Here is a 115,343-nt window from a genome sequence, read left to right on the forward strand (position 1 = left end):
GCGCCGACCAACTCCCAGCCGCCGTCGCCGACGAAGACGCCGTGGGGGAGGTGCACCAGCAGGGCGGCGCCGATCATCTCGAGGAAGACCACGACCGCGACGATCGGGGTGAAGACGCCGAGGACGAGCAGGATGCCACCGGCGAGTTCGATGACGGCAGCGACGACGGCGGAGATCCCGGGCATCGGCACGCCCATCCCGGCGAAGGCCTGCCCGGTGCCGGCCAGACCCCAGAGGGCGAACTTCTGGTAGCCGTGGGCGATCAGGACGATGCCCAGGATGATCCGGCTCACGAGCGGAACGATGTCGCGGGTGACGAGGTTGGGGGACAGGACGCTGCGCATGGTGCTCCTAGGTGGGGTGCAGGGGTGCCGGCGGAGGCGGAGGGTTCATGTCGTCATTGACCATTCAAATCTAAAGCATCAACCTTAAACTTTCAAAGTTGAATCAATGATCCGATGATGTTTGGCCTCCGTCGTCGCCCGCTCGGGCACCCCGACGACGCAGCACCGGCCGCCATCGAAAGGTGATGGCGGCCGGTGCTGACAGGCGCTTGGTTCCGCGGGGAACCGATCAGATGTCGAAGTACAGGTCGAATTCGTACGGGTGCGGGCGCTGACGCAGGGCGGCGATCTCGCCCTCCTTCAGCTCGATCCAGGTCTCGATCAGGTCAGCGGTGAAGACGTCGCCGGCGAGCAGGTACTCGTGGTCCGCGCGCAGAGCGTCAAGGGCGCCCTCCAGCGAGGCCGGGACGGTGGCGATGTCGGCGTGCTCCTCGGGCGGCAGCTCGTAGAGGTCCTTGTCGATCGGCTCCGGGGGCTCGATCCGGTTCTGGATGCCGTCGAGACCGGCCAGCAGCATCGCCGAGAAGGCGAGGTACGGGTTGGACGACGGGTCGGGGCAGCGGAACTCGACGCGCTTGGCCTTCGGGTTCGGGCCGGTGATCGGGATGCGGATGCAGGCCGAGCGGTTGCGCTGCGAGTAGACCAGGTTGACCGGAGCCTCGAAGCCGGGCACCAGGCGGTGGTACGAGTTCGCGCTCGGGTTGGTGAAGGCGAGCAGCGACGGGGCGTGGGCCAGCAGGCCGCCGATGTACCAGCGGGCGATGTCGGACAGACCGCCGTAGCCGTTCTCGTCGAAGAACAGCGGCTGGCCGTCCTTCCACAGCGAGGAGTGCACGTGCATGCCCGAGCCGTTGTCGTTGAAGACCGGCTTCGGCATGAAGGTGGCGGTCTTGCCGGCCTCCCACGCGGTGTTCTTGATGATGTACTTGAACTTCATCACGTCGTCGCCAGCGGCCTGCAGCGTGTTGAAGCGGTAGTTGATCTCCTGCTGACCGGCGTTGCCGACCTCGTGGTGCGCCCGCTCCAGGGTCAGGCCGGCGTTCTCGAGGTTGGCGACCATGTCCTGGCGCATGTCGGCGAAGTGGTCGACCGGCGCGACCGGGAAGTAGCCGCCCTTGGTCTTCACGTGGTAGCCACGGTTGCCACCCTCGTTGGCGGTGCCGGTGTTCCAGGCAGCCTCCTCGGAGTCGATGTGGTAGTAGCTCTCGTGCGCGTTGGTGTCGTAGCGCACGTCGTCGAAGATGTAGAACTCGGCCTCGGGGGCGAAGAACGCGGTGTCGGCGACGCCGGTCGACTTCAGGTAGGCCTCAGCCTTGCGCGCGATGTTGCGCGGGTCGCGGCTGTAGGGCTCCTTGGTGATCGGGTCGTGCACGTAGAAGTCGAGGACCAGGGTCTTGGCCTTGCGGAACGGGTCGAGGTAGGCCGTGGTCGGGTCCGGGAGCAGGGCCATGTCCGACTCGTGGATCTTCTGGAAGCCCGTGATCGAGGAACCGTCGAACGCCAGGCCTTCCTCGTACATGTCCTTGTCGAAGGACTTGGCGGGGACCGTGAAGTGCTGCATCACACCGGGGACATCGCAGAACCGGACATCGATGACCTCGACGTCCTGCTCCTTGATGTAGGCCAACAGGTCGTCAGCTCCCTGGAACATTGCGCCTCCGAAAGGGTAGGTAGTGGTGAACTGCGTGGTCAGCCTAGGAATGCCGGATTTCTCGGCCGTTGCACGACTATTGCGGACATGTTACGGCTTGTGCTGCCTGCGGTTCCGCGCGGGTGGCGCCCCGAGCCCGGCCGGGTAACCTGACCGAATGACGTACAGCGCGGAGCAGACCCGTGACCAGGACCAGCCCGGCGCCTCGCTCGGGTTGCCCGCCGAAGGCCGCGGTTCCCTGGCCACGTGGGGTCAGCGGCTCACTGCTCTGGTCCTGGACTGGGCGGTGTCCATGCTGGTGGCCGTGCTGGTCACCTGGGGAGCGGTGCTCACCGGGATGGGCCCGGAGAAGTGGGCCACCCTGATCGTCTTCTTCCTCGAGAAGGCCCTGCTGACCGGGCTGATGGGGTCGAGCCTCGGCCAGATGGTGGTCGGCATCGGAGTGACCCGGACCGACGGTCGCGCTATCGGCTTCGGCATCGCGATCGTCCGTACGTTCATGATCTGCATCCTGATCCCCGCCGTGGTCATCGGCCCGGATCGGCGCAGCCTCAACGACATGATGCTGCGTACGGTCGTCGTTCGGCGTCGTTGAGAGACCCGGGACGCGCACGATCTGCGGACGTCCCGGGTCAGGGTGGGGTCTGTCGGTGCGGTGCTGGGGTCGCGCTCAGGACTGGACGTAGGCGACGAGGTGGTCGCGTTCGCTGCGGAGGTCGTCCAGGTGGGCCTTCACCACGTCACCGATACTGACGAGTCCGCGGAGTCGTCCGCCCTCGACCACGGGGACATGGCGGACGCGCTGGTCGGTCATCCGGCCGGCCAGTTGCTCCACGTCGGTGTGCAGGTCGCAGGTGAGCGGATCCTGCTGCATGATGCTCGAGACGGGGGTGTCCAACGGCTGCTGGCCAACGCTGCGGACGATGTCACGTTCGGCGATGATCCCCAGGGCGGGGGAGTCGGGCCCGGTGACGACGACACAGCCGATCCCGCGATCACGCATCAGCGCAACCGCGTCGGCAATGGTGGAATCCAGGGGGAGGGTGACGACAGCGGAGCCCTTGCGCTGGAGGATGTCGGAGATTCGCATGAGCCACGGTAGCGCGTGACGTAGGTCACACGCCAGAGATTCCGGGGGTCTCTTTTGTCATCCCAGTCCTCGCGGGGGTGCCCCCGTACCGTCACTCGAACAGGACCGACAACTCCAGCCAGCGCTCCTCCAGTCCCTCGGCCTCGTCCTCCAGAGTGGTGATCTTGGCCATCTCCGCACCCAGCAGCTGGTAGTCGGACTGATCGAGGTCGGCGAGCTTCACCCGGGCGTCCGCGGCCTGCCGCTGGAGGCGCTCGATCCGGCGTTCGAGCGAGGCGAGCTCCTTCTCGGCGTCGCGGAGCTCCTTGCCGGACGGGCGGTCGGACGCCGGTGGGGCAGCCACCTCGGAGGTCAGGGGGGCCGCCGCAGCGGCACGCTCCTGGGCCATCCGCAGCCGTAGGTACTCGTCCACGCCGCCAGGCAGGTGCCGCAGGCACCCGTCGAGGATGGCGTACTGCTGGTCGGTGACCCGCTCCAGGAAATACCGGTCGTGGCTGACGACGACGAGGGTGCCCGGCCACGAGTCGAGTAAGTCCTCCAGGGCCGCGAGCATGTCGGTGTCGAGGTCGTTCGTCGGCTCGTCGAGGATGAGGACGTTCGGCTGGTCCAGCAGGATCAGCAGCAGTTGCAGCCGCCGTTGCTGGCCGCCCGACAGGTCCTTCACCGGCGTCGACAGCTGTGCGCTGGAGAATCCGAGCCGCTCGAGCAACTGGGCGGGGGTGAGTTCCTGGGCCTTGGACCCCGAGCCGAGCGTGTAGGTCGACCGCAGCCGGGCGATGACGACCCGGACGGGGTCGTCGAGGAACTCCTCGAGCTCGTCCAGGCGTTGGCTCAGGGTGGCGACCTTCACCGTCGTGCCGCGTTTGACCCGCCCACCCGTGGGCGCCACTGATCCGTCGATGAGCCCTAGCAGCGTGGACTTGCCGGCTCCGTTGACGCCGAGGATGCCTGTCCGCTCGCCGGGGGCGAGCCGCCATTCCACGCCCCGGAGCACCTGGTGGTCGCCGTACGACACGGAGGCATCGAGCAGGTCGACGACGTCCTTGCCCAGCCGGGTGACCGCCAGCGACTGGAGCGCGACGGTGTCGCGGATCGGCGGGACGTCGGCGATCAGGGTGTTCGCCGCCTCGATCCGGAACTTCGGCTTCGAGGTGCGGGCCGGTGCCCCGCGGCGCAGCCAGGCCAGCTCCTTGCGGGCGAGGTTCTGCCTGCGGGCCTCCGTGGCGGCCGCCTGTCGGTCGCGTTCCACCCGCTGGAGGATGTAGGCCGCGTATCCGCCCTCGAAGGGTTCGACGATCCGGTCGTGCACCTCCCAGGTCGCCGTGCAGACCTCGTCGAGGAACCAGCGGTCGTGGGTGACGACGAGCAGCCCGCCGGCGCTTGCCGTCCACCGGGTCTTGAGGTGCTCGGCCAGCCAGGTGATCGCCTCGAGGTCGAGGTGGTTGGTCGGCTCGTCCAGTGCCAGGACGTCCCAGCTGCCGGTCAGCAGACGGGCCAGGGCGACCCGGCGGCGTTGACCGCCGGACAGGGTGGCCAGCCCGGCCTCCCAGTCCAGGTCGCCGAGCAGCCCGGCGATGATGTCACGGATGCGCGGGTCGCCCGCCCACTCGTACTCCGGAGTGTCCCCGACGACGGCGTGGCCGACGGTCTCGTTGTCGGGGAGGGTGTCGGCCTGGTCCAGGACGCCGATCCGTACGCCGTTGCGGACGGTCACTCGTCCGGAGTCGGGCGTACGCCGACCGGCGAGCATCGCGAGCAGACTCGACTTGCCGTCGCCGTTGCGGCCGACGATGCCGATCCGGTCGCCCTCGTTCACCCCCAGGGTGATCGAGTCGAAGACCAGCTTGGTCGGGAATTCCAGGTGAAGGGCTTCGGCCCCGAGCAGATGCGCCATAGCCTCTCCAGAGTAGACAAGGGTGCGAACCGGTGCGCGACCGTACCGGCTCAGCCCTGATCGGCGACCGGCTCGCTCGGCCCCGCCGGGCGGCGGATGAAGAACGAGGTGATGATCGCCACCGTGCTGAGGATGGCGCCCACCAGGAACGCCGCCCGGATCCCGGCCGACTCGGCGACCACCGCGTTCACGCCGGCGGCGGCGCGGCCCGCAGCCGTCGCGGCCATCGTGGAGACGAACAGCGCGGTGCCGGCGGCTCCCGAGACCTGCTGGATCGTCGAGACCGTCGCCGACCCGTGGGAGTAGAGGTGCTGGGGCAGGGCGCCCAGGCTCGACGTGAAGAGCGGGGTGAAGATCAGGGCGAGCCCGATGCTGAGCACCACGTGGGCGACCAGCAGGACGACCCACGGGGTCAGCGAGGTGCTGATGACGGCCAGGACCCAGAGCACCCCCGCCACGAGCGTGGTGCCGGGGACGAGGAGGGGCAGGGGACCGAAACGGTCGAACAATCTGCCCACCGCCGGGGCGAGGAGCCCCATCACCAGGCCGCCGGGAAGCAGGAGCAGGCCGCTGTGCAGCACCGTCATGCCCAGCACGTTCTGCAGGAAGAGCGGCAGCAGGATCAGCGTGCCGAAAAGGGCCATCATGCAGACCACGAACATCGTCACCGAGACGGCGAAGACCGGGCTGCGAAAGGTGCGCAGGTCCAGCAACGCACGATCGGCCCGCTGGAGCGCAAGCTGTCGCCAGACGAACAGGGCCAGCGCGGCGACGCCAACTGCCAGGGTGCCGATCAGCAGGGTCGGCGCGCCCTTCCCCGCGGAGGTGCCGAGGCTGCTGAGTCCGAACACGAGACCACCGAAGCCGAGGGCGGAGAGGACCACCGAGGGCGCGTCGATCGGAGCGTGGACCGGCTCGGTGACGTTCGGCATCTTCAGCGCCCCCAGTGCCAACGAGGTCACGGCGATCGGCAGGACGAGGACGAACATGAACCGCCAGCTGAGCAGGCTGAGGACGAGCCCGGAGATGGTCGGGCCGATGGCCGGTGCCACCGAGATCACGACGGAGATGTTGCCCATCCGCTGACCCCGGACCTGCGGCGGCACCAGCGTCATCACAGTGGTCATCAGCAGTGGCATCACGATCGCGGTGCCACTGGCCTGGATGATCCGGCCGACGAGGAGCACCCCGTACCCCGGGGCCAGGGCGGCGACCGCGGTGCCCAGGGAGAACAGCGACATCGCGGTGATGAACAGGCCCCGGGTCGGGAAGCGCTGGATGAGCATCCCGGTGATCGGGATGACGGTGGCCATCGTCAGCATGAACGCGGTGGTGAGCCATTGCGCCGCCACCGCCGTGACCCGCAGGTCGGTCATCAGGCGGGGGATCGCCACGCCCATCACCGTCTCGTTGAGGATGACGACGAAGGCGGAGACGAGCAACAGGTTGATCACCAGGTTGTCGCGCGCGGTGGTCCTCGGGAGGCCGGCGGGAGCCTGGGCCGTGGGGCTGGTGACGGAGCGGGACATTGCTCTCCCCTTCCAGGGACGACGGGACGGGCCGGGACACCGTCCGGGGACGGACGTCAGGCGCGCCTGTTCCTGACCGTTCTGCCGGTCAGGAACAGGCGCCCCAGGAGGAGGATGGTCCGGCCAGGAGAGCCGGACGGGGCCTCAGCGGCCGCGGAGCGCGCGCTTGCTGCCCTTCACCTGGCGGGCGTTGGTCGGCATCGGGCCCTTCGGCATCGGCACCCGGGGCCGTACGGCGTCGAGGGCCTTGACCCGGGACTTGACCTCGGTGATCTGGTACTTGTCCAGCGTCCGCGGGAGCTTCTTGATGTGCTTGGCAAGGTCGTCCAGGGAGACCTGGCCCTCCTTGTCGCCCATCTGGACGACCCAGACCGGCAGGTCGGCGATGAGTTGGGCGTGCTTGCGCTCCTCGGAAGCCAGGATGGTGCGCAGTCGACCGGGTTCGCCCTCACCGATCAGGACGACGCCCGACGGGCCGATGACCCGGTGCACGAGATCCTGCTGGCGGGTGCCGGTGATGCCCAGCTCGTGCGCCCACACCTTGTCGTTGAGCATGCCGAGCGCAGCGGCCGCCGAGCCGACCTGGCCGCGGGCCTGCTCCAGCGTGGCCCGCTTCATCCTCTGCGTGAGGACGAAGACGGCCAGGGCCAGGCCGCCCATCGCGCCGGTGATGATCCACAGCACGTAGCCACCACCGAGCAGGGCGGCGACGAGGACGCAGATGAGGATCGGCAGCACGAACGCGCCGATCATCCACGGGGTGAGCTGCTTGTCGACCTTGGCGGTCGCCTTGTACGCGTAGGTGATCTGCTTCCACCAGCCCCAGTCGCGGGGGTCCTCGCTGTTGCGCCGGCGTTCCTTCTCGGCGCGGCGCGCGGCCTTCTGCTTCTGGGCCAGGTCCTTCGCGGCCTCACTCTTGGCCATCAGTCATCACCTTGCTGTTGTGCTGTCGGTTCGGTGGTCGACGTGCGGTGGGTCCGGATCGGCATCCGGGGCCGTACGTCGGGTGGTGGCCCGCCCGGGCGGGCCTGTCGGTCAGACCTGCTGACCGCTGGTCGGGTTGACGCCGTGGATCTTCATCACAGCTCCGCCGTTGCCCCGGGCATCCTTGGCCTGGCGGTAGAGCCGCCCGGCCCGGTAGGAGGAACGGACCAGCGGACCGCTCATCACCCCGGAGTAGCCGATCTCGCGCGCCTCGTCGGCGAAGTCGTCGAACTCCTCGGGGGTCACCCACCGCTCGATCGGATGGTGGCGCTCGGAGGGGCGCAGGTACTGCGTGATGGTGATGATCTCGGCGCCGGCCTCGTGAAGTTCACGGAGGGCCTGCGAGACCTCCTCGTTCGTCTCGCCCATGCCGAGGATCAGGTTGGACTTCGTCACCAGGCCCGCGGCGCGGGACTGGGTGAGGACGTCCAGGGAACGCTCGTAGCGGAAGCCGGGGCGGATGCGCTTGAACAGGCGCGGCACGGTCTCCACGTTGTGGGCGAAGACCTCCGGGGCGGCGTCGAAGACCTGGCCCAGCAGTTCCGGCACGGCGCCGAAGTCGGGTGCCAGCATCTCAACGCCGACGCCCGGGTTGAGCCGGTGGATCTGGCGGATGGTCTCGGCGTACAGCCAGGCGCCCTGGTCCTCCAGGTCGTCGCGGCACACGCCGGTGACGGTCGCGTAGCGCAGCCCCATCTTCTGGACGGACTCACCGACCCGCAGCGGCTCACCGCGGTCGAGGAGGGACGGCTTGCCGGTGTCGATCTGGCAGAAGTCGCACCGTCGGGTGCACTGGTCCCCACCGATCAGGAAGGTGGCCTCGCGGTCCTCCCAGCACTCGAACTGGTTCGGACAGGCGGCTTCCTGACACACCGTGTGGAGTTGCTCGGCCGCGACCAGGTCCTTGAGCTCCCGATAGTTCGGGCCGAACTTGGCGCGGGTACGGATCCACTTCGGCTTCTCCTCGATGGGGGTCTGCGCGTTGCGGACCTCGAGGCGGAGCATCTTGCGTCCCTCTGGTGCGATGGTCACCCACGGGAGTCTACCTGTAGATATCGGCCCTGATCGCGCCCGACCGTCGCCTGCCCGCGGCCGTCAGACCGTCAGGCCGTACGTCACCTGGGGGCCAGTGGGGGTCGCCTGGACCGCCGGGCGACGAAGGTGCGCCGTCTGGGGGTTGTGGGCGTGCTCCTCACCCACGTCGGGGGAGGCCTCGTACGGCTCGTACCGCAGCATCGCGTCGAGATGGGGCCGGACGAGATCGGCCAGCTCGGCGAGGCTGGGGCAGCTCCCCAGCTCCTGCGCGATGCTGGTGACACCGGCGTCCCGGATGCCGCAGGGGACGATCCGGTCGTACCAGCTCATGTCCATGTCCGCGTTGAGGGCGAAACCGTGCATCGTCGTCTTGCGCGAGACGCGGATGCCGATGGCCGCGATTTTGCGTTCCGGTTTCGGGGCGATCCCCCGTGCCGGATCTCCCTCCGTGGCGCCCAACCAGACGCCGGTCCGGTGCGGGACCCGGCCCGCCGTGATGCCGAGGTCGGCCAGCGTACGGATCAGCGCCTCCTCCAAACGCCGGACGAAGTCGACGACCCCGATGCCGTTGGCGGGGAGCCGGACGATGGGGTAGCCGACGAGCTGCCCCGGCCCGTGGTAGGTGATGTCACCGCCCCGGTCCACGTCGATCACCGGCGTGCCGTCGACAGGACGGTCCGCCGGATCGGTGCGCTTGCCCGCGGTGTAGACCGGGTCGTGCTCCAGCAGGAGGACGGTGCCCCGGTCCAGACCCTCCACGACCCGCGCGTGGATCTCCCGCTGCAGGTCCCAGGCCGCGGAGTAGTCCGTCGTCTCCGTGCGGTCCGGCCACAGGCCGAGAGTCCGGTAGGTGATGCCGAGCGGGGACACGACGGAGACATCGGCGCCGGGAACATTGATCGGGGTGGCGGGCATGCGGCCGAGTGTACGCGGGCGTTTCCCGGTGAGGCGCTCCTCGGAACGCTGCGGCACCTCCAGGGGGTGCCGTAGCCTGCGGCATGTGCTGATGATCGGACTGACCGGTGGGATCGGGTCGGGCAAGTCGACCGTGGCGAAGCTCTTCGCCGAACGGGGTGCGCTGGTGATCGATGCCGACGCGCTGGCCCGCGAGGTGGTCGAGCGGGGGAGCCAGGGCCTTGCCGCCGTACGGGAGCGGTTCGGCGCCGACGTCGTGCGTGAGGACGGATCACTGGACCGGGCGGCGCTCGGTGCTGTCGTCTTCGCGGACCCCGCCGCTCGCCGGGACCTCGAGGCGATCACCCATCCGCTGATCCGCGCCCGCACCCAGGAGATCATCGCCGCTGCTCCCGTCGGGACCATCGTCGTGCACGACATCCCACTGCTGGTCGAGATCGGCGCGGGGCCCCAGTACCACCTCGTGGTGGCCGTCGACGTCGACGTCGAGGAACGGGTCCGACGCCTCGCCGCGTTCCGCGGTCTGGCCGCGGAGGACGCCCGCGCCCGGATCGCCCACCAGGCCACGCGGGAGGCCCGGCTGGCGGTCGCGGATGCCGTGGTGGACAACAACGGTGACCCGGGCGCGCTGGCGGCCCAGGTCGAGGCACTCTGGCAACGCTTCGTCGCCTTCGAGGCCAACGTGCGCGCCGGCATACCTGCCGACCTGCCGACCCCTGTGCACCTCCTGGCTGGGCGCGTGACCGGTTCCGGAGCGGAGGCCCGACGGCTGCTCGCGCGGATCGCGTACCGACTCGGGCCGCTGCTGGGCGTCGAGGCCACGTACGACCACGTCGGTCCCACGGCGGTACCGGGCCTGACCGCACCGGCGCTCATCCACCTACTGATCGGGGTGCCCGACACGGCTCCGGCGCAGGTGGACGACCTGCGCGCGGCGCTGGGGCGACTGGGTCATCCGGAGGGCGCGGACGGTGTGTTCCTGTCCTGCGACCCGGGCCGGCCAGTGCGCATCCGGCTGTGCCAGGAAGGTTCGGCGGAATGGCGGGACCAGCTGTTCTGCCGGGACTGGCTGGTGGCCGAGCCGTCCGCCCGTGAAGCCGCCGCGACGGCGCACCGGGCGGCAGCCGAGACGAGTAGTTCCTGGGAGGCGTACGAGTCCAAGGTCGCCGGATGGTGGCAACGGGTCCGCCCGACCGCGGAGGCCTGGGCCTCCCAGCGGGGGTGGCGGCCCCAGGGGACGTCGGCCGCGGACGTTCTGGCGGGCGCATAGCTCCGCGCGGATGGTTCGGCGGCCGCAGGGGCATCGGGCGCGGACGTTCTGTCGGGCCCATGCCTCCGCGTGGACGGTTCGGCGGCCGCAGGGGCATCGGGCGCGGACGTTCTGGCCGGCCCATGCCTCCGCGCGGACGTTCCAGTCTTCTCGCTGCCGTCCTGCGGTCCGCGAGCTCCTTGATCGTCCGCGAGGGTCGGTGGCGCTGCAAGAGGATCCGCGAACAGCACCCCGTCGTTGACCAACCGACGCCCGGACCCCCGAACAGCCACGGGGGCCCCGGGATCTCGTCCCAGGGCCCCCGTAGGAGTGCGTCGCCGACGGGCGGGGTCAGTCCTCCACGCCGAACTCCGCGCCGAAGTCCCCGTCCTCGAGCCGGTCCTTGATGGCCACCAGGAAGCGGCCGGCGTCGGCCCCGTCGATGATGCGGTGGTCGTAGGACAGGTTGAGGTACATCATGTCGCGGATCGCGATGGTCTCCCCGAGATGCTTGTCGACCAGCACCACCGGGCGCTTGACGATCGCGCCGGTCCCCATGATGGCGGACTCGGGCTGGTTGATGATCGGCGTGTCCCAGAGGCTGCCGACCGACCCGTAGTTCGTGATGGTGAACGTGCCGCCGGACAGCTCGTCCGGTCCCACCTTGCCATTGCGGGTGCGGCTCCCGAGGTCCGCGATCGCCTTGGCGAAGTCGGTGACGCTCATCTCGCCGGCGTTCTTCAGCACCGGGACCATCAGGCCCTTGGGCGTGTCGACCGCAAGGCCGAGGTTCTCGCCGGCCGGGTAGGTGATCGTCTTCTCGTCCATGTTCACGGTCGCGTTGACGATCGGGTACTGCTGTAGCGCTTCGACGGTGGCCTTGGCGATGAACGCCAGGTAGGTGAGGCCGACGCCGTTCTTGGCCTTGAAGTCGGTCTTGATCTGGTTGCGCAGGCGCGAGATCAGGGTGAGGTCGACCTCGACGGTGGCCGTCAGCTGGGCGGCGACGTCCTTCGAGTCGCGCATCCGGCGGGCGATCGTCTGGCGGATACGCGACATCTTCTCAGTGGTGCCGCGCAGCGGGGAGGCCTCGCGAGCGGCAGCGGCCGAGGCGGGAGCCGCAGGTGCGGCAGCGGTCGGTGCGGCGGCGGCCTTGGCCGCATCGAGCACGTCCTGCTTGCGGATGCGGCCGCCGACGCCCGTGCCGGTCAGGCTGGCCAGATCGACGTTGTGCTCGGCCGCCAGCTTTCGGACCAGCGGGGTGACGTACGCGGCCTCAGCGGCGTCACCACCGGCTGCGCGCGGGGCCACAGTGACTGCCTGAGCTTGAGCGGCCGGAGCGGCCGGAGCGGCCGGAGCGGGCGCGGCGGGGGCTGCCTGAGCTGGGGCCGCCGGAGCAGCAGGTGCCTGGGGAGCGGCCGGAGCAGCAGGTGCAGCCGGGGCTGCGGGTGCCGCCGGGGCCTGGGGGGCTGCCGGGGCTGGGGCTGCGTGGGCGTCGCCGATGACTGCGAGGACTGCGCCGACCTCGACGGTCTCGTCCTCCTGCACGCGGATCTCGAGGATCGTGCCGGCCACCGGTGAAGGAACCTCGGTGTCGACCTTGTCGGTGGAGATCTCGACGATGGGCTCGTCGACGGCGATGGTGTCGCCGACCTTCTTGAGCCAGGTGGAGACGGTGCCTTCGGTGACGGATTCACCGAGGGCGGGGAGGGTGACCTCGGTGCCCTGGGCGGCGCCGCCGGCCGGGGCCGCCGGAGCCGCGGGGCCGCCGGGGCGGCGGGAGCCTCAGGAGCAGCGGGCGCTGCCGGGGCCTGGGGAGCAGCCGGTGCCTGGGGTGCCGCCGGGGCCTGGGGGGCTGCCGGGGCTGGTGCTGGGGCTGCGTTGGCGTCGCCGATGACTGCGAGGACTGCGCCGACCTCGACGGTCTCGTCCTCCTGCACGCGGATCTCGAGGATCGTGCCGGCCACCGGTGAAGGAACCTCGGTGTCGACCTTGTCGGTGGAGATCTCGACGATGGGCTCGTCGACGGCGATGGTGTCGCCGACCTTCTTGAGCCAGGTGGAGACGGTGCCTTCGGTGACGGATTCGCCGAGGGCGGGGAGGGTGACCTCGGTGCCCTGGGCGGCGCCGCCGGCGGGGGCCGCGGGGGCCGCCGGGGCGGCGGGAGCCTCCGGAGCAGCGGGTGCTGCCGGGGCGGGAGCCTCGGCGGCCGGGGCGGGAGCTGCCGGGGCGGACTCCGCAGCGGCCTCGCCGGGCTCACCGATGATGGCCAGGACTGCGCCGACCTCGACGGTCTCGTCCTCCTGCACGCGGATCTCGAGGACCGTGCCGGCCACCGGTGAAGGAACCTCCGTGTCGACCTTGTCGGTGGAGATCTCGACCAGCGGCTCGTCGACGGCGATGGTGTCACCGACCTTCTTGAGCCAGGTGGAGACGGTGCCCTCGGTAACGCTTTCCCCCAGGGCCGGGAGAGTTACAGAAGTCGACATAATCGCTTTGGACTCCTTCGGAAACAGTGACGACGCAGTCAGGTACGTCGTCACCCTACCTGTCCGCGCCGCCACCGGGAACGAAGTTCAGCGGACTGCGGCGCGGCGTCCTGCGGCCCGGCACGCCGAGGTCCGGGCCGCCTCCGTGCGTCATTCCATCGTCAGGGCGAGGTCCACCAGCGTGCGTACGCCGGCGCCGGTGCCCCCGATCGCGAGGTAGCCCTCGGCGGTGCCCTCGCGCCAGGCCGGTCCCGCGATATCCAGGTGCGCCCAGTGGCGTTCTCCGGCGAAGTGCTCCAGGAAGGCCGCCGCGACCTGCATGCCCAGGTATCCGTCGGTGTTGGCCGAGGCCATGTCCGCGTACGGAGACGTCAGCTTGTCACGAGCCTCGTCGGTCAGCGGCATCTGCCACATGGCCTCACCGCTCCGCTCCGCCGCGTGGAGGAGGCGCCCGGCGACCTGGTCGCTGCTGGCAACCAGCCCGATGGTGTTCAGCCCCAGAGCCCGCATGCAGGCGCCGGTCAGCGTGGCGATGTCGACGACCAGATCCGCGTCGTCGGCCTGCGAGACGGACAGACAGTCCGCCAGCACCAGGCGCCCTTCCGCATCGGTGTTGGTGACCTCGACGGTGGTGCCGTCGTGCATGGTGAGAACGTCGGAGGGGCGGTACGCGCTACCGGACGGCAGGTTCTCCGCCATTCCGGCGTAGGCGACCACCTCCACCTGCAGTCCGAGGTCGGCGATCGCTCGGGTCGCGGCCATCACGGCAGCGGCCCCTCCCATGTCGCACTTCATGGTGAGCATGTGGCCGGCCGGCTTGATGTCGAGGCCACCGGCGTCGAAGGTCATCCCCTTGCCGACGAGCACCAGCTTCTGGGACGCCCCGGCAGGGGAGTACGCGGCACGGACCACCCGCGGCGGATGGACCGACCCGCCCCCCACCGCGAGCACCCCCCCGAAGCCCTCGGCGGCCAGTTGGTCCTCGTCGCGCACGGTCAGCTCGACCGGCGCTCCGGCGAACCAGTCGGTCACCGCGGCGGCGAAGGACTCCGGGAAGAGGACGTTGGCGGGGGTGTTCACCCAGTCGCGCGCGCGAGCCACGGCCCTGGTGACGGCGGCCGCGAGCCGCAATGCGGAGTCGTGAGCCTCGGGGTCGCTGTCCAGTACGACCACCCTGGCCACCTTGGCGGCGGGGATGTCACCCACCGCGTGCACCGGCTCGTACGTGCCCAGCAGGGCACCTTCCGCGATCGCCCGGACGGTGTCGAAGACCGAGATCGGCAGGCTGAGGGCGTCCTCGTGGAGGGACACCGCCACAGCGACCTCGTCCCCGGCAGCCACCGTCGCGCAGATCGCCCGCACGGCCGCTCCGGCGGCTCGGCGCAGTACCTCGGCGGTCGGAAGGTCCTTGCCGAGGCCGACGGCGACCACTCGGGTCCCGCCGGCGAGCCTGCCGAGCGGGGTGACACTGCCGACCGACGTACGGCTCTTCGCCCCGACTCCCAGCAGGTCCAGGTCCAGAGCGGTGGTCTCCACCCCGTCGGGCAGGCCGTGGGGAAGGCCCCGGTCGTCGACGAGCCGGGTCCCGACCACCAAGTAGTCGATGTCGTCGGGCAGGTCCTCAGCGAGCCGCAACTGCGGCAGCGTCGTGATGTTCACCGTTCGTCCTCTCGCACGTCAGCCGTCGCCCGTGACTGCCGAGCCGCAGGAGGCCCGGACGGACGACGGTGCGGACGGATCCGTCCGCACCGCTTCGACACGCTAGTCGCCCCCAGGGAGGCTCTTGGGCCGGGTCAGGCGCTGAGCGGCATCGGGCCGTACACCACGGCCTGGCCGTCGAGCAGGGAGACCGCGATGACTCCGGCCTCGTCCAGGTCGGTCCAGTGCTCGGCGAACCACGCCTCCGCCTCCGCCTGGGTGCCGAAGGTGGTGCTCACGCCGAGCGAGGTGGCCGTGGCCGGGTCGAGGGCGGGATCCGTCGTCCAGCTGAACGCCATCGTCGCCTCAGATCTTGTCGCCGCGGTTGACCCGCGGGCGGGGATCCGCCAGCGACGGATCTGGAGGCTGCGGTTCATCCCGTACATGAAGAGGCCGCGCTTGGGATAGCCGGGGTGACGCTCCTCCAGGAGCTTGGTGAAGCGTCGCCACATGAACCAGATGTCGATCAGCACTGCCAACACGATGACGTAGAAGGCGATCATCACGTAGTTCGCCAGCTGGGGGTTCTTGCCGACGATCAGGCTGGTGGCCAGGGTCACGAGGAGGAGGGGCATCACGACCTCACCCAGGCGGAACCGGGAGTCGACCACGTCACGCATCAAGGTGCGGCCGGGATCGGAGTCGCGCTTGCGAATCTCTTCCTGCCGTCCCCGACGCTCGGCCTCGGAGTCTCGCTCGCGACGTTCCTTCTTCGTCAGGGTGGGATTGACGCGAGCTCGCCGGGCAGCCTCAGCCTCCTTGCGGGTGGGCGTGGGCCCTTCCTTCTTCCGGTGCGCCGCGGGCGCGGCCGGTACCACCGGAGCCGCCGCAGCGGTGCCCTTCTTGGCGGAGTCGTCCTTCTTGCTGAACAGTCCCACGTCGGCCCTTCTCGTCCGTCCTGCATCAACCGGGCGCACGTAGTCGTGTACGTCCCGCACCGGGCCGGATCGCCGTCGGCGGTGCCGGGCCCGGCGTCCAGACTAGCCGTCCCTCCTTCTGACCGTCGTCCCGGGACCGGGGGCTGGCTGGGTGCCGGACGATCGCGGCCTCCGGGACCTCACCCGCTCGGCCCCGAACGGGGCCTCGGGGTCTCGTCTCAGGACACCCGACGCCCTAGGCTGGACGGCGTACGCACGACCCGAGCGCCCCACGGAAGGACCAGGGACCGTCTATGAGTGGCATCTTCCAGAGAATTTCGACGATCTTCAACACCAAGGCGAATCGCGCCTTGGACCGGATGGAAGACCCTCGCGAGACCCTCGATTACTCGTACGAGCGCCAGCTCGAGCTGCTCCGCAAGGTGCGCCGGGGTGTCGCCGATGTGGCGACCAGCCGCAAGCGCCTCGAACTGCAGGCAAATCAGCTGAGTCAGCAGGCCGACAAGCTCGACCTGCAGGCCCGCCGTGCACTGGAGATCGGCCGTGAGGATCTCGCTCGCGAGGCGCTGACCCGGAAATCGGGTCTCACCTCCCAGCTCGCGGATCTGCAGACCCAGCACGCGCAGTTGCAGGAAGAGGAAGAGAAGCTCGTTCGGGCTTCGCAGCGCCTGCAGGCCAAGGTCGATGCCTTCCGGACGAAGAAGGAGACCATCAAGGCCACCTACTCGGCAGCCGAGGCCCAGACCCGCATCAGCGAGGCGTTCTCCGGTATCGGTGAGGAGATGGGCGATGTCGGCCTGGCCATCCAGCGGGCTGAGGACAAGACCCTCCAGCTGCAGGCCAGGGCCGGTGCGGTGGACGAATTGCTCGCCTCCGGGGCGCTGGACGACTTCACCGGGTCGACGCAGGATGACCTGACTCGCGAGCTCGACCAGTTGGCCTCCACCTCCCAGGTGGAGAACGAGCTCGCCGCCCTGAAGCAGCAGGTCGCGCTCGGGGGCGCGCCGGCCCCGACGCAGCAGGCGATCGGCCAAGGCGTGCCCACCGCACCGCAGCAGCAGCTGTCGCCTGGCCGGGCCCAGCAGGTCCCGCCGCAGGCCCAGCAGGTCCCGCCACAGGCCCAGCAGGCGCCGGCTCCCGACCAGCAATGGACGGTCCCGGCCGAGCAGGTCCCTGGCCAGACCGCCGAGGGCCAGCCTTTCGGCCAGCCCACTCCCGCCGCCCCGAACCCGTCCCGGCCAGAGGAGCAGAAGTGATCGTCCGCATCCTGAACGAGGGCCAGTTCCGACTGTCCGAGGAGGCGCTGGCCTCGCTCAACACCTTCGACGACGACGTCGAGCAGGCCGTCAACGCCGATGACCAGGCTGCCCTCACCGCGGTGCTCCATGCCCTCCTCTCCGATGTCCGGAGCAGGGGGGAGCGGGTGCCCGACGACGAGCTGGCCGACTCCGACCTGATCCTTCCCGACGAGGCGGCCACCGTGGCCGACGTCCGTGCATGGCTCAGCGACAGTGAAGAAGGGCTGATCCCTGACTGATCCCACACCGGTGCCCGGCCCCGATGACGTCGCGCCGGCGACGGTGTCGGGGCCGCGCGCCGCACGCACGCTACGCGTGGCCTTCGTCACGGATCGGATCGGTGGACTCTCGTCGGCAGACGCCGGCGCTGCCCTTGCCACCGGGTGGAATGCGCGGCGCCCTTCCGACGACCTCGCCGTCGTGCCGATCGGCGCGGCCGGCGCCGGACTGTTGGAGGCGTACGCCGACCTGGTGGGTGCCCCGATCAGCGTCGCGACCTCGCCCCGGGACTCCTCCCTGCTGCTCCAGGTCGCCACGGCGCAGACCGTGCTCGTCGGTGTCGAGGTCTCGCCATCGCGACCCGCTGCAGACGCAGACCCCAGCCGCGAGGCCAGTTCAGCGCCTTGGGGTGAGGCGATCGCCCGGGCCGTGGCCGAAGCAAGGGACATCCGCACGCTGGTGGTGGACCTCGGCGGATGCCGGGCGCGTGACGGGGGCGCCGGCCTCCTGGCTGCCCTCGGGGCGAGCGCCGATGTCCCGCTCGACCGCGGCATCGCCGGACTCGCTGGCCTCAGCACCATCGACATCACCGGTGTGAGGCGGGCGCTCGCCGGTGTGGAGCGACTTGTCGCGGTGGTGCCGGCCGATCAAGCCGATCGCGTGCTGCTCGGCATGCGCGGCGTGGCGTCCCTGCACGGAGTGACGCTGCGCGAGGACGGGCTGGCGTGGGACCCGGCGGACCTGCTCGCCGCCGAAGGTTCCCTGGAACGTCTCGCGCACCTGCTGGCACCGGAATCACCCGACGCCCCGGGTTTCGGTGCATGTGGGGGGACCGGCTTCGCGCTCGCCGCCCTCGGTGCGACGGTCACCACGGCGTCCGCCTGGTTGGACGAGGCCATCGGCCTTTCCGCCACCATCGGCGAGGCCGACGTGGTCGTCACCGGCGCCGGGGCGTACGACTTCGCGCACCGAGGCGGCGAAACGGTCGCGGCCGTCGTCGCGATGGCGGGGGCGGCGATGCGTCCCGTGGTCGCGGTGGCCGGCTTCGTGACCATCTCCGCCCGGGAGATGCGCTCGCACGGGCTCGATGCGGCCTACGCCGTTCGACCGGGGGTGCCGGGCGAGACGGTCGTCGTCGAGCGTGCGGAACTGGAGGAGATGGGGCGTCGTGTCGCCCGCACCTGGGCCGGGTGAACGGCGGCCGGGCCAGCCTTTCCGTCGAGGGCTTGGATCGCCCGGTATGTCGGCTTAGACTGATCGCGGTTGCCCTGTCAACCAGATCCGACATCAGAACCGGAAGCCACAGACCCGGACGACAGCCGGACCCTGGACCGCCACCTCGCTGGTGCGTCCGCGGACCGGCCGGAGGAGAAGCGATATGACCGTGCAGAACGAGACCCTGGCGCAGCAGGGCGTCATCCTGACCACCGGCGCCGCCGCCAAGGTGAAGTCCCTTCTGGAGAGCGAGGGCCGCGATGACCTGGCCCTGCGCATCGCCGTGCAGCCGGGCGGGTGCTCGGGCCTGCGCTACCAGCTCTTCTTCGATGAGCGTGAGCTGGAGGGTGACATCGTCAGCAGCTACGACGGCGTCAACGTGGTGACCGACCGGATGAGCGCTCCGTACCTGTCCGGAGCGACCATCGACTTCATGGACACCATCGAGCAGCAGGGCTTCACCATCGACAACCCGAACGCGCAGAGCTCCTGTGCGTGTGGTGACAGCTTCCACTGATCCAGGCATTCCGGCACGTGCCGGAATCCGGCACGTGCCGCATGCAGGGCCTCGTCCTCCGGGACGGGGCCCTGCGTCGTCCAAGCCGCACATCGGCGTTATTGCCCAGCATTCACAGTGATTCACGTCACTTCGCAGGGGTGCCGTGGTCGGACGCGATCACGACTCCGCATCGTCGCCAGCCGCTGATGGTGAACTCGGTTACTGTGGGACAGACCGAAAGTGGCAGCAGGGTTGCGCCCTGCCGCCTGGGTGTGATCGGAAGGGTGTGACGTGGGTCTGAAGGGATGGCGGCGGCCACGGAAGTGGGCTGTCCTCGGTGCCGCAGGGCTGGCAGTGCTGCTGGCTGGTTGCGGCGACGTGCAGCAAGGAGCTGGTCAGGGCCGATACTTGGGTCTGCCCGAGGCTGCGAGCGATCGTGCTCCGGCAATGGGTCAGATGTACGTGGGCTCCTGGATCGCCGCCTTCATGGTGGGCGCTCTGGTGCTCTCGATCCTGATCTACAGCCTGATCCGCTTCCGGCGGCGCGATCCGCAGGAAGTGCCGCGCCAGGTGCGGTACAACCTTCCGCTGGAGTTCGTCTACACCCTCGTGCCGATCGTCATCGTCTGCACGCTCTTCTTCTACACGGTGAAGACGCAGAACCTGGTGCAGGCGAAGGCGGACTCGACCAAGGTCCACCAGATCGACGTGGTGGGGTTCAAGTGGTCGTGGGCCTTCAACTACATGGAACAGAAGAACCCGGCGGTGGGGGCCAACGTCAACGCGGTCGGCACCATCGAGTCGCCGCCCACGCTGGTGCTCCCGGTGAATGAGCCGGTTCGATTCAACCTCTACTCGCCGGACGTGATCCACTCGTTCTGGGTCCCCGCTTTCTACTACAAGCTCGACGTCATCCCCGGTCGGTCGAACTCGTTCGACGTGACGCCCACGAAGGTGGGGACGTACGCCGGCAAGTGCGCTGAGCTCTGCGGTACGTATCACTCGGCGATGTTGTTCAACGTCAACATCGTGCCCGTCGAGCAGTACAACGCGTATCTCAAGGGGCTGCAGGCACAGGGTCGGACCGGTACTTTCTACGGCCCGCTGCAGGCCAACCCCCAGCTCCAGAAGAAGGAGGGCAACTGACGATGACGACTGTCGCACGCGTCGCTTCGACGTCCGAGACCCGGGAAAGGCCAGCAGTATCCACTGGCGCGCGGATCATTGACTGGCTCACCACGACCGACCACAAGCTGCTCGGTCACATGTACCTGATGACAGCGCTGTTCTTCTTCGCCGTGGGCGGTGTCCTGGCCCTGTTCATGCGCGCCGAACTGGCCAACCCAGGTCTGCAGTACCTCAATTACGAGACCTACAACCAGTTCTTCACCATGCACGGCACGATCATGCTCTTGATGTTCGCGACTCCGGCCTTCGCCGGCTTCGCCAACGCGCTGATGCCGCTGCAGATCGGTGCCCCGGACGTCGCCTTCCCGCGACTGAACTCCTTCTCCTACTGGCTGTATCTCTTCGGCTCGATCATCGCCTGCTCGGGCTTCTTCACCCCCGAGGGTGCTGCGAGCTTCGGCTGGACCGCGTACGCCCCGCTGTCGAACTCGATCAACACGCCGGGCACCGGTGGTGACATGTGGACGGCCGGGCTCTACCTGCTCGGTCTGTCCTCGATTCTCGGGTCGGTGAACTTCATCACCACGATCATCACCTTGCGTGCTCCGGGGATGACCATGTTCCGGATGCCCATCTTCAGTTGGACCATCTTGGTGACCGCCATCCTCGTGCTGGTCACCTTCCCGGTGCTGGCCGCCGGCCTGATGGTGCTCTTCGCGGACCGTACGCTCGGTACCCAGATTCTCGACGCCGCCAACGGTGGCCCCTTGCTCTGGCAACACCTCTTCTGGTTCTTCGGACACCCCGAGGTCTACGTCCTTGCCCTGCCGTTCTTCGGCATCGCGTCCGAGGTCGTGCCGGTCTTCAGCCGCAAGCCGATCTTCGGCTACGTGGGCCTGGTGATCGCCACGATCGCGATCGGTGGTCTGTCCTTCACCGTGTGGGCGCATCACATGTTCACCACCGGCGCGGTCAGCCTGCCGTTCTTCTCCTTCATGACCTACCTGATCGGCGTGCCGACAGGCGTGAAGTTCTTCAACTGGCTGGGCACCATGTGGGGCGGCTCGATCTCGCTCGACACGCCCATGCTGTGGATCCTCGGCTTCATCACGACCTTCCTCTTCGGTGGCCTGACCGGCATCATGCTGGCCTCTCCGCCCCTGGACTTCCAGATGCAGGACTCCTACTTCGTGGTGGCGCACTTCCACTACACACTGTTCGGGACCGTGGTCTTCACCTTCTTCGGCGGTCTGTACTTCTGGTGGCCGAAGTTCTTCGGTCGGATGCTGAACGAGACCTGGGGCAAGATCCACTTCTGGCTCACGTTCATCGGTTTCCACACCACGTTCCTCGTCCAGCACTGGCTGGGTATCGAGGGCATGCCGCGTCGATACGCTGACTACCTTGTCACCGACCACTTCACCGCGCTCAACCAGATCTCGACGGTCGGCGCGTTCATCACCGGCATCTCGGTCCTGACGTTCCTCTGGAACCTGTGGATCTCCCGCAACAATCCGAAGGTCGAGGTCGACGACCCGTGGGGTTGGGCCCGGTCGCTGGAGTGGGCCACCTCGTGCCCGCCGCCGGCCTTCAACTTCACGTCGCTGCCGAAGATCCGGTCCGAGGCCCCGGCCTTCGACCTGCACTACCCGGAGATCGCCCACGCCATTCACGGGCACGTCCTGGATGACGCGTCCGCCGTCTCGACCAAGGAGGTCACCAAGTGAAGGCTGAACAGTGGCTCTTCTGGGCACTGGCCATCTACCTCGGCCTGATGAGCCCGGTGTACGCCTTCAGCACTTGGAAGACGCAGGGAGAGGTCGAGATCATCGGCACGGTGGTGCTGATCCTGACCTTCCTGTTCCTCGTCATGATCGGGGCGTTCATCGCCCTGACCGGGCGCCGGATGGACGCCCGTCCGGAGGACCGCCTGGATGCCACCGTCGCTGATGGGGCCGGACCGGTCGGCTTCTTCGCTCCTGCGAGCATCTGGCCGTTCTGGTGCGCCCTCGTCGTCGCGATGATGTTCCTCGGTTGGATCTTCGGCTACTGGATGACGATCATCGGCGTCGGTATCGGCGTGTGGGCGGTCGCCGGTTGGTCGCTGCAGTTCTACCGCGGGGACTACGCCCACTGACACAGTGTGTCGGGCCCGCCCGAGGGTCTGGCCAAACGCCCGAAGGGGCCCGGACGGTTCGACCGTCCGGGCCCCTTCGGCGTCCCCTCCGCCCGCCGGACGGTGGGTGCTGGTCCCATCGCCGGGGCGACCCACCGTCGCACGGTCTGTCAGATCACCAACTCTGCAGGAGCGGGCGGCCCTCCTCGTACCCGGACGTGGACTGGACGCCCACGACCGCGCGCTCGTGGAACTGGGCCATGTCCCGCGCTCCGGCGTACGTGCAGCTGGACCGGACGCCTGAGGTGATGAAGTCGAGCAGGTCCTCGACGCCGGGGCGGCGCGGGTCGAGGTACATCCGCGAGCTGGAGATGCCCTCCTCGAAGAGGCTGGCACGTGCCCGCTCGAAGGCCCCGAGCCGTACGTACGGCTGCGGACGGCCCGCGAGGAGGCCATCCCGAAGCTCTCCTTGTAGAGCCTGCCCTGGTGGTCGATCTGCATCTCGCCCGTCGACTCGTACGTCCCCGCGAACCAGGAGCCGATCATCACCGAGCCGGCTCCCGCGGCCAGCGCGAGGGCGACATCGCGCGGGTGGCGTACGCCACCGTCGGCCCACACGGCCTTCCCTTCCGCGCGGGCGGCCTCGGCGCATTCCAGCACGGCACTGAACTGGGGCCGGCCGACTCCGGTCTGCATCCGGGTGGTGCACATCGCTCCGGGTCCGACGCCGACCTTGAGCACGTCCGCGCCGGCAGCGATGAGGTCGAGCACACCGGAGGTCGTGACGACGTTGCCGGCCACGATGGGCACGCGGACACCCGTACGAGCGGCCACCTCGTCGCGGACCGTACGGACGGACTCCAGGGCCTGCAGCATCCGATCCTGGTGACCATGGGCGGTGTCGACGACGAGCACGTCGGCACAGGAGTCGAGGAGGGCGCTGGTCCGCGCCTCGACGTCGCCGCTGATCCCGATCGCGGCGCCGATCATCAGCCGTCCGTCCCGGTCCGTGGCGGGCTGGTAGATGGTCGCCCGGACCACGCCCTTGCGCGTCATGATCCCCACCAGGCGGTCACCGTCGGCGATCACCGCCACGTCGAGGTGATGGTTGTCCAAGGCCTCGAACACCGCGATCGGGTCCGTGTCGGGTGGGAGCGTGAGGAAATCCGTACGCATCACTTCGCGCGCCTGGACGAAGCGGTCCACGTCGGAGGTGTTCTGTGGCTCGAGGAGTCCGATCGCCCGCCCGTCCTCGACGACCACCGCGACCCCATGGGCGCGTTTGTGGATGACCGTCATGGCCTGGCCGATGGTGGTGTCCGGCGCGACGTGGATGGGCGTGTCGAAGACGGTGTGCGCCTCCTTGACCCGCCGGATGGACCGGTCGATCTGGTCGGTCGGGATGTCCTGGGGCAGGATCGCGATGCCGCCCCGGCGGGCGACGGTCTCTGCCATCCGCCGACCGGCGATGGCCGTCATATTCGCTACGACGATCGGCAGGGGAGTGCCGATGCCGTCGGTGCTGGTGAGGTCGACGTCGAAGCGTGACGTGACGTTGGACCGGCTCGGCGCCATGAACACGTCGTTGTACGTGAGGTCGAACGTAGGGGGCTGGTGAGGAATCGCACGGCCTCATTGTCACCCATCTGTCGCACCTTGGGTCGGCGGTATGCCGGTGCTGCCAGGCCGAGGGGCCGGGGGAGGGGCAGGGCCGGAAAGGAAGCAGGAGGGCCCCGCCTTTCGGCGGGGGCCCTCCTGGTGACTTCGGTGGATCCGATCAGTGCTTCTCGGAGCCTTCGAGTTCGCGCGCAGACTCGGGCACGGGCTCGTGCTCGACCTGGTGCTCGACCTCGTGCCCGCCGTCGTGATGCGAATGGGCCTCCTCGAGCTCCTCGCGGGTGGGGTGCGGGGGACGCTACCGGACCACCACTGCGTCGCGCGGGCGCGGGTCTTGGAGATCTGCTGCCCGTCACGCTTCACGCCACGGGCGTCGCTGTCGGCGTCGGCCTCGAGCGGGGCCGCGTGGTCCACCGCGGTGAGGGTGAAGGCCTCGTCGTGGCTGATCGGGACGTGCGCCTCGACGTAGCCACCCTCGGGGTGCGCTGCATGTCGCCCGTGGGCGAGCCATGGAGCAGGCGCTCGTGGTCGCCCCGCTTCATGCCCAGGCAGATGCGCTTGGTGACCCAGAAGGCGATCACCGGGACGATGAAGATGGCGAACCGCAGGGTCCAGGAGATCGCGTTCAGCGACAGCTTGAAGTGGGTGGCGATCAGGTCGTTGGCGCCACCGAACTGCAGCAGCAGCATCAGCGTGATGATGGCGACGCCGAACGCGGTCCGGGTCGGGTTCTCGTGCGGACGCTCCAGCAGGTTGTGGGAGCGGGTGTCGCCGGTGAACCATGCCTCGATCCAGGGCCACAGCGCCATCAGGGTGAAGAAGGCGCCGAGGAGGACCACGCCGGGGATGAAGATGTTCCACGACCAGGTGGTGTGGCCCCAGTGCGACTCCCAGCCCGGCATGATCCGGACGGCACCCTCGACCCAGCCCATGTACCAGTCAGGCTGCGAGCCGGCGGTGACCTGCGCCGGGTTGTACGGCCCGTACGTCCACACCGGGTTGATGGTGACCAGGGCGCCGAACAGCGTGAGGACGCCGAACGTCAGGAAGAACAGACCGCCGGCCTTGGCGATGTACGCAGGGAAGGCCGGCTCGCCAACGACGTTGTTCTCGGTCCGGCCGGGGCCGGCGAACTGGGTGTGGTGGTAGTAGGAGACGAGCCCGACGTGGACCGCCACCAGGGCGAGGATCAGAGCCGGGATCAGCAGGATGTGCACCATGTAGAGGCGCGACACGATCAGGTCGCCGGGGAACTCGCCGTTGAAGACGAAGAACTCGACCCAGGTGCCGACCAGCGGGATGGAGCGCATCAGGCCGTCGGCGAACCGCAGGCCCGTGCCGGACAGCAGGTCGTCGGGAAGCGAATAGCCGGAGAACCCGGCCATGGTGCCCAGGAAGAGCAGGCCGACGCCGAGGATCCACTGGATCTCGCGCGGCTTGCGGAAGGCGCCGGTGAAGAACACCCGGGCGGCATGGGCGAAGGCCGAGGCCACGAAGAGCAGTGCCGCCCAGTGGTGAATCTGGCGCAGGAGCAGCCCGCCGCGGACGTCCATCGAGATGTGGATCGTCGACTCGAAGGCCTGGGACATCATCATGCCCCGCATCAGCTGGTACGAGCCGTTGTACTCGACCTCAGCCATGGAGGGCTTGAACCAGATGGTGAGGAAGACGCCGGTGATGAGCAGGACGACGAAGCTCCACAGCGCGATCTCGCCGATGAGGAAGGACCAGTGGTTGGGGAAGACGTACCGCAGGCCGGCCTTCGCCATGCCTGCGATCCCGACCCGATCGTCCAGCCAACCGGCGACCTTGCCCTGCTTGACCAACACCGGGGGCAGATCGATGTCCTTCGCGGAGGCATTGCGCATCGTGGTGGTGGCGCTGCCCGGATCGCGGGGTTCAGAGACGGAGGTGGGCTTGGCCATCACGCGTCACCTTCCTTGTAATCGTTGCGCGAGTCACGCTCGAAGAAGCTCGGGCCCACCGGAACGGTGAAGTCCTGGGTCGCGATCAGGTAACCCTGAGAGTCGACGCCGATCTTGAGCTGGGGCAGCGAGCGCGCCGCCGGGCCGAAGACCACGTGACCCGCATTGCCCAGATCGAAGGTGGACTGGTGGCAGGGGCACAGCAGGTGGTGCGTCTGCTGCTCCCACAGAGTGATCGGGCACCCGACGTGGGTACAGATCTTCGAGTAACAGAGGATGCCCGACACCTGCCAGTCCTTGCGGGAGGCCGGGATGTTGATCGACGCCGGATCCATCCGGACGATGATGATCGACGACTTGGCCTTCTCCTGCTGGTACTCCACGCCCTCGTAGTTCTTGAGGTTCTCCGGCTGGGCGTTGATCAGCTGGCCGATCTCGACGTCCGCCGCCTTGATCGGCTTCCAGCTGATGTCGTTGACGAGGCGGATCGGCTTCTGCGGGGTCGCCTCGGCGAAGATGGTCCGCTCGATCGTATTGGCCCGCTTGCGGGCGGTCGGCCACGGGCCCATGTCCGCGAGGGTCACGACGAGCGGCAGGGCGAACAGGCCCAAGGCGCCACCGAGGCTGGCCATCATGAACTTGCGGCGCCCGACGCCGGAGGCGCGGATCCCCTCACTCACGGTGACGAGAGCTTCGGTACGGGCCTCGTCGGACGAAGTGGGGATGTGGCGCTGCTGGACGGAGTCGGTGTCGTCCATCAGGTTCAGGCCCCAGGTGACGGCGCCGACGCCGATCAGGAAGATCGCCAGGCCCATCGTGGTCCCGAAGACCACGTTGTGCAGATCGGAGCGGAACGCACCGATCTCGATCTGGATGCCGTGCGGGATCGCGAAGTACGTCACCACGGACGCCAGCGCGCACAGCGAGGAGACGGCGAAGGCGACGACGACGCGGCCCTGCGCGTGTTTGTCGGCGTGCGGGTTGGTGGAAACCCAGCTGGGGATATGCGGCTCGAGACCAGGATCGTCCACCGGTCGCTCGAGCTGGTTGGTCATGTTGTCGTTCACTTGGAGCGAGCCCCCTTCGAAGTGACCCAGGCGGCGAGCACGATGAGGCCGCCGACGCCCACGACCCAGGCCCACAGGCCCTCGGTCACGGGGCCCATGCTGCCGAGGGAGAGGCCGCCGCCGTTGCTGGCGCTGCCGTTCACACTCTTGAGATAGCCGATGATCTCCTGGGCGTCCTGGTCGGTGATGACGTTCTTGGAGAAGACCGGCATCTGCTGGGGACCGATGCGCATGGCTTCGTAGATGTGCACCGTGTCCACCTTGGTGAGCGAGGGCGCGTACTTGCCGTTCGGCAGTGCGCCGCCCTTGCCGGTGATGTTGTGGCAGGCCGAGCAGTTCGTCCGGAACAGCTCCCCGCCGCGGGCGATCTCCTCATCGGTGAGGTTCGTCGGGTCGACGACCGTCGCGTTCGGGATCGCCGGGCCGGCGCCGAGGGTGGCGACGTACGCCGAGATGGCCGAGATCTCGTCCTGCGAGAACTGGGACTTCTTGCGGGGGGCCTGCTGGCCCGGGCGCGCCATCGGCATGCGGCCGGTGCCCATCTGGAAGTCCACGGACGCGGCGCCGACACCGACCAGGGACGGACCCTGGGTCGTGCCTTCGCCGTTCAGGCCGTGGCAGGAGGAGCAGGACACCTGGAACAGCGCCTTGCCCTGCTCGACCTGTTGCGACAGGCCGGGGGCGGCGGAAACCCGGGTGCTCGGCATGACGAGCGCGTACACGGCTCCGACCAGGAACAGGGCGAGCACCAGGATGAGTGGCTTGGCAGCCGGGTGTCGCCTCCGCGTGGACAGATACTTCACAGCAATGTGCCTCTCTGTGGTTGGGGGTCCGTGACGCTCGTCAGTGGAGGAAGTAGATCACCGAGAAGAGGATGATCCACACCACGTCGACGAAGTGCCAGTAGTACGACAGGGCGATCGCGCTGACCGCCTGCTCGTGCGTGAAGGTCCGCGCGAGGTACGTGCGGGCAAGGATGAAGAGGAAGCCGACAAGGCCGCCGAGCACGTGGAGGCCGTGGAAGCCCGTGCCGAAGAAGTAGACCGAGCCGTAGGCGAAGGACTGCGGGGTGAGGCCCTCGGTGAAGAGCTTCGAGTACTCCATGATCTGGCCGGAGAGGAAGAAGGCGCCCATCACGAAGGTGAGCGTGTACCACTCGCGCATTCCCCAGCCCCCGACGTTCAGGAGCGACCCGGTGCGCTTCACCCGCCCATGCTCGGCCGCGTGCACCCCCAACTGGCAGGTGACCGACGACAACACCAGTACGACGGTCACGGCGACCGCCTTGGGGATGTCGAGCCACTCGGCGGGGGTCCAGCCACCGGTGCCTGCCGCGGCGTGGATGTTGCGCATGTTGAAGTACGCGGCGAAGATCGCGGCGAAGAACATGAGCTCGGATGCCAGCCAGACCCACATGCCGACGGCGAGTGGATCGGGACGGCCCGGCAGGCCGCGGAGTCGGGTGTTCGGGACGGAATGGAGGGCTCCGGTGGGAATAGCCCGCCCAGCGCCCATCAAGTCAGATGAAGAAGCCACGTCTGCATTATGGCCGTAATCACTGCCCCGCGCTCGGCGTCGCGGGCTCCGACGCCGTTTGGTTGGGCGATCGTTACCTGGGCTGTCTTGACGCAGTGGGATCGGCGTGATGGCGGGGGGCCAGATGTGGCCGTGGTCACTTCCCGGTGCCTGCTGGCTATTCCGTCAGATGGCACGGGCGGGCCTCGGTCTCGGTGCGGGTGCCGGTCCCCGGCGGACCCTCCGAGGGCTGACGCTACGATGCACCTGTTCGCTGGAATCCGAGTCCCGAGGAGGGCTGATGAGCGCAGACGCGTCCGACAAGACGGTGACGGTCCTGCTGTATTCCGATGACCGTCAGGTGCGCGAAAGCGTGAAGTTGGCTCTGGGTCGTCGCGTCGCCGCCGATCTGCCGCCTGTCACCATTGTGGAGACGGCTACCCATGCCGCCGTCGAGCACGCGATGCTTGAGGGAGGCATCGACCTGGTCATCCTCGACGCCGAGGCCGCCCCCGCCGGGGGATGGGGATCTCCAAGCAGTTCAAGGAGGAGATCGCCGACTGCCCGCCGATCCTGCTGCTCGTGATCCGCAAGGACGATGCGTGGCTCTCGGCCTGGTCACTGGCCGACGCCATCGAGCGCTACCCGATCGACCACGTCGCCTTCCCCGGTGCCGTCGCCGCCCTGCTGCGCAATCACCTCCAGGTGACCGGCGCCTGATCGTCATGACGCGGACCCGACCCAGCCGGTCGGGTCCGCGCCGCATTGCCCGCAGAACCCGTCCGGGTCCGGAAGAACGAGGAGGAGTGACATGACCACGAGGAACTACAGCTGGCCGGATGTGCTGACCGGCCTGCTCAAGGGCGAGAACATGGCGCCGGAGGCCACTTCGTGGGCGATGCGCGAGATCCTCGGCGGAAACGCCACCCCCGTGCAGATCGCCGGCTTCGCCGTGGCCCTCCGGGCCAAGGGGGAGACCGTGGACGAGGTCGCCGCACTCTCGGAGGTGATGCTGCAGTTCGCCCGCCCCGTGCACGTCGAGACGCGGGCGGTGGACGTGGTCGGCTCCGGCGGGGACCGGGCCAACACGGTCAACATCTCCACGATGTCCGCGATCGTCGCGGCAGCCGCCGGCGCGAAGGTGGTCAAGCACGGCAACCGTGCGGCCTCATCCCTGTGCGGTACGGCCGACTGTCTCGAGGCCCTCGGCCTCGTCCTCGACCTCGCGCCGGAGAAGCAGCAGGAGGTCATGGACGAGGAGGGGATCGTCTTCCTCTTCGCGCCGCTCTATCACGGCTCGCTGAAGTACGCCGCGACATCCCGGCGTGAGCTCGGCATCGCCACCATCTTCAACTACCTGGGCCCGCTGTCGAACCCTGCCCGCCCTCAGGCGCAGGCCATCGGCATCGCCAACGAGGCGATGGCCGGCCTACTGGCGGGCGTGCTGGCCCAGCGTGGCAACCAGGGGATGGTGTTCTTCGGTGGCGACGGGCTCGACGAGTTGACCACGACGACCGCCTCGAAGGTGTGGCTGATCAAGGACGGCCGGGTGGTGGCCACCCGGCTCGACCCGCTCGACCTGGGCATCGCCCGCGCCGAGAGATCCGACCTCGTCGGGGGCAAGCCTGAGGTGAATGCCGCGATCGTCCGCACGACCTTCGCGGGAGCACCCGGCGCAGTGCGCGACATCGTCATCCTGAACGCTGCTGCCACGATCCTCGCCTACGACGGCCCGGACCTCGATGCCGACATCACCGCCCAGTTTGTCACGTACGTCGAGCGGGCGCGCGAAGCGATCGACTCGGGACGGGCACTCGCGCGGCTCGACAGCTGGATCGCCACCACGCAGCGACTCGCGCAGGCCTGACCAGGCGGTCGGCCCTCCGCGTCAACCGAACGGCCCCGCTGCGCCCAGAACGAGGGAGGCGGCGGGGCCGAGCCACATCCAGGGGCCGTACGCGTACGGTCCCCGACGACCTCGCACTGCGCGGGCCACTCCCCAGAGGGCTCCCAGGAGACTGCCGGCCAGCAGCGCGACCCACCAGCCGGTCCAGGACACCGACGCTCCCAGCGCGCCGATCACGGGACTGATCCGGACGTCGCCGAACCCCAGCCCCTGACCGACCCGCCACAGCGTCAGGTAGAACAGCCCCGCGCTCAGGGCCCCCAGCAGCACCCGGGTCACCTCCGTTGGCGACACCGTGGCGCCGCTCCACGGCAGGAGGGTCGTGACGACGGCGAAGGATCCCAGCGCCCAGATGGCCCGGGTGAGTCGGAGCGGCAGCCAGGTGGTCCGCGCGTCGATGGCCACCAGCAGGGCCAGGCCCGATGCCCAGACCAGCCACAGTGGCAGCCAGGCGACCGGCGCCAAGCTGAGAGCCGTCAGGCTCGCCGCCGCCGCGAGGCCGCCACAGGCCAGCGAGAAGCCGCGTCCGGCCAGAGCCACGTAGTCCGGCGGTTCGTCCTCGAGGTCGCAACCTGCGACCGCCTGCCGGGGAAGGTGGCGCAGGATCGGGCCGGTCGCCCCCGCCACCAGGACGCCGATCGTGACGGCGGCCGCCACGATCGCGACTGCCGTCACCGGGTTGCTCGTCATCCGCGCCCCTCCTCGTCCCCGTGGTCCTTGTCCGGGTGTTCGTCATGGACCCTTTCAGGCACGGCTGCGCCCCGACGGGTCATCGCGACGGCCAGGTGCGCGTGACCGTCCGGGCAGACGAGGGGCGGAAGGCTTCGAGCCTTCCGCCCCTCACCACTCGCCTGATCAGCGGTCAGCGGGTCGCCTTGGTGAATCCGGCCGCCGCGGCGGCCTCCTCCGTGGCGAACCACACATCGGTCACGGTGCGGTTGTAGGAGTCGCTGCCTGGCAGGTGGTACTTCATCGACCGGGGATTGCCCTTGATCGGGAAGCCCTCCGGGGGCTCGATGCCGACGTACGAATCCGGCCCGTAGGAGGTCGCCGTGTCGGTCGACACCGCCCGGTCGAACTCGCTGATGCCGCCGCCTTCGCCGATCATCTCGGCCTCGGCCTCGGCCATCTCGTCGTCCATCTCGTCCAGGGGGATGTCGGCGGCGACGGGTGCCTCAGCGGTCGGTTCCTCGGCAGGGGCCGGCGTGGAGGGCCGGGGCTCCGCCGGCTGCGTCGGCTGGTAGTTCTGCCAGGCATCCTCCTTCGGGGACCCGAGCTTCTTGGCCACGACGAGGGCGATCCCCGCGAGGGCCGTGAGGATCAACAGGACCTTCCAGGTCGTGCCGCCCCGACGGCGCCCCTCGAGCTTCGCCTGCGCCTTGGCCAGCCGGGCGTCCGCCTTGGCCAGCTGCTTGGCCGCCTTGCGGGACAGCTTCTTTCCCTTCGGGGCTACGGCGGCCGCCTCCGCGGCCACGGCGTCAGCGGCCTTGTCGAGGAGCTTCTCCGCGCGGGGAACGACGTCCTCCTTGATCCGGGCCGCGGCTTCCTCCGCCAGCGGACCCACGGCCAGCAGAGCCTGCTCGATCCGCGGGGCGACGGTCTGGAGGGTGCCGCGGGCGCCGGCGACGCCCCGCACCTTGGCTTCGTGGGCGACCGGTGCGAGCCGGACCTGGGCCTCGTGGGCGACGGGACCCAGCCGGGACTGCGCCTCGTGCGCGTAATCGGTGAGGATCTCCTGAGCCTGCACGCCGCGCTCCCGCGCCTGCTCCGCGAGGGGGCAAGGCGGGCCTGCGCCGTGGCGGCGAGCGGGGCGAGCTTCGTCTGGGCCTCCGCGATCCGGGCCGCGCCTGCTTCCCGGGCCTGGTCGAGGTAAGGGGTGGCCGCCTTGATGGCAGCGTCGACGGCATCGACACCGACCTCGGTGAGGCTCTTCGGAATCTCGGCCTCGATGACGACCTTCTGGGATTTGCTCTTCACTCTTGCCTCCGAATTTCGTCGAACCAGCATTCGTCGTGTCAGCGCCTGCGACGCCCGGGCTCGCCTGCCGGGCGCGCCTGAGCGGCCGTGGCGTACGTCCAGCGTAGCGACCGCCATTCCAGATCAGACAGGTTTGCGCAGTGTTCTTCGTCGGAACGCCACAAAAGCCGCGGCCCGCTGTGGCGCTGGCGCGGTTGCCCGGTCACCGGAGCGTGACAAGATGGAGCGGACATGACCGTGTCGTCGGGTCGCGACCCGCCGACCCCGACGAAAGGCAGCTCGTGGGCAACTCCACTGCAATCCTGCACACCAATCATGGGGACATCACCATCACCCTGTTCGACGACATGGCGCCCAAGACGGTGGCCAACTTCGTGGGCCTGGCCGACGGGACCAAGGAGTACGCCGATCCGAAGTCGGGCGCGCGGACGACCGGACGCTTCTACGACGGGCTGACCTTCCACCGTGTCATCCCGGGCTTCATGATCCAGGGCGGCTGCCCGCTCGGCACCGGCACCGGCGACCCCGGCTACAAGTTCGCCGACGAGATCCACCCCGAGCTCGCCTTCAACAAGCCGTACCTGCTGGCGATGGCCAACGCGGGCCCCAACACGAACGGCTCGCAGTTCTTCATCACGGTGGACAAGACGCCGTGGCTCAACCGGAAGCACACCATCTTCGGTGAGGTGGCCGACGAGGCGTCCCGCAAGGTCGTCGACGAGATCGCGGCTGTGCCGACCGGTCGGGCTGATCGCCCCACGAACCCTGTGGTGATGGAGTCCGTCGAGATCGTCGCGGGCTGATGCTGCCGTGACACCACCGATGGGGAGCCCGGGCCCGGACGGCCCGGGCTTCCGCCCGTGTTACCGGCACCCGGACCGGCTGACCGGCATCACCTGCCAGCGGTGCGGGCGGCCGATCTGCGGTGAGTGCATGATCCCGGCATCCGTCGGCTTCCAGTGCCCCGACTGTGTCGCCGGGGCCAGGTCCCGTGAGCGCCGGACCCGAGTGACCTCCCGCCGAGTACGGCAGGGCGGCGCGGGACGGTTCGCGACGTTGCGCTCGGAGAGTGCGACGGTGCTGTTGATCGGCCTGATCGTCATCATCCAGGCCGCCGACGCGGTCTCGCTCGGCCGCATCCAGGGGCTGTTCGCCTACTGGGGGCTGGCGATCCTCGATGGCCAGGTGTGGCGGCTCGTCAGCCACGTCCTGATTTCTGGCGGCATCCTCTCCCTCGTCATCAACGGCTTCGTGCTGTGGATGTTCGGGCGGTCCATGGAGATGATGTGGGGGCGCTGGCGCTTCCTCGCGACGTACTTCCTGTCCGGCCTGGGAGCCGGGGTGCTGATGCTGGCGGCAGGCCCGACGACGGCCGTGATGGGCGGCGCCTCCACGTCGATCATCGGACTGCTGGCCGCGAACGCCGGCGCGAAGTTCCATGACCGGGAGGACGCCAAGGCCGACGTCATCCTGCTGGCCATCCTGGTCGGTTTCACCGCTTTTCAGGCTCCGGCCATGGTGCTGGCGGACGTCGGCGCCATCGTCGCGGGCGGCCTCTGCGGGTGGCTGTGGTCCACTCAGCCCCGCACTGGTGGACGTCGGCGCGGGTCCCTGACCCGGTCCGACCAGCTCCACCTGATGGGCGCTGCGGGGATCCTGGTCGTGTGTGCGGTTGTGGCCACGGCGGCCATCCTCGTCCGCTGAGCAGCTTGGGGTCCGGTCGCCCGGACCCCGCCCGGCGGCGGACATCGGACAACGCGGGGCGTGCCCGAGGATCAGTTGCCGAGGCTGAAGGCCGCCTCGAGATCGTGCTTCGAGTAGGCCCGGAAAGCGATGTGGGTCTCGGTCTCGATGATCCCGCCCACCTTGTTCAGCCGGTCGGAGATGACCGCCGACACATCGTCCAGCTCGCGGACCCGGACCATGACGACCAGGTCGATGGATCCGGTGACGGAGTAGACCTCGGTCACACCGTCGAGATCGGCGATCTCCTGGGCGACCTCGGGGATCCGGTCGGTTTCGGCGTGGACGAAGACGATTGCGGTGACCATGGCCGTCATCCTAGTGTCCAGCCCCGGGCGGCGCGGCGGGGACGGGCGTCGCGCGGCCGAGGCGGGCGATGGGCCGCAGGCCGGTCAGCACCCGGGGCAGGTCCTCGGCGGCGATGGTCGTCCGCAGCGGCCAGACCCAATCGCCCTGGACGTCGATGAGCCGTACGCCGGGTTCTTCGAGCCAACTCGCCACCAGGGCCGTCTCCTCCGGGAAGGCCGCCGAGCCATGGGGTGACGCAGCCACGGACTCCGCCAGCAGGACCGCCTCCTCGGCCACCCTCACCGCCGACTCTCCCGGCCGGGTGCGCGCCGCGCCGGCCAACCGCCCGTAGCGGATCACATGGATCTCCCAGCCCGGGCGCCCGGCCGCACCGGCGGGGGCGAAGCTGTCTGCGGTCCGGCGGGCGGCGACGAGTTGGGCGCACCGTCCCAGCGAGGCGATGCGCTGGTGGCGGCGGCTGGTCTCGAGGTATCCCTGCAGCCGCCGGCGCACCTCGGCCGCCTCTTCGTACCGCTCCTGATCACTCAGTGGTCCGATCCTGGCGGCGTGGGCGCTCACCACGGTGGATACGTCGCCCGACAGGGCCCTGGCCACCTCCCCGACCAGCTCGATGTACTCGTCGCGCCCGATCCGGTGGTCGCATGGCGCGGGGCAGCGGCCCATCTCCGCGAGGGCGCAGGCCGGGGAGGGGCGCCGGACGCTCAGTCGGGTCGAGCACTGCCGGACCGGGAACGCCTCGTGCAGGGCCTCGACCACCAGTTGGGCGTCGTCTCGACCGGGGAATGGGCCGAAGCGCACCTTGGTCCCCGGATCCCGCACGATCGACAGCCGTGGGTACGGCTCATCGGTGAGGGCGATCCAGACCGGATGGGCCGCCCGCTTGGAGCGGCGGTTGTAGCGGGGTTGGTGCGTGGTGATCAGCCGGAGTTCGCGGACCTTCGCCTCCAGCGGCGTACGGCACTCGACGCAGGACACGCCGTCGGCCTGCCGGATCATGTCCTCCATCCGCGCCCGCCGTTCCGAGGCCGTGAAGTACCCCTGCACCCGGCGGTGGATGTCGACGCTGGTGCCCACGTAAAGGATCTCCCGCCCGTCGTTCCCGGGACTCCCGGGCACGGGCAGAAGGCTCTCCTCGGTGTCGTTCCCCCCGGACTCCTCGGCCGGTACCGCGCTCAGGCGCGGCGGATCGTTGCGGAAGAACCAGTAGACCCCGGGAGCGTGTGGCAGGTCCTTCGCCCACGGTGCCCGCTGCCGGCGGGTCGGGGAGACCGGCCGCATCATGGCGATGAGGTCGTCCAGGGTGGTGACGCCACGGTTGCCGACCCGCGCGATCAGGTAGTGCAGCAGATCGACGGTGGCCCGGACATCCTCGAGGGCCCGGTGGGTCGGCGTCGTGTCGGCGCGGACGTGCGCGGCCAGGGTGCCGAGAGCGTAGTTGCGGACCTCGGTACGGGGAATGATCTGGCGGGCCAGAGCCAGCGTGTCCAGCACCTGCCGAGGCTGCCAGGGGTAGCCGAGACGCTCGCAGCCGCGCCGCAGGAAACCCATGTCGAACCGGGCGTTGTGGGCGACCATCACGCACCCGTGGCTGAACTCCAGGAAGGCCGGCAGCACCGAGGGCAGGTTCGGCGCCCCCCGCAGCAGCGACGGGGTGATGCCGGTCAGCACACTGATCTCGGCGGGCACCGGACGCTCTGGGTCGACAAGGGTCTGGAACTCGGCGAGCACCTCTCCGGCCCGTACATGCGAGGCGCCGATCTCGGTGATGGCTGCGTCCTTACCGGTGCCCGTCGTCTCCAGGTCGACCACGCAGAAGTCGACCGACGACAGTGGTTCCCCGAGGTCGGCGAACGACGGCTGCAGGTCGTCGCCGACCTGTGCCAGACCATCGAAGGGCAGCTGGGTGATCACGGGAACAGGCTAAGGAAGCCCTCTGACAGCGGCCGGGTCGACACGACGGAGCTGGCCTATCCTGGGCCCGACGGGCAGGGATCGTACGGTCGGGAGGTCTGGTGAGTGACGCGATGGGCGTGACGTCTCGGCCCTGCGGCACGACCGGTGCGGGGATCGCTCCGCGGTGGCTGCTGCGGTGAGGGAAGCGTTCGCGGCAGCCGTGGCGACGGGGCTGCTGGTGACGGGACTGCTCACCACGACGGTGGCCGCGCCCACGCTCGAGGCCGGGACCGGTCGGGCGCCCGCGCCGGCGGATCGCCTCCGGCTGACCCGCACCCTGTCCCTCCCGCAGGGTGACCGAGTCGCCTGCGCCGTCCCGGCCGACTGCCGGCTGTGGGCTTCCGCCCTGCAGGATGCCGCGGCCGCCCTCGATCCTGTCCTCCCTGCCGGGCCCCTCGGTGCAGTGACCCTCGTGGCGCCCACCGCGGCGGGGCAGGCGGCCGTGCTCGGGACCGGGCCGGGCACTCGACCGGCCGCCACGACGCTGCGGGTCGATGCGCGCATGGTCGCCCGTGGTGCGGCTCCGGCGTCGCAGCGCGGACGGACCTGGATCGTCGTCAACCCGGAGGTGGCCCGCACCGGCGGTGATCTGCCCCGGCAGGTGCTGGTCCACGAACTGGTCCACGTCCGCACCCTGGCGCCCGACCTCCCCGGGCCGCTGTGGGTCGAGGAGGGCTACGCCGTCGCCCTCACCCACCGGGTGCTCGGCCCGACCGTGGGCCCGGTGGTGCCGGCCTCCTCGGTGGGCGCCGCCGAGGCCGCTGTCGACGCCGCGCTCGGCAGGTCGGCACCCGTGGCCGGCGGGCCGAGCGGCTGGCCCTCGGACGACTGGGTGCCCCTGACCATCGATGACTACGGTGTCGCCGGGAGGATCGTCGAGGGTCTCGCCGCCCGGCTGGGATGGGATCGTGTGGCACGCTGGTACGCGGCATCGGAGGCGGGCGCCGGATCGCTCGCGGCGGCGCGCGCGCAGCTCAGCGGTCGTACGGTGATCGCTGAGCTCAGATGAGGAGAAGGACATGTCCACACCCGACCGCAGACCGGCCATCGGGATCGACATCGGTGGGTCGAAGGTCGCGGCGGCGGTCGTCGACGGCGACGGGCGACTGATCGGGCGGCGGACGGTGCCGACTCCGACCGAACGCGCGGACGCGGTCGAGGAGGCGATCGTGCGCCTGGTGGACGCCCTGGCCCACGAGCACCCGGCCGCCTGCGCGGTCGGCATCGGCGCCGCCGGATGGGTGGACGAGACCCGGCGGATCGTACGGTTCTCCCCCCACCTCGCCTGGCGCAACGAACCCCTGGTGGAGCGACTCGAGCGACGGCTCGTCCTGCCTGTCGTGGTGGACAACGACGCCAACGCCGCAGCCTGGGGGAGTATCGCTTCGGTGCGGGGGTGGGCAGCAGCACTTTCGCGATGATCACCCTCGGCACCGGCATCGGCGGGGGACTCGTGCTCGACGGTGAGGTCCACCGTGGCCGCTGGGGGTGGCCGGCGAATGGGGCCACCTCTGCGTCGTGCCCGATGGCCAGATCTGTCCCTGCGGCAATCGGGGCTGCTGGGAGCAGTACTGCTCGGGAGAGGCCCTGCGCCGGGAGGCTGTCGCGCTGGCCGGCACCGGCTCGCCGCGGGCCCTGCCACTGCTGGAGCGGGTGGGCAAGGATGCGGGCGCCATCCGCGGTTTCCATGTCACCGAGGCGGCCCTGGCGGGCGACCCGGCCTGCGAGGAGATCCTCACCGGGGTCGGGGAGTGGCTCGGACGGGGACTCGCCGGACTGGCGGCCATCCTCGACCCCGAGCGTTTCGTGATCGGCGGTGGTGTGAGCGAAGCGGGCGAGAAGTTGCTGGGGCCGGCCCGGACCGCCTTCGCCCGGCACCTGACCGGGCGTGGCTTCCGGCCGGTGGCCGAGATCCTCCCGGCCCGTCTCGGCAATGACGCCGGGTTGGTGGGCGCCGCCGATCTGGCCCGTCGGGGGTGACGGGACTCAGCGCCGGGTCGTGAACCGGTCGAAGAACTCGGCGCTGCCGGCCTCGATGATCGGCGCGTCGTTGTCCAGGGTGGCGACGTGGTAGGAGTTCTCGAGCATCCTGACAGTGAGCTCGCAGGGCGCCCGCCGCAGCAGGCCGAGGGAGGTGTCGTCGACGACGTGGTCGACGGTGGACCGGAAGACGAGCGTCGGTGCCGTCAGGCGATCCAGGTGTCCGACCACGTCGCGCCACAGCCCGCGCATCGAACTCGCCGCTCGCAGTGGCGTGCGGTCGTAGGCGTATTCGCGCAGTCCGGGATGCTTGATGTCGCCCGATATCCCTGGGGTCGAGGCGATCAGCCGGGACAGCACCGGGAGTAGCAGGTAACGGCGGTCGGCCGTGCCGATCGAGGGGTTGACCACGGCGATCGCGGGGATCTCCGGGTGCTGCTCGGCCAGCCGGATCGCCAGGGCGGCGCCCATCGACATCCCCCCGACGAAGACGACGTCGTACCGCGCGGCCAGACGGACGTACTCCTGCTCCTCACGGTCGTACCAGTCGGTCCACTCCGTGCGGTTCATCTCGCGCCAGTTGGTGCCGTGCCCCGGCAACCGGGGGACCGAGACGTCGTATCCGCACGCGGCCAGGTGCTCCGCCCAAGGACGTAGCGAGGAGGGGGTACTGCTGAATCCGTGGCAGAGCAGGACGGCACGCGACCCCGGAGCGGGCGTGTCACCGGTGCCGGACGTCGCATCACCGGAGGTACGGGCGCCAGGTGCCGCCGTCAGGCGGTAGCCCCGGGACTCGGGGTTCACGGTGACGACCGGCCGGACGGGGCGGTTGACCATGGTCTGACTCTAGCGCCGACGGCGTACCGCCGGCCGAGCGTCGATCGACCTCCGTCGCCGTGAGGCGATTGGATAGGCTGAGCTGTCTGCAGATCCGCGCGGCGGCGTCCGGGTCTGGTCCCCGATCGCCGGAGGTACTCGTGTCCGAGATGGCCTACTCACTGTTCAAGCGGCTGCTCTTTCGCCCCGCGATCGTGGGTTTGTGGCGACCCTGGGTGGAGGGTGGCGAGAACGTCCCGGAGAGCGGGCCGGCGCTGATGGCGAGCAATCACATCTCGGCTGGGGACACGCTGATGCTGCCGGCGATGATCCGCCGCCGGATGGTCTTCCCGGCGAAGGCCGAGGCCTTCCACGGCAAGGACCCCAAGTCCCGGGTGGTGGCCTGGTTCCTGAAGGCCGTCGGCATGCACCCGATGGACCGCTCGGGCGGGCGCGCCAGCGCCGAGAGCCTGGTCGAGGTGTCGGACGTGCTCGGCCACGGCGACCTGCTCGGTATCTACCCCGAGGGCACCCGCTCGCCGGACGGCCGGCTCTACAAGGGCAAGACGGGTGTCGCCCGGCTGGCGCTGCACTCGGGTGCACCGGTCATCCCGGTCGCGATGATCAACTCCCAACTGGTCAAGGGACCCTTGGGCATCCCGCTGATGCGCAAGCCCGGGATCCGGATCGGTCGGCCCCTCGACTTCTCGGAGTATCGCGGCCGCGACAACGAGCGTGACGTGCTGCGCTGGATCACTGACCGCATCATGGCCGCCATCGCGGAGCTCTCCGGTCAGGAGTACGTCGATGTCTACGGCACCAGCGTGAAGGCGGGCAACTTCACCCCTGAACAGCTCGCCACCAAGGTGCTGGCGCGTCCCGGGTTGAACACGCCCAAGCCGCCGGCGGCCGTCTCCCCGGCGCCGAACGAGGACTGACCCGAACCGTCGGTTCGGGCGCCGGCCCCCACCGGCCGAGCGCGGATCGACGATTCCGCGGGACGGGGAAGGGCGGGTGGCGTTTCCGCCTAGACTCGTGCGCGTGTCTGAAGCATCACGAATCCCCTCCCTCGAGCAGCTGCACGCCATGAATCCGGCCCAGCAGCCGAGCTATGAGGATCAGGCCGAGCTGGCCGACGTCATCGCCCAGCTGCGTACGCGCCCGCCGCTCGTCTTCGCCGGCGAGTGCGACGACCTGCGCGACAAGCTCGCCGCCGTCGCCCGCGGCGAGGGGTTCGTCCTCCAGGGCGGGGACTGCGCGGAGACCTTCGCCGGTGTCACCGCGGCGAACATCCAGAACAAGCTGCGGACGCTGCTGTCGATGGCTGTCGTGATGACGTACGCCGCCCAGGTGCCGATCGTGAAGATCGGCCGGATCGCCGGTCAGTACGCCAAGCCCCGTTCCAAGGACACTGAGACCCGGGCCGGGGTGACCCTGCCGGCCTACCGCGGTGATGCGGTGAACGGTTACGACTTCACCCCTGAGTCCCGGCGCCACGACCCGCGGCGACTCCTCGAGACGTACAACTCGTCGTCGGCGACGATGAACCTGGCGCGAGCCCTGCTCACCGGCGGTTTCGCCGACCTCCGCACCGCCCACTCCTGGAACGCTGATTTCGTCCGGTCGGCGCCGGTCAACGAGCGCTACACCGCGTTGGTCCAGGAGATCGAGCGGGCCCTCGCCTTCATGGTCTCCTGCGGGATGGACGACGAGGCCATGCACACGGTCGAGTTCTTCTCCTCCCATGAGGCCCTGTTGCTCGACTACGAGCACGCGATGACCCGGATCGACTCGCGGACACGGACCCCCTACGACGTGTCCGGGCACTTCATCTGGATCGGCGAGCGCACCCGTCAGCTCGACGGTGCCCACGTCGAGTTCCTCCGCCACCTGCGCAACCCGATCGGGATCAAGCTCGGCCCGAGCACCACGGCCCAGGACGCGTTGGCGCTCGCCGACAAGATCGACCCCGACCGCGAGCCGGGTCGGCTTACGCTGATCACCCGGATGGGTGCCGGCAAGATCCGTACGGTCCTCCCATCGGTCATCGACGAGGTGATGGCGTCGGGCCGGCTGCCCGTGTGGATGTGTGACCCCATGCACGGCAACACGTTCACCACCGACAACGGTGTGAAGACCCGGGCGTTCTCGGACGTGGCGGACGAGGTCGACGGTTTCTTCGAGGTGCACGAGCAGTGCGGCACCTGGCCCGGGGGCATCCACATCGAGCTCACCGGCGACGACGTCACCGAGTGCGTCGGCGGTGTCGGCGAACTGGGTGAGGAGGACCTCGGGGAGCGGTACGAGACCCTCTGCGACCCGCGGCTCAACCGCAACCAGTCCCTTGAGCTCGCCTTCACCGTGGCGCACCGGCTGAACGAGGGCCGGATCAAGCGCGCGAATCCCGTGCAGGAGTACACGCCGAAGACGTTCTGAGCGTCTCGGCCGGCCAGGAGGACGTCGATGTCCGAACCGTTCCGGATCCTCACCGTCTGCACCGGCAACATCTGCCGTTCACCGGCGGCCGAGTTCCTGCTGCGCCGGGGGCTCGGCGCCGGGGTGGTGGTGGAGAGCGCCGGCGTCGCGGCGCTGGTCGACCGCCCGGTGGATCCCCAGATGGCCGAGCGCCTGCGTGCCGGCGGGGTCGACACCGATGGGTTCCGGGCCCGCTACCTCACCCCGGAGCTGATCGAGCGGGCCGATCTGGTCCTCGCGATGACGCGCGACCACCGCGCTGAGGTGGTCACGGCCGTGCCGCGGGCCCTGGGGCGTACGTTCACCCTCACGGAATACGCGGCCGCGCTCGAGCAGTGGACGGAAGGCGGGCAGACGCAGCCCTTCTACACCCTGCGGGTGCCGGATCGGCTCGCGGAGTTCACCGCCATCGCCGCCCAGCGGCGCGGGACGATACGCTTCACCGACCCCGACCAGTACGACGTCCCGGACCCGTTCCGGGCGGCGCCGGGGGTCTACGACGAGGCGCTCCGACGCATCGGGGCAGCGGTCGACTCCATCGTGGGTCGGTTGCGGGGACTCGAACCGGTCGCCGGGCCGGACTCCGCCGACCGCGGCATGTCCGAGGTCTGGGGCGGGGCGAGTGCGGCTGGTCCGGGACCGGGGCAGGACCGGTCGGGACCCGTAGCCGAACGGCCGTGGGGCCAGGGCGCCGCGGGGGAGGGGTCAGACGAGGGGGGCCTGCGGCGCCTGTTCAGGCGCCGTCGTCCGTGACCGGGTCTGGGCGGCCACATCGGCGGCCGCCGTGCGGACGCCGGTCGGATCCGTCACGTAGCTGTTCATGTGGATGTCGAAGCCACGCAGCATGTTCGAGGGCGACGAGCTGGAGACGGTGAAGTCGCAGACCGAATCGCCGGCGTTGCAGATGGTGTGCCAGCGATCCGGGTGGGCCCAGAAGGTGTCGACGTTCGCGGTGGTCGGGCGGTAGCGATTGCCCGCGATGAACGGCGCCGCGTAGGAGATGCCGTAGTGGTCGGCACCGGTGGCGGTGCTGCCGTACAGATGGCCGGAGTCGTCCGGGAGCCGGTCGGGGTCGGCGATGGCCAGCACGCCGTCGATGCGATCCATCAGGCCCGTGCCGTACGCGGACCGGTGCGCGGCCATGTCCGCCATCGCGCGGTGGGTGATGATCGAGCCCTGGGACTTTCCGGAGATGACGTAGTGCTCGTTCGGGCAGTTGACGGAGCGCTCCGCCATGACCGCCTCGAGCTTCATCACGCCGGTGTCGATGCTGCGGAAGAACTCGTCGGAGGAGTACGGCGAGGCGAGCGTGGTGACGGAGGTCGAGGGGTAGTCGATCGACATCGCGGCTGCGGAGTGCCCGGGGATCTCCATCCGGTACTGCTGCCACGCCAGGGCCGACTCCGGGCCCATCCCGTAGAGGCTCGCGTCGGGGGTCTCACCGGAACCGCGGACCCCGATGAACATCACGTCCTGGCAGGGGATGACAGTCGTCATCGCCGGTGCGGGAGCGGGTCGCGTGGCGGCATCCGCCGGCATCGCCACGACCGCGCTGTAGAGCGCGAGGCTTGCGCCCACCCCAGCCGCGACACGGCGGCGACGTCGCCGGGCCACACTCGCCCGCAGCTCGGGGGCGATGGACCGGTCAGCGCGGAACATGCTGGCGAGGAAGGGAAGGCCGGTCAGGCGGGGGAAGCGCACGCAGTTTTCCTGAGGTCGAGCGTCGGGCGGTTTCCCAGGGGCGGGGCTCCGGTGCCCTGGTGAACGTCTGTTCCCAGGGTAAGGGTCAGCAGCCCGAAATAACGAATCGATATCACCTCGCGGCACAGGGACCGCTCAGGGTGCCGCCCGCGCTCAGACAAGGTAAAGGGTGATTGTCGACCCCTTGGCCAGCATTGAGCCGGGGTCGGAGGACGCGCGGGCCACGTAGCCCAGGCCGAGGTAGTTGACCTCCACCGGCTGGGTCGAGGTCTTGAACCCTGCCTTCGTCATCGTGTCCTGGGCGTCCTTCACCGCCATTCCCTTCACATCCGGGACCGACACCTGCGCCGGCCCCTTGGAGATCGTCAGGGTCACGGTGTCGCCGCGATGCAGCGTCCCGTCAGCCGGTGTCTGGCCCGCCACCTTGCCGGCGGCGACCTGGTCGGAGAAGGCCTCCGACGTGACCACCCGCAGGCCCTTGCCGGCCAGGGTGGCCACCGCGTCCTTGGCGTCGCGGTTGTACCAGGTGGTGATGGCGATCGGTTCCTTGCCCTTCGAGACCGTCAGGTCGACGGCGGTGCCGGGCCTGACCGTGGTGCCGGGTTGCACCGAGGCCGCCAGGACGACGCCCTCGGCGACGTCCTCGCTCCACGCCTGGCTGAGGGTGCCGACCGCGAGGTGGGCGGACTTCAGTGCCTCCTGCGCGGCGGCGCCGTCCTTGCCGATCACCGGCGGGACGGGATAGCGCTCCGGACCCTTGGACAGCACAGCGGTGAGCGTCGCGCCGCGGGCGATGTCCTCACCCGGGCCGGGCACGGTCGCGACGACGCGACCCGACGGCACCGTCTCGGAGAATTCCTCGGTGGTGGCGAAGTTCAGACCCGCCGCCTTGACGGCCGCGGCCGCGTCCGGCTGCGTCATGTTCGTCACCGTCGGGGCCGGCAGGTAGCGGCCGGCGGTCAGCCACCACACTCCCAGGGCAAGGGCGAGCACGGCCACGAGGGTGGTGATGACCGAGGCGACGCGTCGGACGCGGCGGCGCCGCGACTCGCGGTCGATGTCAATGGCGCCGGAGTCGGCCCAGTCGATCTCCTCGGCCTCGATGGCCGGCGCTTCGGTCCGGCAGGAGGTCACAGGCTCCGGCCTGGACGGCACGGCGTCGGGGACCGTGGGAGCGGCGGTGACAGGGACCCGCGGACGTTCCACGGCGCAATGTGCACCGGCACGGTTCTCAGCGACGCGGTTCCCAGTGACAGGGGCCTCGGCGACAGGACCCTGGAGGACGGGGCCCTCGACGTGGGCGGTCTCGACGGTCGGGGTGGCCGGCGCCGTGGCCACCGAGATCGCCGTCATCCCCTCACCGGGGGCAGTCGGACGTGAGGTCTCCCGGGCCGCTGTCGCCGCCGCTCGCGAGGCTGCGAGGGCAGCCATGGCCCGACGTGTGGGGGTGTACTCGATGTCGACCGGTTCGGTGTCGTCGAGCGAGTTGGGGTCGGCCAGCAATGCCGTCAGGTGCGGGTCGTGCATGATGCCCGACGAGAGCGCCTTGCGGGCCCGGCGCACCCCGTCGAGGAAGGCCCGTGCATCGCGCGGACGCTGTTCGGGGTCGCGGGCGGTCGCCGCGCCCACCAGGGCGTCGAGATACGGGGGGATGCCGTCCAGCGATCGACGCCAGTCGGTGTCCACCCAGTCGGACGGCTTCGGGACGTCGCGGTGCACATGTGCGTACGCCACCTGGATCGGCGTGTCGCCCGTGTGGGGCTTCTTGCCGGTCAACATCTCGAACAGCATGATGCCGGCGGAGTACACGTCCGACCGGGTGTCCGCGTGCCCGAGCTCGACGAGCTCCGGCGGGAGGTACGAGACGGTGCCGACCAACAGTCCTTGGGTCGCGGCGGCCGACTGGGCCGTCACGGCCCGGGCGAGGCCGAAGTCGGCGACCTTGAGCTGGCCCCTGCGCGAGATCAGGACGTTCTCCGGCTTCACGTCGCGATGGATCAACCCGGAGTCATGCGCGGCCGCGAGGGCCGAGAGGATCGGATCGATGAGATCCAGGGAGCGGCTCGGGCTGAGCGGCGCGTCGCGGCTGACGAGGCGTCGCAGGGTTGACCCCTCCACCAGTTCCATGACGATGTAGGGACGTCCGAAATCGTTGCCCTGATCGAAAACGGAGACTATGCTGGGGTGTGACAAGCGGGCGGCCGCCCTGGCCTCGCGATCGAAGTTCCTGGCGAAGTCCTGGTCGTCGCCGAGACCCTCATGCATGACCTTGACCGCGACCGTACGGTCGAGCCGGCGGTCCTCCGTCCGGTAGACCGTGGCCATGCCGCCGCGGGCCAGACGCGAGATGATCTGGTAGCGCCCATCGAGGGCGCGGCCGATCAACGGGTCGACAGTGCTGGAATTGCTCACGTCTGCTCCTAACACGGTCAAAGGGGAAGGGGCCGTGTCAGCCTCGAGGCAAGAGTCTAGAGGGGCGCTCGAGGGTTTCGGAGGGAGCGACACGGGCGGGTGTCACAGGTATGTGCTCTCCCGACCGTCGTCCTCAGATTCTTCTGAGAGGCACCCCTGGACAGCGTGTCGGAGCGGTCTCCACGGCGGATTCCGTGGCAGGGTAGGAACCTTTCCCGCCGTACCAACGGGCCCGGGTAAAAGGAGCCGGAGGGCTCAGTGGCTGCGGCGGACCGCCGCGCGCGCCAGGACGGAGAGCGCCTGGTGGCCCTCGTCGGTGATCCCTGCCCCGTCGAGGGCGGCCAGGGCGCGGTCGAGGTGCGACTCGATGTCCGCCTCCACTTTGTCCCGGGCCCCGCTGGCGATGATCAGGTCGCGGGCCTCCGCGAGGCCCTCGTCGCTGAGGTCGGCCGAGCCGACGAGGCTGAGCAGCCGGTTCCGGCCGGCGTCGTTGGAGTCAGCCAGTGCGTAGGCGAGCAGCAGGGTGTGCTTGCCCTCGCGCAGGTCGCCACCGGCGGGCTTGCCGATGACCTCCTCGTCGCCGAAGACACCGAGCAGGTCGTCGCGGTACTGGAAGGCGCGGCCCAGCGGCGAACCGTACGCCGCCAGGGCCTGCTGCACCTCGTCGCGGGCCCCGCCGAGAGCCGCCCCGAACTGGACGGGGCGACGTACCGAGTAGCGGGCCGACTTGAACTCGACGACGCGGCGCACCTGGTCGATGTTGTCCTGCAACCGATCGGGACGCAGCGGCTGGGCCTGCGCCACCACGTCGAGGAACTGCCCGCAGGTCACCTCGGTCCGCATCGCGGCCAGGTAGGGCTGGGCCCGGTGCAGCACGTCGAGCGGCACGCCGGCCGTGTGCACCATCTCGTCGGACCACATCACCAGCAGGTCGCCGAGCAGGATCGCCCCGGCACGGCCGAACTGTTCGCCGGAGCCGACCCAGTCGTGTTCGTCGTGCAGGCCCGCGAACTGGAGGTGGGCCGCGAGCACTCCACGCCGGGTGTCGGAGTTGTCCATCACGTCGTCGTGCATGAGCGCGGACACGTGCAGCAGCTCGAGGCTCGAGGCGGCGCGGACCAGCGCTTCGTACGTCTCGTGGTCGGGCCGGCCGGCGGCGGCCACGTACCCCCACAGGGCGAAGGCGGGCCGCAGCCGCTTGCCTCCGCCGGTGAAGACCTCGGCCAGCTCGGTCATCGGGTCGAGCTCCGCGCCGATGTCCGCCAGCACCTGCCGCTGCCCGGTGAGGAAACCGGTCAGGGCGTCCTGGACGTCCTGACGGAACTCGGCGGCGAGCGGCTGGGCGGGATCGAGACGGTTGACCACGGACTGAGCCTAGGGGGTGCGCCTCGAATCGGCCACATTATCGTGAGCGCCATGGAGCCCCGGACCATCGACGAACTGCTGCGCGCAGGCGAGCGTGCGCTGCATTCCTTCGAGTTCTTCCCGCCGAAGACGCTCGAGGGTGACGCGATGCTGTGGCAGTCCCTGCGCGAACTCGACGACCTCGAGCCTGACTTCGTCTCCGTGACGTACGGTGCCAGCGGCTCCCGGCGCGACATGACGGTGACGATCACGGCCCGGCTCGCCCAGCTGATGAAGGAGCGGCTGGCCCGGGACCCACAGGCTCATGTCATGCAGGTGATGGGCCACCTGACCTGCGTCAGTCAGCCGGTCGACGAGCTCGCCGAGGTGGTCGACAAGTACGCCGAGGCCGGCATCAACCACATCCTGGCCATCCGCGGCGACATGCCGGGTGGCCCGCTGGAGCCGTGGGTCCGTCATCCCCAGGGCCTGGACAACGCGACCGAACTCGTCCGCCTCGTCCGGCGTCGCAACCCCGCCGCGGTGATCGGCGTGGCGGCCTTCCCGGACCTGCACCCCGACCGGCGCGACGCCGCCCTGGACGCCCACATCCTGGTCGAGAAGCAGGAGGCCGGGGCGTCGTTCGCTATCACCCAGCTGTTCTTCGAACCGGACCGCTACTTCGAGCTGGTGGAGCGGGTCCGGGCCCTCGGGTCCGACCTGCCGATCATCCCGGGGATCCAGCCGGTCACCAACGTGAGCCAGATCGAGCGCTTCGCCGACCTGTCCGGCGCCCCCCTGCCGGATCGCGTCGTCGCCCGGTTGCACGCCGTCGCCGATGACCCGGACGAGGTCCGGCGGGTCGGCGTGGACATCGGGGTGGAGCTGTGCGAGCGGCTGCTCGCCGGTGGCGCGCCGGGGTTGCACTACTTCACGCTCAACCGTTCCCGTGCGACCCGGGAGATCTTCTCGCGGCTGAAGCAGACGATCCCCGGGGCCTGAGCGGCGCGGGGTGTCAGACTGGGGACACCCGTCGGTCCTCCGTACGTCGCCAGGAGTCCCTATGCCCCCGTCCCCGCACCAGCCCGTCCTCTGTCTCGGTGAGGCGCTGATCGACGTCGTCGACCGTGGGGGCGTCACCACCGAGCACGTCGGGGGCAGTCCCCTCAATGTGGCCTGCGGGTGCGCCCGCCTCGGGCATCCCACCACGCTGGCCTCGTGGTGGGCCGACGACCAGTACGGCCATCGGATCGACGCCTTCGCCATGGACCACGACGTGGCCGTCACCCCCGGTACGTACGGGGCGCTGCGGACCTCGGTGGCCTACGCCCGGCTGGACGAGGAGGGCCGGGCGACGTACGAGTTCGAGGTCACCTGGCAGGTGGCCGACCTGCCATCGCTGACCGAGCGGTCACACCTGCACACCGGGTCGATCGCGGCGATCCTCGAGCCCGGTGGCTCGCAACTGGTGGAGACCGTCCGCGCCACGGCCGGGGTGGGGACGGTGTCGTACGACCCGAACGTGCGTCCCACCCTGTTCGGGTCACCGAGCCGCACCCGCGGACGGGTCGAGGAACTGGTCGCACTCTCCGACGTGGTCAAGGCGTCCGACGAGGACGTCGCGTGGCTCTATCCCGGCGAGCCCGTCGAGGACGTCCTGAGACGCTGGGCCGCGCTGGGTCCGGGCCTCGTGGTGGTCACCCGGGGTGCCCAGGGCGCCAACGCCGTGCTGTCCGGGCGCCCGGACACCGTGCTGGTGGAGCCGCTCGGTGTCGACCTGGCCGACACCGTCGGGGCGGGGGACTCCTTCACGGCCGGATTGATCTCCGGTCTGCTCGACGCGTCACTGCTCGGCGGTCCCGAGGCGGGGGCGCGGTTGCGCGAGGCCACCTGGGAGTCGGTGATGCCCGCGCTGCACCGGGCCGCTGTGACGTCCGGCCTGACCGTCTCCCACCACGGCGCCTACTCGCCCAGCCGCGACGAGGTGGAACGGGTGCTGGCCGCCGACCCCGGCCTCCGCGGCTGAGGCCGGCGGCCGTCCGAGGCCGGTCCGGTCAGTCGAGATCCACCCGCCAGGCGCCGGGGGTCAGTGCCGCACCGTTCGGCACCAGGTCGAGGGTCACCAGCCGCTGGGTCGGCCGGGTGAGGGCGACGTAGAGGATCCGGCTGCCGCCGATGTGCTGGGCGATGATCTCGTCCGGCGCGATCACGATGACGGCGTCGTACTCCAGGCCCTTCGCCTGGAGCGTGTTGACGCACACCACCCGATCGCGCACGGCGTCGTCGACAGCGAGCCCGTCGAGCAGCTCCTCGATGTCGTACTGGCGTGCCGGGGGCGTGATCACCCCGATCGTGCCGCCCACCTGGGTCGACAGGTCGTCGACGAGCTCCTGGAGCGTGTCGGCGAGGTCGCCGCGGTGGACCGTCCGCAGGTCGGGCGCGATCCCGGTCGACCGGACGGCCGTGGGTAGATCGGCGTCGGGGAAGTCTCGCGAGACGACCTTGGCGGCCAGGTCGAACACCTCGGCGGGCGAGCGGTAGTTCGTGCTCATCCGGAACGTACGCTGCTGGCCGAGCCCGACCAGGGCGCGGATCTCGGCGTCGAGCTCGTGCCGGTCGGGCCAGGAGCTCTGCGCGGGGTCGCCGACGATCGTCCAGGAGGCCTGCGCCCCCCGGCGGCGCAGCATCCGCCACTGCATCGGTGTGATGTCCTGCGCCTCGTCCACCAGGACGTGGGCGAAGGTCTCGAAGCGGTCGGCGTACGGGTCGTCGGTCCGCTCGTGGGTGAGTCGGTCGGAGAGGGTGATGATCTCGCTGACCTGGGCGTCGGCGGTCAGGAACAGCGGCTCGTCGGCGGCCTCGTCCAGGGGAGTGCCGAGCAGCGAGACGAGCTCGTCGAGCAGGGCGACGTCGGCGACCGACCAGTCCTCGTGGCCCTCCGCCCCCAGTTCGGCGAAGGAGGCGAGCAGCTCCAGCTGCTCCTGGGCGTCGAGGAGGCCGTCGGCCACCCGGGCGACGACCTCGGGGTAGGAGAGACGGCGCAGCTCCACCGTGGCGTGCTGGGTCGGCCACCAGGTGTTGAGTGCTTCGACGACCGCGGGGTGGTCCGACACCAGGTCGGTGAAGGCGTCGCGCTCCAGGCCGTGGTCGGGCGGCATCAGGTCCCACAGGGCGGAGATGATGGCGTCGCGGCCGGCGCGGCGGGCGTGGTTGGCCTTCGTCTGGCGTACGGTCTGGCGGCGCAACCCCATCAGGGACTTGCCGGTGAGCCGCAGCGCATTGCCCTTGACCGTCACCAGGAAGTCCCGGTCCAGCTTGGGCTGGTGGCCGGTGCGCCCGACCACGGACACCGTCGCAGGGACCTGCACGAGCCGTGCGAGAACGTCGACCATGCGCACCGAGCCCTTGATCACCGCTGCCCGGGAGTCGTCGGTCCGGTGGGCGTCCACCGGCAGGACGTCGGAGGGGACCGATCCGACCGAGCGCAGCGTCACCGACTCCTCGCCGAGGGACGGCAGCACCCGTTCGATGTAGGTCATGAACACGTCAGAGGGACCCACGACGAGCACGCCGCCCTGTTCGAAGCGTCGCCGGTGGGTGTAGAGGAGGTAGGCGGCGCGGTGCAGCGCGACGACGGTCTTGCCGGTGCCCGGACCGCCGGAGATGATCGTGACGCCTTGGTAGGGCGCCCGGATCGCCTCGTCCTGCTCCCCCTGGATGGTGGCCACGATGTCGCGCATCTGGTGCCCGCGGGCGCGGCTCAGCGCGGCCATCAGCGCACCCTCGCCGATGACGGGCAGGTCCACCGGGGCGGAGGCGCCGTCGAGCAGGTCGTCCTCGATGCCGATCACCCGGTCGTCGCGGCACCGCAGCACCCGCCGCCGGATGACGTCCATCGGGTCCGCCGCGGTGGCACGGTAGAACGGCTCGGCGGCCCGGGCCCGCCAGTCGATCACCAGCGGCTCGTAGTCGTCGTCGTGGACGCCGATCCGGCCGATGTAGTCGGTGTCACCATTGGTGAGATCGAGTCGGCCGAAGACCAATCCCTCGTGCTCGGCCTCCAGGACCGCCAGTCGCTTGGCCGCCTGGTAGGCGAAGACGTCCCGCTCGTAGACGCTCGTCGCGTCCTCCTCCCGGAGGTAGTCGCCACGATCGCTGGTGTAGCGCGAGGCGCCTGCCTGCGCTGCCCGCTGGGCGTCCTTGGTGGCGATGGCCAGGCGTTCGTAGACCTTGTCCACGTGGGCCTGTTCGACGGCGAGCTCGCGAGCCAGGTCCGACGAGATGTCATGAGAAGTCAAGAGCGTTTCGTCCTTACCGGGAGTGACTCTGCAGTCTATCCCGATGCTCCGGGGTCGCCTCGCAGCGGTCCGTCATCGAAGCGGGGGTGGTGGCTCACTGGTCCTTGTTGGAGGGGTGGGTGTCGAGGCCGGTGAGGTCGAAATGGGCGTCGTACGTCGCCAGCGCTCCTGACATCAGCACCGCGGCAAGGTCGTCGCCGCCCCGCCCCAGGGGCCGGCCGAGTAGAGGCGCTCGCCCAGCCGGACAGGCAGTCGCCGCAACCACGTCTGCGGGCCGTCCCAGGCCGGGCCGTGCTCGGGGTCGGGGGTGGCGGCGCCCCAGTCGTGGATGACCGTACGGTCCTGGCTGGCCCAGGTGACCCGTCGCGCCGCGTGGTCGACGATCTCGGTGATCCCGGGACCGGGCAGTTCGGGCTCCGCCGGGCCGCATGAGCGCCGGGGGCGCAGCACCGGCGTGAGGGTTGCGACCCTTCGGGCGGCCCGGGTACGCAATCCGTACGATCCGACGAGGTCGTGCAGGCCCTCGGCGAGCACCACCGCATCGGGCCGGGTCCCGGCCGGGAGCACCGCACCGACCACCTCGTCCGCCAGGGTGCGGCCGTCCGGCCGGCGGGGCGAGCTGTCGAAGCGGATCGGGCGCTCATAGTCGACCACGTCGACGCCCCGGCCGGCGAGCCGCGCCTCGAGCAGGTCGAGCAGCCGCTCGCTGCCGGCGGGCCGGCCCTCGGCGTCGACGACCGTCCAGCGTCCGAAGGTCCGTTCCACGTTGAGCAGGGCGGCGACGAAGGCGGGCGTACGGGCAGGGTCGTGACCCCGTCGCCAGGCGGCGGCCTCGACCAGCGCACGCAGGTGCGGATGGGGCTGGGCCGCGGCCAGGTCGGCGACGCTGAGACCCCACCGCAGCGCCCGGCGATGGGGCCGCACCTGACGCCCGGACACCAGGGAGGTCTCCAGCCCCAGGGTCCGGACGAGGTGCCAGAGCGGTTCGAGGGAGTCCACCAGGTCCCGCCACGACTCGGCGACGGCCGTGCCGTGAGTGGCGGCCAGTTGGTGGAACTGCTGGCCGCGGTCGCCGCCCAGCAGGAGTTCCTCTCCGTCCGTGAAGATGTGGCGGGCCGGTGCCGCGGGCACCAGGTCGAGGCCGGCCCGGGCCAGTTCCGCCGGCAGGATGCGGCCCGACTTCTTGAACAGGTCGCGCCACGGTGCCGGCAGGGTGAGCACCTCCGGGAGCAGGCCGGGGCGAGTCGGCCCGTCGGGCCGCCATTCGGCCGCGAGTCGCGGCGTCCGGCGTACCAGCGTCACCCGGTGACCGCGCTTGGCCAGCCGGGCCGCCGCGGCCATCCCGGCCAGGCTGCCGCCGACGATGACGACGGTGCCGCCGTCCTGGTCGGACGGGCGGGAGGCGTGCCGGGTGCTCACGTCAGCGCCGTGGTCAGGGTCGCCACCCACAGGTGGACCCCCTGGTCCGTCGGGCGGGCCCCGATCACCAACTGGGTGAGCGGCACCTTGCTGTCGGTGAACGCCCGGAGGACGTCGACGGTGGGCAGCCCGAGCCGGTCGGCGGAGCGGGCGAGGTTCTTCATCCGGGTGTCCTGGAGCCCCGTGGTGGCCGTCTCCGGGTTCTGCAGGATGACGAGGCCCAAGGGGGTCTGCTTGGCGGTGACGGCCTGCCACAGGGCAGTGGTGTCCGCGTCGATGGTTGCCGGGTCGTCCTGGTGGCCGAGGTTGAGGATCACCACGTCGGTGGGCTGCGGGTAGAGCTTGCCGAGGTCGGCGGCCACCTTCGGTGTGGTGGCGCTCGCGTAGGAGGCGTTCCAGACGTCGATCCGGGGGCCGTCGGTCGACAGGGTGCGCGGGCCGAGGTAACCGCCGATCGACCGGCTGTACTCGTGGTATACGACGGTGTGGCCGGTGCCCAGGGTGTCCCGGGCCCAGACGAACACCCAGCCGGTGTCCCCGACGGAGGAGTCGTCACCGAGGACGGTGATCGACAGCGGCTGCTGGTCGTTCAGGCGGGCCTTGATGAGGCCGATCCCCTGGCGCTGGGCTGCGGGGGAGGAGGGAGTGGCGCTGGCCGAGACGCTGGTGGACGGGGTGGTGGCCGGCCGGGTGGTGGCGGACGCCGGGTCGGAGGGATGGGCGCTGGCGGCGGACCCCGGGGCGACGGACCCCGGGGCGACGGACCCCGGGGCGACGGACCCCGGGGCGGTGGGCCCGGTGGAGGCGGCCCCCCGATCGTTCCCCCGTGGCGAGCGCGGTGGCGGCCACGAGGACGGCGAGGACGACGGCGACGGTCCCGGCCAGAGCGGGGATGTGGACGCTGTCACCGGGTTGCATGGCTCCGATGGTAGTCAGTGCCGCGGGCCGCCTCCGTCGCGCGGTGCCGATGGGCGCCGTCGGGACGCTTCTGCGCGGGTGTCACAGGGGGCCCGTACGCTCCTCTTCTGTCTCGAACGTTTGTTCGATAAAATGGAGATCCGGGTCGGCGCTGGTGGCCGGTCCGGAGCGAGGGGAGGCCCGACGATGAGGAAGTACGACGAGCCGATCGAAGCATGTTTCGGTGCCGGCAGTTACTCGACGCTGGAGGACGAGCTCCCCGGTCTGCCGGCGGAGTTCCGGTGGCGGAGCCACACCTGGCGGATCCGGGAGGTCGAGGGGCACTGGGTGCTCGCCGACCCCTGGTGGGAGGGCGACCGGGTGGAGGTCGTGGTGGAGCAACGCGAGATCTGGCAGGTCCGGGCCCGTGATCCCTGGCGGGGGCGCGAGGGTGTCTTCCAGATCTACCGCCACCAGGACAGTGGGCGCTGGTCCTTGCTCGCGGTGCTGGACTGAGGGGCCGGCGATGGAGATCCAGGAGCCGATGGAGGTCCTCGAAGGGGACGACCCCTTCATCCACCTGCGGGTGGCCTCGGGCTACTCGCTGCGGTTCGGCGCCTCCCATCCTGGGGCGCTGGTGCGGGCGGCTGCCGAGCACGGCATGGACACCCTGGCACTGACCGACCGGGACGGGCTGTACGGGGCCGTGCGGTTCGCCAAGGACTGCCTTCGTGCCGGGATCGCCCCCGTGCTCGGGGTCGATCTCGGGCTCGATCCCCGCGACCTGGGAGACGGCCCGGGCGTCGGATCCTTCGCCCGGGCCATGGTGGCCGAGGACCCGGGGCTGGGCGGGGCACACCGGACGAGGGTCGGCACGGTGAGGGGCGTGGCCGGTGCGCCGGGAGGTCGACCGGCGCGCCGGGGGCCCGCGCTCGGCGGACCGCTCCGGGAGATCGAGGTCCCCCGGGTGGTCGTCCTGGCCACCTCCGCGGCGGGCTGGGCCGCCCTGTGCCGGCTCACCTCGGCGGTCCACCGGGCGGTCGAGGAGCGTACGCCGGACTCCGGCCTGCCCCCGAACAGGTGCTGCTCGATGCCGCCACTGCCCGCGCCCATCTCCCGGGGGCCGACGTGGTGGTGCTGCTCGGGGCCGATTCCGATGTCGGCCTGGCGCTCGCCGCCGGGGACCTGTCCGGGGCCGGTGAGGCCCTGGACGCGTGGGCCGCCGCGCTCGGCGCAGGCCGTCTCGCCGTCGCCGCCACCGACCTGCTGCTGCCCGGGCTCGGGGTCGGGTCGGGGGAGCAGGCGGCCCGGCTGGTCACCCTGGCCCACGAGCGCCGGCTCGAGGCCGTGGTCACCAACATGGTGCGGATGGCGGATCCCTCCCTCGGGCCGACCGTCGACGTCCTCGATGCGGCCCGCCGTGGCGTGCCGCTCGATCGTGGCGCCGTACGACGCAACGAGGAGGACCACCTCAAGTCGGGCAAGGAGATGCTCGAGGTGCTGCAGGACATCGCCCGGCGGGCGGGGCTGGGCCGGGCAGGGGCGGAGCGGCTGCTCGCCGCCACCCGCGGGCTCGGCCGGCGGTGCCGGCTCGACCCGGCCACCGACCTGGGACTGGGGCAGATCCACCTGCCGGAGTTCGACGTCCTGCAGGGGGAGGGGGACGGGGCGGGCGCCGCCGACGACGAACTGCGCCGCCGCTGCGGGGCCGGCATCGCCGTCCGGTACGGGGCCGCCTTCCCGGTCGTCACGGAACGGCTGGAGGCGGAGCTCGCCACCATCGCCGAGCTGGGGTTCGCCGCGTACTTCCTCACCGTCGCCGACATCGTCGACATGATCCACGAGCGGGGCATCCGCTGCGCCGCCCGGGGGTCGGGGGCCGGCTCCCTGGTCAACTACCTGCTGGGGATCTCGGGGGTCGACCCCCTGGCCTCGGGGCTGGTGATGGAGCGGTTCCTCTCCCCGCTGCGCCGCGCCCTGCCGGACATCGACCTGGACGTCGAGTCGGCCCGGCGCACCGAGGTCTACCGGATGATCGTGGAGCGCTTCGGGACCGAGCGGGTCGCCTGTGTGGCGATGGTCGAGACCTACCGGATCCGCCATGCCATCCGCGACGTCGGGGCGGCGTTGAGTCTGCCACCGGGAGAGATCGACGTCATCGCCAAGGCGTTCCCGCACATCCGCGCCCGCGACGCCCGTTCGGCGCTGCGGGAGTTGCCCGAGCTGCGGGCCAGTGGCCTGGACGCCGAGCGACTCACCGGGTTGTTCGCCCTGGTCGAGTCCCTCGACGGCCTGCCCCGCCACATCGCCCTGCACCCGTGCGGGGTGGTGCTCTCCGACCGCGGCCTGCTGGACCGTACGCCGGTGGAGACCAGTGCCGAGGGGTTCCCGATGAGCGAGTTCGACAAGGATGACGTGGAGGACATGGGCTTCCTCAAGCTCGACGTGCTCGGCATCCGGATGCAGTCGGCGATGGCGCACTGTCTCGACGAGGTCGAGCGCACCACCGGCCGGCGGATCGACATCGACTCCTTCGGAGCCAGTGGCTTCTCCGATCCCGACACGTACGCGATGATCGGGGCCGGCCGCACCCTCGGCTGCTTCCAGATCGAGTCGCCCGGGCAGCGGGAGCTGGTCACCACCTTCGGGCCCCGGGACTTCAACGACATCGTCATCGACATCTCCCTGTTCCGCCCCGGCCCGGTGAAGTCCGACATGGTGCGTCCCTTCCTGGAGGTCCGGCAGGGTTGGGCCGCGCCGCACTACCCGCACCCGTCGCTGGAGCCGGTGCTGGCCGAGACCGGCGGGGTGGTCGTCTTCCATGAGCAGGTGATCGGGCTGATCGCCACGATGACCGGCTGCACCCTGGCCCAGGGGGACGAGATGCGCCGGGAGCTGGGCAGTCCCGAGGGCCAGCGGGAGGTGGAACGGTGGTTCCGCCGGCGGGCGGCGGAGGCAGGCTACGCCGAGGACGTGATCGACGAGGTGTGGAAGGTCCTGGCGGCGTTCGCCTCCTTCGGCTTCTGCAAGGCCCACGCCGCGGCCTTCGCCCTGCCGACCTACCAGTCGGCGTGGCTCAAGGCCCACTGGCCGGCGCACTTCCTGGCCGGGATCCTCACCCACGACCCCGGCATGTATCCCAAGCGGCTGCTGCTGGCCGAGGCCCGCCACTGCGGGGTCGCCGTCCTCGGGCTGGACGTCAATGCCAGCGCCGGGACCCATCGGGTCGAGCGGATGCCCGCCGGCGCTGAGGAGGAGTGGGGCCTGCGGATCGGTCTCGATGACGTCCACGGGATCAGCGCGGAGGAGGTGGAGCGGATCATCGCCGGGCGCCCCTGGACCTCGCTGACCGATTTCTGGCAGCGGGCCCAGGTCACCCGTCCGGTGGCTGAACGGCTCGTCACCGCGGGGGCGTTCGACGCCCTCTACGACCTGTCCGAGGTCCGCACCCCCGAGCAGGCGGAGCGGTGTCCCACCCGCCGTGACCTGCTGCTGTCCATCGCCGACCTGTCCCGCGCGGACCGCGGACATCGCGGCACCCGAGGCGTCCGCACCGACCAGCTCGCTCTCGGCATCGACGTGGTCGTCCCCGCAGCCGACGTCTCCCGGCGCGGGTCGGCCGGACCCGCCGGCCGCGGGTCGGGAGCGGCCGCGCCGAGGATACCCACGGACCTGGCCTGTTCCGGGTTGCCCGACATGTCCATGGCGGAGCGGGTCCGGGCGGAGCTCGACGTGCTGGGCCTGGACGTCAGCCGGCACGTCGTGGATTTCTATCGGCCGTTGATGGCGGAGCTCGGCACCGTCGACGCCGTCGACCTGCTCGGTGTCCGCAATCGCAGCGAGGTGCTCGTCGCCGGGGTCAAGATCGCGACCCAGACCCCGCCGATCCGGAGCGGCAGGCGGGTCGTCTTCCTCAGTCTGGACGACGGCACCGGGCCGGTCGACACGACCTTCTTCGAAGATGCCCAGGGCCCGTTCACCTCGACGGTGTTCAACGGCTGGCTGCTCCTGGTGCGCGGAGTGATCCGGCGCACCGGTCTGCGCGGCGTGTCCGTACGGGCGACCGGCTGCTGGGACCTCGCCGCCCTCAACGCGGTGTTCCGTGAGGACGGTGCCGACGCGGTCCGCCGCACCATGGACACCCTGCCCGAGGGGTGGGTGCCAGGGGCGTACGCGGGAGTCGGCGAGGTGGTCGACCAGCCGTCCGCGACGGGGAGCGGTGATCCGGCCGATGCCTACCAGCACGGCCGTTCCGGCGGGATGGGCCAGCGCCGGACCCTGGTCCATTCCAGCGGCTTCCGGAAGTCCCCGTACGCCGACGTCCGGCCCGCCGGCCCGGGTGTCGGCACTCCACGGAAGCTGTGGCACTCCAGCCCGGGGAGCCCGGGACGATGAGGAGGCGACTGGGTAGGCTCGGAGCAGCCGCACCATCGCCGTGGTGCATCTCCCGACGAAGGACGTCCCATGATCCGACCCGACCGGCCGACCGCGGTTCCCCCCACCCCGCGGCCGACAAGAAGCGTCGGTCCCTCGGCGGCACCTTCACCCTGCAGGTGGTCCTCGACCGGGCCAGGGTCTGGCAGGGGGGCCGGGCCGTGGAGGACATCCGGGTCGTCGACCTCGGTGGTGGCGCCGGCGGCATGGGGGTGCCACTCGCCCGGGAGGGGTACGACGTGACGGTCGTCGATCCGAGTCCGAACGCCCTGGCCTCCCTGCAGCGCCGGGCGGCGGAGGCGGGACTGTCCGGCCGGCTCCGGGGGATCCAAGGGGATTCGGCGGATCTCGTCGGCCTCATCGGGCCGGGGACCACCGATCTGGTCACCTGTCACGAGGTCCTCGACGTGGTCGAGGACAAGCCGGCAGCCATCCGGGCGATGGCCACGGTGCTGCGACCGGGTGGGGCGGTCAGCCTGCTGGTCCGGCAGCGCTACTCCCGGGTGATGCACAAGGCGCTGGCAGGCGACTTCGCGGCTGCCCGGGCAGCACTCGCCGACCCCGCGCGCCTCGATCAGGACCGGGTCCGGACGCTGCTGGAGGATGCGGGGTTCTCGGTGGTCGAGATCCGGGGGATCGGTGCCGTGCTGGGGGCGGTGAACGAGGAGTTCCTCGACGTCCCCGGTGCGCGCGACGAACTGCTGGCACTGGAGGACGAGATCAGTCGTACGCCGGACATGTGGTCCCTGGCGACGCAACTCCACGTCCTCGCCGTGCTGGACTGACCCCGGTCGCTCCCCGCCCTCGGGGCTCAGGGTCTCGGGAGTCAGGCTCTCGGGGGACACGATGAGCGGGCGGGTGATCGCCCATCTCGACCTGGACGCCTTCTACGTCTCGGTCGAGTTGAGGCGCCGTCCCGAGCTGCGGGGCCGGCCCGTGTTCGTGGGTGGTCAGCACCGCGGCGTCGTCCTGTCGGCCAGTTACGAGGCCCGGGCCCGCGGCGTCCGTTCCGCCATGCCCTCGGTGACGGCCCGGCGACTCTGCCCCGAGGCGATCGTGGTCCAGCCCGACATGGAGGCGTACGTCGAGGCGTCCCGGGCGGTGTTCGCGATCATGGACACCGTCACGGACGTGGTCGAGGGTGCTTCCGTCGACGAGGCCTACCTCGACCTGACCGCCACCCGCAGCCGACTCGGGCGACCCGAGCAGGTCGTCGCCGACCTGCGGGCACGGATCCTCTCCGAACAGGGGCTGCCCTGTTCGGTCGGGCTGGCGCCCAACCCCTTCGTGGCGAAGATGGCCTCCGTCGCGGCCAAACCCGACGGGATGCTCGTCGTCCCCCAGGGCAGGGTCACCGATTTCCTGTGGCCGTTGCCGGTCGAGCAGATGTGGGGAGTGGGGGAGTCCACCGCCGCCACCCTCAACTGGCTGGGGCTGCGCACCATCGGGGACCTGGCCCGGACAGCGCCGGCGACCCTGCAACGGGCATTGGGCCCGCGGCAGGGGGAGAAGCTCGTCGACCTGGCCAACGGCCGTGACCCCCGCCGCCTCACCGACCGTCGCCCCGAGGAGCACGAGCGCAGCATCGGAGCCCAGGAGACCTTCCCGGCCGACGTGTACGACCCGGAGGTCGTCCACCGGGAGCTGCTGCGGTTGGCGGAACGTACGTCGGCCCGGTTGCGTCGGGCTCGGCTGGTGGGACGTACGGTCACCCTCAGCCTCCGGTTCGCCAACTTCAGCGCGTTGACCCGGTCGATGACGCTGACGGAGCCGACCGACCTGACCGACGAGATCCATCGTCGGGCGGTCTCGCTCTATGACCGGCTCGGCCTCCAACGGGCCCGGGTGCGCCAGGTCGGGATCAGGATGGAGGGGCTGCGGGACTCGGCGACGGTGAGCACGCAGGCGGACCTGTTCACCCCCGACCAGGGGTGGCGGGAGGCGACGGCCGCGATCGACCGCGCCAATCTGCGGTTCGGCCCGCACGCCGTCCAACGGGCCTCGCTGACCCGTACCTGGTGACGGGACACGTCCGGACTCCACGCTCCGTGACCCTGGAAGACTCCGTCAATGCTCGGGATGCGCCGTATCATTCCAGTACGCCGTGGTGGGCACTAAACTGTAACCAGTAGGCGCCGAGGAACTGGGTAACAGTTCTTCGCAAGCACCCAACAGGACGGTCGGAGGTAGTGGTGGCCCTGTCAGAACACGAGCAGCGGCTGCTCGAACAGATGGAAGCTGCCTTTGCCGCCGAGGATCCCAAACTTGCGGACACCCTCAGCGGCAACAGTGGAAGACGCCTCGAGACCCGTCTTGCCATCGGTGCGGGACTCGCCTTCATAGTCGGCGTCGTCCTGTTGCTGGTCGGCATCCAGACCCACTGGTTGATCAGTGTGTTCGGTTTCCTGGTCATGCTCGCCGCCACGATCGTGGGGTTGAGCGCATGGCAGAAGCAGGATGCCCTCTCACAACGCAAGGGGCGCACCAAGGTGCGTGTCAGCGCCGAGGACCGGCGCATCATGCACAAGTTCGAGGAGCGGTGGAACCGTCGCCAGGAGGGCAACGATCAGCAGTGATCGTGCACCGGCGAGCGGCCGGTCGACGATCCACCCGAAGACGGGCACCCTCAGGGCAGCCTGTCCCAAGACCGCCGAGCGGGGCGAGAACCCGCCGGCGGCCCGGTCCTCCGGCACCACCGCAGGGCTGTGTGACTGACAAAGACACCAGGATGTGGGAATCAGGAGTAGGACGTCGCGACTTCGATCCCGCCGACAGACCGTGTCGCACCGGTGAATCTCTGACCGCGGTGACACCAGATCATCGATGATGATTCGCGGGCCGCGGCACGGTGAGGCGCAGACATCAGTGGAACGCAAACATCAGTGGAGCGTGGGGCCGGTCCTTTCGGGCCGGCCCCACGTCCGTCCGTTCAGGGCCGGTCGGCCACGGCTCCCGGGACGACGATCAGCGGTCGCGACGGCGAGCGATCGCGGCCGTGGCCCGGGCCCGCAGGGCGTGCCAGGTCAGGGCCTCCCCAAGGGTCCGCCACCAGGACTTCGGCCACCACTCCCCGAGGAGCCGGACATCCCAGGCCTTGTCGTTCCGTACGCCGTCGCGGATGCTCCCCACGAGGGCGGCAAGATCGCCCGAGTGCACCGCCGACTCGGCATAACGGGAGCGCTCGACCTGGCGGGACAGGGTGACGAGCGACCGGCCCGACTCCTCCGGCAGCACTCCCGCCGACTGTCGCCCGACGGCCCGGGGTGACCCGGCCGGCCACGGATAGCCGTAGTCCACGAACGTGTCGCGCACCTCGGCCCAGGCGGCATCGACCGCCCGGTGCGAGGAATCCAGGCGCTCCCCTTCCGTGGGGGCGAGGCGCCGGGTCCGGAGTCGGCGACGGAACAGGCCCGGCAGCGCGAGGAGACCGGTGACCAGCGCCAGCAGCACGATGGCCAGTCCCACCCGGGCGAGGATCGCCAGGACGTTGATGACCGGCGGTGCCGGTGCCACCGGAGCCGTCGACGCGGAGGGGGTGGGCGTGGCCTCGGAGGTGGTCGACGGCGTGGCCGAGGGCGACGGGGTCGGAGTGGGAGAGGCGGTGGGCTGTTCGGGGGCGGTCATCGTCCAGGCCGGCGGCACGGCCACGCCGGGGGTCGGTTCGAACCGCACCCAGCCGACGCCCTCGAAGTACAACTCGGGCCAGGCGTGCATGTTGTGCAGGGTGACGGAGTACCCGTCGCCCTTCTTGGTGCCGGGCAGCCATCCGACGGCGACCCTCGACGGGATCCCGACGACCCGCGCCATGGCCGCCATCGACCCGGCGAACTGCTCGCAGTAGCCCTTGTGGTCCTGCAGCAGGAACCGCTTCATCGCGTCGTAGCCGGTGCCGGGCTGGGGCTCGAGGCTGTAGGTGAACGTGTCGCTGCGCAGGTACTTCTGGATCGCCGCGGCCTTCAGCGCCGGGGTGGGCTCGGCCTGGGTGATCTTCAGGGCCAGGTCGACGATCTCCTGCGGCATGTCCTGCGGGACGCTGGTGGTGAGGTTCGCATCGCTCGGCTGTCCCGCCATCGCCGTCGAGAGCTTCGGCCCGTCCGGTGACGTGTCGATGCTGGTCACCGAGTAGGACAGGTTGCGGGTGGCCGCCGTACGATCCTTGCCGGTCGCGACCACGACGAGCGAATCCGTCCCGTAGGCCCACTGTCCGGGAGCGTCGAACCGCTTGGGCGCGTACGGCAGCGGCAGGTACTCCGAGCGGAAGTCGGTGACCTTCACCTGCGTGCGGACGTCCTTGCCGAGGGTGTCCTGGCCCGGGGGTGGCGGCAGCGTGTTGCCCTGGGTGAGGTGGAACGACGCGTTCTGCCAGCCCTTGCTGTCGAACACCGACAAGGAGGCCATCCGGAGGTACTCACCCTGCGGGGCGTCGGTCGTGTAGGTCAGGACCTCCGCGTCGGCCGGCTGGGACAGGTTGCGCCGCATGTCGAGCATCGGGTCGGCGAGCTGGATCGGGCCGGAGTCCTGGTTGAGCTGGCCGCCGTTGAGCTGGTGCGCGGGGGGCAGCGGGACGAGGAGGCCGACGGCCAGGGTGGTGGCCACCGCCGCCGCGGCGACGATCCCACCCATCCGCACCGCCAGCGGCGTGATCCGCCCGGTCAGCCGTACGGTCCGCTCGAGGTGTCGGGGCCAGGTCTCGGCGGCGTTGATACCATCCGCCAGCAGGATCCACAGGTATCCCACCGCGAGGACGACGACCGTCCACCACGGGATGTCGTGCAGCAGGCCGATCGCACCGATGAGGTACAGCGTCAGGGACGGCAGGATCGCCCAGGCCGGCCGGTCGACCCCCTCGGCCAGCAGGTCGGTGAGCACCGTCGTGACGCCGACGGTGGCCACCAGCAGCAGCGTCAGGCCGGGGTTGGCGATCATCGGCGTGGTGTGCGTCGACATGTGCCGGACGCCCTCGCTGAAGAGTCCCACCAGTCCCTGCCCCGGCATTCCCAGGGACAGCGAGATGGAGAACAGATACACCACCAGCAGCACGAGCTGGGCGAGGAAGACGATGCCGTCGTTGACCCGCAACCGGCGCAGCACCAGGCCGATGCCGCCGAGCAGCACCGCCAGAGGGATCGCGCTGATCAGGTACGAGGGGTCCTGGGTGAACGGTAGGAGGAGCAGCGTGGCCAGGACCGAGGCCCCGACGATCGCCCCCCCGGTCCGGTCGATCGGCCGGATCACAGTTGCTCCCCCATCCTCGACATCCTCGCCCACGCGTCGTCGACAGTCATCCCGGAGGTCACCCTGACGACCCGCCAGCCCGCGTCACGCAGCACGTTCTCGGCGAGCTCGTGGTCCTCGGGGGTCGGCCGGCCGGCCCGTTCCGGGTGACCGTTGCCCGACGCCCAGCCTTCGACGTCGAGCACCCAGGCCATCGCGTACGCCTGGTTGCGGTTCATCTCCACCAGGTGCGCCGCATCGGCGGAGGAGAGCTGACCCAGGACCGCGATGGTCATCTGCGAGCCCACCCCGCGCAGGGTCGCCTCGGCGGCACGCCGCAGGTCGGTGCTGTCGGACAGGGTGACGTCGGTGAGCTGGGTGATCGCCTCGCGCCGGCTCGTCGCCTTGCCGAGATCGCCCAGATGCGGGTCGGTCAGCGGGCCGTCCGCCCCGAACAGGGTGATCGCGTACCCCTCCTTGAGGAAGTGGACCGCAAGGGACGCCGTCAGCGAGACGGCCCACTCGAACGAACTCTCCGGTCCCGAGCCTCGGTGCGCGACGCCGCGCGAGTCGAGCACCACGGTGGCGCTCGGGTCCCAGGCCTGTTCCTCCTGCCGGACCATCAGTTCGCCGTGGCGGGCGGTCGAGCGCCAGTGGATGCGGCGGACGTCGTCACCGCGGACGTAGCTGCGGACGAGGATGTCGTCCTGGCCCGATAGGCCAAGACGCTGCGGCCTGGCTTCGCCGGTGCTCCCGGTGCCCCCGGCGTTGCCCATCGAATCGAGCGGGACGATCCGGGGGGTCACCATCACCTCGCTGGTGGCGTTGAACTGCCGATCCAGGGCGGCCATGCCGAACGGATCGGACACCCGGACCAGTAGAGGGCCGGTCTGGAACCGGCCGCGCTGGCTACCGGTGAGGGTGTAGCTCACCTCCCGGTGCCATTCCGCGGCGAGGTTCTGCAAGGTGAAGCGGGGGCGCGGCCCCAGCGCGGCGGGGATGCGGTCCTCGAAGCGCAGCACGCCCACCGGCAGTTTGCCGTGCCGGTCGAGGGCCAGCGTGCCGGTCATCTCCTCGCCGATGGCCGCCCGTCCCGGTGACACCTTGCGCTCGCAGGACAGCTTGAGTCGCGTACGGTCCACGAAGACCGCCGCACCCAGCGGCACCAGAAGCAGGAGCAGTCCGACGAGGAGGGCGTCACGTTGACCCAGGAGTACCGACAGTGCGGCGAGCACGGCGCCGATGACGAAGGTCACCTTGCCGCGCAGCGTCATCAGGGCCCACGGATTGCGCAGCGGTATGCGCATCTATCAGCTCCGGTCGGGGATCGGCACCGACCGGACGCAACTGCCGATGATGTCCTCGACGGAGCGCTGGGCGAGCTGGGACTCTGTCGAGGCGAGCACGCGGTGCGCCAGCACAGGAACAGCCAGTGCGGCAACGTCGTCCGGGGTGATGTAGTCACGCCCGGAGATCGCGGCGAGCGCCCGGCAGGCACGGAGGAGCTGCAGGCTGGAGCGCGGCGAGGCGCCCAGCCGCAGGTCTCGGGTCGTCCGCGTCGCGCCGACCACCCGGACGATGTAGCGCTCGAGCGCCGGGGCGACGTAGACCGTGGTGACGGCCCGGACCAGTCCACTGATCGTCTGGCCGTCGGTGACCGGCTTCAGGTCGGCCAGTGGTGAGCGGCCACCATGGCTGCGCAGCATCTCGATCTCGGCCTCCTCGGCCGGGTAGCCCATCTCGATCCGTGCCATGAAGCGGTCACGCTGGGCCTCGGGGAGGGGGTAGGTGCCCTCCATCTCGATCGGGTTCTGGGTGGCGATCACCATGAACGGGCTGGGGAGCTTGTAGGTGGTGCCATCGGCCGACACCTGCCGCTCCTCCATCGCCTCGAGCATCGCTGACTGCGTCTTCGGTGAGGCCCGGTTGATCTCGTCACCGAGGACGATGTTGGCGAAGATGCCGCCCTGCTTGAACTCGAACGCGCGGGTCGCCTGGTTGTAGATGGACACGCCGGTGATGTCGGTCGGCAGCAGGTCAGGGGTGAACTGCACCCGGTTGACCTTGCAGTCGATGGCCTTACCGAGGGCCTTGGCGAGCATCGTCTTGCCGACGCCGGGCACGTCCTCCAGCAGGAGATGACCCTCGGCCAGCATCACGACCAAGGCGGTGTCGATGGCGCCACGCTTGCCCTCGATCACCGTCTCGACGGCGTCGCGGACCCGCCCCATCACCGTGGCCACGTCGGCCAGGGAGTGGGTGCCGGTGCCTGTGGGGGCCGCCGATCGGGGACTGGTCGGGTAGCCGGCGCTGGGCTGGGAGGTGGCGCTGGTGCGCGTCGCGGGCTGACGGCTCGCGGAGGCGGGTCGAGTCGCCGGGCGCGTCGCTGAGACCGGTTGGGCGGCGCTGGGCTGGTAGCCGGGGTTGGTCGGCTGGGTGGCGCTGGGCTGGTAGCCGGGGTTGGTCGGCTGGGCGGCGCTGGACTGGTAGCCCGCGCTGGGTTGGTAGGCCGGCGTTCCCGCGGCGGAACCGTACGCGGCTGACTGGGGGTTGGTCAGGCGCCCGGCCGGCGGGGTGGAACGCGTGGTCGCCGACGCCGACGTCGGGCTGCTCAGGCGGTTCGACGCCGGGGAGGCGGAGCCGGCGGAGGCGGGGTTGGGGGTCCAGGCCGGCGCGGGTGTCGCGGAGCGCTGGGGCGCGGGCGTCGCGGAGCGCTGCGGGGCGGGCGTCGCGGAGCGCTGCGGGGCGGGCGTCGCAGAGCGCTGCGGGGCGGGAGTGGCGGAGCGCTGCGGTGCCGGGGCGGCCGATCGCTGGGGTGCCGGGTTTGCTGACCAAGGGGAGGCGGGGGTGGCGGAGCGCTGTGGTGCCGGGGCGGCCGAGCGCTGCGGCACCGGGCTGGCCGAGTGCTGGGGTGCGGGGGTTGCCGAGCGCTGGGGAGCAGGGGTTGCGGAGCGCTGCGGGGTGGGCCCTCGGTCGCCGTACGGGGTAGAGCTCACTGTGCCTCCAGGGTCGTCACTTCTGTCGGCCACCAACCCTACATGCCTGTGCTGAGGCGAGCCCTGTTCCGCATCCGCTCTACGGGCCGCCCCCTGCCCGCGCACTCGCCGTGGAGGTGCCCATCCCGGTGGGCCATCGGGGAGGGCGGGGGAGGCGGCGGTCGCAACGGGGGTGACGGAAGGGGCCCAGGGGAGGGGATCGGGCAGCGACACGCCGAGCGTCAGCGCCACGGTGACGTCTCACTGCGGCTCGCGGCGTGGGAACGGTGGGACAAAGGGGAGAAGGGTGGGGCGTAAGGGTGGCTTGGTGGAGGAAAAGGGAATAGGGTGGGGGAAAGTGGAGGACGGTGGTCCAGCTGATCGGGTCAGGGGGTGGCCGACATGTTCCTCGGCACATTCACCCCGAAGCTCGATGAGAAGGGCCGCTTCGTCCTACCGGCGAAGTTCCGCGAGGAGCTCCAGGAGGGCATCGTCGTGGCCCGGTCGCAGGACCGGTGTCTCACGATCGAGACCATCCAGGCGTTCACCGCACGGACGAAGGAGTTGGCTGACGCACCGATGACGGTCAAACAGGTCCGCGAGTACCAGCGCATGCTGGCGGCGACGGCCTTCGACCAAGTCCCTGACAAGCAGGGACGTGTGACGATCCCCCCGCACCTGCGGGCCTACGCGGGTCTGGACAAGGAGATCGTCGTCACCGGGGTGATCAACCGGCTCGAGATCTGGGACGCCGTCGCGTGGGAGCAGTACTCCACTGAGCACGAATCGGCATTCGCCGAGATGAACGAAGAAGTTTTCCCGGGGGCCTAGGCCGCCGGGGGATCGGGACAGGCCGTACGGTCCGGCCCCGACCCGAGGGGTGAGCACCCTGACACAACTTCCCCTGTGTCAGGTAGCACTTCCCGCACTCCTCGGGGCGGAACCAGGTCGTACGGCCCTCCGCGTTCACGGCGCGGGACGACACGAGCGAGGGCAACCGAAGGGCAGGACCGACAGATGGTTTCGACGAGGCGACCCGGCGAGTCCTCCGAGGATGACGCTGCGGCTGCCATCCCCTCGCCCACCGGACCGACGGACGGGCGTGCCCGTCCTGAGGCGATCCACCTTCCGGTGATGCGGGACCGGATCGTCGAACTCCTCGCCCCCGCGCTCCGCGAGCCCGGTGCCGTCTTCGTCGACTGCACGCTCGGTCTGGGCGGCCACACCGCGGCCCTGCTCGACGCCTGCCCCGGTGCGCGTGCCGTCGGGCTGGACCGGGACCCCGACGCCCTGGCGACCGCCGGTGAACGCCTCGCGGTGTACGGCGACCGCGTGACCGCCGTCCGGGCCGTGTACGACGAGATCGGCGAGGTGATCGGCGAGCTGGGGATCCCACGGGTCGACGCGGTCCTCGCCGACCTGGGCCTGTCGTCGCTGCAGATCGATGCGCGCGATCGAGGATTCGCGTACGCGGTCGACGCCCCACTCGACATGCGGATGGGGCAGGAGGGGCCGACCGCGGCCGATGTGGTCAATACCTACGGCGCGCCACAGCTGTCCCGGATCCTGTCCCGCTACGGCGAGGAGCGCTTCGCCGACCGGATCGCCCGCGCCATCGTCTCCGCCCGCGAGCAGGCCCCGTTCGTCACCTCGGCGCGGCTCGTGGAGGTGATCGCGTCCGCCATCCCGGCGGCTGCCCGCCACACCGGCGGTCATCCGGCGAAGAGGACGTTCCAGGCGCTGCGGATCGAGGTGAACCGCGAGCTCGAGGCCCTCGAGGGGATGTTGCCGGCGGCGCTCGACAGCCTGGCGGTCGGGGGCAGGATCGCCGTACTGGCCTACCACTCGCTGGAGGACCGGCTGGTCAAACATGCCTTCCGGGATGCCTCCACCAGTCGCGCACCGCGAGACCTGCCGATCGTTCCCGAGGAACTGCAGCCGGCCTTCACCCTCCTCACCAAGGGGGCCGAGCGCCCCACCGACGACGAGACCGCCAGCAACCCCCGAGCCGCGTCCGCGCGGCTCCGTGCCGCCCAGCGCATCAAGGAGTCCTGATGAGTGCTCTGCTGTCACCCACCTTGGGCTCCCGCGCGGGGTTCCTCGCCGCCGCCCAGCGACGACAGGCCCAGTTGCGGGTCGTGCCCCGGATCGCGGCCCAGGTCTCCCAGCGCTCGTTCTGGACGTTCCTCCTGGCTCTTGTTGTCGTCGGCACGACGTTGCTGCTGATGCTCAACGTGACGCTGCAGAACCAGGCGTTCCGGTTGCGTACGCTCGCTGCCCAGGCACAGGTGCTGAAGAACGAACAGGCCGACCTCCAGCAGCAACTGAGCCGGCGGTCCTCGTCGGGCCAGTTGGCGCAGCGTGCCCTCGACATGGGGATGGTGCCGGACACGACGCCGGGCTTCGTGATGGTGCCCGACGGCACCGTGGTGGGGGACGCGAAGCCGGCGACCGCCGGTGGACCGTACGCCGGGCTTCGTAACTCGGCCACCGCGGCGCAGCCGCAGCCCTCGACGCAGCCCCCCGCCGACGCCACGCAGGCCCAGAGCGCCCCGCAGGCCCAGACGACGTCGCAGCCCCAGGCCTCACCCTCCTCCGGTTCGCCGTCACCGGCGTCGAGCCCCGGGACGAACCAACCGACCCTCACGCCGTCCCAGGGGCGATGACCATGCCGCAGAATCGCCGCCTGACGGACCAGCGCGAGCAGACCCCGCATCGTCGCCCCGAGTCCGCTCGTGGTGAGGAGCGCAGGGACGTGCGAGGCGGCCGACGGCCGGCCGGCGACCGGGGCCCAGTGCCCGAGACCGGCCACCGTCGTGCCGAGACCGGGACCCGATCCTCCGCCCGACCGGAGACGTCCGGCGCTCGTACGCGCTCCGGCGCCGCCGACCAGCGCCGACCCGCGACTCGCCAGACCGGACAGACCAGGCACGCCTCCCGGTCCGAGCCGCTCGGCCCCGGCGGGCAGGGGCGGGCCGGTGGTGGGAGCGCGCCCCGGCCCGGCGATCGGCATCGACCGGGTCCGACGGCCGATCGGCACCGTAACGATCGGGGCCGGACCGATCGGCACCGTGATGATCGGCACCGTGATGATCGGCACCGTGATCATCGGCGCCGGCGGATCTCCGCCCGGCCCCGGCGATTCGCGCTGGGCCCCTTGCTGAGCACACCCCTCGGCCGGGGCGGCTCGCCGGCCCGGATCAAGATCCTGGTCATCGTGCTGGTCTGCGCCACGGTTCTGTCGGGGGCCCGCCTGATCCAGATCCAGGGCCTCGACCCGCAGGCATATGCCGCGCAGGCCGCCACCCTGGTCAAGCGCAGCCAGGCCCTGCCGGCCGTGCGTGGCGCCATCACCGACCGCAACGGTCAGGTGCTCGCCGAATCCAGCCCCGCTGTCGACGTGACGGCGGATCCGGTGGCCACCGGACCGCATGCCGACACCATCGCCGCGATCCTGGCGAAGTACCTCGGCGGTGTGCCCGCGGACTACCTGGAACCGCTGACCCGGCCGAACACCCGGTACGCGATGATCAAGCGCCAGGTCCCGGCCCACACCTACGACCTGATCCGGGGCGACCTCGCCAAGGCCGGTGACGCCAAGCAGTACGCCGGTGGGCTGTGGACGTCGACGAACTCGATCCGGACCTACCCCGGCGCCACGGTCGCCTCCAACGTCATCGGAGTCCTCAAGCAGGACGACGACGGGGTCTACCGGCAGGGCGCGTACGGGTTCGAGTACTCCGAGGACAAGCAGCTCGCCGGCAAGGACGGCGTCGAGGTCTACCAGAGCTCGCCGGCCGGCACGAAGATCCCGCTCGGCGCGAACGAGATCACCCCCGCCCAGAACGGCACCAGCTACCAGCTCACCCTGGACGCGGAGCTGCAGTGGACGGCTGAGCAGTCGCTGAAGAAGGTGGTCGACTCGAGCAGGGCGCACTTCGGCTACGCCATCGTGATGAACATCAAGACCGGCGAGATCCTGGCGATGGCCAACTATCCGTCCTTCGACGCCTCGGACCTCAAGAACGCCAAGGCCGACGCCATGAGCAACCGGGCGATCAGCGACTCGCTGGAGCCCGGTTCGGTGGAGAAGGTGCTCACCTTCGCCGCGCTCGCCGACGGCGGCTACATCACCCCCGACACGCAGGTGAACGTCCCGTCGTCGCTGAAGTCCGCCGACCTGACCATCACCGATTCCGAGTCACACGGCGACATCCGGCTCACCGCCACCGGGGTGCTGGCCCAGTCGTCCAACATCGGCACCGTCGAGATGGCCCGTACGATGCCGAAGGCCGATCTGGTCAGCCATCTGCAGAACTTCGGCCTCGGCCAGCGGACCGGTATCGAGTTGCCCGGTGAGGCGTCCGGCTGGGCGCCGAAGACCACCCTGCCGGACTACTCGCGCGACCAGGTGGCCTTCGGCCAGGGCCTCTCGGTGACCGGACTCCAGCTCGCCTCGGCGGTGGCCGGCATCCTCAACGACGGCGTGTACAACACCCCCACGATCGTGAAGTCGGCGACGGACGCCGACGGCAAGCCGGTCAGCGTCGACCGTGCCCAGCCGCGCCGCGTGGTCAGCGAACAGGCCTCCGCGATGGTGACGCAGATGATGGAGGCCGTCACCGGCCCGGGCGGCACCGGGGCCGGGATGACCCTGTCGGGCTACCGTTCCGTGGGCAAGACGGCCACCGCCCAGCGCTACGACGAGAAGTCCGGCAAGTACGTCGGCTACACCGCCGGCTACATCGGCGCCGCCCCCGCCGAGGACCCGCAGATCCTGACCTACGTCGTGGTGGACAACCCGGTCAACGGGCACTTCGGGTCCACCGTCGCCGGGCCGGCCTTCAAGGAGATCATGCAGTACGCCCTGCCGCGCTACGGCGTCCTTCCGTCCGCCACCAAGGCGCCCGTCGCCAAACTCGAATGGTGATCCGGGGCCGACGCCTGACCGTCGCCGCCCAGTGGTCGGATGGCCTCGGTCGCCCCGGGATGGGTACGGTCTGACTGTGCCGTTCACGACCGGACCACTGCGTCCCCGCTCCACCCGCCCCGCCACGCTCGGCGCGCTCTGCGACCTGGCGCGGGAACTGGGACATCCGGCCGACCTCCAGGGCGCCGACCCGGAGGTCGTCATCGCCGGTCTCACCCTTGACTCGCGGCTCGTGCTGCCGGGGGACGCGTACGTGGCCCTGGCCGGCACCCGGACCCACGGGATCCGCTTCGCCGCCTCGGCGCTCGGTCTGGGGGCCGCTGTGGTTCTCACCGACCGCGCCGGAGCGGACGATCCGGCGGCGGAAGGGCTCCCCGTCATCGCAGTGGATCGGCCCCGGACCCTGATGGCCCACTGGGCGGCAGAGGTCTACGGGCGCCCCGCCGAGAACCTGACCATGTACGGCATCACCGGGACGAACGGCAAGACGACGACTGCCGTCCTGCTGGCTGCCGGCCTGACCGCGGCCGGTCGGAAGGCCGGCACCATCGGCACCCTCGGCTTCCGGGTCGGCGACCTGTCCCTGGATGCCTCCCGGACGACGATCACGACTCCCGAGTCGGTCGACCTGCACGCACTCCTCGCCGTGATGCGCGAAGCCGGGGCCGAGTCCGTCGCCATGGAGGTCTCCTCGCACGCGATGGTCTTCGAACGGGTCGAGGCCGTGCCCTTCGCCGTCGCCGGCTTCACCAACCTCGGCCGGGACCACCTCGACTTCCATCCCACCCTGGAGGACTACTTCCAGGCCAAGGCGGGCCTGTTCCACCCCGAGCACACCCGGACCGCCGTGATCAGCATCGACGACCAGTGGGGCGTCCGCCTCGCCGAGGAGAGCCGGGGCCGGCTCGAGAAGGTCTGGACGACCAGCTTCGCCGACCCCTCGGCCGACTGGTACGCCCACGACGTCGTGCCGCTGCCGTCCGGGGGCTCCCGGGTGGCCGTCACGACGCCGACCGGTCCGCTGGAGATCGAGGTCGGCCTGCCCGGGCTGTTCAACGCCCGCAACGCCGTCACCTGCGCGGCGATGCTGGCGATGACGGGTGTCGACGTCCGCGCGGCCCTGCCAGGCCTGGCCACGGCCCAGGTCCCCGGCCGGATGCAGATCGTCGACCTCGGTGCCGGCGCACCCCTCGCCGTGGTCGACTTCGCCCACACCCCCCAGGCCGTCGCCTCGGCCCTGGAGGCCTTCGCCGCACGCCCCACGGGCAAGCTCATCGCGGTGCTCGGCTGCGGCGGTGACCGTGACCAGGAGAAGCGGGGCCCGATGGGTGCCGCGGCGGCCACCTGGGCCGACGTCGTCGTCGTCACTGACGACAACCCCAGGTCAGAGGACCCCCGCCTGATCCGCGACGCCGTCCTGGCCGGCGCCACCGAGGCGGTCCGCACCGGAGCAGTCGAGTCCGTACGTCCGGGTCATGCCGGCGCCGTCGAGGTGCTCGACGGCGGCGAGCGGGCCGATGCCATCACCACCGCACTGCGGCTCGCCGGGCCCGACGACGTCGTCGCCGTGCTGGGCAAGGGCCACGAACAGGGCCAGATCGTCGGGGAGCGCGTCATCCCGTTCGACGATGTCGAAGCCATCCGTACCGCCTGGCGCACCTTGGAGGACTGACTGTGCAACCCCGCTCCCTGACCGAGATCGCTGCGGCGATCGGTGCCCGCATCGCGCCGCCGGACGGGGTGGAGCTGTCCGCCCTGGAGGGCCTCGCCGTCGGTCCCGACGTCGTCATCGATTCTCGCCGGGCCACCCCCGGGTCGCTCTTCGTGGCGTTCCCCGGCGAGCGGGTCGACGGGCACGACTTCGTCGCCACCGCCGCAGCCGCCGGCGCTGCCGCCGCCGTCACCCAACGACCGGTGGAGGCGGGGGTGCCGTGCCTCGTCGTCGACGACCCGCAGCGCGCGCTCGCGGCGCTGGCCCGTCACGTGGTGGACACCAGCCCCGCACTCTCCGTGGTGGGCATCACCGGGTCGTCGGGCAAGACCTCGACCAAGGACCTGATCGCCCAGGTGTTGCGCACGGCCGGACCCACTGTCGCCCCGATCGGCTCCTTCAACAACGAGATCGGCGCGCCACTCACCGCGACCGGCTGTGACGCCACCACCCGCTTCCTGGTCACCGAGATGGGGGCCCGTGGCATCGGGCACGTCGCCTACCTCTGTTCCATCACGCCGCCCACCGTCGCCGTCGTACTGAACGTCGGGCACGCCCACCTCGGTGAGTTCGGCTCGCAGGACATGATCGCCAAGGCCAAGGGTGAGCTGGTCGAGGCTGTCGACGAGGCAGGCTGGGCCGTCCTCAACGGTGACGATCCCCGGGTCACCGCCATGGCCTCCCGGACCCGGGGCCACGTCGCCCGGTTCGCCGTGGGGGAGCGCCCCGCCGACGGCGGTGAGGTCCAGGTGTGGGCCACCGACGTCGAGGCCGACGAGCTCGACCGGCACGGCTACACCCTGCACATCGAGGACCGCACGGCGTGGTCGCCGGCCGGGGAGGGCGAGGTCGTCACGGCGGTCTTCCCGGTCCGTCTGCGCCAGCTCGGCGCCCACCAGGTGCCCAACTCGCTGGCGGCGGCCGCCGCGGCGTACGTCCTCGGCCTCGACGCCGAGCAGATCGCCGCCGCCCTCTCGGACGCCGAAGCACTCTCGCACTGGCGGATGGAGCTGCACGAGCGCCCGGACGGCGCCGTCATCCTCAACGACAGCTACAACGCCAACCCCGACTCGATGGCCAGCGGTCTGCGGACACTGGCCAGGCTCGGTGCCGCCCGTCGGTCCCGTGACCCCCGCTCCCGGACCTGGGCCCTCATCGGCGACATGCTCGAACTCGGCGACGACGCGGCCGAGGAGCACCGCCGGATCGGCGCCCTGGCCGCCACCCTCGGCATCACCGACGTGGTGGCCATCGGGGACTTCGCCGGCGCCATCGTCGAGGGGGCCCTCGCGCAGAATGTCGGGATCCGGGCGTCCGTGGCACCTGATAAGTTCGCCCTGATCACGGCCGCGGCGCCCCTCGGGGCCGCGGACGTGGTCCTGGTGAAGGCCTCCCGCGGCCTGGCCCTGGAAACCGTTGCCGACGCGCTCGCCGCCGGTGGGACCGGGGTGTCGGATGCTGACGAGACTGGAGGCGTACGTTGACGACGATCCTGCTGGCGGGAGCCATGGCCCTGGTGGGCACGCTGCTGGGCACCCGTGCGGCCATCGGTGTGCTGGTGAAGAAGGGATATGGCCAGTTCATCCGCGATGACGGGCCGACCTCGCACCACACCAAGCGCGGCACGCCGACGATGGGTGGGCTGGTGATCATCATCGCGGTCGTCCTGGGGTACGGCCTGGCGCACCTGGTCACCTGGAAGCCGCCGTCGGTCAGCGCGTTGCTGGTCCTGCTCCTCTTCGTCGGCACGGGCTTCGTCGGCTTCCTCGACGACTGGATCAAGATCTCCAACAAGCGCTCGCTCGGCCTCACCGCCTGGCAGAAGCTTGCGGGGCAGACGGCCGTCGCGGTGCTCTTCGGCATCCTCGCCGTCAATTTCCCCGACGAGCGCGGCGTCACTCCCGCCTCAGGCTTCGTGTCCTTCCTTCGCGACATCTCGTGGCTGAGCCTGCCGGTCTGGCTGGCGGCCATCTGGTTCCTGATCCTCATCCTCGGCACGTCCAACGCGGTCAACCTCACCGATGGTCTCGACGGGCTGGCGGCCGGGGCCTCGACGATGGTCTTCGCGGCCTACGCGCTGATCAATCTGTGGCAGTACAACAAGTCGTGCGCCTGGGGCGGGGCCGCCTCACCGACCTGCTACAACGTCCGCAACCCGCACGACCTGGCGGTCGTCGCCGTCGCGCTGGCCGGAGCCTGCTTCGGCTTCCTGTGGTGGAACGCGAAGCCCGCCAAGATCTTCATGGGTGACTCCGGGTCGCTGTCGTTGGGCGGCGCCCTGGCCGGCCTGGCCATCTGCAGCCGCACCGAACTGCTGCTGGTCATCCTCGGCGGCCTGTTCGTCATCATCACCCTGTCGGTGATGATCCAGACGAGCTGGTTCAAGTTCACCCGATGGCGCACCGGGACAGGGCGGCGGGTGTTCAAGATGGCCCCGCTGCAGCACCACTTCGAGATGCTCGGATGGTCCGAAGTGACCATCGTGATCCGCTTCTGGATCATCGCCGGCTGCTTCGTCGCCCTCGGCATCGGCATCTTCTACGGCGAGTGGGTGACGGGATTGGGACTCCAGTGAACCGCGTACGACCCGACTGGATCGGCACCGCCGACCGCACCTCCGCCTGGCCGCAGGCCCGCGTCGTGGTCGCCGGCCTGGGCACCTCCGGCTTCGCCGCCGCCGACGCCTTGCTCGAGTTCGGCGCCCAGGTCGTGGTGCTGGACGAGTCCGACACGCAGGAGATCACCGAGCGGGGCACCATCCTCGAGGTGCTGGGCGCCGAGGTGCGGCTCGGACCGGGCTCCACCGCCACGCTGCCCGACGACGTCGACCTCGTCGTCACCTCACCGGGCTGGCGCCCCACCACACCGCTGCTGGCCCAGGCCGCGCTCCGTGGCGTACCGATCTATGGCGAGGTGGAGCTGGCCTGGCGGCTGCAGGACCCCGAGCGGGCCCCCGCCTGGCTCGCCATCACCGGCACCAACGGTAAGACCACCACCACCCAGATGCTCGAGTCGATGCTCCAGGCCGCCGGTCTGCGCGCCGTGGCCTGCGGCAACATCGGCAAGCCGGTGATGGAGACCGTGCTCGACCCGCAGCCGTACGACGTGCTGGCGGTCGAGCTCTCCAGCTTCCAGCTGCACTGGTCCAACAGCCTGGCGATGCACTCGGCAGCCGTCCTCAACGTCGAGCAGGACCACCTCGAGTGGTACCCGTCGATGGCCGACTACACCGCGGACAAGGCCCGGATCTACCAGCGGGTGACCCACTCCTGCGTCTACAACGTCGCCGACCCCACCACCGAGCGGATGGTGGAGGAGGCCGAAGTCACCGAGGGCGCCCGGGCGATCGGCTTCACCCTGGGCATCCCGGGACCCTCGATGCTGGGTGTCGTCGACGACCTGCTGGTCGACCGCGCCTTCGTGGAACAGCGCAAGACCTCAGCGCTGGAACTCGCCTCGCTGACCGACGTCCACCCGTACGCCCCGCACAATGTCGCGAACGCTCTCGCGGCGGCGGCCCTGGCCCGTTCGTACGGCGTCCCCGCCACCGCCGTACGTGACGGCCTGCGCAACCTGCACCTGGGCGGTCACCGGATCCAGACCGTGGCGGAGGTCGACGGGGTGCGCTACGTCGACGACTCCAAGGCCACCAATCCGCACGCGGCCCACGCCTCCCTGGTCGCGTTCGACCCGGTGGTGTGGATCGCCGGGGGACAGGCCAAGGGAACGGATTTCGACGACCTGGTGATGGGGGTCGCCGGTCGCCTGCGGGGCGTCGTGCTGCTCGGCGCGGACCGCGAGGTGATCGCGGCGGCGCTGCGCCGACACGCCCCCGACGTCCCGGTCGAAGTCTTCGATTCGGCGGACACTGGGGTCATGGCCCAGGTCGTGGCCGCCGCGGCCCGGATGGCCCGACCCGGTGACACCGTCCTGCTGGCCCCGGGTGCGCCAGTCGCGACATGTGGCCGGACTATGCGGCTCGCGGCGACGACTTCGCCCGTGAGGCGCGGGGGCTGGGCCGGGCCTGACGTTTCGTCGGGCCGTCACCACCAGACGACAGCCACGACGACCGGAGGACGCAGGGCATGGCGATCGACACGCGCAACCTGGCCGACGAGACCCGCGACTGGGTCGCCGACACCACCGCCACCGTCCGTGGCTGGCTCGACCATCCGCGCGCCAGTCAGGCGTTGCTGCTCACCTCGGTGGCGCTGCTCCTCTTCATGGGCTCGATGATGGTGCTGTCCGCCTCGAGCGTCCTGTCGTACACGAAGAACAACGGCAACTCCTACCAGATCTTCCTGCGTCAAGCGGCCTTCATCCTCGGCGGCCTCGTGCTCGCCGCCGGGTTGTCGGCCCTGCCGCCCGAGCGCACCCGCCGGATCTCCATCCTCCTGGTCCTGACCAGTTTCGTCGGGCTGCTGCTGACCTTCACCAACCTCGGCCTGACCGTGAACGGCAACCGCAACTGGCTGGCCCTCGGCCCGTTCACCGGTCAGCCGTCGGAGTTCGCCAAGCTGGCCATCGTCTGGTGGGGTGCCCAGGTCCTCGCCGACCACGACCGGGAGCTCGACCAGTTGCGCCGGCTCCTGCCGTACCTGTCCGTGTCGGGGCTGCTGATCGCACTCACCATGCTGCAGGGCGACCTCGGCTCCTCGGTGGTGATGGCCGCCATCATCGCGACCGTCCTGTGGGTGGCCGGTGTTCCGCTCAAGATCTTCGCCGGGATCGCCGGTCTGGCGGGGGGAGTCGTCGGCATCCTGATCGCCACCACCCCTTACCGGATGATGCGCCTGGTCGCCTTCCTGCGTCCCCAGTCAGGTGTCACCGATGCCAACTACCAGTCGATGATGGGCACCTACGCCCTCGCCTCGGGCGGCTGGTGGGGACTCGGCCTGGGCGCCAGCCGGCAGAAGTGGGGCGGCCTGCCCGAGGCGCACACCGACTACATCCTTGCGGTGATCGGTGAGGAGCTCGGTCTGTTCGGCACCCTGTCGATCGTCGCCCTCTTCGCCCTGCTGGGCTGGGCCGGGATCCGGATCATGCGGCGCTCCGTCCGCCCGTACCAGCGCTACCTCGCCGCGGGCGCGACCGGGTGGATCATCTTCCAGGCATACGTCAACATCGCCGTCGTCCTGCGGGCCTGGCCGGTGATGGGCGTGCCACTGCCGTTCATCTCGGCCGGCGGCTCGGCGGTGGTGGCTACGCTGATGGCGGTGGGTCTGCTGATGGCTTGTGCCCGGGCCGAACCGGGGGCCGTGGCGGAACGGGAACGGCGGGCTCGAGCCAGGGCCCACCAGCACAACATCGGGCGGGTCAGCGCGGTCGTCGACGGCCGGGCCGCCCCGCTCGAGAGTACTTCCGGACGCACCGGGGGACGTGGGGGAGCGACGCCCGGAGGGCGCCGCCAGAAGGGAACGGGAAGAACCAGATGACGAACGTCGTGCTCGCCGGGGGTGGCACCGCCGGCCATACCTCACCGCTGATCGCCACCGCCCACCGCCTCCGTGAGCGCGAGCCCGGTGTGTCGCTGGTGGCCATCGGGACGCCCAAGGGCCTCGAGTCCCGGGTGGTGCCGGCCGCCGGCCTCGACCTCCAGCTGATCGACCCCGTTCCGCTCCCGCGCCGGCTGACGCTCGACCTGGTGAAGGTGCCCCTGCGGTTGCGGCGCGCGATCAACCAGGCGCGCCACATCCTCAAGAATCACCAGGCCGACGTGCTGGTCGGCTTCGGCGGCTACGTCTCCATGCCGGCCTACTTCGCGGCCCGTGCGCTGCGGATCCCCATCGTCGTGCACGAACAGAACGCCGTTCCCGGCCTGGCCAACAAGGTCGCCACCCGCTTCACCGACCGGGTCGCCGTGACCTTTCCCGGCACCCCCCTGCGCCATTCCCGGGTGATCGGCATGCCGTTGCGCAGCGAGATCACCGGCATGGACCGCGAGGCCCTGGCCCCGGCGGCGCGCCACGAGTTCGGGCTCGAGGAGGGGCTGCCGACCGTGCTCGTCAGTGGCGGTTCCCAGGGCGCCCGGAGCATCAACGCGGCGATCACGGCCGCCTACCCGGAGCTCATCGCCCGCGGCATCCAGGTGCTGCACGTCCTGGGCCCGAAGAACTTCCGCGCCGAGATGGTCCCCGTCGTCGACGAGGCGACCGGTGCCTCGTACCGGCCGGTGGCCTACGTCGACGCGATGGAGAAGGCCTACGCCGTGGCCGACCTGATGGTCGGTCGCTCCGGTGCCGGAACCGTGATGGAGACGATCGCCGTGGGACTGCCCGCGGTCCTCGTGCCACTGCCGCACGGCAACGGGGAGCAGGCCCGCAACGCCGACTCCCTGGTCGCTGCCGGTGGCGCCATCCGACTGTCCGACATCCGCTGCACGGGCGACGCGCTCGTCGACATCATCGCGCCGCTCGTCACCGACCCGGACCGGTTGGCGCGGATGCGGGCCGCGGGTCGCGGGATGCTGCCCGGCAACGCCGCTGACCTGCTCTGCGACATGATCCTCGAGGCGGCCGCCCGATGACCCTGATCACGCCGGTCGACCTGGCCGACCCGCGCACGATCGGGCCGCTCCACTTCATCGCCATCGGTGGCGCCGGGATGTCCGGCATCGCCGCCCTGTACGCCGATCTCGGCCTCGAGGTCAGCGGCTCCGACCGCGTCGATTCCGCCAACCTCGAGATGTTGCGGGGGCACGGCGTCCGGACGTACGTCGGCCACGACCCCGCTCAGCTCGGCGACGCCCGGACCGTGGTCGTCTCCTCGGCGGTGCGGGAGGACAACCCCGAGCTGGCCGAGGCGCGCCGCCGCGACCTGCGCGTCTGGCACCGCAGCGCCGCGCTGGCCGCGCTGATGCTGGGCCGGCCGGGCATCGCGGTCGGCGGGACCCACGGCAAGACGACCACGTCGGCGATGATCGCCCACGTCCTCACCGGCACTGGCGCGGACGGAGGGTACGTGGTAGGCGCCCCCTCGCGACGGGGGAGAGCTCGCGGCTGGGTGGCCCGGGCACGCCCTTCGTGGTCGAGGCCGACGAGTCGGACGGCTCGTTCCTGCAGTACCCGGCCCGGATCTGCGTGGTGACCAACGTCGAGGCCGACCATCTCGACAACTGGGGCACCCCCGAGGCGTACGCGGCCGGCTTCGTCCGGTTCGCCGCGGGCGCCGGCGACCTCGCGGTGATCAACGTCGACGGACCCGGCGGTGTCGCCCTCGCCGAGGCACTCGGGGACCACCCGCACCTGACGTACGGTACGACCGCGGCCGCCGACGTACGGATCAGCGGCGTGAGCCACGACGGTGCCGGCGTGCGCGGCACGGTGGCACTGCCGTCCGGTGACGTGGCGGTGTCACTGTGCGTCCCCGGCCTGCACAACCTCGCGAACGCGACGGCTGCCCTCCTCGCGGCCTCGGCCTTGGGGATCGACCCGGCCGCAGCCGCGGATGCACTGGCAGACTTCCGAGGCGCCCACCGCCGCTTCGAGACAGTGGGGGAGGTGGCCGGGATCCGGGTGGTGGACGACTACGCCCACCACCCGACCGAGATCGACGCGGTGCTGGCGGCCGCTCGTGACGCGGCAGGGAGCGGCCGTGTGGTCGCCTGTTTCCAGCCGCACCTGTACTCGCGGACCCGGGATTTCGCGGCCGAGTTCGGCCGGGCTCTCACCGCCGCGGACGAGGTGGTCCTGATGGAGATCTACGGCGCGCGCGAGGAACCGATGCCCGGCGTCAGCACGGCGCTGATCGGGGACGTGACGGCCCGCGTCCTCGGCCCGGCCCGGGTGCACCCCGTCGGCACCCACGCGGAGGCCGCGGACCGGCTCGCCTCCCTCGCCCGACCGGGCGACATCGTGCTGACCATCGGCGCCGGCGACGTCACCACGGTGGGCCCGATGGTCGTCGAGACGCTGGCCCGCACGGGCCGCTGATGGGGCGGCGTGTCCCACCACCCGCCCAGGCCCGCGAGGGGGCGGGTGCGTCCGCCGAGCCCGGCTCACGGCGGGCGCGTGAGCGCCGCGCGGTGCCCAGGGACGGCGTCGCCGATCTGAGTGGTCCGATCCGCCTGCGCCGCGAGCGCGCCCTCCGCCGGCAGCGCCGCCGCCTGGCGGTCGCCCTGGTCATCAGCGTGCTGGTGGCTGTCGCCGTCTGGCTCCTGGCCCTGTCGCCGGTGTTCGCCACCCGAGCCGTGGATGTGCAGGGCACGTCCCTGCTCACCCCCGACCAGGTCATCGCGGCCGCCCAGGTGCCCGACAGTGTCCCCCTGGTCCGGCAGGACACCACGGAGATCGCCACCAGGGTCCGATCGCTGGCGCCGGTCAGGGACGTGACCGTGCTGCGGTCCTGGCCCCACACGATCAGTCTGCAGATCACCGAACGCAGCCCGGTCGTCGCCTTCCCCGTGAACGGCACCTACGTCCTGGTGGACGCGGAGGGCCGGGCGTACGCGCAGGTCGGCGACGCGCCAAAGGACGTCCTGCAGGCCCAGGGGAACCCCGGCGACTCCGCCGTGACCTCGGCCGTGGGCCGCACCGTGGCGACCCTTCCGGCCGCCATCCGGGCTCAGGTGCGCTCCGTGCGGGCCGATTCAGCGGCCGCGGTGACCCTCGAACTCGACAAGGGCCGTACGGTGGTCTGGGGAGGTCCTGAGGATCCCCAGCTCAAGGGACAGGTGCTCACCGTGTTGCTCAAGCAGGTCGACGGCGCGAAGGTCTACGACGTCTCGGCGCCGGCCTTCCCGACCACGCGGTGAGTCCGCCGGCGAGCATGGGGGCTGCGACTACGGCGGACATGCCTAGAGTTGAGGTTGAGACTCTCGGCGCGTCGCAGCGGCCTTGTGGAAATCCACGGGCCGATCCTCATAGTCTGAACAACAGTCTGGGGCCGCATCGTGCCTCAGTCTTCGGACAGGTGAACGGTGTCCGGTCGAGCCTCCGGTGGCGCGTCGGACTTCCCATCACCGGGAGACCTGTTGGAGTCCGATATCCAGAAGCGAGGCGGGAACCCCGTGGCGAGTGCATCCCAGAACTACTTGGCCGTGATCAAGGTCGTCGGCGTCGGCGGCGGCGGTGTCAATGCCGTCAACCGAATGATGGAGGCCGGGCTCCAGGGTGTCGAGTTCATCGCCATCAACACGGATGCCCAGGCGCTGCTGATGAGCGACGCGGACGTCAAGTTGGACATCGGCCGTGAGCTGACTCGCGGCCTGGGTGCCGGTGCGGACCCGGACAAGGGCCGTCAGGCCGCCGAGGACCATGCCGACGAGATCGAGGAGGCGCTGAAGGGCGCCGACATGGTCTTCGTCACCGCCGGTGAGGGTGGTGGTACCGGCACGGGCGGAGCCCCGGTCGTGGCCCGAGTGGCCCGCGCTCTGGGAGCGCTGACCATCGGTGTCGTCACCAAGCCGTTCAAGTTCGAGGGCAAGCGCCGCAGCCGCCAGGCCGATGACGGCATCGCGACGTTGCGCGAAGAGGTCGACACCCTCATCACCATCCCCAACGACAAGTTGCTGGACATGACGGACCAGCAGGTGGCGATCCTCGACGCGTTCCGCCAGGCCGACACCGTGCTCTACCAGGGCGTCTCCGGCATCACCAACCTGATCACCACGCCCGGACTGATCAACCTCGACTTCGCCGACGTCAAGTCCGTGATGGCGAACGCGGGCTCGGCGCTGATGGGCATCGGCATGGCCCGCGGCGAGGACCGCGCCCGGATCGCCGCCGAGATGGCCATCTCCTCGCCCCTGCTGGAGGCCAGCGTCGACGGCGCCCATGGCGTCCTGCTGTCGATCGCCGGTGGTTCGGACCTCGGTCTGTTCGAGGTGTCGGCCGCCGCCGACCTGATCGAGCAGGCGGCCGCGGATGACGCCAACATCATCTTCGGCACGATCATCGACGATTCCCTCGGCGACGAGGTCCGGGTGACCGTGATAGCGGCCGGCTTCGACGGCGGAGAGCCGCCGAAGCGTGAGCAGGGCATCACCCGCCGGACCAACGACCAGCTCCGGCCCCAGGCCGCCGCGGGAGGTCAGGGCGGTCTCGGTCGGGCTGCCGACAACGCCCCGGCCGGCCAGGCCATCCCGGCACCGGCCGCCCCGCCGGCGCCGGCGAGCAGCCCCTCTCCCAGTGAGGTGCGCAACGGCTTCGGTCCCTCGCCGGCCAAGCCGCAGGACGACCTCGCCGACATCGACCTGCCCGACTTCCTCGGCTGACCGCCCACGGTGTGGGCCTACCTGAAGCAGCCAGATGCCGATCCCGCCAGTGGGGTCGGCATCGGCTTCACCGACCGTGACGGGGGCGTCACCCCCGCCGCCGGCACCCTCAGCTTCGGTGCGGTGGACGGCGGCCCGCGAGCCCGCGCAGAGAACCTGCGCCGCCTCCGCGCGGACGCAGGCTTCAGCCGCGTCCTGACGCTGCACCAGGTGCATTCCTGCCAGGTGCACCTCGTCGACGAGGCGTTCCTGGCCCGGTGGGACGAGACGGCCCAGCCGGAGGGGGACGCGCTCGTCGCCGGCCCCGGACTGGAGGGGGTGGCGCTCGCGGTCCGTGCCGCCGACTGCGTCCCGGTCGTCCTGGCCGACCCAGTCCGCCGGATCATCGGCGCGGCCCATGCCGGCCGGGCCGGCGTCCTGGGCGGTATCATCCCCTCGACCGTGGCCGCCATGCGGGACCTCGGGGCGGTTGACCTTGTCGCCTGGGTCGGCCCGCACATCCACGGCGAGTGCTACGAGGTCCCTGCCGAGATGGCCGACGCCGCTGCGGCGGTCATCGCCGAGACCCGAGGCACGACGCGCTGGGGGACGCCGGCGATCGATCTCACCGCCGGCGTCGGTGCCCAACTCCGGGCAGCCGGTGTCGAGGTGGCGTACGTCGGCCCGTGCACGCTGACCACTCCCTCCCTGCACAGTCACCGTCGCGACGGTGCAGCGGCGGGCCGCCAACTCGGTCTGATCTGGCTCGGCTGATCCGCCCCGGCGTCCTGCGGCTGGCGTGTCGGCGGCGGGTTCCGCCGGCATTGCGGGGCGCACGGTATCGTCACTGATGACGCCCGTTGTCCGTAGGCCGGTGGGTGCCCTCGCACCGGACGACACGGAGGAAGGATCTCGGATGGCTCAATGGGTCAAGCGCGCCAGCGAGTGGATCGGCCTGGGGCCTCGCGAGACCGATCGCTACGACGACTACGACGACGACCTGCGCGGGCACGCCCGCGGAGCGGAGCGGGTCCTCGGGGACGACTACGGCGACGAGTCCGGGACGTACGAGGACAGCGGGGCGTACGACAATCTCTACCGGCAGGGCGAGGACGACTACGACGAGCCGTCCCACGAGGAGACAGAGGTCACCGAGATGGTTCCCGCACGCGGTTCCCACGCCCACACCCCGCGGCGGTGTCCTCGCCGGTCCGGCTCCCGGCCGAACAGGAGCCCTACCGCGAGCCGGCCGTGGAGCCCTCCCGCACGGCGGACATCAACCGGATCATCTTCATCACCCCGAAGACCTTCAACGAGGCCCGCAGCATCGGGGAGAACTTCCGTGACGGCTTCCCGGTGATCATCAATCTCTCCTTCATGGAGCATGACCATGCCCGGCGGGTGGTGGACTTCGCCTCCGGCCTGATCTTCGGCCTCAACGGCTCCATCGAGAAGGTCGACAACGGGGTCTTCCTCCTCTCCCCGCACAATGTCCGGGTCACCACCGAGGACAAACAGCGCATTGCGGAGGGCTTCTACAATCAGAGTTGATCCCTCGCCCGCTCTGTTGATCGGAAGTACATGCTGACCACCTTGGGTCTCGTCATCCATGCCGTGCTGTGGCTCTTCATGGCGCTGCTGTTCGTACGCATGGTGCTCTCCTGGGTGCCGGTGCTCGCCCCGCAGTGGCGCCCCCGGGGCCTGGTCCTGTTGGTCGCCGAGACCACCTTCAGCATCACCGACCCGCCACTGAAGTGGCTCGGCCGGTTCATCCGCCCGGTGCGGATGGGCAACGTCGCCTTCGACGTGTCGTTCATGCTGCTGTTCTTCGCGGTCTGGCTGCTGATGCGGCTGAACGCGACGTTCCTGATCGCTGGATGACACTGCGGCATGAGCTGGAGAGGGCGGGGCACCGGCAAACCTTCAGGTGCCGGGTGAGGGTTGGCGCCGGTCGCCTTGCGACCTGCCGCTACGCCAAATACGGTAGCCACGTACAGACGGACGATACTGTTGGGGTAGGCTATTTTGCCGACCGCAGTAGCCTCGTCCGAGGCGGGCCAATGCTTTCCGTTGGACATCCGGTCCACTGGACGATTTCGAGGTGAACGTATGACCACACTGACGCTTGACGAAGTGCGCAACACCAAATTCCACATGGCTCGGCGTGCTGGCTATGAGGTGACTGATGTCGACCTCTTCGTCGACCGGGTGGAAGCGTCCTTCGCGAAGCTGGTGGAGGAGAACGAGATGCTGCGGCGCCAGGTCGAGGCGCTCCAGCAGGCGGCCGAGAACGCCGCCGAGGCCCAGCAGGCCACCTCGCAGTTCCAGCCTGTGGTCGAGATGGCGAGGCCCGAGCCGGTGATGGCTCCCAGCCCGATCCCGGAGCCGATCCCGTCGCCGATCCCCGTGGCGCCCGCTCCGGTCATCCAGGGTGGCGTCGAGCGCATCGTCGTCACCACCTCCGCCGAGGCCAGCCCTGCTGTGGTCCGCCTCGTCCAGATGGCCACCGAGCAGGCGGAGCGGCTCGTCACCGAGGCCGAGGCCGAGGCGCAGAGCACCATCGAGAGCGCGAACCGACAGGCCAACGACACCATCGACACGGCCAACCGCCAGGCCAACGACACGATCATCAACGCCAACCGGCAGGCGAGCGAAACGATCGATTCCGCGAACCGTCAGGCGCACGAGATCACCACCGATGCGCAGACCCGCGCCGATCGTACGGAATCCGAGGCGCGCATCAACGCCGAGCGGCTCTTCTCCGACGCGCAGTCCCGGGCGAACAACCTCGACAACGAGGTCAACATGCGCCGGGCCGAGCTGTTCAGCGGTCTGGAGGACGAGCGCGACCAGCTCCAGCGCAACGTCGCGGAGCTGCGGGCGCACGAGAATGCCTTCCGCACGACGTTCGGCGAGCACATCCGTCAGCAGCTGGCTGCTCTGGAGGGCTCCGTGTTCGAGCCGGAGAACCGTCCGATGCTGGCCCAGGGCGTCGAGCAGCGCCAGCCGATGGGGCAGCAGAGCTCGGCGACCCCGCGACTCGATGCGCTGATGGGCGGCAAGTGACCCGTCAGCGGAGCAGCTGAACCTGTAGTTCCTCTCCTGACACGCAGTAAGGGCCCCGCAGATGTGGGGCCCTTCGTGTACTCTCCAGCCACGAGTTCGTACGGAAAGAGACGAGACCTGACTATGCCCACCACTGACGCAGCGCGGCCGGCTGACGACGCGGCCTGGCGCGATGCCCTCGATCCCGCGGCCTTCCCCGTGGAGCCGGACGAGGATCCCTGGACCCTCGAGGAACTGCGCGAGATCGTCGATGAGCTCGAAGCCGACATCGAGCGCACCCGCGAGATCATCGAGCAGACCCAGGCGGAGCTGGTAGGCATCCGCGACGGGTCCGACGTGACCGGTCGTGACCCGGCCGACGTCGGCTCCGCCAACTTCGAGCGCGACCACGAGATGTCCCTGGTGCGCAACTCCGAAGAGGTCCTCGACCAGTCCCGACGCGCCTTGGCCGCGATCAAGCGCGGGACGTACGGCAGCTGCGAGAACTGCGGGCAGCCGATCGGCAAGGGACGCCTGCAGATCATTCCGCGGGCGACGCTGTGCCTGGCGTGCAAGCAGCGGGAGGAACGGCGATAGTGCGCCAGCTGGAGCACACCGGGGTCGTGCCGCCCCGATCGGCCCGGACGATCCTGCTCGGGGTCGCCGTGGCCGGTGTCGCGGCCGACCAGGTGGCCAAGCAGGCGGTGATCGCTTCCCTGGACCCCGGCGTCCCCGTCCCGCTGGTGGGGCGGCTCCTGCAGCTCTACCTGATCCGCAACCCGGGGGCCGCGTTCAGTCTCGGCGAGGGGTCGACCTGGGTCTTCGCGGTGCTGGCCAGCCTGGTGCTGCTGGCAGTGCTCGTCGTCGCGCTGCCACGGGTGCGCCATTGGGGCTGGGCCGTCACCCTCGGCCTGCTCGCCGCCGGAGTCGCGGGCAACCTGACCGACCGGTTGCTCCGGCCGCCGGCCGCCTTCCGCGGCCACGTCGTCGACTTCCTGATGCTGCCCTACTGGCCGATCTTCAACGTCGCCGACATGATGATCTGCGCGGCCGCCGTCCTCGTCGTCGTGCTCAGTTTCTTCGGTCATCACGGGCCGACCGGTCGGCCGTACGACCATGACCACCGCACCCGCGACGAGAAGGAGCCCGGTGTGGCCCCGGGTGCGACCCCCGTGGAGTCGGCGGAGGATGCTCCGGACGATCGGGGGGCGCGCGCATGAGGTCCCGGGTCCTGCTGGTGCCTGACGGGCTGGAGGGGATCGCGTCGATGCCGCGGCCGCCCGGATGCTCGGGCTGTCCCGCAGCTACGTCTCCGACCTGATCTCCGAGGGGTCCGTCCGCCTCGACGGGGACACCGTGGCGAAGTCCGACCGGGTCCGGGGCGGGGCGATGCTCGAGGTCGACCTGCCCGATGAGGACCCCGGGGTGCGCGTCGTGCCGCGCGTCGTCGAGGGCATGCGGATCGTCCACGACGACCGCGACATCGTCGTCGTCGACAAGCCGGCCGGTGTCGCGGCGCACCCTTCCCTCGGCTGGGACGGGCCGTCGGTGGTCGAGCACCTGGCCGCGGCCGGGTTCCGGATCTCCACTTCGGGCGCGCCCGAACGGCAGGGGATCGTCCAGCGCCTCGACGTCGGCACCACCGGTCTGATGGTGGTCGCCAAGAGTGAGGTGGCCTACACCGTGCTCAAGCAGGCGTTCCGCGATCGTACGGTCGACAAGACCTACCACGCCCTTGTCCAAGGGCACCCCGATCCGTTCTCCGGGACGATCGAGGCGCCCATCGGGCGTCACCCCGGCCACGAGTGGAAGATGGCGGTCGTCGCCGGGGGCGGCCCAGCGTCACCCACTACGAGACGATCGAGGCCTTCGCGGCGGCGACGCTGCTGACCATCCATCTCGAGACGGGCCGGACCCACCAGATCCGGGTGCACATGGCCGCGATCCACCATCCCTGCGTCGGAGACCCCCTCTACGGCAGTGATCCGGCGCTCTCGGCCCGCACCGGACTGGACCGCCAGTGGTTGCACGCCGTACGTCTCGGCTTCATCCACCCGACGAAGGGGGAGTACGTCGAGTTCACCTCGCCGTACCCTGCTGATCTGGAGCGGGCGCTCGACGTCGTCGCCTACGGCTGATCGCTCCTGCGGGACGGCGCTGGGGCCCGCGGCGCGCCCGTCGCTCGTCGCCCGTTATTTGGGTGCAAGATGAGACAAATCCGGGGCCGGTGTCCCCGTGCTCAGGGTCCTCGGATAAAGTCGGACCGTGCGTAGAGCAAAGATCGTTTGTACCCTGGGCCCGGCGTCATCGGACGCTGATCGGCTTCTCGAGATGATCAATGCGGGTATGGACATCGCCCGCTTCAACATGAGCCACGGTTCCTATCCGGAGCACGAGGAGCGGCTCAGGAACCTCCGCGACGCGGAGGCCAAGGCCGACCGTCCGATCGGCCTCCTCGCCGACCTGCAAGGCCCCAAGATCCGGCTGGGAACGTTCGGGGGTGACGGCTCCGCCGTCCTCGACGACGGCCAGGAATTCACCGTCACGACCCTCGACGTGGTCGGTGACAAGAACCACGTCGGCTGCACCCACAAGGGCCTGCCGCACGACGTCAAGCCCGGCGACCAGATCCTTGTCGACGACGGCAAGATCCTGATGGTCGCCAAGCGAGTGACCGAGACCGACGTGGTGTGCGAGGTCATCGTCGGTGGCCCGGTTTCCAACCACAAGGGCTTCAACCTGCCCGGCGCCTCGGTGTCGGTCCCCGCGATGAGTGAGAAGGACGCCGACGACCTACGGTGGGCGTTGCGCAACGGATTCGACATGGTCGCGCTGTCGTTCGTCCGCGACGCGGCCGACGTCGATCTGGTCCGCCAGGTGATGACCGAGGAGGGACGGACCGTCCCGGTCATCGCCAAGCTGGAGAAGCCGCAGGCCATCGAGAACCTGGACGACATCATCGACGCCTTCGACGCGTTCATGGTGGCGCGCGGTGACCTCGGCGTGGAACTCCCGCTGGAGGAGGTGCCGCTGGTCCAGAAGCAGATCATCACGAAGGCCCGTCGCTGGGCCAAGCCGGTGATCGTGGCCACCCAGATGCTCGAGTCGATGATCGGCAACCCGCGCCCGACCCGGGCCGAGGCCTCCGACGTCGCGAACGCGATCCTCGACGGCGCCGACGCGGTGATGCTCTCCGGGGAGACCTCGGTCGGCAAGTACCCGGTCGAGACCGTCGGCACGATGGCCAAGATCGTCGACTCCACCGAGGTCCATGGCATGGAGCAGATCTCGTCGATCGACTGGGACCCGCACACCACCGGTGGCGTGATCTCCAAGTCCGCCGTCGACGTCGCGGAGCGGGTCGGCGCCGCCTACCTGGTCGCTTTCACCCAGTCCGGCGATACCGCCCGCCGGATGGCGCGGCTGCGTCCGCGTATCCCCATCGTCGCTTTCTCTCCGCTGGTCAAGACCCAGCGTGAGCTGACGCTGTCCTGGGGGATCCGTACGGTGCTCACCCCGACGGTGGAGGCGACCGATGACATGGTGCGGCTGGTCGACCGGACGCTGAAGGAGAAGGGCGTCGTCCAGGACGGCGAGCGGGTGGTCATCGTGGCCGGTACGCCGGCAGGACGTCCCGGACGCACCAACTCGCTGCGTGTCCACAAGATCGGCAGCGTGTAGGAAGATGGAGAAGGACGCGGGGCCAGCGGCCCCGCGTCCGGTTGTGCCGGGAAGGGGAGTCGAACCCCTACGTCCTGTCAGGGACAGACGGGTTTGAGCCGTCCGCGTCTACCATTCCGCCACCCCGGCGCACGATGGATCACTATACCGGATCCACCCCCGTTCGCCCCGGCACCTCGTGCCGGGGCCTCATGACAGGTGATTCTCGATGACGACAAGTGACAACACGCCCCTCGGCAGTGAGGGGGAGGACGTCGCGTCCGCCGAGGACATGGCCCCGAGCAGCCCGCGAAGAAGGCTCCGGCGAAGAAGGCCGCGACCAAGAAGGCCACGACCAAGAAGGCTGCCACGGCGAAGAAGACGACCGCGGCCAAGAAGGTGACCACGACCAAGGCGGCGGCCAAGAAGACCACCCGGAAGGCGGCCACGCCCGAGCCCGAGTCCATGCCGGAGCCCGCTGCAGTGCCGCAGCCCGAGGTCGAGCCGGCGGAGTCGGTCCCGGAGCAGGCCGCGCCGGTCACCGAGCCTGAGGTGGCCCAGACCGAGGTGACCCAGACCGAGGTGGCCCAGCCCGAGGCCCCGGAGGCGTCGGTCCTGGAGGACGTGGCGCGAAATGCGCCCGAGGCCTCCGCGAAGGCCGTGGAGGAGCCGACCGCTCTCTCGGTCGAGGCGCTGATCGCCGCTGGTGGCAGCGGCGCGGATGAGGGCAGCACCCGGACGCGTGTCATCGTCGCCGAGGATGAGGCGCTGATCCGTCTGGACCTGGTCGAGCTGCTGCGTGACGAGGGCTACGACGTCGTCGCCGAGGCCGGCGACGGCGAGGTGGCGGTGGAGAAGGCCCGTGAGCTGCGCCCCGATCTGGTCGTCATGGACGTCCAGATGCCCCGGATGGACGGCATCACGGCGGCCACGATCATCGCCGGTGAGCGCATCGCCCCGGTCGTCATGCTCACCGCCTTCAGCCAGCGTGAGCTGGTCGAGCGGGCCCGCGAGGCGGGGGCGATGGCGTACGTCGTGAAGCCGTTCGAAGCCTCCGATGTGGTCCCGGCGATCGAGATCGCCCTCGCCCGCTTCCAGGAGATCCGCGCCGTGGAGGCCGAGGTCGAGGACCTGGAGGAGCGGCTGGCGTCCCGCAAGGCGGTCGACCAGGCGAAGGGCCTGCTGCAGAGCGGCATGGGGATGAGCGAGCAGGAGGCCTTCCGGTGGATCCAGAAGACCGCGATGGACCTGCGCAAGCCGATGCGTGAGGTCGCGGAAGGCATCATCGAGAAGCTCCGCAAGCCCAAGAACCAGTAATCCGCAGATCCACGGTGTTGTCGGTGGCCACGGGTAGAGTCACCGCGTGGCCACCACGACAGCACCCCGTACGACAGTCCCCGGTCCCGCCCAGACGACGAGTTCTCCCGACGGCGGCCGGCCGAGGCTCCTGCTGATCGACGGGCACTCGGTCGCCTACCGGGCGTTCTTCGCGCTGCCGACGCAGAACTTCTCGACCAGCACCGGCCAGGTGACGAACGCCGTGTTCGGCTTCACCTCGATGCTCATCAACCTCCTGCGCGACTGGCAGCCCACCCACCTGGGGGTCGCCTTCGACGTCTCGCGCCGCAGCTTCCGCACCGAGGTGTACGAGGACTACAAGGCCACCCGGGATGCCTCCCCGGCGGAGTTCCGCGGCCAGGTCGAGCTGATCAAGGAGGTGCTCGACGCGATGCGCGTCCTGCACCTCGAGAAGGACGGTTACGAGGCCGACGACCTGCTGGCCACGCTCGCCGCGGCTGCTGAACGCGAGGGCATGGACGTCCGGGTGTGCACCGGGGACCGCGACACCTTCCAGTTGGTGACCGAGCGGGTCCACGTCCTCTACCCGCGCAAGGGTGTCTCCGACCTGCTCGACCTCGGTCCGGAGGGTGTCGAGGAGCGCTATCTGGTCCGCCCCGACCGCTATCCCGAGCTGGCCGCCCTGGTGGGCGAGACCTCCGACAACCTGCCCGGTGTCCCAGGTGTCGGCCCCAAGACGGCGGCAAAGTGGCTCAGCCAGTACGACGGTCTGGAGAACCTGCTGGCCCGCGTGTCCGAGGTGAAGGGCAAGGCCGGGGAGAACCTGCGCGCCCATCTGGACGACGTCCGCCGCAACCGCGACCTCAACCGACTCGTACGCGACGTGGAGATCGACGTCGCTCCCGCTGACCTGGCCCGCCACCCGGTCGATCGGGAGGCGGTGCACCAACTGTTCGACCAGTTGGAGTTCCGGGTCCTGCGGGACCGCCTGTTCGAGTTGCTCCGTGCCGAGGAACCGGTCACGGACGCCGACGGCGCAGTGGCCATCGAGGTGGTCGACGACGCGCCGCAGCCGGGGAGCCTCGGCGGCTGGCTGGCCGACCACACCGCTGACGGACCCACCGGCCTGGACATCACCGGCCGTTGGAGTGCGGGCAGCGGAGACGTGGTGGGGCTGTCGATCGCGGGCGCGGACGGCCACGCGCTCTCTGTCGATCCCGCCGAGCTCGAGCCCGCCGACGAGCATGCCCTGGCTGCCTGGCTGGCGGACCCGGCGAGGCTCAAGGTCCTCCACGACGGCAAGGGACCACTGTTGGCGTTCTGGGCCCGCGGCTGGGCACCGGCCGGTCTGTGGTCGGACACAGCGCTGGCCGCCTACCTGTTGCGCCCCGACCAGCGGTCGTACGATCTGGCCGACCTGGTCACCCGGACACTGCACCAGGAACTGGTCGTCGTCGAGGGCGGTCAGGCGCCGGCGCAGTCGGCACTCGATCTGGGCGACGACTCCGGGTCGGCCGGACACGAGGCCCGGATCCGGGCCGAGGCCGTCCGGCGGCTGGCCCTGGTACTGGAGGACGATCTGGACGCCCACCAGGGGAGCGGACTGCTGCACGACGTTGAGCTTCCCCTGATGCGAGTGCTCGCCGGGATGGAACGGACTGGCATTGCCCTCGACACCGACCTGCTCGATGGACTCCACCAGGACTTCGACGCCCGGGTCCAGCGGGCCGCGTCCGAGGCGTACGACGTGCTGGGCCGGGAGGTCAACCTGGGCTCGCCCAAGCAGCTGCAGGCAGTGCTCTTCGACGAGCTGGGGATGCCGAAGACCCGTCGGACCAAGAGTGGCTGGACCACCGACGCCGAAGCCCTGCAGACCCTGTTCGAGCAGACCGACCATCCGTTCCTGGCGCACCTGCTGGAGCATCGCGACGCCATCCGGCTGCGGCAGACCGTGGAGGGGCTGCAGAAGTCCGTCGCCGACGACGGCCGGATCCACACCACCTTCCTGCAGACGGTCGCCGCGACCGGACGCCTGTCGAGCACCGACCCGAACCTGCAGAACATCCCGATCCGCACCGAGGAGGGCCGCCGGATCCGAGAGGCGTTCGTCGTCGGGGCCGGCTACGAGTGCCTGCTGACCGCCGACTACTCCCAGATCGAGATGCGCATCATGGCCCACGTGTCGGGTGACGACGCGCTGATCGAGGCCTTCAGGTCCGGACGCGACTTCCACGCCGTGACCGCCGCGCATGTCTTCGGCGTGCCGGCCGACCAGGTCACCGGCGCCCAGCGGGCGAAGATCAAGGCGATGAACTACGGCCTGGCGTACGGCCTGTCAGCCTTCGGCCTGTCCAACCAACTCCGTATCTCGGTGCCGGAGGCCAGGGAGCTGATGGCGGACTACTTCGCCATCTTCGGGGAGGTGCACGCCTACCTCACTGGGGTCGTCGACGAGGCGCGCCGATCGGGCTACACCGCCACCCTGCTCGGCCGCCGGCGTTATCTGCCGGATCTCACCAGTTCGAACCGCCAGCGCCGGGAGATGGCCGAGCGGATGGCTCTCAATGCCCCGATCCAGGGCTCCGCGGCCGACATCATCAAGCTGGCCATGCTCAAGGTCGATGATCGGCTGCGGGAGTCCGGTCTCACCTCCCGGATGCTGCTGCAGATCCACGACGAGCTCCTGTTCGAGGTGGCCCCCGGCGAGCGCGACGACGTGGAGGCCCTGGTTCGGGAGGCGATGGGGGCGGCGATGGCGCTCGACGTGCCGCTGGACGTCTCGGTCGGCAGTGGTCGGTCCTGGCACGAGGCCGCCCACTGACAGGGCGGACCGTCGCGGGCCGGCCAAGGGTGCCTCGGATTGACCTCCCCTCGGCCGCGCGATAGCCTGACTATGCGCTGTGGCCTGCGTGTCTTCGGACGGAGTGGGACACGCTCGTACGGGGTTCACGTGTTGACCGACAGAAGTTGTCCGTGTTTGTTGGGTTGATCGCTGGCCCGGTGGGATCAGGGCTGCGGCGTAACGCATCACTTTCCAACACCGGAGCCCTACTACATGACCTCCTCCCTTGAGGCTGCGCCTCAGGTCGCTGTCGACGACTTTGCTTCTGCAGACGAGTTCGCCCAGGCAGTCGACGGCACTATCAAGTACTTCAACGACGGTGACATCGTCACCGGCACCGTGGTCAAGGTCGACCGTGACGAGGTTCTCCTCGACATCGGTTACAAGACCGAAGGTGTTATCCCTTCCAAGGAACTCTCCATCAAGCACGACGTGGACCCCTTCGAGGTCGTCCAGGTCGGTGACGAGGTCGAGGCCCTCGTCCAGCAGAAGGAGGACAAGGAAGGCCGCCTGATCCTGTCCAAGAAGCGCGCACAGTACGAGCGCGCCTGGGGCACGATCGAGCAGATCAAGGAAGAGGACGGCGTGGTCACCGGCCGCGTCATCGAGGTCGTCAAGGGTGGCCTGATCGTCGACATCGGCCTGCGCGGCTTCCTGCCCGCCTCCCTTGTCGAGATGCGTCGTGTCCGTGACCTCCAGCCGTACGTCGGCCAGGAGCTCGAGGCCAAGATCATCGAGCTGGACAAGAACCGCAACAACGTGGTCCTGTCCCGCCGTGCGTGGCTCGAGCAGACCCAGTCCGAGGTCCGCCACAACTTCCTCAACCAGCTGCAGAAGGGCCAGATCCGCAAGGGTGTCGTGTCCTCCATCGTCAACTTCGGCGCGTTCGTCGATCTCGGCGGTGTCGACGGCCTGGTGCACGTCTCCGAGCTGTCCTGGAAGCACATCGACCACCCGTCCGAGGTCGTCGAGGTGGGCCAGGAAGTCACCGTCGAGGTCCTGGACGTCGACATGGACCGCGAGCGCGTCTCCCTGTCGCTGAAGGCGACCCAGGAGGATCCGTGGCAGGCGTTCGCCCGTCTGCACCAGATCGGGCAGATCGTTCCGGGCAAGGTCACCAAGCTCGTCCCGTTCGGCGCGTTCGTGCGTGTCGAGGAGGGCATCGAGGGCCTGGTCCACGTGTCGGAGCTGGCCGAGCGCCACGTCGACATCCCGGAGCAGGTCGTCACGGTCAACGACAAGGTCATGGTCAAGATCATCGACATCGACCTCGAGCGTCGCCGCATCTCGCTGTCCCTCAAGCAGGCCAACGAGAGCCTCGACATCAACGCCGAGGACTTCGACCCGACGCTCTACGGCATGGCTGCGACGTACGACGACCAGGGGAACTACATCTACCCCGAGGGCTTCGACCCGGAGACCAACGACTGGAAGCCCGGCTTCGAGGAGCAGCGCGCGGCCTGGGAGAACCAGTACGCCGAGGCCCAGCGCCGCTGGGAGCTGCACAAGCAGCAGGTCGTGGACGCCGAGAAGGCCGAAGCCACCGCGGCTGTCGATTCCGGCACGTCCTACACCAGCTCGGTCCCGGAGTCCGAGGAGACCACCGAGGGTTCGCTGGCTTCCGACGAGGCCCTGCAGGCCCTGCGTGACAAGCTGACCGGCGGCCACTGAGCTTCCGCCAGCCTGATCTAGCCACGAAGGCCCCCACCATGCGGCGGGGGCCTTCGTCGTTCCTGCGCAGTCCTCAGCCTCAGGCGCCTTCGTCGTGCCCGTCCGGCCCCAACCTCAGGCGCATCTCCGGGTCCTCAGACACAAACGTTCAGCCCTTCACCTCGCCCGTGTCTTTCTGCTCAATGACAGACACTTCTGCACGGGCGAGCTGACGAGGTCTGCAGACCGCTGGGATCGGCCGATGTCAGTGCCGCCGCGTAGGCTCGAACCATGCGTCCGGTCAGTCACATCACCCGTCGTGTTGCCCCGTTCCACGTCGTCAGCGACTTCGACCCGGCCGGCGACCAGCCGCAGGCCATCGACGAGCTGCAGCGGCGCCTGGAGGCCGGGGAGAAGGACGTCGTGCTGCTGGGTGCCACCGGCACCGGCAAGACCGCCACCGTCGCCTGGCTGGCCGAGCGACTCCAGCGGCCGATGTTGGTGATGCAGCCGAACAAGACGCTCGCGGCCCAGTTCGCCTCGGAGCTGCGCAACTTCTTCCCCGACAACGCGATCGAGTACTTCGTCTCGTACTACGACTACTACCAGCCGGAGGCGTACGTCCCGCAGACGGACACGTACATCGAGAAGGACTCCTCCTTGAACGAGGAGGTCGAGCGCCTGCGGCACTCGGCGACGAACTCCCTACTCACCCGGCGTGACGTGATCGTGGTGGCCACCGTGTCCGCCATCTACGGACTGGGCACACCCCAGGAGTACGTCGACCGGATGCTCACCCTCCGGGTCGGGCAGGAGTACGAGCGCGACGACCTGATGCGCCACCTCGTGGAGATGCAGTACGGCCGCAACGACCTGGCCGGGACGCGTGGCACGTTCCGGGTCCGGGGCGACACGGTGGAGATCTTCCCGATGTACGAGGAGTACGCCGTCCATGCCGAGTTCTTCGGCGACGAACTGGAGTCGCTGTCCACGCTGCACCCGGTGACCGGCGAGGTGATCAGCGAGGACACCGAGACCTATGTGTTCCCCGCGACCCACTACGTCGCCGGCCCCGAGCGGATGAATCGTGCCCTGAAGGGCATCGAGGCCGAGCTGGACCGCCGACTCGTCGAACTGCACGACCAGGGAAAACTGGTCGAGGAGCAGCGACTCCGGCAGCGCACCGGCTACGACATGGAGATGATGCGCCAGATCGGCACCTGCTCCGGCATCGAGAACTACTCCCGGCACATCGACGGCCGTGGGGCCGGCACGCCGCCGAACTGCCTGCTCGACTACTTCCCCGAGGACTTCGTCCTCGTCGTCGACGAATCGCATGTCACCGTTCCGCAGATCGGCGGCATGTACGAGGGGACATGTCCCGCAAGCGCACCCTGGTCGACTTCGGCTTCAGGCTTCCCAGCGCGATGGACAACCGGCCGTTGAAGTTCGACGAGTTCGTCGAGCGGATCGGGCAGACCGTCTACCTCTCGGCGACCCCGGGCACGTACGAGCTCGAGCGGTCGCACGGAGTGGTCGAGCAGATCATCAGGCCCACCGGTCTGGTCGACCCCGAGGTGATCGTGAAGCCGACGAAGGGGCAGATCGACGACCTGATCGGTCAGATCCGTGAGCGGACCTCCCGTGGGGAGCGGGTGTTGGTGACCACGCTGACCAAGAAGATGTCGGAGGACCTCACCGACTACCTGCTGGAGAACCGGATCCGGACCCGCTACCTGCACTCCGAGATCGACACCCTCAAGCGTGTGGAGCTGCTCCGGGACCTCCGGTTGGGGGCGTACGACGTCCTGGTCGGTATCAACCTGCTTCGCGAGGGGCTGGACCTGCCCGAGGTGTCCCTGGTGTCCATCCTCGATGCCGACAAGGAAGGGTTCCTCCGGTCGGATCGGTCCCTCATCCAGACGATCGGCCGCGCCGCCCGCAACGTCGCCGGCCAGGTCCACATGTACGCCGACCGCATCACTCCGTCGATGCAGGTGGCGATCGAGGAGACCAACCGGCGGCGCGCTGTCCAGACGGCCTACAACCTCGCGCACGGCATCGACCCGCAGCCGCTGCGCAAGAAGATCTCCGACATCACCGAGATGCTCGCCCGCGAGGACGCTGACACCGACGAACTGATGGCGCAGACCGCGGGGCGGGGACGGCGTGGCCACGACGGGCCGACCTCGCCCGCCGTGGAGTCCGGTGCCGTGCGTGACCTTTCCAGCGTGCCGTCCATCGAACTCGCCCAACTCGTCCAGGACCTCACCACCCAGATGCACCAGGCCGCGGCCGAACTGCAGTTCGAGGTGGCCGCCCGGCTCCGCGACGAGATCGCCGAACTCAAGAAGGAGCTACGGCAGATGGTCGAGGCCACGAAGTAGCGGCTCGGCCACATACCTCCATGGGTATCGTGAGGGTGTCGGCCCGTCCGGACCGACCCAACCGCCGCACCGACCTCCATGAAGGAACGAGATGACGACCTCCGACGCCGCCCAGTGGGACCGCCGCTACGCCGAGCACGACCATGTCTGGCGGGCCGAGCCGCACGAGGAGGTCGCAGCCCTGGTCCCCGACCTGACACCGGGCGCCGCCCTTGACGTCGCCGCGGGGGAGGGGCGGCATGCCATCTGGCTGGCGGAGCGCGGCTGGGACGTCACGGCGATCGACTTCTCCGGCGTCGGGCTGGCCAAGGGCGAGGCGGAGGCCACCCGCCGGGGCCTGGCCATCGACTGGGTGGTCGACGACGTCACCACCTGGCAGGCCCCGCGCACCTATGACCTGGTGCTGGTGTCCTTCATGCACGTGACCGCCGACGTGTTCACCCGGCTCCGCCGGCTGGTGGCCCCCGGGGGGCACCTGTTCGTCGTCGGCCACGCGCTGCGCAACCTCACCGACGGCGTCGGCGGTCCCCAGGATCCGGCGATGCTGCTCGACGTGCCCCAGCTACGGACGGCGGCCGGGGACCTCACCGTCCTGCGACTCGAGGAGGTCGAGCGGACCACGCCCGACGGCGTCGCCATCGACATCGTTCTGGACGCCCGCCGCGACTGATCCACGGACGCGGCCGCTGCCCCCAGCCCGCGGGGTCACCAGCCGCGGGGTCACCAGCCGCGGGCGCGCCACTCACCGAGGTGGGGGCGTTCCCGCCCGACGGTCGTGGAGTCGCCGTGCCCGGGATGGATCATGGTGTCGTCCCCGAACCGGTCGAAGACCTTGCCGGCGGCGTCCTCGAACAGTGTGGCGAAGTCCTCCGGGGAGGTCGTGCGCCCCAGCCCGCCGGGAAAGATCGCGTCGCCGGTGAGCAGGTGCACCGGCCCGTGGTCCGGTGTGACGACGAGCGTGATGGATCCGGGGGTGTGCCCGACGAGGCCGATGACACCCAATTCGAGGTCGCCGCAGCGGATGACGTCGCCGTCCCACCGCCCGTCCGGTCCCGACCCGGTCCGGCGGCGGATGGCCTCGCGGTCGGGCGTTCCGCAGACGAGCGCGGCCCCGGTCCGCTGCGCCATCTCCGTCAGCACCCGGACGTGGTCGGGATGCTGATGGGTGGTGACGATGACCCCGACCGTACGATCGCCGAGCACCTCGGTCAGTCGGTCCGCCTCCGCGGCGCAGTCGACCAGGACCACCGGGCCCTGCGGTGCGGCGATGATGTAGGCGTTGTTGTCCGTCGGCCCGACCGACACCTTGGTCAGGGTCAGGTCACCCAGGTCGAGCGTGAGTGCCGGTCCGCCGGGCTCGACGTGGCACCGGTCATCCGGCCCGGTCACAGGGTCGGTCACCACGACGGGACGACCACGCCGTCGGCGCCGCTCACCGCGTCGGCGGGCAGCCGACCCGCCAGCCAGCCGAGAAGCTGGGCGGGATCGGCACTGACCTGCGTCGGTCCGGCGTCGTCGACGGCGGGCGTCGTCCATTCCCGCCCGTCCGGGGCGACGAGACGCAGCGCCGGGGCATCGGGCTTGCTCCCGATCCGCTCGACCGCCCACCCGAGGACGAGGACGGCGACGTCCGGGTCGAGATCGCCGAAGCCCGCCCCGATCGCCAGGTCGATGTGGTGGATGGCGACCTCGGCCAGCCGGCCCAGGGCCAGGGCCGCCACCGGAACCCGGGTGCCGCGGAACAGGACAGGCATGGTCCAGTCGTGGATCCGGTCGAAGGTGTCCTCGAGCGCGCTGGAGGACGCGTCCAGGTCCTCCTGGATCGCCAGGCCGTCCCGCCCCGCGCCGGCCCGGATGGCGGACTCCCGGGCCTCCGGCGTCGGATAGAGCGGCACGTCCTCGCCGCGCAACGCGCCCTCGATGACCCCCCGCACGGCGTCCGCGTGCCGGGCGATGTGGGCCGCAAGTTCGGCCCGCGTCCAGCCGGGCAGGCCGCTAGGGCCGCCCCAGTCGTCGTCGCTCACCTGGATCGTGTCGCCCAGCAGGTCGTGGGTGGCGGTGCGCAGGGCGTGGCGGACCTCGGGCAGTGCGGCCACGGGGCCGGGGGTGTCGGTGCTCACCGCTCCACCATAACGACCGCGGCCGGTCGGCGACAGGACGTCGCCCACCCGGTCAGCCCACCCGACCGGGTGTCGCGTACCGCCGGGCGTGGGCCAGGGCGATCCCCAGCAGGTCCCCGGCCAGGTCCGGCGGACGTCCGCCCTTCCGCCACGCGACGAGCAGCGGGCGGGCGAGGACGAGGTCGGCGACATTGACAGTCGCCACCCGGCCGGTCCGGATCCACGAAGCGGCGTCGAGGCTGCCCACCACCCCGGGGGTGGTGCCGGCGGCGACGGCGGTGAGCACCGCGGCAGCGTTCGCCCTCTCCAGCCGCGGCGGGACGGCATCGTACGGTGCCAGGGCTCGGTCCAGCACCCGACGGGTTGAGCTGGCCGCCGGCTCGAGGACCAGCGGTGTCCGGGCCAGTTCAGCGGCGGTGATCGGCAGCTCGCGCCGCGCCCAGGGGTGGTGCGGGGCGACGACGACGACGAGGCCCTCGGTCCCGAAGTTCAGTACTTCCAGCCCCGCCGCCCGGACCGGTTCCTCGGTGAAACCGAGGCTCGCCTCACCGCGGGCGACCAGATCGAGGATCGTGGGCGCCGCGGCGACGGCGAGGTCGACCTCGACCTCGGCGGAGGCGGTGACGGTGGGGGAGTCCTTCGGCGCGCCGCTGCGGTACCACTGGGGCGCCCGGGCCCGGACGGTGCTGCGCAGCTCCGCCACCCACATCGGCAGCAGGTGCTCGGCGATGAGCGGTGTCGCGGCGACGGCGACCCGTGCGGTGCGTTCCCGGCGGAGCAGCGCGACACCGTCGACGAGGGTCTGCGCCTGGCCGAGGACGGCTCGGGCCCAGGTCACCACCAGCGCGCCCTCGGAGGTCAGCGTCGAGCCCTGGGGCGTACGGTCGAGGAGCCGAAGCCGGAGTTCGTGCTCGAGATTGCGCAGGGTACGGGATGCGTTCGGCTGGGCCATGTCGAGTGTCCGGGCCGCCGCGCCCACGCTGCCCTGTTCCGCCACCGCGACAAGAAGTTCCAGGGCGGCGGGGTCGGGCCAACGATGGCTCATACCCGCCCGCCCCTCGACCCGCGCGCCAGCGACGGGACTAGGTCCACCGCCCGTCCAGGTACGAGGTGGCCGAGGTCCTCACCTCGACGATGCCGTACGTCGCGGCGGGACACTTCTCCGCCCAGGCGAGCGCGGTCGCGCGATCCGGGACGTCCAGGATGAAGACGCCCATCAGTGGTTCGGTGGCCGGCGCGAAGGGTCCGTGATGGGCATCGACCGCCCAGGGCCGGCGGGTCAGGCTGGTGCCCTCGGAGGGTGACGTGAGGACCTCGGCGGCGACCAGCACCCCGGCCTCCTCCAGCTCCTTGCCGTACTCCCCGAACGCCTCCTGCATGGCCGTGATGGCCTCGGGTGAGACCTCGCCCGGCTTGGGTTCCGCATTGTTCAGCAGCAGCACGCAGCGCATGATGACCTCCCTCGCTCCCAAGGGTGGCGGAGATCGGGGCCGGTGGCAATGGCATCCGCGCTCGGGGAAGTGCACCGAGCGCCGAGCTCCGGACCGATCGGGACATGTGAGACAGTACTGCGGATTCCCCCTGAGGGATCCCGGACGAGGGAGCCGTACCCGGCGTGCGACAAGACGGCTTGAAGGGGTGCCGCATGTCCTGGCTCGTTCTGGTGGTCGCCGGTGTCCTGGAGGCCGTCTGGGCGATTGCGCTGGGTCGGTCCGACGGGCTGAGCAGACTCATCCCGTCGGTGGTCTTCGTCGCGGCGCTCGCCCTGAGCATGGCCGGCCTGGCGTACGCGATGCGTGACCTGCCCACCGGCACCGCCTACGCCGTATGGGTGGGAATCGGGGCCACTCTCACCGTGGGATTCAGCATGATTACCGGGGCCGACCCGGTGGGCCCGCTGCGCGTGGCGTTCCTGGCCATGATCATCGGCGGGGTGATCGGTCTCAAGGCCCTCCACTGAGCGTCGGTGGCGTCGGTGGCGTCGGTGGCGTCGGTATCCATCGTGCGGGCCTCCCGAGCGCTCGGACCCCGGACTGTCAGAGGGGAGTGCATAGGATTGTCCGGTGAGCCCGACCACACCCGCTGATCATCCCGATCTCCCCTCGGTAGCCGATCCCGTGCACCCCGCCGGGCTCGACCGCATCGTCGTGCGCGGAGCCCGCCAGCACAACCTGCGCAACGTCTCGCTCAGCCTGCCGCGCGACGCGATGATCGTGTTCACCGGGCTGTCCGGATCCGGCAAGTCGAGCCTGGCCTTCGACACCATCTTCGCCGAGGGTCAGCGGCGCTACGTCGAGTCGCTGTCCTCGTACGCCCGGATGTTCCTCGGCCAGATGGACAAGCCCGACGTCGACTTCATCGAGGGTCTGTCCCCGGCGGTGTCGATCGACCAGAAGTCCACCAGCCGCAACCCGCGATCGACGGTCGGCACGATCACCGAGGTGTACGACTACATGCGCCTGCTGTGGGCACGTGCCGGGCACCCGCACTGCCCGGTCTGTGGCGCCCCGATCAGTCGTCAGTCGCCCCAGCAGATCGTGGACCGGCTGATGACCCTGGACGAGGGGACCCGCCTGCAGGTGCTGGCGCCGGTCGTCCGCGGTCGCAAGGGCGAGTACGTCGACCTCTTCCAGCAGCTCGCCGGCCAGGGCTATGCGCGGGTCCGGGTCGACGGCGAGCAGCACCCGCTCACCGCCCCGCCCACGCTGGCGAAGCAGAAGAAGCACGACATCGACGTGATCGTCGACCGCGTGGTGGTCAAGCCGACCGCCCAGCGTCGCCTCACCGATTCCATCGAGACCGCCCTGGGCCTGACCCAGGGGGTCGTCGCGATCGACTTCGTGGACCGCGACGCCAAGGATCCGGAGCGAGAGGTGCACTTCTCCGAGCACCTCGCCTGCCCCAACGGGCACGACATCACTCTCGAGGAGCTGGAACCGCGGCAGTTCTCCTTCAACTCCCCCTGGGGAGCCTGTCCCCAGTGCGACGGCATCGGCACCCGGATGGAGGTGGACCCCGACCTCGTCATCCCCGACGACCAGATGTCCATCGCGGAGGGAGCGATCGCCCCATGGGCCGGCTCTCATACCAGCGACTACTTCATGCGCCTGCTGCACGGGATGGCCAAGGAGGAGGGCTTCAGCCTGGACACCCCCTGGCGTGACCTCAGCCCGGAGGTCCAGGGACTGGTGCTCGGCGGCCACGGGTCCCCGGTCTACGTGTCCTACCGCAACCGCTTCGGCCGCGAGCGCAAGTACACGACGTCGTACGAGGGCGTCGTGCACTGGATCTCGCGCCGGCACGACGATGCCGAGACCGACACCGCTCGGGAGCGCTTCGCCGGCTACATGCGCGAGGTGCCCTGCACGGCCTGCAAGGGTGCCCGGCTCAAGCCGAGCTCACTTGCCGTGACCGTCGGCGGGAAGTCCATCGCCGAGGTGGCCGCGATGGCCATCACCGACGCGGCGGACTTCCTCTCCGGTCTGGAACTGAGCGAGCGCGAAGCGCAGATCGCCGAGCGGGTGGTCAAGGAGATCGCTTTGCGACTGCGCTTCCTCGTGGACGTCGGTCTCGACTACCTGACCCTGTCCCGGTCCGCCGGCACCCTTTCCGGCGGGGAGGCGCAGCGGATCCGGCTCGCCACGCAGATCGGCGCCGGTCTGGTCGGTGTGCTCTACGTGCTGGACGAGCCCAGCATCGGCCTGCACCAGAGGGACAACGCCCGGCTGATCCAGACACTCGAACGGCTGCGCGACCTCGGTAACACCCTGATCGTCGTCGAGCACGACGAGGACACCATCAAGGCCGCCGACTGGGTGGTCGACATCGGCCCCGGGGCCGGTGAGCACGGTGGTGACGTCGTGGTGTCCGGACCGTACGAGGAGTTGCTCGCCAACCACCAGTCGCTCACCGGCGCCTACCTGTCCGGGCGCCGCTCCATCCCGATGCCCGCGTTTCGACGACCGCGGACAGCGGGGCGGGAGTTGGTCGTCCGGGACGCGTACGAGAACAACCTCCAGCACGTCAGCGTGACGTTCCCGCTGGGGACGATGACGGTGGTGACCGGGGTCTCGGGATCGGGCAAGTCCACGCTGGTCAACCAGATCCTCTACCGGTCACTGGCCAAGCAGCTCTACGCGGCCAAGGCGGTGCCGGGCAAGCATCGGGCGGTGCAGGGCATCGACCAGATCGACAAGGTGATCCACGTCGACCAGTCACCGATCGGGCGGACGCCGCGGTCGAACCCCGCCACCTACACGGGTGTCTTCGATCAGGTCCGCAAGCTCTTCGCCGAGACGCCGGAGGCGAAGATGCGCGGCTACGGCCCCGGCCGGTTCTCGTTCAACGTCAAGGGTGGTCGCTGCGAGGAGTGTCATGGCGACGGGACGCTGAAGATCGAGATGAACTTCCTGCCCGACGTCTACGTTCCGTGCGAGGTCTGCCACGGTGCCCGCTACAACCGGGAGACGCTCGAGGTGCACTACAAGAACAAGACCATCGCTGAGATCCTCGACATGCCCATCGAGGATGCGCTGGAGTTCTTCGAGCCGATCAAGAGGATCTCGCGCCATCTGCAGACGCTCGTCGACGTCGGCCTCGGCTACGTCCGGCTGGGCCAGCCAGCGACCACGCTGTCCGGTGGCGAGGCGCAGCGGGTGAAGCTGGCGGCCGAGCTGCAGCGCCGCTCCACGGGGCGCACCGTGTACGTCCTCGACGAGCCGACCACCGGCCTGCACTTCGAGGACATCCGCAAGCTTCTCGGGGTGCTCGGCCGGCTCGTGGACCAGGGCAACACCGTCATTGTGATCGAGCACAACCTCGACGTGATCAAGACCGCCGACTGGATCATCGACATGGGCCCGGAGGGCGGCCGACGTGGCGGGACCATCGTGGTGGAGGGCACCCCGGAGGAGGTCGCTGACTGCGCGGAGTCGTGGACCGGCCGCTACCTGCGGCCGGTCCTCGAGCACTCCGACGTCGGTGTGGGCGACGCGCTCGTCAGCGCCGGGTGAGGACGGGGCGGCGAGCGGTCACTGCACGCCGGTGACGATGATCTCGTCGCCGGACTCGCTGAACTGCGCACGGGTCAGGCCGGTCGGCGCCGGCCCGTCGAGGACCTTCCCGTCGGCGATGGCGAAGTACGAGTTGTGGCACAGGCAATGAATCCGCTGGTCGGCGGTGATCTGGCGGACCGGGCAGCCCTGGTGCGGGCAGACGTCCGAGAACGCCTCGAACTGTCCGGCGGTGGGCTGCGTCACGACGTAGCCCTCGTCGGGGTAGATCACGCCCGAACCGACCGGAACGTCGGCCTTCTTGACCCGCAATTGACGGTTGTTCTTGGTGCGCATCCGGGCATTGCCGCCGGTGGAGTCAGCGGAGCAGGCCGACAGACCGAACGGGGCGGAAGCGGCGGCGACGCCGGCTCCGGCGAGCTTGAAAACGGTGCGGCGCTGCGCTTGCATCCAGTTCCTCCTGGTGGGGTTCGCCGTCCGCCGGGGGCCCGGCGACATCGCCCAGAATGCTAGCCCGGAGGCGCCCCGGAAGGGGGTCGCGGACCGCGCCTCGGCATTCCTGTGAAGAACCTCACGTGAGAGAAATGTCACCGAATCGGCTACTACGCCCCGTCATAGACTGAGGGGGCACAACCGTCTGAATCTCTCGCAAGGAAGCCAGGATCACGTCATGACGGACCACCATCGCGGATACCAGACGAGGGTTTCGGCCCTCCCCGCCCCACCGGAAACCCGCCGGAGGACGCGGGTGCTCCTCGCCGCCACCCTCGGCCTGCTGGCCACGTTACTGGCCGGCTGCAGCGCCGGCGCAGGCGCGAGCTCGTCGGCGGGCCACTCGATCGGCGGCGAGGCGAACCTCTCCCTTCCGGACCTGTCCCAGGTCGACTTCGTGGGTGGCATCAACGGCAAGGCACTGCTCGCCGTCGGCCTGGTGGTGTGCCTGCTCGGACTCCTCTTCGGCGTCGTGACGTACGCCCAGCTGCGCAAGCTGCCGGTGCACCGCTCGATGCACGAGATCTCCGAATTGATCTACTCCACCTGCAAGACCTACCTGCAGACGCAGGGACGCTTCCTGCTGATCCTCTGGGCGATCATCGGCGCGGTCATCTTCGCCTACTACAAGTTCCTCGTCGGCTTCGGCTGGGGGCGCGTGAGCATCGTCCTGCTCTTCAGCCTGATCGGCATGGCGGGGTCGTACGGCGTGGCCTGGTACGGCATCCGGGTCAACACCTTCGCCAACTCCCGGGCGGCGTTCGCGTCGCTGAAGGGCAAGCCCTACCCGGTGCACTCGATCCCGATGCGCTCGGGTATGTCGGTCGGCATGGTGCTGATCTCGGTCGAGCTCTTCATGATGCTCTTCATCCTGTTGTTCCTGCCCGGTGAGGTGGCCGGATCCTGCTTCATCGGCTTCGCCATCGGCGAGTCGCTCGGCGCCTCGGTGCTGCGCATCGCCGGCGGCATCTTCACCAAGATCGCCGACATCGGCTCCGACCTGATGAAGATCGTCTTCAAGATCAAGGAGGACGACGCCCGCAACCCCGGTGTGATCGCCGACTGCACCGGTGACAACGCCGGCGACTCCGTCGGCCCGTCCGCGGACGGTTTCGAGACCTACGGCGTCACCGGCGTCGCGCTGGTGACCTTCATCCTGCTCGGTGTCCACGATGTCGCCACCCAGGTCACCCTGCTCGTCTGGATCTTCGTCATCCGTGCCGTGCTCGTGATCGCCTCGGCGGTGTCGTACTTCATCAATGCCGCACTGACCAGGGCCCGGTACGCCGAGGCCGCCCGGATGGACTTCGAGGCACCCCTGTCCAACCTCGTCTGGCTCACCTCGTTGATGTCGATCGCCTTCACCTACGTCACCAGCTGGCTGGTCATCCCGGACCTCGGCGGCGGGATGTGGTGGAAGCTCGCCACGATCATCTCCTGCGGCACCCTGGCCGGGGCCCTGATCCCCGAGCTGGTCAAGGTCTTCACCTCGACGAAGAGCCGCCACGTCCAGGAGGTGGTGAAGTCCTCGCGCCAGGGCGGTCCGTCGCTCAACATCCTGTCCGGCCTGGTCGCGGGCAACTTCTCCGGCTACTGGGTCGGGATCGCGATCATCGGCCTGATGGCCGTCGCCTACGGCATCTCCACCACCGGCCTGGACGCGCTGATGCTCGCGCCGTCCGTGTTCTCGTTCGGTCTGGTGGCCTTCGGCTTCCTCGGGATGGGCCCGGTGACGATCGCCGTCGACTCGTACGGCCCGGTCACCGACAACGCGCAGTCCGTCTACGAGCTCTCGACCATCGAGGAGATCGACGACATCGACGCCGAGATCGAGCGTGACTTCGGCTTCCGGCCCGAATGGGAGAGCGCGAAGCTGATGCTCGAGGAGAACGACGGCGCCGGCAACACGTTCAAGGCGACCGCCAAGCCCGTGCTCATCGGCACTGCCGTGGTGGGCGCCACGACGATGATCTTCTCGATCATCATGGGCCTGACCAAGGGCATGACCGAGGGCATCCAGAACCTTTCCCTGCTGCACCCGCCGTTCCTGCTCGGCCTGATCACCGGTGGGGCGATGATCTACTGGTTCACCGGCGGCACGATCCAGGCCGTCACCACCGGCTCCTACCGGGCGGTCGAGTACATCCGGGACAACATCCGGCTCGACGACACGGTGACCCGGGCCAGCGAGACGGACTCCAAGAAGGTCGTCGAGATCTGCACCCAGTACGCGCAGAAGGGGATGCTCAACCTCTTCCTGGGCATCTTCTTCGCCACCCTCGCCTTCGCGTTCATCGAGCCCTACTTCTTCATCGGCTACCTGGTCTCCATCGCCGTGATCGGTCTCTACCAGGCCATCTTCATGGCCAACGCCGGTGGCGCCTGGGACAACGCGAAGAAGATCGTCGAGACGGACCTGCACGCCAAGGGCACGGCCCTGCACGACGCCACGATCGTCGGCGACACCGTCGGTGACCCGTACAAGGACACCTCATCCGTCGCCCTCAACCCGGTGATCAAGTTCACCACCCTGTTCGGCCTGCTGGCCGTGGAACTCGGCGTGGCGCTCACCGGGCGCGGGTTCGGCGCCCTCGTCACCGTCCTGGCGGTCGTGTTCTTCCTGGCCTCCGCGTTCTTCGTCTACCGCTCCTTCTACGGCATGCGGATAACCTCGTCGCTGGAGGACACCGGCGTGGATGAAGGCGACGAGGAGGAGCCCATCGCCGAGCGCGCCGGCGCCCCCGCGCTCGCCGTGCCGGGCGAGGACGCAGTGAGTGCCCGCGCCGATGATGCCTCCGGCATCCCTGCCGCTCCGCGGCGCAGTGTGACGACCGATCAGCGCGCCGTCCAGGCGCAGGAGGGGTGAGCACCATGTCCGTGCCTCCCAAGGCACCCGCCAACGCCACCAAGCGGGTCGCGGTCAAGTTCGGAACACTCAGTCACGAGCCGCTTGTCGACGCTGAAGGCGACATCATCGGGCGGGCCGCCGGTCCCACCCTGGTCCGCCGACTGCTGCGACTCTTCCCGGACCCGATCCTGATCGGGCCGGAGCAGCGCCGCTGCCGCGGCTTCGTCCAGCAGCCGCTCCAGTTCATCGACGGGGACAACACCGTCGTCATCAACATGGACGTGCTCGACTCACCCGTGGTGTGGACGGTGCTCAAGGAGGGGGCCCGCAGCCCCCACGTGATGAACTTCCTCTGGCAGAACGTGTCGGAGTTCACCGAGACGGTCCGGCAGGCCTCGCTCGGCTTGTCCTTCGGACTCTTCCCGACGTTCGCGAACTCCGAGCGCACCGCGCAGGAAGTGCGCGGCGTGCTCAACGAGTGGGCCGTTCCGGCCCTGGCCGATACCGCAGTGGTCGGCTGGGCGAACCTGGGCATCCACCTCCAGCGAGTCCGTCCGCACAGCCCGACGTCGATCCCGTTGGTGATGTATCCGGCCGTCACGCTGGCGTCGCGCAAGCGCCCGGACCTCTTTATGAGGGTCGTCTCGGCGGTCTGCGCCCGGACCCCGATCAGGCTGGAGATGCGGCTCCAGGAGAAGGACCTGATCAGTGAGAAGGCGATGCGCATCTCGCGGGAGAAGTGGACCTGGGTGGGCCCGATGGCGACCCGTGAGGACTACTGGGACCGGCTGGCGCACACCACGGCCTTCTTGGCCACCTCGGCGGACGAGTCGTACGGTCTGCAGTACCTCGAGGGCCTGGCCGCGGGAGCGATCGGCATCTTTCCGAACCTGCCGTGGGCACGGGCCCTGTTGCCGGAGAACTACCCGTACCTCTACGACAGCGAACAGCAGGCGGAGGAGATGCTCTTCCACGCCGTGACCGATCCGGAGGGCTGCAAGCGGGAGACCGCGGCTGCCGCCGGTGACCTCGACGCGTGGATCCGCAGCCGCCACAGCGACGACAGCTTCGAGCGGGCCATCGCCAGCTACACCGCCAAGTGGTTCGGGGCCTGACCGGGACGCGCTGATCGGGCATCCGTCGGGGCCGGTCCTCCTGGGGACCGGCCCCGACGGGCGTCCACCGCTCCCGTCGTCCCGGGGACGGACGGCTGATCGCCCACCGCCCCGCGTCGGACCCGGCACCTATGCTGGTCGGCATGGCCGATCCGTCCAGCTACCGCCCCGCGCCCGGGTCGATCCCGATCGAACCGGGCGTCTACCGGTTCAGCGACGCCCACGGCCGGGTCATCTATGTCGGCAAGGCCAAGTCCCTGCGGCAGCGGCTGAATTCGTACTTCGCCGACCTGTCCAACCTGCACCCCCGCACCCAGGCGATGGTCACCACGGCCGCCCGGGTCGACTGGACGGTCGTCCAGAACGAGGTCGAGGCGCTCGGCCTCGAATACACCTGGATCAAGGAATTCGCGCCGCGGTTCAACGTGATGTACCGCGACGACAAGTCCTATCCGTGGCTGGCCGTGACCTGGTCCGAGGAATACCCGCGCGTCTTCGTGGGCCGCGGCAAGAAGCGCCGCGGCTGGCGCTACTTCGGACCGTACGGGCACGCCTGGGCCATCCGCGACACGGTCGACACCCTGCTGCGGGTCTTCCCGATGCGCTCGTGCACGGCCGGCACCTTCCGCAACGCCAGGGCCGCCGGGCGCCCGTGCCTGCTCGGCTACATCGGCAAGTGCGTCGCGCCGTGCGTGGATCGGGTCACGGCTGAGGAGCACCGCGCGATCGCCGACGACTTCTGCCAGTTCATGGCCGGCCGGTCCACCGGACTGGTCAAGCGACTGGAACGCGAGATGGGTGAGGCGGCGGCGAATCTGGAGTTCGAACGGGCCGGCGTCCTGCGCGACGACATCGCTGCGCTGGAGCTGGCGATGGAGAAGAACGCCATCGTGCTCGGCGACGGGACCGACGCGGACGTCATCGCCATGGTCGCCGAGGAGCTCGAGGTCTCGGTGATGGTCTTCCACGTCCGCGGCGGCCGCGTCCGCGGCCGCCGCGGCTGGGTCGCCGACCGGACCGCCGACCAGTCCGAGCCGGAGCTCGTCGGCACCTTTCTCACCCAGCTGTACGGCGCCGCCGGTGAGCTCGAGGTCACCGACGGGGAGGTGAACGGCGAGGCCCGCCCGATCCCCAAGGAGGTGCTCGTGCCGGTGCTGCCCGAGGACGCCGAGGTGTACGCCGCCTGGCTGACCGAGCGCCGGGGCGCGAGGGTGTCCCTGCGGGTGCCCCAGCGGGGGGACAAACGGACGCTGATGGACACGGTGACGCGCAACGCCGAGGAGGCGCTGGCCCGGCATCGTACGAAACGCGCGGTGGACCTCACCGCCCGGACCCGGGCCCTGGAGGAGATCCAGGAGGCGCTGTCGCTGCCGACCGCCCCGCTGCGGATCGAGTGCTACGACATCTCCAACCTGCAGGGGACGAACGTCGTCGCCTCGATGGTGGTGTTCGAGGACGGGATGGCCCGCAAGTCGGAGTACCGCCACTTCACCATCAAGGGGTGGAGGGCCAGAACGACGTGGCCTCGATGTACGAGGTGATCACCCGCCGCTTCAGCCGGATGCTGCGCGAGCAGGAACTCCTCCGTGAGTCCCACGAGGGTGAGGCCGATGCGCCCTCGCTGGTGGATCCGACGACGGGCAAGCCGCTCCGGTTCGCCTACCGCCCCGCCCTGGTGGTCGTCGACGGGGGGCCACCCCAGGTCGCCGCGGCACAGCAGGCCCTGGACGACCTGGGCATCACCGACGTCGGGCTGTGCGGGCTGGCCAAACGGCTGGAGGAGGTGTGGGTGCCGGACGAGGACTATCCGGTGATCCTGCCTCGGACCTCCGAGGGGCTCTATCTCATGCAACGGGTCCGGGACGAGGCCCACCGGTTCGCGATCACCCACCACCGCACCCGCCGCAGCCGCTCGATGCTGGAGTCCCTGCTCGACGACGTCCAGGGGCTGGGCCCCGGTCGGCGCGCCACGCTGATGAAGGAGTTCGGCTCGGTCAAGAGGCTGAAATCCGCCACGGAGGACGAGATCAGGGCCCTTCCCGGCTTTGGGCCGGCCACCGCACGGGCAGTCGTCGAGGCCGTCGGCGCCGCGCCAGCGCGCGAGGTGTTGAACACCGCCACGGGCGAGCTGACGGAGGAATGAGCCGGATGGACGCCGATGTCGGCCATAATGGGGCCGTGGCAGCGGAGGAGCAGAGGGTACTGATCGTCACGGGTCTGAGCGGCGCGGGTCGGTCCTCCGCCGCGAACGCCCTGGAGGACGCCGGATGGTACGTCGTCGACAACCTTCCCCCAGGCTGCTCCCGGAACTGACCCGGATGCTCGGCGCCGCAGGGATCCACAACCTCGCCGCGGTCCTCGACGTCCGCAGCCGGGCCCTGTTCGCCGACGTGATGCCGGCCCTGGCCGAGTTGCGCTCGACGGGGCTCGACGTCGATCCGGAGATCCTCTTCCTGGAGGCGAACGACGAGGTGATCGTCCGCCGCCAGGAGTCTGCCCGCCGGCCGCACCCGTTGCAGGGCTCAGGCCGTCTGCTCGACAGCGTCACGGTCGAGCGCGCCCAACTCGGTGCCCTGCGCTCGGTCGCCGACCTCGTCATCGACACCTCGAACCTCAACGTGCACCAGTTGCGTGACCGCGTCTCGCACGCGTACGGAGGAGCGGAGCGGAAGTTCCGGGCGACCATCGTGTCGTTCGGGTTCAAGCACGGGGTCCCGGTCGACGCCGACCTCGTGCTGGATGTCCGGTTCCTGCCCAACCCGCACTGGATCCCGGAGCTGCGACCGATGACCGGCATGGACGCGCCGGTCCGCGACTACGTGCTCGCCCAGGACGGGGCGGTCGACTACCTCGACCGGATCGAGGGGCTGCTGACCGACATCATCGTCCCCGGCTACTGCCGTGAGGGCAAGTGGCTGATGACCATCGCCATCGGCTGCACCGGGGGCGCCATCGGTCCACGTCGATGGCGATCGACCTGGGTCGCCGGCTGGGCCTGCGTGACATCCCGACCTCGGTCGTGCACCGGGACGCGGAGCTGCTCTGAGATGCTGGCAGCGGACCTCGGATTCGATCGACGACCCGCCGTGGCTGCCCTGGGTGGCGGGCACGGCCTTTACGCCAACCTCTCCGCCCTGCGCCGGATCACCGACCGGCTGACCGCCGTAGTGACCGTTGCGGACGACGGGGGGTCGTCCGGCCGGCTGCGGAAGGAGTTCGACATCCTGCCGCCCGGTGACCTGCGGATGGCGCTGGCGGCGCTCTGCGGTGACGACTCGCAGGGCCGGCTGTGGGCGGAGATCCTCCAGTCCCGGTTCGCGGGCAACGGCCCGTTGGGCGGCCATGCCATCGGGAACCTCCTCATCGCGGGCCTGTGGCAGAAGGTCGACGCGGTCACCGGTCTTGACATGGTCGCGTCGCTGCTCGGCAGCCGCGGCCGGGTGCTGCCCATGTCGGCGGTCCCGCTGGAGATCGAGGCCGACGTGATCGGCTACGACCCGCTGCACCCCGACGAGATCAGTGTGCTGCGCGGCCAGGCCCGGGTCGCCTCCACCCGGGCGGAGGTGACCCGGATCCGGCTGGTCCCGCAGGGCCCGCCGGCCGCGCCCCAGACCCTCCAGGCGATCCACGAGGCGGAGTGGGTGATCCTCGGACCAGGATCCTGGTTCACCTCGGTGATCCCGCACCTGCTGGTCCCCGAACTGGCCGACGCCCTGATCCAGACCCGGGCCAAGCGCATCCTCACGATGAACCTCCGGCCCGCCGGAGAGACCTCGGGCTTCACCCCGTCGCGGCACCTCGAGGCCCTCGCCGAGCATGCCCCGCTGCTGCGTCTCGACGTGGTGCTCGCGGATCCCCGGTTCGTCGCGGACGATCGCGATCACCTGGAGGGGTACGCGCACTCCCTGGGTGCCGAACTGGTGGTCGCCGAGGTGGCCATGCGCGACGGGACACCGCGTCACGACCCGTTGCGCCTCGCCGCCGCGTACGCGGAGATCATGGGGCTGTGAGTCCCGTGCCCCGGTCCGGTGCTGCGGACCGGCGGGATCGGTGTGGGAGCATGGGGCAATGGCGATGACCCAACAGGTGAAGGCGGAGCTGTCCACGGTTCCGGTCTCGAGGACCCCGTCCCGCGTCGCGGAGATGGCTGCGGTCCTGCGGTTCGCCGGCGGCCTGCACCTCGCCGGGGGCGGATCGTCATCGAGGCTGAACTGGACACCGGTGCCGCTGCCCGGCGGCTCCGCACGGCCATCCAGGAGGTCTACGGGTATCCCTCGGAGCTCGTCGTCGTCAACGGATCCGGCCTCCGCAAGGCGACCCGCTACATCGTCCGGATGACCACCCACGGCGACGACCTCGCCCGGCGGACCGGCCTGATCGACCACCACGGCCGCCCCGTCCGCGGACTCCCGCCGCAGATCGTCGGTGGCGATCCGGATGCCGCCGTGGCCGCCTGGCGCGGAGCGTTCCTGGCCCACGGCTCGCTCACCGAGCCGGGACGGTCGATGGCCCTGGAGATCACCTGCCCCGGCCCCGAGTCCGCACTCGCCCTGGTCGGGGCCGCCCGGCGCGTCGGTATCGGCGCCAAGGCCCGGGTCGTGCGCGAGATCGACCGGGTGGCGATCCGGGACGGCGACGCCATCGCCGCCATGCTCACCCGGCTCGGCGCCCACGATTCCGTGCTCGCCTGGGAGGAGCGGCGGATGCGCCGCGAGGTGCGGGCCTCGGCCAACCGACTCGCGAACTTCGACGACGCCAACCTCCGGCGCTCCGCCCAGGCCGCGGTGGCCGCCAGCGCGCGGGTCGGCAGGGCCCTGGAGATCCTCGGCGGGGACGTCCCCGAACACCTGCGGCGCGCCGGGGAGTTGCGGATGGAGAACAAGCAGGCCAGCCTCGAGGAACTGGGGCACCTGCACGAGCCGCCGCTCACCAAGGACGCCATCGCCGGCCGGATCCGCCGGCTGCTCGGGATGGCCGATCGTCGGGCCGCCGAACTCGGCATTCCGGACACCGAGGCCAGCATCACGCCCGACATGCTGGCCGACGAGGACTGAGCCCTACCCACACGCCGTCGGGGCGCGAGCGTACGTTCGGGCCGGAGGCGTACGCTCAGCCGCACCCGTGCGGTCAGTAGGCCTTCGGCTGGTCGGAGGTGTCGGGCGCCTTGTCACCGAGGATGTGGCTGACCTGGGCCCGGCCCCGGTCAGCAGCAGGCCGGAGTCGCTGCTGGGGTTGACCATGTCGGCGCCCTCGTCAGCCCAGTACTTCGCCTCGTCCTCGTCGGCGCAGTAGATCGCCATCTTCAGGCCGTGCTCGTGGCTGCGGTCGAGGATGGTGTGGACCATGTCGACGATCTGCTGGGGCATCGTGCCGCCGGCCTTGAGGCCGACGCTGAGGGCCAGGTCGTTGGGTCCGACGAAGACACCGTAGAGGCCGGGGGTGTCCATGATGGCGTCCATGTTCTCGAAGCCCTGCGCGGACTCGATCTGCGGCCAGACCTGGATCACCTGGTCCGCTTCCTGGAAGTAGCTCGGCCCGGCGTAAAGGGTGCCGCGGGTCGGGCCGAGGGAACGGGTCCCCAGCGGCGGGTAGTAACAGGCCCGGGCCACTGTCTCGGCCTGCTCAGCGGTGGAGACGTCCGGGACGATGACGCCGTACGCTCCGGCGTCGAGCAGCCACCCGATCTCGCGGGGGTCCTGGCTGGGGGAGCGGACGAACGGACTGGCGTGTCCGGCGCAGACGGCCTGGAGCATCGGCATGATGGCGTCCCGGCCGAACATGCCGTGCTGGGCATCGATCGTCACCGAGTCGAAACCGGCGTACGAGAGGATC

Annotated in this window: 86 protein-coding genes, 1 tRNA gene, 13 pseudogenes and 1 riboswitch (2 of these 101 only partly in view); of the genes and pseudogenes, 63 read left to right on the forward strand and 37 right to left on the reverse strand. The window is 70.1% G+C overall.

From position 1 onward, the window contains the following. Positions 1-344, reverse strand: the 5' portion of a protein-coding gene (locus tag Rai3103_RS11455; protein ID WP_153572714.1) for a DoxX family protein. 130 nt of this gene lie to the left of the window's left edge; only the first 344 of its 474 coding nucleotides appear in the window; the start codon lies at positions 342-344; its stop codon lies off the left edge, out of view. 229 nt (positions 345-573) lie between these two features. After that, complete coding sequence (gene glnA / locus Rai3103_RS11460) at positions 574-1,995, reverse strand: type I glutamate--ammonia ligase (RefSeq protein ID WP_153572715.1); 1,422 nt, start codon at positions 1,993-1,995, stop codon at positions 574-576. A 157-nt stretch (positions 1,996-2,152) separates the two neighbouring features. Here glnA and Rai3103_RS11465 point away from each other — a divergent pair, with 157 nt between their 5' ends. Then, a complete protein-coding gene (locus Rai3103_RS11465; protein WP_153572716.1) occupies positions 2,153-2,590 on the forward strand; it encodes an RDD family protein in 438 nt (145 codons plus the stop codon). A 75-nt stretch (positions 2,591-2,665) separates the two neighbouring features. Here Rai3103_RS11465 and Rai3103_RS11470 read toward each other — a convergent pair whose 3' ends face one another. The 6 genes from Rai3103_RS11470 to lipB all read right to left on the reverse strand — a co-directional run bounded on the left by Rai3103_RS11470 (position 2,666) and on the right by lipB (position 9,442). Beyond that, a complete protein-coding gene (locus tag Rai3103_RS11470) occupies positions 2,666-3,085 on the reverse strand; it encodes a CBS domain-containing protein (RefSeq protein WP_153572717.1) in 420 nt (139 codons plus the stop codon). 91 nt (positions 3,086-3,176) lie between these two features. Then, complete coding sequence (locus Rai3103_RS11475) at positions 3,177-4,979, reverse strand: ABC-F family ATP-binding cassette domain-containing protein (protein WP_153572718.1); 1,803 nt, start codon at positions 4,977-4,979, stop codon at positions 3,177-3,179. Between the two features lie 50 nt (positions 4,980-5,029). Continuing rightward, positions 5,030-6,508 (reverse strand): DHA2 family efflux MFS transporter permease subunit, encoded by a 1,479-nt coding sequence (locus Rai3103_RS11480; RefSeq protein ID WP_153572719.1) that lies wholly within the window; start codon positions 6,506-6,508, stop codon positions 5,030-5,032. Between the two features lie 144 nt (positions 6,509-6,652). After that, entirely contained in the window at positions 6,653-7,432 is a 780-nt protein-coding gene (locus Rai3103_RS11485) for a DUF4191 domain-containing protein (protein ID WP_153572720.1), read from the reverse strand. A gap of 111 nt (positions 7,433-7,543) precedes the next feature. Then, positions 7,544-8,497, reverse strand: a complete 954-nt coding sequence (lipA, locus tag Rai3103_RS11490; RefSeq protein ID WP_228489335.1) for a lipoyl synthase — start codon at positions 8,495-8,497, stop codon at positions 7,544-7,546. A 90-nt stretch (positions 8,498-8,587) separates the two neighbouring features. Next, complete coding sequence (lipB, locus tag Rai3103_RS11495) at positions 8,588-9,442, reverse strand: lipoyl(octanoyl) transferase LipB (RefSeq protein ID WP_153572722.1); 855 nt, start codon at positions 9,440-9,442, stop codon at positions 8,588-8,590. Between the two features lie 91 nt (positions 9,443-9,533). Here lipB and coaE point away from each other — a divergent pair, with 91 nt between their 5' ends. Then, on the forward strand, positions 9,534-10,712 hold the full coding sequence (gene coaE, locus Rai3103_RS11500; RefSeq protein WP_194793108.1) for a dephospho-CoA kinase: 1,179 nt from the start codon (positions 9,534-9,536) through the stop codon (positions 10,710-10,712). A gap of 330 nt (positions 10,713-11,042) precedes the next feature. On the opposite strand, the pseudogene sucB reads toward coaE, so the two are convergent. The 3 genes and pseudogenes from sucB to Rai3103_RS11515 form a co-directional block, all read right to left on the reverse strand. After that, positions 11,043-13,180, reverse strand: a pseudogene (gene sucB / locus Rai3103_RS11505) (2-oxoglutarate dehydrogenase, E2 component, dihydrolipoamide succinyltransferase). A 150-nt stretch (positions 13,181-13,330) separates the two neighbouring features. Then, positions 13,331-14,839 (reverse strand): leucyl aminopeptidase, encoded by a 1,509-nt coding sequence (locus tag Rai3103_RS11510; RefSeq protein WP_153572724.1) that lies wholly within the window; start codon positions 14,837-14,839, stop codon positions 13,331-13,333. Between the two features lie 134 nt (positions 14,840-14,973). After that, positions 14,974-15,756, reverse strand: a complete 783-nt coding sequence (locus tag Rai3103_RS11515) for a DUF3043 domain-containing protein (protein ID WP_194793109.1) — start codon at positions 15,754-15,756, stop codon at positions 14,974-14,976. 293 nt (positions 15,757-16,049) lie between these two features. Here Rai3103_RS11515 and Rai3103_RS11520 point away from each other — a divergent pair. From Rai3103_RS11520 to Rai3103_RS11550, 7 genes and pseudogenes are all read left to right on the forward strand, one after another. Next, positions 16,050-16,769 (forward strand): annotated as a pseudogene (locus tag Rai3103_RS11520) (PspA/IM30 family protein); the annotation flags it as partial. A gap of 239 nt (positions 16,770-17,008) precedes the next feature. Further along, a complete protein-coding gene (pspAA, locus tag Rai3103_RS11525) occupies positions 17,009-17,293 on the forward strand; it encodes a PspA-associated protein PspAA (protein ID WP_153572727.1) in 285 nt (94 codons plus the stop codon). Positions 17,294-17,303: 10 nt separating this feature from the next. Then, positions 17,304-18,467, forward strand: coding sequence for a glycerate kinase (locus Rai3103_RS11530; protein WP_194793110.1), 1,164 nt, complete (start codon positions 17,304-17,306; stop codon positions 18,465-18,467). Positions 18,468-18,651: 184 nt separating this feature from the next. Further along, positions 18,652-19,005 carry a HesB/IscA family protein gene (locus tag Rai3103_RS11535; RefSeq protein ID WP_153572729.1) on the forward strand — a complete coding sequence of 118 codons (354 nt, stop codon included), beginning with the start codon at positions 18,652-18,654 and terminating at the stop codon, positions 19,003-19,005. A gap of 273 nt (positions 19,006-19,278) precedes the next feature. After that, positions 19,279-20,133: an aa3-type cytochrome oxidase subunit II gene (gene ctaC, locus Rai3103_RS11540; RefSeq protein WP_479685342.1), complete on the forward strand. Its 855-nt coding sequence runs from the start codon at positions 19,279-19,281 to the stop codon at positions 20,131-20,133. A gap of 2 nt (positions 20,134-20,135) precedes the next feature. Then, on the forward strand, positions 20,136-21,842 hold the full coding sequence (gene ctaD, locus Rai3103_RS11545; protein ID WP_153572730.1) for an aa3-type cytochrome oxidase subunit I: 1,707 nt from the start codon (positions 20,136-20,138) through the stop codon (positions 21,840-21,842). Then, a complete protein-coding gene (locus Rai3103_RS11550) occupies positions 21,839-22,252 on the forward strand; it encodes a cytochrome c oxidase subunit 4 (RefSeq protein WP_153572731.1) in 414 nt (137 codons plus the stop codon). The genes ctaD and Rai3103_RS11550 overlap by 4 nt, the downstream gene beginning before the upstream one ends. Positions 22,253-22,406: 154 nt before the next feature. Here Rai3103_RS11550 and Rai3103_RS11555 read toward each other — a convergent pair. The 5 genes and pseudogenes from Rai3103_RS11555 to ctaE all read right to left on the reverse strand — a co-directional run bounded on the left by Rai3103_RS11555 (position 22,407) and on the right by ctaE (position 28,355). Beyond that, a pseudogene (locus Rai3103_RS11555) lies at positions 22,407-23,877 on the reverse strand (GuaB1 family IMP dehydrogenase-related protein). A gap of 131 nt (positions 23,878-24,008) precedes the next feature. Next, positions 24,009-25,773, reverse strand: a pseudogene (qcrB, locus tag Rai3103_RS11560) (cytochrome bc1 complex cytochrome b subunit). Then, the gene (gene qcrA / locus Rai3103_RS11565) at positions 25,773-26,828 is read right to left on the reverse strand and encodes a cytochrome bc1 complex Rieske iron-sulfur subunit (protein ID WP_422396045.1); all 1,056 of its coding nucleotides are present in this window, start codon (positions 26,826-26,828) and stop codon (positions 25,773-25,775) included. Before qcrA ends, qcrB begins: the two are co-directional and overlap by 1 nt. 8 nt (positions 26,829-26,836) lie before the next feature. Next, positions 26,837-27,643, reverse strand: a complete 807-nt coding sequence (gene qcrC / locus Rai3103_RS11570) for a cytochrome bc1 complex diheme cytochrome c subunit (RefSeq protein ID WP_153572732.1) — start codon at positions 27,641-27,643, stop codon at positions 26,837-26,839. 40 nt (positions 27,644-27,683) lie between these two features. Continuing rightward, on the reverse strand, positions 27,684-28,355 hold the full coding sequence (gene ctaE, locus Rai3103_RS11575; RefSeq protein ID WP_153573731.1) for an aa3-type cytochrome oxidase subunit III: 672 nt from the start codon (positions 28,353-28,355) through the stop codon (positions 27,684-27,686). A 301-nt stretch (positions 28,356-28,656) separates the two neighbouring features. Here ctaE and Rai3103_RS11580 point away from each other — a divergent pair, with 301 nt between their 5' ends. The 3 genes from Rai3103_RS11580 to trpD all read left to right on the forward strand — a co-directional run bounded on the left by Rai3103_RS11580 (position 28,657) and on the right by trpD (position 30,222). Continuing rightward, positions 28,657-28,941, forward strand: a complete 285-nt coding sequence (locus tag Rai3103_RS11580) for a hypothetical protein (RefSeq protein WP_228488880.1) — start codon at positions 28,657-28,659, stop codon at positions 28,939-28,941. Next, on the forward strand, positions 28,938-29,075 hold the full coding sequence (locus Rai3103_RS17840) for a hypothetical protein (protein WP_228488881.1): 138 nt from the start codon (positions 28,938-28,940) through the stop codon (positions 29,073-29,075). The genes Rai3103_RS11580 and Rai3103_RS17840 overlap by 4 nt, the downstream gene beginning before the upstream one ends. Positions 29,076-29,166: 91 nt before the next feature. After that, positions 29,167-30,222, forward strand: coding sequence for an anthranilate phosphoribosyltransferase (gene trpD, locus Rai3103_RS11585; RefSeq protein ID WP_153572733.1), 1,056 nt, complete (start codon positions 29,167-29,169; stop codon positions 30,220-30,222). 21 nt (positions 30,223-30,243) lie between these two features. Here the strand turns inward: trpD and Rai3103_RS11590 are convergent, their stop codons facing one another. Together Rai3103_RS11590 and Rai3103_RS11595 are read right to left on the reverse strand one after the other, a co-directional pair. Further along, positions 30,244-30,951 carry a prepilin peptidase gene (locus tag Rai3103_RS11590; RefSeq protein WP_153572734.1) on the reverse strand — a complete coding sequence of 236 codons (708 nt, stop codon included), beginning with the start codon at positions 30,949-30,951 and terminating at the stop codon, positions 30,244-30,246. Positions 30,952-31,123: 172 nt separating this feature from the next. Next, positions 31,124-32,008: a sunset domain-containing protein gene (locus Rai3103_RS11595; protein WP_153572735.1), complete on the reverse strand. Its 885-nt coding sequence runs from the start codon at positions 32,006-32,008 to the stop codon at positions 31,124-31,126. 511 nt (positions 32,009-32,519) lie between these two features. On the opposite strand from Rai3103_RS11595, the gene Rai3103_RS11600 reads away from it, so the two are divergent. After that, positions 32,520-33,041, forward strand: coding sequence for a peptidylprolyl isomerase (locus Rai3103_RS11600; protein WP_153572736.1), 522 nt, complete (start codon positions 32,520-32,522; stop codon positions 33,039-33,041). 130 nt (positions 33,042-33,171) lie between these two features. Beyond that, positions 33,172-33,942 carry a rhomboid family intramembrane serine protease gene (locus Rai3103_RS11605; protein ID WP_153572737.1) on the forward strand — a complete coding sequence of 257 codons (771 nt, stop codon included), beginning with the start codon at positions 33,172-33,174 and terminating at the stop codon, positions 33,940-33,942. Positions 33,943-34,013: 71 nt separating this feature from the next. On the opposite strand, the gene Rai3103_RS11610 is transcribed toward Rai3103_RS11605, so the two are convergent. Both Rai3103_RS11610 and Rai3103_RS11615 read right to left on the reverse strand, forming a co-directional pair. Then, positions 34,014-34,289, reverse strand: a complete 276-nt coding sequence (locus Rai3103_RS11610; RefSeq protein WP_153572738.1) for an Lrp/AsnC family transcriptional regulator — start codon at positions 34,287-34,289, stop codon at positions 34,014-34,016. A 10-nt stretch (positions 34,290-34,299) separates the two neighbouring features. Further along, the gene (locus Rai3103_RS11615; protein WP_153572739.1) at positions 34,300-36,201 is read right to left on the reverse strand and encodes a DEDD exonuclease domain-containing protein; all 1,902 of its coding nucleotides are present in this window, start codon (positions 36,199-36,201) and stop codon (positions 34,300-34,302) included. 178 nt (positions 36,202-36,379) lie between these two features. Between Rai3103_RS11615 and Rai3103_RS11620 the strand changes: the two genes are divergently transcribed. Both Rai3103_RS11620 and Rai3103_RS11625 read left to right on the forward strand, forming a co-directional pair. Then, entirely contained in the window at positions 36,380-37,252 is an 873-nt protein-coding gene (locus Rai3103_RS11620; RefSeq protein ID WP_153572740.1) for a hypothetical protein, read from the forward strand. 10 nt (positions 37,253-37,262) lie between these two features. Beyond that, positions 37,263-38,223: pseudogene (locus tag Rai3103_RS11625) on the forward strand (ROK family glucokinase). Between the two features lie 6 nt (positions 38,224-38,229). Here Rai3103_RS11625 and Rai3103_RS11630 read toward each other — a convergent pair. Beyond that, positions 38,230-39,060, reverse strand: coding sequence for an alpha/beta hydrolase (locus Rai3103_RS11630; protein ID WP_153572741.1), 831 nt, complete (start codon positions 39,058-39,060; stop codon positions 38,230-38,232). Between the two features lie 149 nt (positions 39,061-39,209). On the opposite strand from Rai3103_RS11630, the gene Rai3103_RS11635 reads away from it, so the two are divergent. The 3 genes from Rai3103_RS11635 (at position 39,210) to Rai3103_RS11645 (ending at position 42,267) form a co-directional block, all read left to right on the forward strand. After that, complete coding sequence (locus Rai3103_RS11635) at positions 39,210-39,977, forward strand: lysophospholipid acyltransferase family protein (protein WP_153573732.1); 768 nt, start codon at positions 39,210-39,212, stop codon at positions 39,975-39,977. A 103-nt stretch (positions 39,978-40,080) separates the two neighbouring features. Continuing rightward, positions 40,081-41,475 carry a class II 3-deoxy-7-phosphoheptulonate synthase gene (locus tag Rai3103_RS11640; protein WP_422396003.1) on the forward strand — a complete coding sequence of 465 codons (1,395 nt, stop codon included), beginning with the start codon at positions 40,081-40,083 and terminating at the stop codon, positions 41,473-41,475. 27 nt (positions 41,476-41,502) lie between these two features. Continuing rightward, entirely contained in the window at positions 41,503-42,267 is a 765-nt protein-coding gene (locus Rai3103_RS11645) for an arsenate reductase/protein-tyrosine-phosphatase family protein (protein WP_153572742.1), read from the forward strand. Here the strand turns inward: Rai3103_RS11645 and Rai3103_RS11650 are convergent. The 3 genes from Rai3103_RS11650 to Rai3103_RS11660 all read right to left on the reverse strand — a co-directional run bounded on the left by Rai3103_RS11650 (position 42,220) and on the right by Rai3103_RS11660 (position 46,992). Continuing rightward, positions 42,220-43,215 (reverse strand): cutinase family protein, encoded by a 996-nt coding sequence (locus tag Rai3103_RS11650; protein ID WP_153572743.1) that lies wholly within the window; start codon positions 43,213-43,215, stop codon positions 42,220-42,222. The two genes, Rai3103_RS11645 and Rai3103_RS11650, sit on opposite strands and share 48 nt — an antisense overlap. Before the next feature lie 153 nt (positions 43,216-43,368). Next, the gene (locus tag Rai3103_RS19075) at positions 43,369-45,627 is read right to left on the reverse strand and encodes a PASTA domain-containing protein (RefSeq protein WP_153572744.1); all 2,259 of its coding nucleotides are present in this window, start codon (positions 45,625-45,627) and stop codon (positions 43,369-43,371) included. Between the two features lie 255 nt (positions 45,628-45,882). Then, complete coding sequence (locus Rai3103_RS11660) at positions 45,883-46,992, reverse strand: polyprenyl synthetase family protein (RefSeq protein WP_153572745.1); 1,110 nt, start codon at positions 46,990-46,992, stop codon at positions 45,883-45,885. Positions 46,993-47,043: 51 nt separating this feature from the next. On the opposite strand from Rai3103_RS11660, the gene Rai3103_RS11665 reads away from it, so the two are divergent. Both Rai3103_RS11665 and Rai3103_RS11670 read left to right on the forward strand, forming a co-directional pair. After that, complete coding sequence (locus tag Rai3103_RS11665) at positions 47,044-47,973, forward strand: methylenetetrahydrofolate reductase (protein ID WP_153572746.1); 930 nt, start codon at positions 47,044-47,046, stop codon at positions 47,971-47,973. A gap of 61 nt (positions 47,974-48,034) precedes the next feature. Beyond that, positions 48,035-48,997: a carbohydrate kinase family protein gene (locus Rai3103_RS11670; RefSeq protein WP_153572747.1), complete on the forward strand. Its 963-nt coding sequence runs from the start codon at positions 48,035-48,037 to the stop codon at positions 48,995-48,997. A gap of 28 nt (positions 48,998-49,025) precedes the next feature. On the opposite strand, the gene Rai3103_RS11675 is transcribed toward Rai3103_RS11670, so the two are convergent. The 3 genes from Rai3103_RS11675 to Rai3103_RS11685 all read right to left on the reverse strand — a co-directional run bounded on the left by Rai3103_RS11675 (position 49,026) and on the right by Rai3103_RS11685 (position 53,596). Beyond that, a complete protein-coding gene (locus Rai3103_RS11675; protein ID WP_153572748.1) occupies positions 49,026-51,269 on the reverse strand; it encodes a HelD family protein in 2,244 nt (747 codons plus the stop codon). A 174-nt stretch (positions 51,270-51,443) separates the two neighbouring features. Further along, the gene (locus Rai3103_RS11680) at positions 51,444-52,688 is read right to left on the reverse strand and encodes an FAD-dependent oxidoreductase (protein ID WP_153572749.1); all 1,245 of its coding nucleotides are present in this window, start codon (positions 52,686-52,688) and stop codon (positions 51,444-51,446) included. Beyond that, positions 52,685-53,596, reverse strand: a complete 912-nt coding sequence (locus tag Rai3103_RS11685) for a hypothetical protein (RefSeq protein ID WP_153572750.1) — start codon at positions 53,594-53,596, stop codon at positions 52,685-52,687. The genes Rai3103_RS11680 and Rai3103_RS11685 overlap by 4 nt, the downstream gene beginning before the upstream one ends. A gap of 196 nt (positions 53,597-53,792) precedes the next feature. Between Rai3103_RS11685 and Rai3103_RS11690 the strand changes: the two genes are divergently transcribed. The 6 genes and pseudogenes from Rai3103_RS11690 (at position 53,793) to Rai3103_RS11710 (ending at position 60,595) form a co-directional block, all read left to right on the forward strand. Next, the gene (locus Rai3103_RS11690; protein WP_153572751.1) at positions 53,793-54,101 is read left to right on the forward strand and encodes a DUF6504 family protein; all 309 of its coding nucleotides are present in this window, start codon (positions 53,793-53,795) and stop codon (positions 54,099-54,101) included. A 28-nt stretch (positions 54,102-54,129) separates the two neighbouring features. Beyond that, a pseudogene (locus Rai3103_RS17845) lies at positions 54,130-54,609 on the forward strand (PHP domain-containing protein); the annotation flags it as partial. Between the two features lie 56 nt (positions 54,610-54,665). Continuing rightward, entirely contained in the window at positions 54,666-57,980 is a 3,315-nt protein-coding gene (locus tag Rai3103_RS17850) for a DNA polymerase III subunit alpha (protein WP_228488882.1), read from the forward strand. Further along, entirely contained in the window at positions 57,977-58,804 is an 828-nt protein-coding gene (locus Rai3103_RS11700; protein WP_153572752.1) for a class I SAM-dependent methyltransferase, read from the forward strand. The genes Rai3103_RS17850 and Rai3103_RS11700 overlap by 4 nt, the downstream gene beginning before the upstream one ends. 61 nt (positions 58,805-58,865) lie before the next feature. Next, a complete protein-coding gene (gene dinB / locus Rai3103_RS11705) occupies positions 58,866-60,041 on the forward strand; it encodes a DNA polymerase IV (RefSeq protein WP_153572753.1) in 1,176 nt (391 codons plus the stop codon). Positions 60,042-60,211: 170 nt separating this feature from the next. Next, positions 60,212-60,595, forward strand: a complete 384-nt coding sequence (locus tag Rai3103_RS11710; RefSeq protein ID WP_153572754.1) for a DUF3040 domain-containing protein — start codon at positions 60,212-60,214, stop codon at positions 60,593-60,595. 388 nt (positions 60,596-60,983) lie between these two features. Here Rai3103_RS11710 and Rai3103_RS11715 read toward each other — a convergent pair whose 3' ends face one another. From Rai3103_RS11715 to Rai3103_RS11725, 3 genes are read right to left on the reverse strand one after another with little or no spacing between them, the layout of a single operon-like run. Next, the gene (locus Rai3103_RS11715; protein WP_153572755.1) at positions 60,984-63,254 is read right to left on the reverse strand and encodes a transglutaminaseTgpA domain-containing protein; all 2,271 of its coding nucleotides are present in this window, start codon (positions 63,252-63,254) and stop codon (positions 60,984-60,986) included. Continuing rightward, positions 63,251-64,540, reverse strand: a complete 1,290-nt coding sequence (locus tag Rai3103_RS11720; RefSeq protein WP_153572756.1) for a DUF58 domain-containing protein — start codon at positions 64,538-64,540, stop codon at positions 63,251-63,253. The genes Rai3103_RS11715 and Rai3103_RS11720 overlap by 4 nt, the downstream gene beginning before the upstream one ends. A 3-nt stretch (positions 64,541-64,543) precedes the next feature. Next, the gene (locus Rai3103_RS11725) at positions 64,544-65,476 is read right to left on the reverse strand and encodes an AAA family ATPase (RefSeq protein WP_422396046.1); all 933 of its coding nucleotides are present in this window, start codon (positions 65,474-65,476) and stop codon (positions 64,544-64,546) included. Positions 65,477-66,610: 1,134 nt separating this feature from the next. On the opposite strand from Rai3103_RS11725, the gene mraZ reads away from it, so the two are divergent. The 23 genes and pseudogenes from mraZ (at position 66,611) to pyk (ending at position 89,767) form a co-directional block, all read left to right on the forward strand. Then, a complete protein-coding gene (gene mraZ, locus Rai3103_RS11730; protein ID WP_153572757.1) occupies positions 66,611-67,039 on the forward strand; it encodes a division/cell wall cluster transcriptional repressor MraZ in 429 nt (142 codons plus the stop codon). A 186-nt stretch (positions 67,040-67,225) separates the two neighbouring features. Beyond that, positions 67,226-68,263 carry a 16S rRNA (cytosine(1402)-N(4))-methyltransferase RsmH gene (rsmH, locus tag Rai3103_RS11735; RefSeq protein WP_153572758.1) on the forward strand — a complete coding sequence of 346 codons (1,038 nt, stop codon included), beginning with the start codon at positions 67,226-67,228 and terminating at the stop codon, positions 68,261-68,263. Next, the gene (gene ftsL / locus Rai3103_RS11740) at positions 68,263-68,874 is read left to right on the forward strand and encodes a cell division protein FtsL (RefSeq protein ID WP_153572759.1); all 612 of its coding nucleotides are present in this window, start codon (positions 68,263-68,265) and stop codon (positions 68,872-68,874) included. Before rsmH ends, ftsL begins: the two co-directional genes overlap by 1 nt. A gap of 312 nt (positions 68,875-69,186) precedes the next feature. Beyond that, a complete protein-coding gene (locus Rai3103_RS17010; RefSeq protein ID WP_194793112.1) occupies positions 69,187-69,372 on the forward strand; it encodes a hypothetical protein in 186 nt (61 codons plus the stop codon). Continuing rightward, entirely contained in the window at positions 69,366-71,138 is a 1,773-nt protein-coding gene (locus tag Rai3103_RS11745; RefSeq protein ID WP_194793113.1) for a peptidoglycan D,D-transpeptidase FtsI family protein, read from the forward strand. The genes Rai3103_RS17010 and Rai3103_RS11745 overlap by 7 nt, the downstream gene beginning before the upstream one ends. A gap of 97 nt (positions 71,139-71,235) precedes the next feature. Further along, entirely contained in the window at positions 71,236-72,810 is a 1,575-nt protein-coding gene (locus tag Rai3103_RS11750; RefSeq protein ID WP_479685351.1) for a UDP-N-acetylmuramoyl-L-alanyl-D-glutamate--2,6-diaminopimelate ligase, read from the forward strand. Positions 72,811-72,812: 2 nt separating this feature from the next. After that, positions 72,813-74,333 (forward strand): UDP-N-acetylmuramoyl-tripeptide--D-alanyl-D-alanine ligase, encoded by a 1,521-nt coding sequence (locus tag Rai3103_RS11755; RefSeq protein ID WP_153572761.1) that lies wholly within the window; start codon positions 72,813-72,815, stop codon positions 74,331-74,333. After that, positions 74,330-75,424 (forward strand): phospho-N-acetylmuramoyl-pentapeptide-transferase, encoded by a 1,095-nt coding sequence (mraY, locus tag Rai3103_RS11760; protein WP_153572762.1) that lies wholly within the window; start codon positions 74,330-74,332, stop codon positions 75,422-75,424. The genes Rai3103_RS11755 and mraY overlap by 4 nt, the downstream gene beginning before the upstream one ends. Then, positions 75,421-76,877, forward strand: a pseudogene (murD, locus tag Rai3103_RS11765) (UDP-N-acetylmuramoyl-L-alanine--D-glutamate ligase). The gene mraY and the pseudogene murD overlap by 4 nt, the downstream one beginning before the upstream one ends. Positions 76,878-76,934: 57 nt before the next feature. Beyond that, entirely contained in the window at positions 76,935-78,284 is a 1,350-nt protein-coding gene (gene ftsW / locus Rai3103_RS11770) for a putative lipid II flippase FtsW (RefSeq protein ID WP_153572763.1), read from the forward strand. Further along, positions 78,281-79,375: an undecaprenyldiphospho-muramoylpentapeptide beta-N-acetylglucosaminyltransferase gene (murG, locus tag Rai3103_RS11775; RefSeq protein WP_153572764.1), complete on the forward strand. Its 1,095-nt coding sequence runs from the start codon at positions 78,281-78,283 to the stop codon at positions 79,373-79,375. The genes ftsW and murG overlap by 4 nt, the downstream gene beginning before the upstream one ends. Continuing rightward, a pseudogene (gene murC / locus Rai3103_RS11780) lies at positions 79,372-80,780 on the forward strand (UDP-N-acetylmuramate--L-alanine ligase). The gene murG and the pseudogene murC overlap by 4 nt, the downstream one beginning before the upstream one ends. Then, entirely contained in the window at positions 80,780-81,601 is an 822-nt protein-coding gene (locus tag Rai3103_RS11785) for a cell division protein FtsQ/DivIB (protein ID WP_153572765.1), read from the forward strand. Before murC ends, Rai3103_RS11785 begins: the two are co-directional and overlap by 1 nt. Before the next feature lie 255 nt (positions 81,602-81,856). Next, positions 81,857-83,062: a cell division protein FtsZ gene (gene ftsZ, locus Rai3103_RS11790; RefSeq protein ID WP_153572766.1), complete on the forward strand. Its 1,206-nt coding sequence runs from the start codon at positions 81,857-81,859 to the stop codon at positions 83,060-83,062. A 9-nt stretch (positions 83,063-83,071) separates the two neighbouring features. Further along, positions 83,072-83,815 (forward strand): purine nucleoside phosphorylase YfiH/LACC1 family protein, encoded by a 744-nt coding sequence (locus Rai3103_RS11795; RefSeq protein ID WP_153572767.1) that lies wholly within the window; start codon positions 83,072-83,074, stop codon positions 83,813-83,815. Between the two features lie 423 nt (positions 83,816-84,238). Next, the gene (locus tag Rai3103_RS11800; RefSeq protein ID WP_153572768.1) at positions 84,239-84,592 is read left to right on the forward strand and encodes a cell division protein SepF; all 354 of its coding nucleotides are present in this window, start codon (positions 84,239-84,241) and stop codon (positions 84,590-84,592) included. 30 nt (positions 84,593-84,622) lie between these two features. Beyond that, complete coding sequence (locus Rai3103_RS11805) at positions 84,623-84,922, forward strand: YggT family protein (RefSeq protein ID WP_153572769.1); 300 nt, start codon at positions 84,623-84,625, stop codon at positions 84,920-84,922. Positions 84,923-85,150: 228 nt separating this feature from the next. Next, positions 85,151-86,107 carry a DivIVA domain-containing protein gene (locus Rai3103_RS11810; RefSeq protein ID WP_153572770.1) on the forward strand — a complete coding sequence of 319 codons (957 nt, stop codon included), beginning with the start codon at positions 85,151-85,153 and terminating at the stop codon, positions 86,105-86,107. Positions 86,108-86,230: 123 nt separating this feature from the next. Then, positions 86,231-86,683, forward strand: coding sequence for a TraR/DksA family transcriptional regulator (locus Rai3103_RS11815; RefSeq protein WP_153572771.1), 453 nt, complete (start codon positions 86,231-86,233; stop codon positions 86,681-86,683). Beyond that, the gene (gene lspA / locus Rai3103_RS11820) at positions 86,683-87,306 is read left to right on the forward strand and encodes a signal peptidase II (RefSeq protein WP_228488884.1); all 624 of its coding nucleotides are present in this window, start codon (positions 86,683-86,685) and stop codon (positions 87,304-87,306) included. Before Rai3103_RS11815 ends, lspA begins: the two co-directional genes overlap by 1 nt. A 235-nt stretch (positions 87,307-87,541) precedes the next feature. Next, positions 87,542-87,969 (forward strand): annotated as a pseudogene (locus Rai3103_RS19080) (RluA family pseudouridine synthase); the annotation flags it as partial. A 51-nt stretch (positions 87,970-88,020) separates the two neighbouring features. Continuing rightward, positions 88,021-88,224: an RluA family pseudouridine synthase gene (locus Rai3103_RS19085; protein WP_422396053.1), complete on the forward strand. Its 204-nt coding sequence runs from the start codon at positions 88,021-88,023 to the stop codon at positions 88,222-88,224. 127 nt (positions 88,225-88,351) lie between these two features. Continuing rightward, a complete protein-coding gene (gene pyk / locus Rai3103_RS11830) occupies positions 88,352-89,767 on the forward strand; it encodes a pyruvate kinase (protein WP_153572772.1) in 1,416 nt (471 codons plus the stop codon). Between the two features lie 44 nt (positions 89,768-89,811). On the opposite strand, the gene Rai3103_RS11835 is transcribed toward pyk, so the two are convergent. Then, positions 89,812-89,896: transfer RNA gene (locus tag Rai3103_RS11835), tRNA-Leu, on the reverse strand. A 543-nt stretch (positions 89,897-90,439) separates the two neighbouring features. On the opposite strand from Rai3103_RS11835, the gene Rai3103_RS11840 reads away from it, so the two are divergent. The 5 genes and pseudogenes from Rai3103_RS11840 (at position 90,440) to Rai3103_RS11860 (ending at position 98,594) form a co-directional block, all read left to right on the forward strand. Continuing rightward, a complete protein-coding gene (locus Rai3103_RS11840; RefSeq protein WP_228489337.1) occupies positions 90,440-91,063 on the forward strand; it encodes an ANTAR domain-containing response regulator in 624 nt (207 codons plus the stop codon). A 46-nt stretch (positions 91,064-91,109) separates the two neighbouring features. Further along, complete coding sequence (gene polA, locus Rai3103_RS11845) at positions 91,110-93,866, forward strand: DNA polymerase I (protein WP_153572773.1); 2,757 nt, start codon at positions 91,110-91,112, stop codon at positions 93,864-93,866. Positions 93,867-94,100: 234 nt separating this feature from the next. Next, positions 94,101-95,558, forward strand: coding sequence for a 30S ribosomal protein S1 (gene rpsA / locus Rai3103_RS11850; protein ID WP_153572774.1), 1,458 nt, complete (start codon positions 94,101-94,103; stop codon positions 95,556-95,558). 270 nt (positions 95,559-95,828) lie between these two features. Further along, positions 95,829-97,924 (forward strand): annotated as a pseudogene (gene uvrB / locus Rai3103_RS11855) (excinuclease ABC subunit UvrB). A gap of 91 nt (positions 97,925-98,015) precedes the next feature. Continuing rightward, entirely contained in the window at positions 98,016-98,594 is a 579-nt protein-coding gene (locus Rai3103_RS11860) for a class I SAM-dependent methyltransferase (RefSeq protein ID WP_153572775.1), read from the forward strand. A gap of 50 nt (positions 98,595-98,644) precedes the next feature. Here Rai3103_RS11860 and Rai3103_RS11865 read toward each other — a convergent pair whose 3' ends face one another. The 4 genes from Rai3103_RS11865 to Rai3103_RS11880 are packed head-to-tail and all read right to left on the reverse strand — an operon-like array spanning position 98,645 to position 101,495. Further along, positions 98,645-99,325, reverse strand: coding sequence for an MBL fold metallo-hydrolase (locus tag Rai3103_RS11865; RefSeq protein WP_228488885.1), 681 nt, complete (start codon positions 99,323-99,325; stop codon positions 98,645-98,647). Further along, positions 99,322-100,044 (reverse strand): maleylpyruvate isomerase family mycothiol-dependent enzyme, encoded by a 723-nt coding sequence (locus Rai3103_RS17855; protein ID WP_228488886.1) that lies wholly within the window; start codon positions 100,042-100,044, stop codon positions 99,322-99,324. The genes Rai3103_RS11865 and Rai3103_RS17855 overlap by 4 nt, the downstream gene beginning before the upstream one ends. 52 nt (positions 100,045-100,096) lie before the next feature. Continuing rightward, positions 100,097-101,089, reverse strand: coding sequence for a LysR family transcriptional regulator (locus tag Rai3103_RS11875; protein WP_153572778.1), 993 nt, complete (start codon positions 101,087-101,089; stop codon positions 100,097-100,099). A 37-nt stretch (positions 101,090-101,126) separates the two neighbouring features. After that, the gene (locus Rai3103_RS11880; protein WP_153572779.1) at positions 101,127-101,495 is read right to left on the reverse strand and encodes a YciI family protein; all 369 of its coding nucleotides are present in this window, start codon (positions 101,493-101,495) and stop codon (positions 101,127-101,129) included. Between the two features lie 119 nt (positions 101,496-101,614). Further along, positions 101,615-101,679, forward strand: a riboswitch (guanidine-III (ykkC-III) riboswitch). Between the two features lie 10 nt (positions 101,680-101,689). Between Rai3103_RS11880 and Rai3103_RS11885 the strand changes: the two genes are divergently transcribed. Further along, positions 101,690-102,004, forward strand: a complete 315-nt coding sequence (locus tag Rai3103_RS11885) for a DMT family transporter (protein WP_153572780.1) — start codon at positions 101,690-101,692, stop codon at positions 102,002-102,004. 157 nt (positions 102,005-102,161) lie between these two features. After that, complete coding sequence (gene uvrA, locus Rai3103_RS11890) at positions 102,162-105,056, forward strand: excinuclease ABC subunit UvrA (protein ID WP_228489339.1); 2,895 nt, start codon at positions 102,162-102,164, stop codon at positions 105,054-105,056. 18 nt (positions 105,057-105,074) lie between these two features. Here the strand turns inward: uvrA and Rai3103_RS11895 are convergent, their stop codons facing one another. Continuing rightward, a complete protein-coding gene (locus Rai3103_RS11895) occupies positions 105,075-105,506 on the reverse strand; it encodes a Rieske (2Fe-2S) protein (protein WP_153572781.1) in 432 nt (143 codons plus the stop codon). A gap of 220 nt (positions 105,507-105,726) precedes the next feature. On the opposite strand from Rai3103_RS11895, the gene Rai3103_RS11900 reads away from it, so the two are divergent. The 6 genes and pseudogenes from Rai3103_RS11900 (at position 105,727) to whiA (ending at position 114,565) form a co-directional block, all read left to right on the forward strand. Next, positions 105,727-108,414: a sodium-translocating pyrophosphatase gene (locus tag Rai3103_RS11900; RefSeq protein ID WP_153572782.1), complete on the forward strand. Its 2,688-nt coding sequence runs from the start codon at positions 105,727-105,729 to the stop codon at positions 108,412-108,414. Positions 108,415-108,419: 5 nt separating this feature from the next. Continuing rightward, positions 108,420-109,511: a glycosyltransferase family protein gene (locus tag Rai3103_RS11905; protein ID WP_228488887.1), complete on the forward strand. Its 1,092-nt coding sequence runs from the start codon at positions 108,420-108,422 to the stop codon at positions 109,509-109,511. Positions 109,512-109,654: 143 nt separating this feature from the next. Then, positions 109,655-111,682 (forward strand): annotated as a pseudogene (gene uvrC / locus Rai3103_RS11910) (excinuclease ABC subunit UvrC). Beyond that, positions 111,660-112,557: pseudogene (rapZ, locus tag Rai3103_RS11915) on the forward strand (RNase adapter RapZ). Before uvrC ends, rapZ begins: the two co-directional pseudogenes overlap by 23 nt. A 1-nt stretch (position 112,558) precedes the next feature. Beyond that, positions 112,559-113,521 (forward strand): gluconeogenesis factor YvcK family protein, encoded by a 963-nt coding sequence (locus Rai3103_RS11920; protein WP_153572783.1) that lies wholly within the window; start codon positions 112,559-112,561, stop codon positions 113,519-113,521. Positions 113,522-113,579: 58 nt separating this feature from the next. Then, positions 113,580-114,565 (forward strand): annotated as a pseudogene (whiA, locus tag Rai3103_RS11925) (DNA-binding protein WhiA). A gap of 3 nt (positions 114,566-114,568) precedes the next feature. Here the strand turns inward: whiA and Rai3103_RS11930 are convergent. Then, on the reverse strand, positions 114,569-115,343 hold the 3' portion of the coding sequence (locus tag Rai3103_RS11930; RefSeq protein ID WP_153572784.1) for an HpcH/HpaI aldolase family protein. It continues 92 nt past the right edge of the window; 775 of the gene's 867 nt are visible here — the last part of the coding sequence; its start codon lies beyond the right edge, outside the window; it ends in the stop codon at positions 114,569-114,571.

It is taken from the genome of Raineyella fluvialis, from assembly GCF_009646095.1.
In the GTDB taxonomy this organism is placed as follows: domain Bacteria; phylum Actinomycetota; class Actinomycetes; order Propionibacteriales; family Propionibacteriaceae; genus Raineyella; species Raineyella fluvialis.

Coding starts and splice junctions, on each gene's coding strand:
- glnA (WP_153572715.1), bottom strand. CDS start 1,995: ATGTTCCAGGGAGCTGACGACCTGTTGGCCTACATCAAGGAGCAGGAC.
- Rai3103_RS11465 (WP_153572716.1), top strand. CDS start 2,153: ATGACGTACAGCGCGGAGCAGACCCGTGACCAGGACCAGCCCGGCGCC.
- Rai3103_RS11470 (WP_153572717.1), bottom strand. CDS start 3,085: ATGCGAATCTCCGACATCCTCCAGCGCAAGGGCTCCGCTGTCGTCACC.
- Rai3103_RS11475 (WP_153572718.1), bottom strand. CDS start 4,979: ATGGCGCATCTGCTCGGGGCCGAAGCCCTTCACCTGGAATTCCCGACC.
- Rai3103_RS11480 (WP_153572719.1), bottom strand. CDS start 6,508: ATGTCCCGCTCCGTCACCAGCCCCACGGCCCAGGCTCCCGCCGGCCTC.
- Rai3103_RS11485 (WP_153572720.1), bottom strand. CDS start 7,432: ATGGCCAAGAGTGAGGCCGCGAAGGACCTGGCCCAGAAGCAGAAGGCC.
- lipA (WP_228489335.1), bottom strand. CDS start 8,497: ATGCTCCGCCTCGAGGTCCGCAACGCGCAGACCCCCATCGAGGAGAAG.
- lipB (WP_153572722.1), bottom strand. CDS start 9,442: ATGCCCGCCACCCCGATCAATGTTCCCGGCGCCGATGTCTCCGTCGTG.
- coaE (WP_194793108.1), top strand. CDS start 9,534: ATGATCGGACTGACCGGTGGGATCGGGTCGGGCAAGTCGACCGTGGCG.
- Rai3103_RS11535 (WP_153572729.1), top strand. CDS start 18,652: ATGACCGTGCAGAACGAGACCCTGGCGCAGCAGGGCGTCATCCTGACC.
- ctaD (WP_153572730.1), top strand. CDS start 20,136: ATGACGACTGTCGCACGCGTCGCTTCGACGTCCGAGACCCGGGAAAGG.
- qcrA (WP_422396045.1), bottom strand. CDS start 26,828: ATGACCAACCAGCTCGAGCGACCGGTGGACGATCCTGGTCTCGAGCCG.
- ctaE (WP_153573731.1), bottom strand. CDS start 28,355: ATGGGCGCTGGGCGGGCTATTCCCACCGGAGCCCTCCATTCCGTCCCG.
- Rai3103_RS11580 (WP_228488880.1), top strand. CDS start 28,657: ATGAGCGCAGACGCGTCCGACAAGACGGTGACGGTCCTGCTGTATTCC.
- trpD (WP_153572733.1), top strand. CDS start 29,167: ATGACCACGAGGAACTACAGCTGGCCGGATGTGCTGACCGGCCTGCTC.
- Rai3103_RS11590 (WP_153572734.1), bottom strand. CDS start 30,951: ATGACGAGCAACCCGGTGACGGCAGTCGCGATCGTGGCGGCCGCCGTC.
- Rai3103_RS11605 (WP_153572737.1), top strand. CDS start 33,172: ATGATCCCGGCATCCGTCGGCTTCCAGTGCCCCGACTGTGTCGCCGGG.
- Rai3103_RS11610 (WP_153572738.1), bottom strand. CDS start 34,289: ATGGTCACCGCAATCGTCTTCGTCCACGCCGAAACCGACCGGATCCCC.
- Rai3103_RS11630 (WP_153572741.1), bottom strand. CDS start 39,060: ATGGTCAACCGCCCCGTCCGGCCGGTCGTCACCGTGAACCCCGAGTCC.
- Rai3103_RS11635 (WP_153573732.1), top strand. CDS start 39,210: ATGGCCTACTCACTGTTCAAGCGGCTGCTCTTTCGCCCCGCGATCGTG.
- Rai3103_RS11645 (WP_153572742.1), top strand. CDS start 41,503: ATGTCCGAACCGTTCCGGATCCTCACCGTCTGCACCGGCAACATCTGC.
- Rai3103_RS11665 (WP_153572746.1), top strand. CDS start 47,044: ATGGAGCCCCGGACCATCGACGAACTGCTGCGCGCAGGCGAGCGTGCG.
- Rai3103_RS11670 (WP_153572747.1), top strand. CDS start 48,035: ATGCCCCCGTCCCCGCACCAGCCCGTCCTCTGTCTCGGTGAGGCGCTG.
- Rai3103_RS11690 (WP_153572751.1), top strand. CDS start 53,793: ATGAGGAAGTACGACGAGCCGATCGAAGCATGTTTCGGTGCCGGCAGT.
- Rai3103_RS11700 (WP_153572752.1), top strand. CDS start 57,977: ATGAGGAGGCGACTGGGTAGGCTCGGAGCAGCCGCACCATCGCCGTGG.
- dinB (WP_153572753.1), top strand. CDS start 58,866: ATGAGCGGGCGGGTGATCGCCCATCTCGACCTGGACGCCTTCTACGTC.
- Rai3103_RS11720 (WP_153572756.1), bottom strand. CDS start 64,540: ATGCGCATACCGCTGCGCAATCCGTGGGCCCTGATGACGCTGCGCGGC.
- mraZ (WP_153572757.1), top strand. CDS start 66,611: ATGTTCCTCGGCACATTCACCCCGAAGCTCGATGAGAAGGGCCGCTTC.
- rsmH (WP_153572758.1), top strand. CDS start 67,226: ATGGTTTCGACGAGGCGACCCGGCGAGTCCTCCGAGGATGACGCTGCG.
- ftsL (WP_153572759.1), top strand. CDS start 68,263: ATGAGTGCTCTGCTGTCACCCACCTTGGGCTCCCGCGCGGGGTTCCTC.
- ftsW (WP_153572763.1), top strand. CDS start 76,935: ATGGCGATCGACACGCGCAACCTGGCCGACGAGACCCGCGACTGGGTC.
- murG (WP_153572764.1), top strand. CDS start 78,281: ATGACGAACGTCGTGCTCGCCGGGGGTGGCACCGCCGGCCATACCTCA.
- Rai3103_RS11785 (WP_153572765.1), top strand. CDS start 80,780: ATGGGGCGGCGTGTCCCACCACCCGCCCAGGCCCGCGAGGGGGCGGGT.
- Rai3103_RS11805 (WP_153572769.1), top strand. CDS start 84,623: ATGCTGACCACCTTGGGTCTCGTCATCCATGCCGTGCTGTGGCTCTTC.
- Rai3103_RS11810 (WP_153572770.1), top strand. CDS start 85,151: ATGACCACACTGACGCTTGACGAAGTGCGCAACACCAAATTCCACATG.
- Rai3103_RS11815 (WP_153572771.1), top strand. CDS start 86,231: ATGCCCACCACTGACGCAGCGCGGCCGGCTGACGACGCGGCCTGGCGC.
- Rai3103_RS19085 (WP_422396053.1), top strand. CDS start 88,021: ATGGCCGCGATCCACCATCCCTGCGTCGGAGACCCCCTCTACGGCAGT.
- rpsA (WP_153572774.1), top strand. CDS start 94,101: ATGACCTCCTCCCTTGAGGCTGCGCCTCAGGTCGCTGTCGACGACTTT.
- Rai3103_RS11860 (WP_153572775.1), top strand. CDS start 98,016: ATGACGACCTCCGACGCCGCCCAGTGGGACCGCCGCTACGCCGAGCAC.
- Rai3103_RS11875 (WP_153572778.1), bottom strand. CDS start 101,089: ATGAGCCATCGTTGGCCCGACCCCGCCGCCCTGGAACTTCTTGTCGCG.
- Rai3103_RS11880 (WP_153572779.1), bottom strand. CDS start 101,495: ATGCGCTGCGTGCTGCTGCTGAACAATGCGGAACCCAAGCCGGGCGAG.
- Rai3103_RS11885 (WP_153572780.1), top strand. CDS start 101,690: ATGTCCTGGCTCGTTCTGGTGGTCGCCGGTGTCCTGGAGGCCGTCTGG.
- Rai3103_RS11895 (WP_153572781.1), bottom strand. CDS start 105,506: ATGCAAGCGCAGCGCCGCACCGTTTTCAAGCTCGCCGGAGCCGGCGTC.
- Rai3103_RS11900 (WP_153572782.1), top strand. CDS start 105,727: ATGACGGACCACCATCGCGGATACCAGACGAGGGTTTCGGCCCTCCCC.
- Rai3103_RS11905 (WP_228488887.1), top strand. CDS start 108,420: ATGTCCGTGCCTCCCAAGGCACCCGCCAACGCCACCAAGCGGGTCGCG.
- Rai3103_RS11920 (WP_153572783.1), top strand. CDS start 112,559: ATGCTGGCAGCGGACCTCGGATTCGATCGACGACCCGCCGTGGCTGCC.